We start from the raw sequence: 111,413 nt of genomic DNA, 5'->3' as shown, positions 1-111,413 counted from the left end.
GGCTGGGCTTTCATTTCTATGCATTGCCATTTCTGGCGGCAGCCACCGCCGTGGGATGGTGGCTGCTGTTCTGACCTGAAACTGATGCGGTTGACCCGCGCCACCACTCAACGCTGCCCGATGGTGATGTCGCCAAACAGCTTGCTCAGGCCGCGCGGCTGCGAGCGCCAGTACTGCTTCGGCGCCTCCACCTGCGAATTGAGCTTGGCCGCCGCGTGCCAAGGCCAGCGCGGGTCAAACAGCATGCCACGCGCCAGCGCCACCATGTCGGCCTGACCATCCTGCAGAATCGCCTCGGCCTGCTCGGCTTCGGTGATCAGGCCCACGGCCATGGTTGGCAGTCCGACTTCTTTGCGCATGCGGTCGGCCAGCGGCACCTGGTAGTTGGGCTCCAGCGGAATCTTCTGCAGTGGCGACACGCCGCCGCTCGTCAAATGCACAAAGGAGCAGCCGCGCGCCTTCAGCGCCTGACCGAAGGCCACGCTTTGCTCGATGTCCCAGCCGCCCTCGACCCAGTCGGTGCCCGAGATGCGCACGCCCAGCGGAAAACCTTCCGGTAGCGCGGCACGCACCGCATCAAACACTTCGAGCGGGAAGCGCAGTCGGTTCTCCAGCGAGCCGCCGTAGGCATCGGTGCGGGTGTTCGACAGCGGCGAGAGGAACTGGTGCAGCAGGTAGCCGTGGGCCGCATGCAGCTCGATCAGGTTGAGGCCCAGGCGGTGCGCGCGCACGGCGGAATCCACAAAGGCCTTCACCACGCGTTGGAGGCCCGCATCATCCAGCGCCAGCGGCGGCGCTTCATGCGGCAGGTGCGGCAGGGCCGACGGTGCAACCGGCGTCCAGCCGCCTTCGCTGGCCAGAATCAGTTGCCCGCCTTCCCACGGCGCATGGCTGGAGCCCTTGCGGCCCGCGTGCGCGAGCTGGATGCCAATCGGCATGGACGAATACTTGCGAATGGCCTTGAGCACCTTGCCCAGCGCCGCCTCATTGGCATCCGACCACAGGCCCAGATCGCCCGGGGAGATGCGGCCGATGTCTTCCACGGCGGTGGCTTCCAGAATCAGCAGGCCCGCGCCCGACAGCGCCATGTGGCCGAGGTGGATCATGTGCCAGTCGCTGGCGTCGCCGTTGTCGGCAGAGTATTGGCACATCGGCGCGATCACGATGCGGTTGGGCAGGGTGAGGGGACCGATGGCGTAGGGGGAAAACAGCAGGCTCATGGGGACTTTCTGGAGGCAATGACGGGGCGGTCAACGGTGTTGTCGCCGAAAACTCAAACCCTCCGATCTTGCCAACAATCGGGCGTTTTGTCCTGCGGCGCTTCGGGGCCGGGCCGCATGCCCCGGTTGCAATGTAAGGCACCCTGTTTCAGGTACTATGAATGCATACGGCTTGCACCACGCTGCGCAGGACCGCCGCACCCCCAACCATGGCCAACTCCCGACTGATGCTGGTGGACAGCAACCACTACACCGCTTCCGTTCTGGTGGAAGACCTGCGGCGGCGCGGGCTGGGCTACATCGAATGGGTGGCCAGCACACTGGATTTGCCGAAGGGGCTGGAGGCTGGCGAGCCGGATGTGGTGGTCTTCAATTACCACTCCGACCAGCCCGACAGCCTGATCGTCTGCAGCACCATCAAGCTGATGGTGCCCCAGGCGGCCACCGTGGTCATCGCCTCGCCGGGCCCGGCGCTCAAGGCGGTGCGCCACTGGGCCAAACAGACCCAAAGTGTGGATGTGATCATTGAAAAGCCCCTGTCTGACGAACGTTTTTTCATCACCGTGACCGAGCTGCTGCGCGTCAAGGCCGCTTCCCGCGAAGTCAACACCCGTGTGGCACAGCTGGCGAATCTGGTGCCCGACGAGGCCCTGTCCCTGATGGAGGGCGACGCCGGCGACGAGGCCGAACTGTTTGAAGCCGCAGTGCTGTTCACCGACATCCGGGGTTCGTCGCAACTGATCCGCGACATGCCGCCGCAGGCCTTCTTTGAAAACCTCAACGCCTTGCTCAGCGCGCAGGCGGCGCTGGTGCGCAGTCACCAGGGCTCCGTCATTAAGTACACCGGCGATGGCGTGATGGCGGTCTTCCGCGGCATGGGCCGGTCGTATCTGGCGCTGCGTTGCGGCCTCGCACTGGCCGAGCTGAACGGCAAGCACCCGTTTCCGTTCGGCATCGGCGTCGCCCAGGGGCTGGTGCTGGCCGGCTTCATTGGCGATTCCAGCCAGGCCGGGCAGAAGCGCCAGTACGACGTGGTCGGCGCCACCGTGCATCTGGCGGCGCGCCTGTGCGAGATGGCCAACGGCGGCGAGGTGATTGCCACCCAGGCGCTGAACAAGGCTGCGCGTGTGAGCTCCCCGGCACCGAGGCCCATCACCGGCGTCAGGGTGCGGGGGTTCGACACCGAAACCGATTGCATTGCCTTCACGCCTGAAGGCACACCACCCACCTCTGAGGAGACATGACCATGAAGGAACAGTTTGACGCCGCCCAGATCAGCAAGGTGATTGACCAGGCGCTGGTGTACCAGTGCGCCTGCCCGGCGCAGGTGTGCCGCGCCATCTTTGAGTTGCGGGAGTTGTACGAATACCAGATGAACTGCGCCAACGATTCTGTCAATGACGCGCTGGTGCACCAGACCATTGCCGCCGCCACTGAAAAGTCGCACGAGCTGATGGAAGAGTGCCTGAAGAAAATCCTGGAGATCGAAGGTTGGGACCAGAGCACCTTCGCGATGCCCGAGGCGCTCAAGAAAAAACCGGCGAAGGCCCTCTAGCCATCGCCGTGGCGTGAAGCTATCGCTGCGTCAGGACAGCGAGAAGATCTTCCCCGGGTTCATGATGTTCTTCGGGTCCAGTGCGCGCTTGATGGTGCGCATCATCTCGACCGCGCCATCGCCGGTTTCGGTGACGAGGAAATCCATCTTGTGCAGGCCCACACCGTGTTCGCCGGTGCAGGTGCCTTCCAGGGCCAGCGCGCGGCTCACCAGCTTGTGGTTGAGTGCTTCGGCCACTTCGCGTTCTTTCGGAATGTCGGGGTCGATGAGGTAGCCGAAGTGGAAGTTGCCGTCGCCCACATGGCCGACCAGGAAGTAGGGCAGGCCGCTGGCGTCGACCTCAGCTACGGATTCGAGCAGGCAGTCAGCCAGGCGCGAGATGGGCACGCAGGTATCGGTGGAAATGGCGCGGCAGCCAGGCTTGGACTGGATGGCCGCGAAGTAGGCGTTGTGCCGCGCGGTCCAGAGCCGGGTGCGCTCTTCGGGTGTGCTGGCCCATTCAAAGGCGTTGCCACCGTGGCCGCTGGCGAGTTCCTGCACCAGCTCGGCCTGCTCCTTCACGCTGCTCGGCGAGCCGTGGAACTCCATCAGCAGCATGGGCTCTTCGCGCAGCGAGAGTTTGGAATGCGCATTGACCATGCGCACCGTGTTGTGGTCGATCAGCTCGACACGCGCAATCGGCACGCCCAGCTGGATGATCTCGATGGTGGTGCGCACGGCAGCCTCAATGCTCGGGAAGGAGCAGATGGCCGCCGAAATGGCTTCAGGCAGCGGATAGAGCTTGACGGTGACTTCGGTGATCACCCCCAGCGTGCCTTCGCTGCCGACCATCAGGCGCGTCAGGTCGTAGCCAGCGGAGGACTTCTTGGCGCGTGTGCCGGTGCGGATCACGCTGCCGTCGGCCGTGACGACTTCCAGCGCCAGCACGTTCTCGCGCATGGTGCCGTAGCGCACGGCGTTGGTGCCGCTGGCGCGCGTGGCGCTCATGCCGCCCAAGGTGGCGTCGGCACCGGGGTCAATCGGGAAGAAGAGGCCGGTGCTCTTGACCTCTTCATTGAGCTGCTTGCGCGTGACGCCCGGCTGCACGGTGACCGTCAGGTCTTCGGCATTGATGGACAGCACCTTGTTCATGCGGCTCACATCGATGCTGATGCCGCCCTGCACGGCGAGCAGGTGGCCTTCCAGCGAGGTGCCCACGCCGAAGGGAATCACCGGCACGTTGTACTGGCCCGCCAGCTTCACGGCATCGGCCACATCGGCGGTGCTTTCGGCAAACACCACGGCCGAAGGCGGCGGCGAGGCGAAGGACGATTCATCGCGCCCGTGCTGCTCGCGCACCACCAGGGCGGTCGAGCAGCGGTCGCCAAAGCGTGCCTTGAGCGCATCGATCAAGGCGGCTGGCGTTTCGCGCTGGTGGATTTCGGGAATCAGGTGCTGTGGCAGCGGTGCGTTCATGGGTGTCTCCGGGTGAAACCGCAGTTTACGCCGGGCCGTCACGCACCGCCACGGGGCGCTCCCCGCCCCAAACCTCAGACGCCGGCCGCCTTGCTGAACTCGTCGCGGGAAAGAAAGCTGTCCCTGTTGCCGTCGATCTGTTCGAAGCGGCTGGCGATTTCGGGGAAGCGCTCGGTTTCCTCGCGGCTGAGCTTGCCGTCCTTGTTGGTGTCGGCGCGGACAAAGGCGGCCGTGACCTCCCTGGCCCCGGTCTTGTTGGCCGGAATGGCGTCGGCGGCCTTGCCCGGGGTTGTGGCCGCTGGTGCTGTCATCGAGGGCGGGCTCATCGGGCTGGCGGGCGAGGGCGCGGTGGTCTGTGCCTGCACGGCAAGCGCGCTGCAGGCGAGGGCGGCGCCCAGCAACCATGTCAGTGTCGGTGCGGGGACCGGTGTGCGTTGAAGGGTGGACCTAGAATCAGAGTGGAACAAGATCATGTGGCTGTCCTGGAGAGTTGAAAGGACCGCCATTTCAGCGCAGAACACCGGTGCCAGCCAGCACTCTTGCAGGGTGTTTCTCCGCTCACAGGATGGCCGACAAGGACACATTTTCTTGCCCCGGGTAACCCGCGCCCGCCAATCACTCTTCAACCGCGCTTCAACCACACTTCAACCAGGTTCCACCATGGCCAACCGACTCTCTGAAATCGCAACCCGAACCGGCGACAACGGCACCACCGGTCTGGGCGACAACACGCGTGTTTCCAAGCACAGCCTGCGCGTGCACGCGATGGGCGATGTGGACGAGCTCAACTCCGGCATCGGTGTGCTGCTCTGCGAAGAGCTGCCTTCCGATGTGCGCGAACTGCTGGTCGAGGTGCAGCACCAGCTCTTCAATCTGGGTGGTGAGCTGTCGATTCCGGGCTTCGAGCTGCTCAAGCCCGAGGCGGTGGCGCAGCTCGACGACGCGCTGGCCCGCTACAACGCCACCCTACCGCGCCTGGCTGAGTTCATCCTGCCGGCAGGCTCGCGTGCGGCGGCGCTGGCGCATGTCTCGCGCACGGTGGCGCGCCGTGCCGAGCGCGCGGTGGTCGCACTCGGCATGGCCGAGGCCCTGCACGATGCACCGCGCCAGTACCTGAACCGCCTGAGCGACCTGCTGTTTGTGCTGGCGCGCGTGCTCAACCGCATGAACGGCGGTGACGACGTGTACTGGAAGAGCGAGCGCATGGCCCGCGGCGCGGCCAGCGAGTAAGGACAACGGGCGCCACGAAGGGCGGTCAGGTAAGCCTTAGCGCAGCGCAGCCCACTCCGACGGCAGGATGCGCGCCACCACGGTCCAGCGGGTGGTACCGGGGCGAATCACCACGGCTTCCCCTTCGGCCAGGTGCGGTGCACCGGCCACGGCGCGAAACGGAATGCCATGGCCCACCATCCAGCGGTTGGCGCCAGCCGGAACCGGCGTGGCCAGCAGGGTTTTGAGGCCCGGGTAGTCGTCGCCTTCGCGCTCGCGCAGCTCGGTGCGCGGCGTGGCGCGCGACAGCATCTGGCGCGCGGTTTCCAGTGTGCGGCAGAAGGGGCTGGCAAACACCTCGGTGACCGGCAGGCCCAGCCGCTTGACGTGCTGCCCGATGGCCCGCGCATCGGCGCGGCCCTGTTCATTGAGCGGCCGCTGGTTGGCGCAGTCGGCGTAGCCCTTCATGTTGGCGTCATTGCGCGAAAAATCGGTGGCGGTGTGGCGGAAGTAAATCACGTAGCCCCCGCCCTGCAGGGCTGCGGCCAGCTGCTGCGGCGCCATCCGGGCCGAAGGCTCCGGCGCCGACGACTCGGTGGAGGGAATGGCCGCGGGCTGCGCGTGGGCGGCTGCGGCCATCAGGCCAAGCGACAGCCACAGCAGCAGGCTGCGGCGCAGGGGGCGGGGATGAAGGGGTGTGAGGCGGGGGCTGAGGAATGAGGGCATCCGGCTCAGAGAGGCCGGCAGTGGCGAAGTTCCGCGCGACGGCAGAAACCCCCCCGAATGAGAAGCTGGCGCGGGCAGGCGCCCCCGACCGGCACCCGGCGCAGCTCAGCCCAGCTCAGCCACGAGGCTGCAGCACCGCCATCGTGATGCGCGCCACGCAGGTCAGCTCATTCGCGTCGTTGTGCAGCTCGATGGCCCACACCTGTGTGCTGCGCCCGATGTGCACCGGGCGCGTGGTGCCGGTGACCCAGCCGCGCGTGACGCCCTTCAGGTGGTTGGCATTGATGTCCTGGCCCACGGTGCGGTGACCCACTGGCGCCGCATGAGATGCGCCACACGAACCCAGGGTTTCGGCCAGAGCCACGGACACACCACCATGCAACAGGCCATAGGGCTGGATGGTGCGGCGGTCCACCGGCACGCGGGCCCGGATGAAGTCATCCCCGACTTCGAGGAACTCGATGCCCAGATGGGTCACGGCGGTTTGAGCGGTGTAGGCGGTCAGCAGTTCGACCGAGATGGGTTGTGTCCAGATGCGCATGGGTCTCTTTGAAGTCAGGAGAACGGGCGGGTTGTAACGACGTGTGCCGTGAAAGACGGCGTCTTTACATGACGGCGGGGCATCAAGGTTAATATATGTGGCGGTTTCGGCGGGCTTGGCTTCTTACCGAAGCTGACAATTGCGGGTTCCGACGATGTGCAACCCTTCAACCTCCTGAGGCCTGACGTGTCCCAACCTTCCCCTGCACCTTCCAATGACGCCAAAAAGAGCGCCACGCCACTGGAGCGTGCGCTCGACAAGAACGAGGCCGTGAAAGAAACGGTGGAGCAGTCAGCGGCCGAACTGGTGATCGTCAATGCCGTGCTGAACCAGGAACTCCCTGACCACGTCCAGACCGGCGATGTGGCGCAGGCGCTGCAGAAAACCAGCGAACTCGAAACCCGCATCCAGGATTCGGCCGAAGAGCTGCATCAGGTCAATGAAGCGCTCGCCCAGGAAATCGACGAGCGCACGCAGCTGGAAGGCAAGCTGGCCAAGACCGAAGCGGCCCTGGCCAAGGCCACCGGCAAGCCGGCGCCCTGATTCGCTGACCCGGCCGCTGTGCGGCAGGGGTTGCTCTTTTAGCGCTTGCGCCCCAACAGCGCCCACAGTAGGATCGCCCCGAAGGTCGCGGTGCCGATGCCGCCCAGCGCGAACTGACCGAACTTCAGCGTGAAGTCGCCGGTACCCAGCACCAGCGTGATGGCCGCCACCAGCAGGTTGCGGTTGTCCGAGAAATCAACCTTGTTGTCGACCCAGATCTTCGCGCCGGCCACGGCAATCAGGCCAAACACCACAATGCTCACGCCGCCCATCACCGGCAGCGGAATGGCCTGGATCAGTGCGCCGAACTTGGGGCTGAAGCCGAGCAGCAGCGCAATCGCACCGGCCACCACAAACACGGCAGTCGAATAAATCTTGGTCGCTGCCATCACGCCGATGTTTTCCGCGTAAGTGGTCACGCCCGTGCCGCCGGCACCGCCTGAGACCATGGTGGCCACGCCGTCGCCAATGAAGGCGCGCCCCATGTAGGTGTCCAAGTTCTGGCCGGTCATGGCTGTGACGGCCTTGATGTGGCCCAGGTTCTCGGCCACCAGAATGATGGCCACCGGCGCAATCAGCAGCATCGCGTTGGCTTCGAACACCGGCGCGGTGAAGGCAGGCATGCCCACCCAGGCTGCGCTGGCAATGCCCGAGAGGTCCAGCGGCTTGCCCAGCCCCAGCCCGTTGGTGAGCACGGCATAGATCACGCTGGCCACGATCAGGCCGACCAGAATCAGCAGGCGCTGCACCATGCCGCGCGTCATCACCGCCACCAGCGCCACGCTGACAAAGGTGACCAGCTGCATCCACGCGTCGAAGTTGCCGGCCGCCATGTTCTTGACTGGAATGCCGGCGAGGTTCAGGCCAATCACCGCCACCACCGAGCCGGTCACCACCGGTGGCATGAAGCGTTCGATCCAGCCGGTGCCGATCGCCTGCACCACCACGCCGATCAACGTGTAGAGCAGGCCGCAGGCGACGATGCCGCCCAGCGCCACGCCGAGGTTGGCGTTGGGGCCCTTGCCGGCGTAGGCAGTAGCGGCAATCACCACGCCGATGAAGGCAAAGCTCGAACCCAGATAACTGGGCACCTTGCCGCCCGTGATGACAAAGAAAATCAGCGTGCCGACGCCGCTCATCAGGATCGCGACGTTGGGGTCAAACCCCATCAGGATGGGCGCCAGCACTGTGGCGCCAAACATCGCGATGACGTGCTGGATGCCCATCACCGCGGTCTGCGGCCATGGCAGCCGTTCGTCCGGCCCGATCACGCCGCCCTGCTGCAGCACGTCGCTGCTTTTTTCTTTCCAGTTGAACATGCCCATGTGTGAATCCTCCCTTGGATGACTGTCTGTTGAGCCAATGCATTGGCCTCGCCATGGTAGTGCCAGTCGGGCGGGACCGGGGCATGCGCTGTTCAGGTGCGGGTCACAAAGGCGGTCACCGCCTGCAGCACAGCAGCGTCTTTCAAAAGGTGGCGGTGCCCCAGACCTTCGGTGGCAATCAGCTGCGAACCGGCGATGTGCCGCTGGTAGGCCTGACCATCCTCAAACGGATTGACGCTGTCGCCCCGGTCATGCACCACCAGCGTGGGCACATTCACGCGCGGGCCCACACTGGGCGGCTCGAACTGCGGCATCAGCACCGCCTCGCGTGCTTCCACCCGGCGCTGCATCGCCAGCCGCGTGGCTTCGCTCAGGCCAAACACGCGTGCGAACAGACGGGTGTATTCCAGTGGCGAGGCGGGCGGGGCCAGCAGCACCAGCCGGCGCGCCAGTGCGCCGCGGCTCAGCGCATAGGCGGCCGCATTGGCGCCCAGCGAATGGGCAATCACCGTCTCGACCGGCGTGCCTTCCTGCGCCAGCCGTGCGCAGGCGTAGTCCATGGCGCGGGCGAATTGCGGCAGGTTGCTCACCGCGCCATCGTTGCGGCCGTGGGCCGGCATTTCGAGGATCACCGTTCGCACCCCCTGCTGCTGCAGCGCGGTGGCCAGCGCCACCATCTGCCCGGCGTGGCCGCCCCATCCGTGCACCAGCAGGGCGATGGGGCCACCGGTTGCCGAGGTGGAGGGATCGTCGTGCTGGTACAGCGTCAGGCTGGCGTCTTCAAACGCCCAGCGCGTGATTTGCCAGGGGGCGCCCCAGACCCGGCGCCGGGTCAGCCAGCGGGGCGGCAGCGGTGTGCCGAACAGGCGTGCCGCCGCGCGCACCGCCAGTGCCGGCCACCACTGTTGTGCGGCCCGCAATCCCCATCGTGAAAACTGCATCAGGGCGCCGCCCTGGCTGCTGTAGAAGGCCGAAGTGGCCTCCAGAGTGCTGCGTGTCATCGTGATCTCCTTGTGCTGTGTTGGTGCGGCATGTTTGACGTGCCTTTGCCGTTTCAGTACCAGACACAGTCGTCATTGCTGCGCGGCAATTCGCGCATCGAGGCCAGCGCGGCCGCCACAGCCCGCATGCCCACGACGACGATGAATGCAAGGCCGATGGCCAAAATTGAGATTTCCATGATTTCCCTTCTTCGCACGCTCGTGCGAAATTAACTTGCCATTTGACGAACTTCTTCCTTGTTCTTTTCTTGCTTCCGGGTTTCCGGTGAATCGCCAGGCTGCGGCCTGATCTGCTGGCTGGGCGGTTACCTCCGCCTTTGTTTCAGCCTTTGTGTGGTGCCCGATAGCTTTGCAGCAGCCGCGCCCAGGTGCGGCCGGCGCGCTCGGCGGCGCGGTTGTCACGCAGGAAGCGGGCATCGTGCAGCATGCCCATCGCAAGGCTGTAGATTTCTCCGACCAGTTGTTCGGCATCGGTCTCTGCGCGCAGGTGCCCGGCATCGATGGCCTGCTGCACCGTGCGCCGCAGCGCCGCGCGCCAGGCGACGATGGCCGCATACAGCGTGTCGCGCAACTCGCCTTCCTTGTCGTCCAGCTCGAAGGCACCCGCAGTGTAGATGCAGCCCTGCCGCGCTTCCACATCCCGTGTGCGCGCAATCCAGCGCTGCACGATGGTGTCCAGCCGCGGCAAGCCCTTGGGTTGCTGCATGGCCGGCACAAACACGTCAGCCAGAAAGCGCCGGCCAAACTCGTCGATCACGGCCTTCTGCAAAGCCTCGCGCGAACCAACCCGCGAAAACACGCCGCTCTTGGAGAGGCCCACGCGGTCGGCCACCGCCTGCAGCGAAATCGCCTCCAGTCCCTCGGCCGCAGCCAGGTCCATGGCCGCACCGACGATGGCGGTGCGCGTCATTTCGCTTTTCTGGGTTTTGGCTTCGTGGAGGGAGTCCATGGCGGCGACTTTAGCACATGCGTGCGAAAATGCAAAGGGAGCGAATTTTGACGGGCTCCGTACGGGGAAAGTCCGGCTTCCTGCCACCGGCAGGGCGGTTAAGCTGCCCTCATGCCTGCGCCTTACATTCCCCAGATTCGCCTTTACCAGCAGTGGCTGAACACCCATCGTGGCCTGTCGTTCGGCAGCTACGACCAGCTGTGGCAATGGTCGGTCACTGACCTCGACGCGTTCTGGCAAAGCATCTGGGACTACTTCGAGCTGCAGTCCCCCACGCCGCACCGCGCGGTGTTGACGAACCGCACCATGCCCGGCGCCCGCTGGTTCGACGGCGCGCAGTTCAACTACGCGCGGCAGGTCTTCCGACATGTCGATGCCGCCCATGCGGCCGGCTTCCCGGCGCTGATCAGCCACAACGAAAAAACACTCGCCAACGGTGGCGTGCGCGAACTGAGCTGGCCGGCGCTGCGGCAGCAGGTGGCCTCGCTGGCTCTGCATCTGCAGGCCCAGGGGCTGCAGCCGGGCGACCGGGTCGCGGCCTATCTGCCCAACATTCCGGAAGCCATGGTCGCGTTTCTGGCGGTGGTCAGTCTGGGCGGGGTCTGGAGCATCTGCGCGCCAGACATGGGCACCCAGGCGGTGCTGGACCGCTTCAAGCAGATCGAACCGAAGATACTGATCGGCTGCGACGGTGTCACCTACGGCGGCCGCGACTTTGACCGCCGCGAAGTGATCGCCGAGCTGCATGCCGCGCTGCCCAGCGTGCAGCATGTGCTGCTCTACCGCAACCTCGACGCGAACCAATCCACGGCGCCGTACGCTGACTTCAGCACCGCCACGGCGCGCGACGACGAGCAGACGCGCACGTTCGAACCGGTGTGGCTGCCTTTCGAGCACCCGTTGTGGATTGTGTATTCCAGCGGCACCACCGGCCTGCCCAAGCCGATTGTTCATGGCCACGGCGGCACCGTCGTCGTCGCGCTGGCGCTCAAAACCCTGCACAACGACATCGGCTGCAGCTACCAACCCAACAGCTGGGGCGAGCGCTACCACTGGTACAGCTCCACCGGCTGGGTGATGTGGAACGCGCAGATGAGCGGGCTGCTCAACGGCACCACCTGCTGCATCTTCGACGGCAACCCTGGTGGCACCAAAGACAAGCCCGACTGGGCCACGCTGTGGCGCTTTGCCGCCGAACTGGGCGTGACCTTCTTCGGCGCGGGCGCTGCGTTCTTTGCCAACTGCCTGAAGGCCGGCGTGGGCTTCACGGCCTTGCCAGGGCTGAAGACAGTGCGGGCGTTGGGCACAACCGGGTCGCCGCTGTCGGCTGAAGCGCAGAACTGGGGTACCGAGCAATTCCGCACCCTGCGAGCTACACAGAGCGGCGACACACGCGCAGTGAAGGGCCGTCCCGAGCAAGCGACGACCCCCTCGGCGGGCAGGGAGTTACACGAAGAGAACGACCGTGGGGGCGATATCTGGTGGTGCAATATTTCGGGTGGCACCGACTTTGCGGGCGCGTTCATCGGCGGCAACCGCGAGCTACCCCTGGTGCCCGGCGAAATGCAATGCCGCCTGCTCGGCTGCGCGGTCTACGCGTGGGACGACAACGGCGACCCCGTGACCGACCAGGTCGGCGAGCTGGTGTGCACCGAGCCTCTGCCGTCGATGCCGCTGTACTTTTGGGGCGATGAAGGCAACAAGCGCTACCTCTCCAGCTACTTCGATATGTACCCCGGTGTCTGGCGCCATGGCGACTGGCTGAAGATCGGCGCCAACGGCGGCTGCATCATCTACGGCCGCAGCGACGCCACCATCAACCGGCACGGCCTGCGCATGGGCACCAGCGAGCTTTACAGCGCTGTCGAGTCCCTGCCCGAGGTGCTGGATTCGATGGTCGTTGATCTGGAATACCTGGGGCGCGACAGCTACATGCCGCTCTTTGTGGTGCTGCGTGAAGGCCAGGTGCTCGACGACGCCATGCGTAGCCGCATCAATAACGCCATCAAGACCGCACTGAGCCCGCGCTTCGTGCCGAACGACATCTTTCAGGTCGCCGAAGTGCCGCGCACCCTCACTGGCAAAAAGCAGGAGCTGCCGATCAAGAAACTGCTGCTCGGCCAGCCCATCGACAAGGTGGTGAACCGCGACGCCATGGCCAACCCTGGGTGTCTGGACTGGTACGTGGCCTTTGCGCAGAAGCGGCAGGCCAGCGCGCCCGCTTGAATTGAAGCGTGTCAGTCGGCAGCCGCCAGACTCGCCACCGCCGCCTGCACGCCACCGCGTCCCACCGGAATGCCCTGCACCTGCATCGCTGCTTCAATACCGGCAAGGCAACCGAGAATCATTGCCGGGTTCATGTCGCCCAGATGGCCGATGCGGAAGGTGCGGCCCGCCAGAGGCCCGAGGCCACCCGCTATCGCCACCTGAAAGCGCTCGCGCGCCACGGTGCGCAGCGCCTCTGGGTCCACACCAGGACTGACCGCGATGGTGGTCACCGACACCGAGCGCGCTTCGTGCACTTCAACGAACAGGCGGAGCGCGCCGCCCTCGCTCCACGCGTCCACCGCCGCATGCACGGCGCGCGCGATGCGCCGGTGCCGAGCCCACAATTCGTCCACCCCCTCGGCGAAGATCAAGCCAAAGGCAGCCTGCAAACCCATCAACAGGCTTTGCGGTGGCGTGCCGCAGAACTTGCGGTAACTCAGCGGGCTTTGCCTGCGCACCCAGTCCCAGTAAAAACGCGGCGCGGTGTTGCGCTTGGCCACTTCCATCGCTTTCGCATCGGCCGCCACAAAACCCAGGCCGGGCGGCACCATCAGCCCCTTTTGCGAGGCGCCCAGCACCACGTTGGCGCCCAGTGCGTCCATCGCAAACGGCGCCGCGCCCAGCGACGCCACCACGTCCACCACCAGCAGCGCCGGATGGCCCGCGTGGTCGATGGCGCGGCGCATCGCTTGCATGTCGCTGGTCATGCCGCTGGCGGTGTCGGTGTGCACGGCCAGCACCGCGACGATGCGGTGGGCGGTGTCGGCACGCAGCGCGGCTTCCACCGCGTCGCTGTCGATCGGGTGGCCTTCGCGCCATGGTGTACGAACCACGGTCACACCCATGGCCTCGGCCTGAATCGCCCAGGATTCGGAAAAGTGCCCGGTGCCGGGCACCAGCACCTGCTGGCCGGGCGCGGCGATGTTGGCAATTACGGCCTCCCACACGCCGTGGCCGTTAGCCGCATACAGAAACACGTCAGCCGCTTCGGTGTGCAGCAGGCGCTTGAGGCCGCGCTCGCAGGCCGCGATGATCGCATCGACCCGTGGGTCGGCGAGGTCCATCGGCTGCCGGTGCATGGCGTCCAGCACCTCATCGGGGATCCGGGTCGGGCCGGGGGAGTGCAGGAAGCGGTGACCGGGAATGCGTGGGGCTGGGTTCATCCGCAAAAATTATGCGCCAAGCGGACGGGGTCTGCTCAACGGGCTTATGGTGTTCACGATGCGGAAGGCGCGCGATTGACCAGCACAATGCCCACCGCCACCGTGGCCAGCGCCACCAGCAGCGTCGGCGTGACGGCCTCGCCCAGCCACAGCGCGCCGAACAGCAACGCAAACAGCGGCGTGAAAAACACGAACACCGAAATCTTGGTGGCCGGGTAGCGGCCCAGCATCCACATCCACGCCAGATAGCTGGCAAACGCGCCCACCACCGTCTGCAGCAGCAGCGAGGTGACGGCAAAGCCACTGAACTGCCAGACCCACACCTCGCCTAGCGCCAGCGACAGTGCAGGAAAGCACACCGCGCTGACCGCCAGCTGATAGAACAGCAGCTTTTCTGCCGATACCTTGGTCAGTGTCGAGGCGCGGATTACGACGGTGGTCAGGCCCCACAGCGCGCCGGCCAGCAGGGCCAGCAGGTCGCCACGCGCGGTGGAGGACTGCTCGCTGGTGAAGCCCTCACGCAGCGCAAAGGCCACCGCGACAAACGCGCACAGCAGGCCCACCCATTGCAGGCCGCGCAGGCGTTCGGACTTCACCCACAGCGGCACCAGCAGCGCCACCCAGAACGGCGAGGTGTACAGAAACACCGTGAGCCGCGACGCGGTGGTGTATTGCAGCCCCAGATAGATGCAGGCGAACTCGCTGCCAAACAGAGCACCGGCCAGTAGCCCGGCACGCAGCGAGCCGTCACGCTGCCACAGCGTAATGCCGCGCCACAGGCACCACAGCCACAGCAGCACCGTCGCCCCGATCAGTCGCAGGGACGCCTGGAACATCGGCGGCAGCTCGGCAATCGTGGCCTTGATCAGCACCTGCTGCAGCCCCCAGAACAGGCAGCAGCCCAGCAGCACGGTGATGGCGAAGGCGTCGAGTTGGGATTTGCGTGCGGTCATGCCGGGGCGGGGAAAGTCTGCCTGGCGCCTGATGGGCGCCAAGGGGCAACCAGAATCAGAGCGGGTGCTCGGTATAAAACTTCCCGCCGTGAAACAGCAAGGGCGCGGCACCGGGGCGGTGACTGCAACGCTCCACCTCGCCGACGAAGATCACGTGGTCGCCTTCTTCGTAGCGGCTGCGGTTGAAGCATTCAAAGCTGGCGGCGGCACCTTCGAGCAGCGGCGAGCCGGCGATACCATCGGTGAAGGCCACGCCCTCCCATCGGTCCTGGCGTTTGCCGGCAAAGCGCTCGGCCAGTTCTTTCTGGTCGGCTGCGAGGATGTTGATGGCGTAGTGGGAACCGGTGCTGAGCGCCGGCATGGAACCGGCGGCCTTCGACAGGCTCCACAGCACCAGCGGTGGGTCGAGCGAGACCGAGTTGAAGGAGTTGGCCGTCAGGCCGACCAGCTCGCCAGTGGCGGTGCGGGCGGTAACGATGGTCACGCCGGTGGCGAACATCGCTAGCGAGGCGCGGAATTCGCGCTGTGAAAAGCTGGGCTGGCTGGCTTGGCGGGGAGAAGACATAGGCAACTAATTTAACTGATGCCCCCCGCCCTGCGCTGGCGCAGGTCTTGCCCGCCCGGGTACGGCACCCCGACAGGCTCTAAACTTCGGGCGATGAACCGGTCCTTGCCAAGCTTTCTGGCCGCGGCGGCATTCTGGGGTGTGGCCAGCGCGCACGCCGCAACGCCTTGCGCGGAGTTCTCCACCCGCTTGCCGAACGTGAGCCGTGCGCTGTGCGATGCGGCTCAGCTGCAGGACTCGGGTGTCCGCTCGGTCAACGGTCGCCCGCTGTGGGTGCGCGATGTGGACCCGGGCCGTGCCTCCATGCGAATTCTGGTCACCGGTGCGATTCATGGCGACGAGCTGTCCTCGGCCGCAGTGGCGCTGCACTGGATCCGACTTGCCAGCCAGCCACCGCAGGATGCGCCGCAGACCATCCACTGGCGCTTTGTGCCGGCCCTCAACCCTGATGGCCTGCTGGCCCAGCCGCCGCGTCGCGTCAACGCCCGGGGCGTGGACCTGAACCGCAACTTCCCCACCCCCAACTGGGACCGCGACGCCAAAATCTACTGGGAAAAGCGCACCCGCAAGGACCCGCGCCGCTGGCCCGGGCCGCAGCCGCTGTCGGAGCCGGAGTCGCGCTACCTGCACGAGCAGATGCAGAGCTTCAAGCCGCAGCTGATTGTCAGCATCCATGCGCCGTATGGCGTGCTGGACTTCGACGGCCCTTCGGTGCCGCCTTCACGCCTGGGGCGTCTCTATCTGGACCAGGTGGGCATCTTCCCGGGCTCGCTGGGCAACTACGGCGGTGTGCACAAGGGGGTGCCTGTGGTCACCATCGAGCTGCCTAACTCCATGCGCACGCCGCTCGACAGCGAGATGCGCCAGATGTGGATCGACCTGCTGCGCTGGGTGCATGAGCGGCTGGGCGAGCGCCCCGGCAGCGTTCTTCGCTGACAGCCTTGCAGGACAGCGTCAGGCCGTCACGACCCGGCGCGGCGGGCGAGCGGCGGCCTTGCCGGAAAAGCCATAAAACCCGAAGTCCATGGCCGGCACCTCGCCGCTGATCAGCTCGGCCATGGCCTTGCCAGAGCCTGCGCCATGCGTCCAGCCCAGCGTGCCGTGGCCGGCGTTGACCCACAGGCCGCGCACCTTGGTCTTGCCGATGTAGGGAATGTTGGTCGGCGTGGCCGGGCGCAGGCCGGTCCAGAAGCGCGGGTTGCCGCCGTCGGGCTCCAGCCGCGTGTCGCAGACGCCGGGCAGCACCTGCTCGATGCGCTCGGCCAGCATGCGGCAGCGTGCCTGCGCGACCGGTGTGTCCAGCGACAGGTCGTAGCCGCCGACTTCAATCGTGCCGGCCACACGCAGCTCGTTACCCAGGCGGCTCATCGCGCACTTCACCTCGTCATCGATGGTGCTCACGTATGGCGCCAGTTCCGGCTTGAGCAGGCGGAAGGTGGCGCTGTAGCCCTTGCCCGGATAGATCGGCAGGTCCACACCCACCGTGCGCAGCAGCGGCGCGGTGTAAGAACCGCAGGCGGTGACGACTTCGTCAGCCTTCAGTGTCAGCGCAGGTGCCCGGTCCCCGTCGGGCTGCCGTGGGCGCACCACCACGGCCTCGATGGCGCCGCCACTCGTTTGCAGCTGCGTGATGTCGTGGCCATACAGAAAACGCGCGCCGCGGTCGGCGCAGCGCTGCGCCAGTGCCTGCGTGAACACGCGGGCGTCGCCGCTTTCGTCACTGGCGGTGTAGGTGCCGCCAACGATGCGGTGCGAAAAGGACCGGAACGCCGGTTCAATCTCCAGCAGCTCGGCGGTGCTGATCACGCGCCGCGCCACGCCGTATTTCTGCATCAGCCCGGCCGCCTCGCCAGCGGTCTCGAACGACTGCTGGTCGGTGTAATAGTGCGCAATGCCACGCTCCAGCCGGTGGTACTCAATGCCGGTGGCGGTCACCACCTCTTTCAGCGCCGCATGGCTGTAGGCGCCGAGCGCCACCAACTGCTGCACATTGCGCTCGAAAGCCGCGTCGTTGCACTGTGCCAGGAACTTGAGGCCCCAGCGCCATTGCTGCCAGCCCTCGCCGAGCGGCCACTGCGGGCGGAACAGCAGCGGCGCGTCGTTGCGGAACATCCATTTCAGCGCCTTGAGCGGCGCGTCCTTGTTGGCCCACGGCTCGCAGTAGCTGACAGAGATTTGTGCGGCATTGCCGAAGCTGGTTTCCATGGCCGCGTCGCTCTGGCGATCGACCACGGTGACTTCATGGCCACGCTCCAGCAGGTGCCAGGCCGTGCTGACACCGATGATTCCTGCGCCCAGGACGACAACTTTCATGCGCTCACCTTCATGCCCGGAAGTGTGAAGGAAGTTGCTTTCAATTAACAGTGAAATTAAACTCTCAGCCAAAACATCAGCCAGACTTATAAAAGGATGCGGCATGAGTACATTTGATCCGGATGCCCTGGAGTGCCTTGCGGCCATCGTGGAGGAGGGCGGTTTCGAACGCGCGGCGCAGCGCCTTTCGATCACCCAGTCGGCGGTGTCGCAGCGGCTGCGCGCGCTGGAGGCGCAGATCGGCACCGTGCTGATCGTGCGCAGCCGTCCGCTCAAGCCGACCTCGGCCGGGCAGTTGCTGCTCAAGCACACCAAGCAGCTGCGTCTGCTGCGCGCCGACCTCGAGCGCGACCTCAAGGAGCTGGCGCCCAGCTCGACCGGCGGCGCGCGCGAGGAAGAGCGCATTGCAATCGCCATCAATGCCGACAGCATCGCCACCTGGGCGCTGCCCGCGCTGACCGAGCTGGCCTGCCAGGGCCTGCCGCTGGAAATCATCCACGACGACCAGGACTTCACCCAGGAGTGGCTGCGCGAAGGCCATGTGGTGGGCTGCGTCACCACGCTCAAGCAGGCGCTGCGTGGTTGCAAGGTGACGTCGCTGGGGGCGATGAACTATGTCGCGGTGGCCCAGCCGAACTATGCGCAGAAGCACTGCCCCAAGGGGCTGAGCCCGCACAACTTCCGCGACATGCCCTTTATCGCCTTCAACCGCAAGGACGACGGCCAGACCGAATTTGTCAGCAAGGCCTTTGGCCTGAAGCGGGTGACGCTGAACCAGATGTTTGTGCCCAGCTCCGAAGGTCAGGTGCGCGCGGTGCTGGCCGGCTGGGGTGTGGCGGTGGTGGTGGAGCAGCTGGCCCGTGGCCTGATCGAGCAGGGGCAGCTGGTCAATATCGCGCCGGCCTACACCTTGCCGATCCAGCTCTACTGGCACTGCTGGAACCTCGAATCGGAGGTGCTGGATGCGCTGACCGAGGCGCTCAAGCAGGCCTCAGCCCGCTCACTGGTGGCGTGATTCTGGCCGTGTGAAGGCCCCGCCCGACACCCGCTGGTGCCGACACTGACGAATGGCTGACGGGCGGCCGACAAGAGGTCCGTCCGGGGCAGGGTCTCAAGACAAACCCTCTATGTAAGGGGATGTAACGTCCCTAACCTTGGAGGTTCAGGAGACAACACCATGAACGAGACAAATTGCCCCGCAAGGCTTTCGCGGCGCCTTGCCGGCGCCATTCTTTTTGCCCTGGCCGCTGGCCAGGCCTTCGCACAGTCGGCACCGACACCGGCGCCGGCGCCGGCCAACACCGTGAAGATCGGCGTCATCGGCCCCTTCACCGGCGCCTCGGCGGACTTCGGCGTGCCCATGCTCAACGGCATCCAGCTGGCGGTGGACGAGATCAACGCCGTGGGTGGCTACCTCGGGCGCAAGATCGAGATCGTGCGCCGTGACGACAAGGCCGACCCCGATGTGGGCCTGAAGATGTCGCAGGAGCTGGTGGCTGAAAAAGTGCTTGCCACCGTGGGCTTTTGCAACACCGGTGTGGCGGCCAAGTCGCTGGACGTGTTCCAGACCAACAAGGTGCCGCTGATCATTCCGTGCTCCACCGGCTCGCCGCTGACGGCCAAGTTTCCAGCCCCCGAGAGCTACATCTTCCGCACCTCGGCCAAGGACGCGATCCAGGCGCCGTTCGTGGTGGATGACATCCTCAAGCGCGGCTGGAACAAGGTGGCGGTGTTTGCCGACACCTCGGGCTACGGCGAGGCCGGGCTCAAGGACGTCGAGAAGGCGATGGAAGCCAAGGGACAAAAGCCGGTGTACATCGCGCGCTTTCCGCTGGGCGTGAAGGACCTGACCGAGGAGCTGAAAGCCGCCAAGGCGGCCGGCGCCAATGTGGTCTTCAGCTACACCGTGGGCCCGGAGAACGCCGTGATCGCCCGCGGCCGCCAGTCGCTGGGCTGGAAGGTGCCGCAGGTCGGCGGATGGCCGCTGTCTTTCCCCTTCTTCATTGAAGGCGGCAAGGAAGCCGCCGACGGCGCGTTGATGGCGCAGACCTTCATCGCCGAGCCCAGCAACGAGCGCCGCGCGTCCTTCCTCACCGCCTATGCGCGCAAGTACCAGGTCAAGCGGATTCCCGTGCCGATGGCCGCCGCGCAGGGCTACGACGCCGTCTATCTGCTGGTCTACGCGCTGCTGGGCATCCGCGACGGCAACCTCACCGGCCCGTCCGTCAAGACCGCCCTGGAGAGCAAGAACCGCACGTACTACGGCGTGGTGGCCACCTATGACCAGCCCTTCAGTGCGAACGACAAGGACGCCATCACCCAGAACATGCTGGTGATGGGCATGGTGAAAAACGGCGGCGTGACCTTTGCCTATCCGGAAGACGCCAAGCGCAATCTTTTTGTGCAGCGCAAGCAGTAGCTGTAGCGCCAGAGGAAAAAACTGACGCGGGGCTGCACGCAGGCATGCCGCTGGCTCCCGCGTGCGGGGTGCTTTTAGTCTTCCTTGCCCGCCCGCCCGGACTGTTCTTGCCTGACAATTTGTTGCATGATGAACGCTGATCCCTGATCGCGTGAAAAGGAACAACTTGATGCAGGCTTGGTGGGGGCTTCGTTCGCGCCTGGCGCTGTTGGTGCTGGCTGCCTTGCTGCCGGTGTTCGGCCTGCTCGTCTATTCGACAGCGCAGAACCGCGCGGCCGAGCTGGAGCTGGCGCGCAACAACCTGCGCTCGGAGGTGCGGCTGGCCGCTGTCTACCAGCAGCGACTGGTGGACAAGGTCGGGCAGTTGCTGCGCGACATGGCCAGCGGGCCATCGATCCGCAACACCACCATCCGCCTGTGCGTTCCCTACCTGCAGAACCTGAGGGCGCAAGACCCCGCCTATGCCAACCTCGGCGTGGTGGGCCTGAACGGCCGCGTCACCTGCCAGGCGGTAGATCCTTCGGGCAGCGTTTATCTGGGGGACCGGTATTTCTTCAAGCAGATCGTCGCGGGCGCCAAGTTCGCGGTGGGTGAGTACGCCGTCGGCCGCAGCAGCGGCCGGCCCGGTGTGGGTTTTGGCATATCCGTCCAGGGCGATGACGGTCAGCTCAACGGCGTGGCATTTGCGATGCTCGACATCTCCGCGATTCGCCAGGCGGTCGAAAGCCAGCCCCTGCTGCCCGGTGCCCAGCTGCGCGTTCTGGACCGCAGCGCCCGGGTGCTGGCCTCGCGCCCGGCAGTGCCCTCGGCGGTGGGCCAACCAGACAGCGACGCCGTCGTGGTGCAGGCGGTGCGGGCCAAACGGCAGGGGCTCTGGCAAACGCCAGATGCCCAGGGCGTGGAGCAGGTGTACGCGGTGGAGCCGGTGGGCGGCGATGCGGGCAACCAGCTGTTTGTGGCGATCAGCGTGCCTCGCTCTGCCCTGACGGCAAGTGCGGATCAGGCGTTGCGCTTTGACCTGATCGTGCTGCTCGCCGTGACCGCCCTGGGCATGGCCTGCGCCTGGTGGGCTGGCGGCCGGCTGGTGGTCAAACCCGCGAGGGTGATTGCGCGGCAGGCCGATGCCCTGGCCGATGGCGAGCTGTCTGCCCGCATCCCGGCGAATTTTGCCGGGGCCGGCGAGCTGGGCGCCATCGCGCAGACCTTCAACCACATGGCCGAGTCGCTTCAGACCAAGCGCGCCGAGCTGGAGAATGTGTTGAGCCACGTCGGCGAAGAGCATTCGCGGCTGGAACTCATCATCAACAGCATGAGCGAAGGCCTGATCGCCGTCGATCTGGAGGGGCGTTTTCTGCTGTGCAACGAGGCGACCGAACGCTTCTATCCGGCGGTACCAGACGACGGACTGCTCAGCACCTGGCGTCAGACCCACCAGCTGCTGCGGCTAGACGGCAAGACGCCCTATCCGCACGAGGAGCTGCCCCTGAGCCGCGCGCTGCGCGGCGAGCAGGTAAGCAACTGGGACGTGATGCTGCGCGTCCCCGGCCAGCGCGACCGCATCCTGCGCATGAACGCGCAGCCGCTGCGCGACCCGCAGGGCCAGCTGGTCGGTGGCCTGGCGGTGTTTGGTGACATCACCGAGCGCAAGGCCACCGAAGATTTCGTGATGGCGCAGGAGCAGGTGCTGGAGCTGATCGCCACCGGTGTGGCGCTGCCGCATTCGCTCGAAGCCGTGGTGCGCCTGATCGAGTCGGCCGCGCCCCAGAGCCTGTGCACGGTGCTGCTGGTGGAGGGGGGGCGGTTGCGGCACTGCGCGTCGGTGCGCATGCCGGCGGCATTTGGCCATGTCATCAATGACATGCCGATTGGCCCTGAGGCGGGCGCCTGCGGCACGGCCGCCTTCCGAAAAAAAACCGTGATCGTCGAAAACATCCAGACCGACCCGCTGATGAAGGACTATCTGGCGGTGGCCGAAACCTACCAGCTGCGCGCCTGCTGGTCTGCACCGGTGCTGTCGCAGACAGGCGAGGTCATGGCCACCTTCGCGATCTACCACCCCGAGCCGTGCAAGCCGAGCGCCCGCGACATGGCGCTGCTGGAGACGGCGGTGCGCCTGGCCCGCATCGCGCTGGAGAAAGAGCACGCCGAGGCCGCGCTGCTGGGCAGTGAGAAGCGCTTCCGCGAGCTGGCGGAAAACATCGAAGACGTGTTCTACAACCGCGACATTCACGGCAGCCGCATGGCCTATGTGAGCCCGGCCTACGCCACCATATGGGGCCGAAGCTGCGAGAGCCTGTACGCCGAGCCGCGTTCATACATCGACAGCGTTCACCCGGATGACCGGCATCTGCTGGAAATGGCCGACGAGGTGAATTTGCGGGGCGAGGTGTCGGACGCCGAATACCGGGTGCTGCGTCCCGACGGCAGCGTGCGCTGGGTGCATGACCACACCTATCCGGTGCTCGGGTCGTCTGGTCGGATCGAGCGCGTCGTAGGCACCGCGCGTGACATCACCGAGCGCAAGCTGGCCGACCTGGCGCTGGCCCGCTCCAAGCGGGCGCTGCAGATGCTCAGCGAGTGCAACCGGGCCCTGACGCGCATGGAAGAAGAGCCCGCGCTGCTCGGCGAGATCTGCCGGCTGGCTGTGGAGGTCGGCGGCTACCGCATGGCCTGGGTCGGCTATGCGATGGATGACGAGGCCCGCAGCATCCAGCCCATGGCCCATGCCGGGCACGAAGACGGCTACCTTGCGGCCACGCCACTGAGCTGGGCGGAGTTGACGCCCGGCGGCCTCGGCCCCGCAGGGCAGTGCATCCGCACCGGGCAGCCCAAGCTGAGCGGCGACATCGCCAGCGCAGACAACAGTTTCTACAGTGGCGCGCAGGCCCTGCCGCGCGGCTACCGCAGTGCGATTTTTCTGCCCCTGCGCAACGCCCGGCGCAGCTTTGGCCTGCTGGGCCTGTATGCGGCCGAGCCCCAGCAGTTTGCCGATGAAGAGGTCGGGCTGCTGCAGGAGCTGGCCGACAACCTGGCCTTCGGTCTGGCGGCCCTGCAGTCGCGCCAGGAGCGTGCCCGCATCGAGGCTGCCGTGTTCAAGATGGCGGCCGGCGTGTCGGCCAGCGGCGGCGACGTGTTCTTCCAGGAGCTGGCGCAGAACATGACCGATGCGCTGGGTGCCGATGCCGGCTTTGTGGCCCGTCTGCTGCCGGGTGAACCACTGCGGGCCCGCACCGTGGCGGGCACGGTCGATGGCCAGCCGGTGGCCGGGTTCGACTATGTGGTGACCGATTCGCCGTGCGCCGGGCTGCTCACATCGGACAGCGTCATCATCACCAGCGACCTGGCTTGCGTCGCCCCGAACTCGCTGGCCGTCACCTCGCTCAATGCATCGGCGTACGCGGGCTACTGCCTGAAGGACGCCAAAGGCAAGCCGGTGGGCATGGTCTTCGTGCTGTTCCGCAAGCCTCTGGAGAAGACCAGCATCATGGAATACACCATGAAGGTGTTTGCCTCCCGCGCCGCTGCCGAGCTGGAGCGGCTGGAGGTCGACAACCAGCTGCGCGCGCAGGCTTCGCTGCTGGACCGCGCGCAGGACGCCATTATGGTGCGGCAGCTGGACCGCACCATCAGCTACTGGAACAAGGGCGCCGAGCGCCTGTACGGCTGGACCGCCGAAGAGGTGATCGGCAAGACCATGGTCACCGAGATGTACCGCGACCCGCGACTGCTGGAGGCCACCATGGCCAAGACCATTGCCAACAACGGCGACTGGTCTGGCGAGCTGGAGCAGCGGGCGCGCGACGGCAAGGCGGTGCTGGTGGAAGCCCGCTGGACCGTGGTGCGCAATGCCGAGGGGCAGGTCACCGGGGTGCTGGGCATCAACACCGACATCCGCGAACGGCACCGTGCGCGCGATGAAATCCTGCGCCTCAACGCCAGCCTGGAAGAGCGGGTGCAAAAGCGCACCGCACAGCTGGAGTTTGCCAACAAGCAGCTGGAGGCCTATTCGTATTCCGTCTCGCACGACCTGCGCACGCCGCTGAGCGCGATTGACGGCTTCAGCAACCTGCTGGAGCGCACCCTGGAGAAAACCGCCGATGACCCGGTCACCCAGCGCGGGCGCCACTACCTGGCGCGCATCCGCGCTGGTGTGTCACAGATGGGTGAGTTGATCGACGCCATGCTGGCACTGGCCCAAGTGTCGCGCTCCACCTTGCGCTGGGAAGAGGTGGACCTGAGCGCCATCGCCAGGGACTTGCTCGACGGCTACCAGGAGCGCCAGCCACGCCCCGGCGCGGTGTTGCAGGTCACGCCGGGGCTGGTGGCCAATGGCGACCCGCGCCTGCTCAAGCAGGTGCTGGAGAACCTGCTAGGCAACGCGTGGAAGTTCAGCGGCAAGAAAGACCACACTGAAATCACCTTCGGGCAGAACCTGTCGGTGGACGGTGAAAAGGTGTTCTTCGTGCGCGACAACGGTGCCGGTTTCGACATGACGTATTACGAGAAGCTGTTCGGGCCGTTCCAGCGCCTGCACGGCGTGTCGGAGTTTGCCGGCACTGGCATCGGGTTGGCCACCGTGCAGCGCATTGTGGCCCGTCACGGCGGGCGGGTCTGGGCCGAGGCGGCTGTGGATCAGGGCGCGACTTTTTACTTCACACTGGGCGTGGCCACGCTGTAGCGAGCTGTCATCCAGCCCAGTGGGCCCCAGCAGGGTCTACAGGCTGTGCCCCTGCAGCGTCTCGCGCAGGTTCTGCGCCTTGTCTGCATCGAAGGGCCCGCTGGCGCGCGCCAGCACCTCACCGTCGCGGTTGACCACCACCACATGGGCCTTTTCGGTACCACCCAGACCGGCGGCGCGCACAAAGTGGGCCCGGTCGGTGAACACCGGCACCAGCCGGGCGCGCTCGGCGTCGGCCACATAGTGCTGGCGCAGCCGCGCTTCAAAGGCTTGGCGGCCGGTTTCGCTGCCGGGGTCGGCAATCACCGGCATGCGCACCCAGGCGATGGACGGGTTGTGGCGCAGGCCGAGGCCCTCCACCCAGCTGTCGGCGGCAGGCCGCTGGCTGCGTTCGAAGGTGATCACGGCAAGGGTTCTGTCGGCGGGCAAACCGCCGGGCACGGCGACGGGCTGCTGCATCAGCGTTTGCGTCATGAAGGCAGGCATGCGCCCCATCACCAGAGTGTCGTGAGGGCTGTGGGCCGCCATGACCAGTGTGAGGGCAGCGGCCATCAACCAGGCGCCGACATAAGTCGCATTACTTTTCATGGTCTTCTCCCGTGACGGCGCATGCACCAGCGGTGCAATGGGTCGTCTGGGCAAGATACAGGCAAAGCCCGACCGGCTCCAGCGCAAGGTGGTGACGATCGGTGAACAAGTGATGCAAATTGTGAGCATCGCCGGGCGCTGCGGAGTATCGGTTCAACAGCTTTAACAGGTTCAGTCGGTTCAGATTGTGTGCACCAGAGTCACAAAAAAAAGGGTGCGTTTGCAGTTTGTACTGGTGCGGCATCTTTTGCCTAGAATACGACGATGGTCACCAAACACATTTCGGCAGCGCCTGCGGGCGAGCCGGCCAAGGTTTCATTCAAGGCGCAGATGCTGCAGGTGCGGGAGGACGCCATTGTTCAGGCGGCCAACCGCCTGCTGGCCGAAAAGGGCTTCGACCTGATGACGGTGGACCAGGTGGCCGCCGATGTCGGCATTGCCAAGGCCAGTCTTTACAAGCACTTTCCGAGCAAGGAAGACCTGGCCGCTGCCGCCATGGTGCGTGTGCTCGGCCAGGCGCGTGCATTTCTGGCGGGTTTGCCCGAGGCCGCGCCGCTGACGCAGCTCAAGGCGGTGGCCCGCTGGATGATGGAGATGCAGCTGGCCGGCGACATGCCTTCGCTGCCCAGCCAGAACTCCTCGCTGCGGGCTGCGCTGATGGGCAACAAGGCCTATCTGGACGGGCTGGTCCAGATCAGCGACACCATCGGCGGCTGGATCGAGCAGGCGCAGAAGTCGGGTGAGCTCAACCCCGCCTTGCCGCCCATGCTGGTGCTTTACACGCTGTATGCCCGCGCCTGCGACCCGGTGCTGGAGTTCATGCGCGCCGGCGGTCAGCACAGCGACACCGAGATCATCGACCTGGTGCTGGCCACCTGCTTCGACGGCCTCAGCTCGCGCTGAGTTGAGCGCTGGCGGCGCGACTGCTCCGTGTGTTGATTAACAAGGAAGGCCTGAAGCCCTCCTGCTCCCCTTTGCGCGCATAGCCCAGCGGGTTGGCGACCACGCGGCAGCCGCTTTTCACATAGTCCACCGGGCAATGCAGGTGCCCGTGCAGCCACACATCAGCCAACGGCAGCAGCTCGTCGAGTGCGTTGCAGAAGCCTGCCGTGCCCGCCACCAGACCGTAGCGTGGGTCTGCGCTGAGCAGGCTGGGCGCGAAGTGGGTGATCACCACAGTGGGCCCGTCAAACGGTTCGGCCAGCGCGTCCCGCAGCCAGGTCTGGCAAATCAAGGCCTGCTCCCGCACATCGGCGGCCAGCAGCGGCTGGCCGTCACGGAAAGCGTGGTTCTTGCTCAGATAGAAATTGGCGGCGCGAAAGGCTTTCTCGCGTGCAGCCATGCGGCCACCCACCGGGGCCAGGTCGAGCAGGGCGTCAAAGTCGGACCACAGCGTGGTGCCGACAAAGCGCACGCCTTGCAGCACATGGCTTTCGCGTTCCAGCCAGAGCAGCCCCAACCGCTCGCAGGTTTCGCGCAGGCGTTCGTGCGTGGTGTCGAAATCCAGCCCGTCGTATTCATGGTTGCCCGGCACAAACAGCACCGGTGTGGGCCAGCTCGCGCCACCCTGGCTGACGGGCAGGGGTGAAAAGCGCCGCAGACCGAAGTCGGGAATGTCCAGCGCCAGCAGCTGCGAGCCCGGCTGGTAGGAGCCTATGTCACCCGCCAGTACCAGCAGGTCCGCACCGGGCTGGGGCGCGGCCTGAAAGTGCGGGTTGGATTCGAGGTGGAGGTCGGACAGGAGCTGGATGTTCACGCCTTGATTGTGCGTGAAGCGGCTCTTGCGCGGGTCTATGTCGGCTCAGGCCAGCGGCGCCATGACCTTCACCGTGAAGGTGGTGCCCACGCCCGGCTTGCTCTGCACGTCCACTGTGCCGTGGTGCAGGTCGATGCATTCCTTGACGATGTGCAAGCCGATGCCGGTGCCGGAGATGTTGCCGACATTGGTGCCACGGTGAAAGCTGCCAAAGAGGCGTGGCAGGTCGGCCTCGGGAATGCCGATGCCGCGGTCGCTGATGCGCAGCAGGATGTGCTCGCCCACGCCGCTGGCGGCAAACTCCACCTGTGTGTCGGGGTCGGAGTATTTCAGCGCATTGCCCAGCAGGTTGACCACGATGTGGCGCAGCAGCGTCTGGTCGGCCATGCGCGGGGTGTCCAGCCCGTCGCAGGTCATCGAGATGCGGGCGGCCTGCGGGTTGCCGTGTTCCAGCTCGGCCATCACGCGCACCAGCCAGTCCGGCATCAACAGGGGCGCGGCTTCAAAGCTGAAAGTGCCCAGCTCCAGGCGGCTGGTCAGCAGCACCTGGTCGACCATGCCGTTCATGCGGGCCACGGCGGTCTTGATCTGGTCCAGCAGCTCGCGGCGCTCTTCGGCCGGAAAGCTCGCGCCGTAGGCATCGAGCAGCTCAACCGACGACAAAATGGCCGCCAGCGGCGTGCGGAACTCGTGCGAGGTGACCGCCACAAAGCGCGACTTCAGCTCCGACAGCTCGCGCTCGTGAGCCAGCGCCTTGCGCATGTCGTCTTCGGTTCGCCGCTTGTCTGTGACGTCGGTCAGGAAGTTCAGCGTGGCGGGCGTGCCTTCCCACTCGAACACCACCGCGCTGATCTCCAGCCAGCGGGTGTCGCAGTTGTCGTGCTGCACCCGGAACTGGTAGTGGTTCTCGACCACCTCGCCGCGTAGGCGCCGCAGGTGGTTCCCCATCACCCACTCCCGGTCGTCGGGGTGGATGAAGTCGATGAAGGGCCGCGAGCGGGCGGTTTCCTCGTCGAGCGATGTGAGCGCCAGCGCCCGCGGGTTGGCATACAGGATGCGGCCTGCAGCGGTGACCAGAATGCCCTCGCTGACGTTCTCGACCACCGCGCGGTACTTGGCCTCGGAGTCGGTCCGGCGGCCAATCTCCACCCGCAACTGCTTGGAGGTGTCGAGCTGCCAGGTGACATTGGTGGCCAGATGGATGATGCGCATCAGCTGGCCGGAGGCGCTGAAGATCGGCAGCGCGCGCTGGCTAAGTCGCGCCACTTCGCCCGTCGGGCGGTGGACCCGGTACTCCATCAGCTGTTTGCGTGGGCTGGTCTGCAGGCGGCGCACCTCGCTGCGGTCGGCTGGATCGACCTGCTCCAGCCAGGTCCACGGCCGTTCGCCGAGCGAGTCGGCCGAGACGCCCCAGAAGGCCTCGAACACCGGGTTGGTGTAGGTGATGCGACCGGAGTGCGGGTCCCACGACCAGAGCATCGCGTCGATGTTGGCCGCAATCTGCTTGAGCACGGCCTCGCCGGGCAGCGCCAGCGTTTGCGGGGGTGGCGTCATGGTGTCAGAAGGGGTCGCAGCCATCGCGAGAGCATAACTGCGGCGCAGGGGCCGGAATCATCCGGCCCGCCGGCAGCGGATGCGAGGATCGGGTCGCCTGATGTCTTTTATGCATAACTATCGGCCCAGCATGGCTTGAAAACCTAGGGAAAACCCTTAATCTTGAGTCATCGCCACTTTTCACCCCTTGCCGGGTGAGCTTTTCATGTTCCATTTGATTGCCCGTCTCGCCGCCTTCATCCCTTCGAATTTCAAGCGCCTGCCCGTGGCAGCGCCCCTGCAGGGCGTGGCCCAGCAGCTGATGGAGCGCGCCGAGGCCCGCGCCGGCCGCAACCCGCGCCAGGCCCGGGAACTGCGCCGCGCTGCCTACGCCTACCTCAGCGTCATTCGCTGACGCCATCGGCAGCCACCGCAGCCAGCGCAGGCTGCGCGGCAGCCATCTCCAGGGTCAGCGCCGTCAGGCTGCTGGTGCAGCGGTCGTCGGCGCTGGCCAGCTGATCGCCCAGCTGCGCCCACAGGCCAGCCGCCAGTGAGACTTCCATCTCCGCCGCGTGCCGCGCCAGCGAGCGCATGCCCAGCGTGCCCGCCGTGCCCTTGAGCTGGTGCGCCAGCCGGCCGGCGGCATCGGCGTCCTGCACCTGTGCGGCCGCCCGCAATTCATCAAGCAGCTTGCTGGTTTTGGGTCCGAAACTGCCGATCAGCTGGGCCATCAGCTTGCCGCTTGGGTCCAGCGATATCAGGCTGTGCACCTGCTTGAGGTCCAGCAGGTCATGGCCGCCAGTCGGTGCGGCGGCGGGCGCGGAGGGCTCCGGCGTGGGCTCGTCCAGAGGCGCAGCAGCCGCGCGGCCTGCCGTGCCGGCGATGCGTTGGCCGAAATACACCAGCTTCTCGCGCAGGGCTTCGGCCGTGACCGGCTTGACGATGTAGTCGTCCATGCCGGCTTCGAGCGCCGCGTCGATGTCTTCACGGATCGCGTGCGCGCTCATGCCGACGATCCGCGGAATGCCGCCAAAGGGGCGGTTCTTCACCAGAATGCGGGTGGCTTCCATGCCGTCGAGTTCGGGCATCTGGATGTCCATCAGCACCAGGTCGTAGGGCTGCCGGCGCACCGCATCCACGGCTTCCAGCCCGTTGGCGGCGACGTCAGCGCGGTAGCCAAAGCCCTTGAGCATCTGGATCGCCACCTTGCGGTTGATCTCGTTGTCTTCGGCCAGCAGGATGCGCTGCGGGTAACGCTGCGCCAGGGTGGCATCAAACTGCCGGCCCTTGAGCACCGGCGCAGCGGCAGCCGTGCCGCGTTCGGCCAGCGCCTCGATGAAACCCTGGGCCAGCACCGACACGCGGGCCGGCTTGATCACCACCGCGTCGAACAGGCCGGCGTCTTCGCTGGCCGGCATACCGGCGCCGGAAAGCAGCAGCATCGGCAGGCGTGCCCCTGCTGCGCCGGGCGCTTCACCCGACGTTTTGCCGGGCGGCATTGCGCGTACCGCCCGCGCCAGCGCCAGCCCGTCCATGCCAGGCATGGTGAGGTCGGTGACCAGCAGATCGCAGGGCGTTCCGGATGTGAGTTGCGCAAGCGCTTCGGCGCCCGAACCCACGGCAATGATCGCCATGTCCCAGCGGCGGGCCAGCTGGCACAGCCACTGCAGGCAGGCCGGGTTGTCGTCCACCACCATCACGCGTTTCTTGGCGAGCTGGTTCAGCGCCAGCGGGGGCGGGGCGTTCATGGCCATGGCCGGTGCGGTCGGCAGCGTGAAATAAAAGCGCGTGCCCTGGCCCTCTTCGCTTTCCACCCACATGCTGCCCTTCATCGCTTCCACCAGGCGCTGGGAGATGACCAGCCCCAGCCCGGTACCGCCGTATTTGCGCGAGGTGCTGGAGTCGGCCTGCGAAAACGCCTGGAACAGACGTGGCAGCTTGTCGGCCGGGATACCAATACCGGTGTCGCGCACGCAGAACTCCAGCTGCAGCGGTGGGCATTGGCCCGCTGTGTCGGCGGGCACCTGGCGCACACTCACCTGCACCGTGCCCCGGTCGGTGAACTTCACCGCGTTGGAAATCAGGTTGACCAGCACCTGGCGCAGGCGGGCGTAGTCGCCTTCAATCCACGGCGGAATGTCGGCGGCCACCTCGCACAGCACGTCGAGGTTTTTCTCCTGTGCCTTGAGCGCCAGCAGCTCCACGCTGCTCTCCACGGTGTCCTGCAGGTCAAAGGGCAGCTGCTCCAGCTCCATGTGGCCGGACTCGATCTTCGAGTAGTCGAGGATGTCGTTGATGACCACCAGCAGGCCTTCGCCGCTCTGCCGGATCACCTCGACAAACTCGCGCTGGCGTTCGTTGAGCGGGGTGTCCATCAGCAGCGTGGTCATGCCGATCACGCCGTTCATCGGGGTGCGAATCTCGTGGCTCATGGCCGCGAGGAAGGACGACTTGGCCTGCATGGCTTGCTCTGCCGCATCCTTGGCGGCCTGCAGCGAGCGCTCGTATTCCTTCTGCCGGGTGATTTCGCGGTTGGTGCCCACCAGCCGCATGGCGCGCCCCTGGCTGTTGCGCTGGGTCACCCGACCGTCGCTGTGGACCCAGATCAGTTGTCCGTCATGGCGCCTGACGCGGTGCTCCACCGAGTAATCGGCCGCGTTGCCCTTGAGCACGCTGGTCAGCGAGGCCAGCAGTGCCGCCTGATCCTGCTCGGGCACCTGCGCCGCGAGCCCTGCGAAGGTGGTCACCGTGGCCTGCGGGGGGCCGCCGAGCAGGGTCGACCAGGCTTCTGACAGGTAGACCTGACCGCGCTCCACGTCGAAGTCCCACAGCGCCAGCCCGGTGGCATCGAGTGCGCGGGTCAGGCGTTCCTCGCTGGTGCGCAGGGCTTGCTCGGACCGCTTCCGCTCGGAGATGTCGGTGTAGGTGGTGACAAAGCCGCCGCCAGGCATGGGCGCGCCCTGGATCTCCAGCGTCAGGCCGTTTGGGCGGGTGCGCTCGAAGCGGTGGACAGAGGGCTCACTGGCACGCGCCACGATGTCGCGCACCTTGGCGTCCAGGTCGCCGTCACCGTATTCGCCCTGCTCGGCATTGAACCGGATAAAGCGCTCAAACGCCGCACGGGGGCTGGCAAACAGCTCCCTCGGAAAGCCCAGCATGGTCTGAAAGTTCCGGTTGTGGGCCACCAGCTCCAGCTTGGCGTCAAACACGCTGACGGCGCAGGGCAGGCTTTCCAGCATCGCCGCCAGCAGGTCGTTGGAGCGGCGCAGCTCGTCTTCGAGCGCGCGTTTGGTGGTGACATCCTGCAGCGCACCGACCAGACGCACCGGCGCGCCGCCCACCGTCTTGATGACGTGGCCCACCGAGCGGACCCAGATGCGCCGCCCGGCGGCAGTGACCATGGGCAGCTCCAGGTCCCAGGGCTTGCCCGACTGGGCGCTTTCCCTCGCGGTGCGCTCGATGGTCGCGCAGGCTTCGGCATCGAAGTACTGCAGGTGTTCGTCCACCGTGGGCTGGTGGCCGGCTGGCAGATCGTAGATGCGGCAGGTCTGGTCGGTCCAGTGCAGGGTGCGGGCTTCGAGGTCCAGCTCCCAGCCGCCGACACCGGCAATGCGCTCGGCGCGGTCCAGAAAGGAATTGCTGGCGCGCAGCCGGTCTTCGGCCTCCCGGCGCTGCGTGACGTCGTACACGGCGCCGACATAGCCCGATTTTTTGCCTGAGAAGTCGGTGTGTGAGCGCGCCTTGGCCCGCACATACAGCACCTCGCCCGATTGCTGGCGGATGCGGAACTCCATGTCGAACTCTTCGCCGCTGGCCGCGCTCTGCTGCCAGCGCGCAAAGACTTCCGCGCGGTCGTCCGGGTGCAGCGCGTCGGCCCAGCCGTGACCCAGACTGTCTTCATAGCTCAGCCCGTACAGCTCCTGCCAGCGGGGGTTGGTGTAGGTGCAGCGGCCTTCCAGGTCGGTGTGAAAAATCCCGAACGGGCAGGCGTCTGACAGCGCCTGGAACTTCGGGTCAGAGCCGACGATGGCGACTTCGCGCGCGCGTTCGCGCATTTCCAGTGCCTGCACTGCGGACGTGGCCAGCTCCTTGAGCACGCTGCGCTGCGTGTCGGTCAGGTGGTGCGGGGTGGTGTCGAGCACGCACAGCGTGCCGACGCGCTCGCCGCTGGACATCACCAGCGGCGTGCCGGCATAAAAGCGGAAACCCGGCGCGTCGGTGACCAGCGGATTCGCGGCAAAGCGCGCATCGTCGGTGGCGTCGGGCACTTCAATCAGATCGTCGCCCAGCACGGTGTGTGCGCAAAAGGAAATGTTGCGCGGCACCTCCGCCACATCAACGCCGACGCGGGCCTTGAACCACTGCCGGTCCTGCTCGATCAGGGTGAGCAGACCGATGGGCGTGCCGCACACCGATGAGGCGGCGCGGGCCAGCGCATCGAAAATCGGTTCGGGCTCGGTATCGAGCACCATCAGGGCCTTCAGGCGCGCAAGGCGCCTCGATTCATCAGTCGGGAGCGGGGACGGGGCCGTGTTCATGAGGTGCTAGCGAAGCCGGGCAGGGTGGCCCATAGTCATCATAAGACGGCATACCAGTCTTGGGGCGGGTTGCCGCCTCGCAGGCGCTGAAAAACCGCAGGGCTGCCGCAGTGGCTTCTAGAGCTTGACGCCGGCGCCCTTGACGGCGGGCGACAGTGCGGCCACCTGGTCCTTGACAAAGCTGGTGAAGGCCGCCGGGCTGGCCGGGTTGGAGGTGATGCCCAGGTCCAGCATGCGCTTGCGCACGTCGGCGCTGGCCAGAATCTCGTTGCAGGCGGCATTGAGGCGCGTCACCACGTCGGCTGGCAGGTTGGCCGGGCCGCTGAGGCCGAAGAAGTTGTCGAGCACCAGCTTGCGGTAGCCGAACTCGACCACGCTGGGCACGTCGGGCACCAGTGGCGAGCGGCTGGCCGAGGTCACTGCCAGCGGCACCAACTGCCCGCTCTTGAAGTAGGGCACAAAGGCGGTCAGCACGTCGATGCCGACCGGAATCACGCCGGAGATCAGGTCGGTCGTCATCGGCGCGCCGCCCCGGTAGGGAATGTGGACCAGGTTCACGCCCATGGCCTTCTTCATCAGCTCGCCATAGATGTGGCCGATGGAAGCCGGCCCGCCCGAGCCGAAATCGAGCCGGCCGGTCTTGCGCGCCTGTGCTTCGAGGTCCGGCATGGTCTTGATCGGTGCGGCAGGGTTGGCCATCACCACACACGGCGCGCTGCCGATCAGTGCCACATGGGTGAAACCCGATACCGGGTCGTAGGGTTGCTTTTCCAGTGCGAAGGGGCCAATCGACACCGGCGTGGAGTTGCTGAGCATCAGCGTGTAGCCGTCGGCGGGGGCCTGGTGCACCACCAGCCCGCCGACGCTGCCACCCGCGCCGGGCCGGTTGTCCACCACCACCGACTGGCCCAGCTTGCGCGCCAGTTGCTCGGCCATCACGCGGGCCACGATGTCGCTGGCGCCACCGGCCGGAAAGGTCACGACGATGCGGATCGGCTTGTCTGGCCACGCAGCCCATGCGGGCAGTGCAACTGCCGCTGCGCCGGCGGCGATGCTTTTGAGGACGGCGCGGCGTGGCAGGAAGGTGGAGCGGTGGGGCATGGCGGAGTCCTCCAGTTGTGTGCAAAACTGTATGCAATAAGCGTGCCCCGACGGCCTGCCCATCCGATGCCCAGCCCTCTGCCCATGGGCGGCTGGCGACTTGCGGCTCAGGGGCTGTCTGGCGAAAACGCCCGGTCCGCCGCACGCACCACCGCGCCACGCAGCCAGGCGTGTGCGCCCAGCGGCTCCGAGCGGCGGTGCCACACCGCATCCACATGCACCGGCGACACATCAAAGGGCAGCGGCCTGAGCACCAGCTGGTTGCTGATGCCGGTGACCCGCACAAAGTGGCGCGGCAGCACCGTCAGCAGGTTGGAGTTGGCCACCACCCGGCCGGCGGTGAAGAACTGGTTGACCGTCAGCACCACGCGGCGCTTGCGGCCCAGCGAGGCGAGTGATTCGTCGATGAAGCCATAGGGCCGGCCCGAGAAGCTCACCAGCATGTGGCGCGCCGCGCAGAAGCGGTTCAGCGTCAGCGGGCCGCTGGCCAGGGGGTGGCCCTTGCGCATCACGCAGACATATTCGCCGTCGTACAGCCGCTGGTGCAGGAACGAAGTCGGCTCGCCGCTTTGCGCGCGGGCGGTGATATCGGCCAGCACCGACGGGAAGTAACCCACGGCCAGGTCGCAGCTTTCGTCGTCCAGCAGTTTGCGCGGGTCGCGGGTGGTAAGGGGCACCACGCGCAGCGAGACGTTGGGCGCTTCCTGCTCCAGCGTCTCCGTCAGGCCCGGAATCAGCTCGGCCGCCGTGGCGTCGGCCATCGCCAGCACAAAAGTCGAGTTGGCTTCGGCCGCGACAAACGCGTGCGGCACCAGCGAGCTTTCAAGCTGCTGCAGCGCTTCACGCACGGCCGGCCAGAGGGTCAGCGCACGCGGCGTGGGTGCCACGCCCTGACCGCTGCGTTGCACCAGCTCGTCGCCCAGCGTGTCGCGCAGGCGGCGCAGTGCATTGCTCACGGCCGGCTGGGTCAGCGACAGGTTGCGCGCCGCCCGCGTCAGGCTGCGCTCGGCCATGACCTCGTCAAACACGCGGAGCAGGTTGAGGTCCAGTGTGCGGAAATTGGGGGCGGACATGGCAAAAACGCGGGTGGGGCAGTCGTTGAGGCGGCGATTCGTGGAGAAGTCGTCAATTAATCACTATTGTGAATGACTGACATCATAAAGATAAAGTTGAACAACATCAGTACTAACCCTAATATTCACACATCCGCTGCAAACAACCTTGGCGGATGTCATTCAACAGGAGCCCACCATGACCAGTTTTGTCCATGTCGAACATTCGAACCAGCACCCCGGCGTTGTCCGCGTGGAGTCGGCGATTGACGCCGCAAAGCAGATCAGTCACGGCTTCTATGGTGTGCGCGGCGTTGCCACGCTGCTGCTGTCGGCATTTGCCGCCGCCATCATGGTGGTCGCCTATCAGGTGATGGACAGCGTGGCCGAAGGCCATTTGCTGGTGATGTGGATCGCGCTGTGGATGGTTGCTTTTGCCGCACTGGCCCTGTGCGCCGGTACCGCGCGTCAAGTGGCTCAGCGGCTCAAAAGCAGCCTTGACGCATGGTCGCGCAGCATTGCCGAAGCCCGCGCCGATCAGCGCCTGTGGGCTGCGGCCCGCAACGATGCGCGTGTGATGGCTGAACTGCAAGCGGCCGTGACCCGTGCTGATGTGACCGACCGCCCCGAACTGGCCGTGCTGCGCGAAGATGCGATGGCGAAGATTTATCGTCGCGGTTACTACATCTGAGCCTTCGCGTCTGCCATAACGAGAAAGCGAAAAAGCCACCTTCGGGTGGCTTTTTTATTGGCATCACCCAACCACTGTTCAGGCACTGGCCAGCGCACGGGCAGCGCGCGCGGGCGCGCACCGGTGCCACAGCGCACGCGCCACCGCCGCGTCGCTCAGGCCAATGCCCACCGACTTGAACACCAGAATGCCATCGCCCCGCTGCCGCCACGGGGTGCCCGCGCGGTACAGCGCTGGCAGGTCGGTGATGCGTTCCGCCTGCAGTGCCCCCGAGGCCATGCCCAGCACCACCTCGCCTGCCTCGAGCAGGCTCTGCGGCAGCCATTCCACCAGCACGCGGTCGGCGCGTTGCAGCGTGGCGTCGTCCAGCTCACGGCCGGTGGGCAGGCTGGTGCCCATTGCGATCACGGTGGCGCTGCCGGCAAGGTCTGCGCCATCGAACACCGGTGTTTTGGAGCGCGTTGTGGTCACCACCAGATCTGCGCCGTCCACCGCTTCCTTGGCGTGGGTCTGGCGCACCGGGCACTGCCATGCGGCCGTGGCTTGCGTGCACCAGGCCGACACATCGGCGGTGTCCACCACACGGATTTCGCGAAAGCCGATGTGCGACTGCAAGGCCTCGGCATGCGCGCGGCCCTGCTGGCCGGCGCCAAACAGCGCCAGCACGCCGCCCGGCGCCACGGTGCGTGCGGCGACCAGACAGGCCAGCGCCGGTGTGCGCAGCCGCGTGAGCTCGTCACCGTTGAGCGTGAACAGCACCTGGTTGGTGGCGGTGTCCCACGCCGTGGTGCTGAAACTGAACTGCCCGTTCACCGTGAGGTAGGACTTGATGGCCGCAAAGCGCGCCTGCGGCCAGACCGCGCCCATGGTGCTCAGCTTGACGCTGCCGCAGTCGATGCGCTGGCGTGCCAATACCTCGGCTTGGCCGATGGCGAGGTCGGCAAAGGCGGCATCCAGCGCCACCACCGCATTGGCCGTGGTGAGCAGGCCTTGCACATCGGTATCGTGCAGCATGACTGCGCTGCCTGCAGGCGGTGAGAGGAGTGAGAGGTTCATGCGGCGCAGTGTAGGGGCGGGACTGTGCATCCGGGCATGACAAGATCAGCACGGCCAATGACCTTTTGTTATCGTGCAGCCCAAAAAAAAGACCACCGGTTGGTGGTCTTTTTTGTCGAGCGAAGGGGTGGTCAGGCAGCGAGTCGGCGCTCGATGGCCGCCTTGGTCTCGCCCATCTCTTTCGGCAGGTGGTGCGCCAGCTGCTGGAACAGCTCGGCGTGCAGTTCCAGCTCTTTCAGCCAGGCGGCCTTGTCGATGCTGGTCACGGTGGCGAACTGCTCGGCGGTGAAGTCGAGGCCGGTCCAGTTCAGGTCTTCATAGGCTGGGCTCACGCCGGTGATGTGCTCGGTGCCTTTGCCAGTGCCTTCGATGCGGTCGATCATCCACTTCAGCACGCGCATGTTCTCGCCGTAGCCGGGCCAGACGAACTTGCCATCTTCGCCCTTGCGGAACCAGTTGGTGGTGTAGATTTTCGGCAGCTTGGCGCCGGATGCTTTCAGCTTCTGGCCCATGTCCAGCCAGTGCTGGAAGTAGTCGGCCATGTTGTAGCCGGCAAAAGGCAGCATAGCGAACGGGTCGCGGCGCACCACGCCGGCCTGGCCGGTGGCGGCGGCGGTGGTTTCCGAGCCCATGGTCGCGGCCATGTAGACGCCTTCGACCCAGTCGCGGGCTTCGGTCACCAGCGGCACGGTGGTGGAGCGGCGGCCGCCGAAGATGAAGGCGTCAATCGCCACACCTTTAGGGTCGTCCCAGGCGCTGTCGAGGGCCGGGTTGTTGATGGCGGCCACGGTGAAGCGGGCGTTCGGGTGGGCGGCCTTGGCGCCGGTTTCCTTGGCGATCTGCGGGGTCCAGTCCTTGCCTTGCCAGTCGATCAGGTGCAATGGCACGGGGCCGTCTTTTTCCATGCCTTCCCACCACACGTCGCCATCGTCGGTCAGCGCGACGTTGGTGAAGATCACGTTCTTGTCGAGACTGGCCATGCAGTTCGGGTTGGTGTGGAAGTTGGTGCCGGGGGCCACGCCGAAGTAGCCTGCCTCGGGGTTGATGGCGTACAGCTTGCCGTCGGCAGAGGGCTTGATCCAGGCGATGTCGTCGCCAATGGTGGTGACTTTCCAGCCTTCAAAACCGGCCGGTGGCACCAGCATCGAGAAGTTGGTCTTGCCGCAGGCGCTCGGGAAGGCCGCTGCCACGTGGTACTTCTTGCCCTGTGGGTTGGTCACGCCCAGGATCAGCATGTGCTCGGCGAGCCAGCCTTCGTCCCGTCCCATGTTGGAGGCGATGCGCAGCGCAAAGCACTTCTTGCCCAGCAGCGCATTGCCGCCGTAGCCGGAGCCATACGACCAGATCTCGCGCGTCTCGGGGTAGTGCACGATGTACTTGGTCTTGTTGCAGGGCCACTTCACGTCTTTCTGGCCGGCTTCGAGCGGTGCGCCGACGGTGTGCACGCAGGGCACGAAGTCGCCTTCCACGCCCAGCACGTCAAATACGGCCTTGCCCATGCGGGTCATGATCTTCATGTTGACGGCCACATAGGGGCTGTCAGACAGTTCGATGCCGATGTGCGCAATCGGCGAGCCCAGCGGGCCCATGCTGAACGGCACTACATACATGGTGCGGCCCTTCATGCAGCCGTCAAACAGCGGCTGCAGCGTGGCGCGCATTTCGGCCGGGTCCATCCAGTTGTTGGTGGGGCCGGCATCTTCCTTCTTGGCCGAGCAGATATAGGTGCGGTCTTCCACGCGGGCCACGTCGCTCGGGTCGCTGTGGGCGAGGAAGCTGTTGGGGCGCTTGGCCGGGTTCAGTTTTTTGAAGGTCCCAGCGTCAACGAGCTGCTGGCACAGGCGGTCATATTCGGCGTCGCTGCCGTCGCACCAGTAGACCTGCTCGGGCTTGCACAGCGCCACCATGTCGGCGACCCAGGCGATCAGCTTGGCGTTCTTCACGTAGCTGGGTGTGGCCTGGTTGAGACCCTGCATCACGGGATGGTTCATCGAAATACTCCAAAGTTGAAAAGCGTCATTTCGACAGAGATCTCGGTGGCTCGCATGAAGCCCCGAAGGGGCCAACGGCGTCGAGACATCTGTCGGAATAAAGCAGCTGCTAAATTCGGTGCAGACATGGCGTTTGCACCCACAACAGGTCCCGGTCGGCGAGCGGGGCCGCGAGCGGGATGCTGCTGCGGCGCGAGCACCTGAAAAAGCGGTTTTTGACGTGCTTTTCAGGCCCCACGGGTCGGCCAGAGAAGGCATTTTAAGAACAATGCCTAAAGTTGCATCAGTGTGACAGGTGAAAGATATGCATAACAAGCATGACTTTATGCATAGGCCATGTTCAGGTTCGGAGTGTCGTGACACAGGGGGTTTCAATGGATGCGAAAGAGGGTGTGCTGGCGCACCAAGGGCTGTGGCGAAGTCGCAGGGGCGGCATCCTGCTGCTCGCCATCTCGTTCGGTGTTGGCCTTGCGTTGACGGCAGGCGGGGTGCGGGCGCAGTCCCCAGCGGGCGACATTCCGCAGGGCAAACCCACGCTGGTCGCCGCGGCGGCCAATCTGCAGCCGGCGCTGGCTGAGCTGGTGCCGCTGTTTGAACGCCAGCAGGCCGGGCGCATTGCGCTCAGCCTGGGCGCCTCGTCCAACCTCGTGCGGCAAATCCAGCAGGGGCTGCCGGCGGAGCTGTTTCTGTCGGCCGACGAAGACTTTGCCATCCGCCTGCACGACGCCGGCCTGACAACCGACCGCGGCGTGGTCTATGCCACCGGGCGCATCGTGCTGGTGGTGCCCAAGGTCTCAAGCCTTGCGCTCGACGCCAGCCTGCAAGGTCTCAAGGCCGCCGCACCCGGCCTGGGCAAATTCGCCATCGCCAACCCGGAACTGGCCCCCTACGGCAGGGCGGCCCGGCAGGCCCTGGAGAAGCAGGGTATCTGGCCGGCGCTTCAGCCTAAGCTGGTGATCGGCGAAAACATCGCGCAGACCACACAGTACGTGAGCACAGGCTCTGCACAGGCGGGCATCACGGCTCTGTCCCTGGTGCTGGCGCCGGCGGTGGCCGGGCAGTTGCGCCATGTGGTGATCAGCGACGACCTGCACGCGCCGATTCGCCAGCGCATGGTGCTGATGAAAACCGCCAGCCCCGGCGCGCGGGCGTTCTACGACTTTCTGCAGTCGCCAGCGGCGCGTGCCGTGCTGCTGCGCCACGGCTATCAATGAGGCTCTGGGCTGCATCCGCGTAGCTGCGTTCATGCTGTCCCATCGGTCCTCACCCGGCACAATACAAACCCATGGATTGGCAAGCCGCCCGCGTCTCCCTGCTTCTGGCCGTCATCACGGCTGTGGTGCTGTTGCCGCTGGGCGTCTGGCTGGCCCGCTGGCTGGCCACCACCACGTGGCGATGGCGCCCTGTGGTGGAGGCGCTCATGCTGCTGCCGCTGCTGCTGCCGCCCACAGTGATTGGTTTTTACCTGCTGGCCGCATTCGGCCAGGGGTCAGCGCTGGGTGCCTGGCTGGCGGGCAGCCTGAACCTGAAGCTGGTGTTCAGCTTTGAAGGCCTGCTGCTGGCCAGTGTGCTGGTGAATCTGCCTTTCATGGTGCAGCCGCTGCAGCGTTCCTTTGCTGCCATTCCGCACAGCCTGCGCGAGGCCGCGTGGGTTTGCGGCTTGAGCCACTGGCGTGCCTTCTGGACCATCGAGCTGCCGCTGGCCTGGCCCGGCCTGCTGGCCGGCGTGGCGCTCACCATGGCGCACACGCTGGGTGAGTTTGGCGTGGTGCTGATGGTCGGCGGCAGCATTCCCGGCGAGACGCGCACGCTCTCGATTGCCATCTACGACCGGGTGCAGGCCTTTGACATGTCCGCCGCCCACGTGATGGCGCTGGTGCTGGTGCTGTGTTCGCTGCTGGCACTGGCGCTGGTGTTTGCGTCCAACCGCGCGCGGCCTTTGCAGGAACGCTGAGCGTCGCACCCGCACGCCCGCACTCGCACGTTCACACCCGCCCATGCTTGACGTCCAGCTTCTCAACCACAGCCCGGTGCGTTTGGACGCCAGCTTCACCTGCGCGCCGGGCGAATTGCTGGCGCTGGTCGGCCCCTCGGGCAGCGGCAAGACCAGCGTGCTGCGGGCGATTGCCGGGCTGCTGGACAGCCCCGGTTTGACGGGGCATGTGCTTGCCGGCGACGGCGAGCGCGGCGTCTGGATGGATAGCGCGCGCGGCATTCGTCTGTCCCCGCAGCAGCGCCGCGTCGGGTTGGTGTTCCAGCACTACGCGTTGTTCCCGCACCTCAGTGCGTTGCAGAACGTGGCGCTGGCCACGCACCCGGTCAAGGCGCCAGCGTATTTTGAGGACCTGTTCCAGCGCATGGGGCTCGCAGGACTGGAGCAGCGCAAGCCGTCGCAGCTCTCTGGTGGGCAGCAGCAGCGCGTCGCGCTGGCCCGGGCGCTGGCGCGCGAGCCGCAGGTGCTGTTGCTCGATGAGCCGTTCTCGGCGGTTGATGCGCCGACCCGCCAGGCCCTGTACCGCGAGCTGGCCCTGCTGCGCCAGAGTCTGGCCATCCCGATGGTGCTGGTCACCCACGACCTGCACGAGGCACGGCGACTGGCCGACCGGGTGGTGATTCTCGATGCCGGCGAGTCCCTGCAGATCGGCACGCCGGCCAAAGTGTTCGCCAGCCCCCGTAATGCCCGGGTAGCCGAGCTGGTGGGTATCCAGAACCTGTTCAGCGGCCGGTTTTTTCGAGATAGCGACGAGGGCCCCACGGCCTGGGGGCGCCTCGCCTGGTCCAATGCCGTGTCGCTGCGGGTAGTGGACAAAGGCCGCCTGAGCGATGGTGCCGAGGTGTCATGGGTGCTGGCCGCCGAATTGCTGGACGTGGGTGCCGCGACCGCCGGGCCGCAAGGCGACAACACGCTGGCATGCACGCTGACCGAGGTGCTGCCACTCGGTGAGATCAGCGTTTGCACGCTGGTGCCCGATGTAATAGAGGACCAGCGCCTCACGCTCAACCTGTCGACGGCGCTGCTGCGTCAACTGGGTGCCGTACGGGGCAGCCGGCTGACGCTGCAGGTGCCGCCAGAGGCGGTGCACATCATGCCGGTGCTGGGTCATCGGCGCAGCTGAACGCTGCCATGCCCGACGAAGTCGCCCGACGCAGACTTACTGCTTGGAGAAAGCCGCCACACCGCCTGCGGTATTGGCTTGCCCCGACCCCAGAAGTTGGGTGTTGCGAACGGTGATGGCGCCCACATAGCCTTCCAGGGACCCGCCGACGAATCTGCCGTTGATGGAGCCGGTGGTGGTCGTGCTGGTGGCGCAGCCTGCTGTGCAGGAAGTACCCGCAAGACTGCTCGGGCCGCCGCCCATGGCCCAGGTGGTGTTGGCGGGGATGGAGTAGGTCGTCGAAGCGGTCTGCGCCGCGTTGGTGCCGAAGCTCAGGGTCATGGCCGATGCGGTCTTGATCTGCTGGTTGGTAAAGTCCATCAGCAGGTTGCTGCCCGTGAGTGTTCCGACGCGACCGAAGTTGTCGGTCGGCGCGGTACCGCCGACGTAGTTGTACTGCGCGGTGCCCGAGCCGGGCAGCGAGATGAGCGGCGTGTCGCCCCAAGCGTGGTGCTGGCCCGACAGATTGGTTGAACCTGTGGATGGCGCGTCATACAGCCAGTAGACTCCCGCCGCCGCGTTGGAGCCCACCGACCGGCCCACCGACTGCAGCGCGCTGGCCAGCCCGGCCGCGTTGTAGAACGTAATGCCCTGGACTTCCTTCACCTCGGCCTGCAGCTCCGACAGCGTGTAGTTTCTGGCGTTCGCTTCGATGCTGGTGCCTGTGGCGTTCTGCACTTCCACCACCGTGATGCCCCTGCCGCTTTGCGCCACCACCGCCGGTTGCGAGGTGGCCGCGAACTCGGTTACCGGGGTGATCAGCTCCGTGCTCGGCGCGGCCTGCTCGGTTGGTTGGGGCGAGGTCGAGGTGCCCGTGCCCGAGCTGCTGGAGGTGCCTTCGGCGCTGGCCGTGGTGTCGCCTGAGCCGCTGGCGGGGGCGGCGGCGCGTGCGCGGGGTGGCACGCTGCGGTCATTCAGTGTGGCGGGCGGTGCCAGCAGGCGGATCGGCGGCGCGTCGGCGGACGGCACATGGAAATAGTCCTGCTGTCCGAACTCTCGCTCGCCCACGTCGTTGCGCACGCTGATGCGCCCGTCGGTGACGCCGCCGAAGGTGCCGTTGAGCTCCCGCGAGCCGTCGGCGCGCACGCAGTCGTTGTTGCAGGAGACCACCGTGAAGTGGGTGCCGCGGATGCCGATGGTCGCCGTGGCCGTGCGCACCCCGTAGTTTTTCGGGCTGGCCTTGCCGATCAGGCCGGTGATGGTGCGCATGCCGCCCTTGAGCAGACCCATCAGCGAGCGGTCACTCTCGGCGTTGCCGGCGAACCGGTAGTCCTCGATGCGGAACTGGCTGTTGGCGCGCAGCGCAACGATGGACTCGTCGCTGAAGCGCACCTGCAGCGCGCTGCGGTCACCGACGGCCAGCACATCGCCACTCTCTACGGTGGTGCCGGGCTGCAGCGCCACCTGTCGGCCTGCGCGCTCCAGTGTGGCGGCCCCGGCCACCACGAGCACCTTGCCGGCCGGCTGGGTTTGCGCCGTGGCCATTGCTGCCGAAAGCAGGGCAGCCGCGCTGACGGCGAGGCGGATGACGGATGGCGAGCGTGTCATGGTGAGCTCCTCGAATGGGTGCCTGGGTTCCGTGGGGTGGACCTACTTGAAGTCATAGCGCAGCTTCGCGACCAGTACGTCGCGGGTGTAGCTGTAAAAGCCGATGGTGGAGCGCTGGTGGACATGCTGGTATTCCGCCTTGATCAGCCAGTTGCGGCTGATCGCATAGCCGATGGAGAGGTCGAGCGCCAGGTAGTCGTCGCGCCGGGTGCTCAGGCCTGCGGCGAACTCGCGGCCGTAGCGGCTGTGCTGGTAACTCAGGCCCACGCCAGTCGTCCAGCGCGGCAGGGGCTCCAGCGTCACTGAGCCGCGCACCCCCCACAGGTCGCGGGACAGGTCGGGCCGGTTCTTCTGGTTGGTTTCGCGTCCGACATTGACCGCACCCGCCCAGACCGGGTTCCAGCGGTGCGCCATGGTGTGCGTCCAGTTGGCCGTGAGGTTGGTCAGTTCGCTGTTGCGGATGTCCGCGCCCGAGGACACTCGCTGCGTTCTCTGCCGGTTGAGGTAGGTGTCGATGTTCTTGTAGCCCAGCTCCGACCACTGCAGCGACAGCCCGTAGCGATTGAACTGGTCCTTCTGGTGTTGCCACTCGCCAACCAGCGTGGTGAGGTCCAGATAGGCCTGGTTGCCGACCGACACATGGGTGAAGTCCAGCCCCAGCCGATACAGGTTGCGGCCCTCAATCACCGAGACACCACCTTGCAGGCCGTAGAGGGTCTGGTCGAACACGCTGTTGTCGCCCGCAGCATGGAAGCGGCCAGACGCCATGCCGCCGCCGTACAGTGCGACCCCGGGCGCCACGGGCAGCACGCCCTGCAGGCCCGCCGTGGCGGTGCTGAAGAAATCGGACTGCTTCTCGGACGACTGGCCTGGCGCGATCACGAACCCGGCGGGCAAGCCGTCCACCTGGCCGCTGCGCACGCCGCTGTTGATGTTGGTGTCGTAGCCGGCGCCCAGTTCGAGAAAAGCCGATGCCGTGGGCCGGTATCGCGATTCCCGCGCCCGGATGGCGTCGAGAAACTGGTTGATGTTGTTCAGCTCGTTGCCGGTGGCGTCGGTCGCCAGGCTGGAGAATTCCTCACGGGCACGCTGGTCTTCGCCGACGATGAAGTAGCCGCGTGCGAGCTGAAAGCGCGCTGAACGGTTCTCCGGGAACTGCAGCAGGTAACGCTCCAGCGCCAGCACGCCTTCGCCGGGCACGCCTGCATTCAGGGCGGCAATGCCGAAGTAGAAGTCAAAAAGTGGCTCGCCCAGCGCATCGGGTGCCGCCTTGCCGGCGTCGTAAGCTTCCTTGTCTTTGCCCTGTTCCAGCAGGGCCTTGACATCGTCCGCCGGTGCGGCCACCGCCAGCTGGCTGCCGAGCAGGGCCAGCAGCCCGGTCACGCTGACTCCCAGCGCCCGTCTCAGGGGATGCCGCAGGCGGGCTGTGGGGAGGTTCATGGGGGCGAGATCCGGTCAGTGACGTAACCAAAGGTTATCACCGGGATCGGCTCAGCGGGGGAATTTCAGACGCTGCGCCGCCGGACGGGGCGCATGCGTTGCAGAACGGCTGCATTCCGGGGGAACCCCGGAGACGTGGTGCTGGCAGGGCGCCAGCGCGGGCTCAGGCCAGGAAAACGGCGATAAAGGCCAGCAGGAACATCAATACACCGCCGACGATCGGCAGCACAATCGGCATCATCGGCACGATCGCATCCACGGGCTCTTCCGTGGCGGGAGCAGCGGAACTGTGGTTGGCGTGGGCGCTGTGATCGGCTGGGCTGGACATGGTGATTCCTGATGAACTTGAAAGACTTTGCCTATTTTACCTTTTTGACATGCCGGGCAGCCCGCCACGGGCGGTGAGCCCGGTTAAGCTGGTGCGACCTGCCTGAAGAGTCCATCCTATGAATCCTGTTGTTGCCTTGAGACGCCCCTTCCGTTCGTCCCGCCCGGTGGTGGTCGCCATGGCCCTTGCCGGCAGTCTGCTGGTTATCGGGTGTGCCTCCACTGGCCCGAACAGCGCCAATGCCCGGCCGGTGCTGTACCCGAACGCCACCTTCAACCGCCTTGGCGAGGCGCAGGCCCAGGCTGAAGTCAACGCCTGCATGTCGCGTGCTGTGGCTGCTGGCCTCTCGCCGACCCAGAGCAACAACGAAGTCGGCCGCAGGGCTGGTGAGGGCGCGGCCACCGCTGGGGTGGCATCGGCGATTGGCGCCCTGATCACCGGGCGCGGCGGAGAAGGCGTGTTGCGGGCGGGCGCTGCCGGTGCGGCGGTGGGCGGCTCGGCTGGCGCGGTGTCCGGGGCTTTCCACAACGACCGGCCGAACCCGGTCTATCGCAACTTCGTGCAGCGCTGCGTCGCCGAAAAAGGACTGGAGCTGATCGGCTGGAACTGAGGCCAGACCGGGGCTGCAGTTGAAACCGCTTCAGTGCTGCTCGCTGGCCTCGTAACCGGCGTCGTTCAGCACCGCCAGCACCTCCTCGATGTGCTCGCGGCCACGGGTCTGGATCACCAGCTCGATCTCGACGTTCTGAACCGACAGTAGCGTGAACGCGCGCTGGTGATGCACCTCGTCAATGTTGGCGCCCGCGTCGGCCACCATGGCCGTGATGCGCGCCAGTGACCCCGGCACGTCGCGCACGCTGACCTTGATGCGTGCCAGCCGGCCGGCACGCACCATGCCGCGCTCGATGATGGAGGCCAGCAGCAGTGGCTCGATGTTGCCGCCGCACAGCACCAGCCCCACCTTTTTGCCCGCAAAGCGCGCCGGAAACTTCAGCAGCGCGGCCAGGCCCGCGGCGCCAGCGCCTTCCACCAGTGTTTTCTCGATCTCCAGCAGCATGACCATGGCCTGCTCGATGTCGCCCTCGTCCACCAGCAGCAGGTCGTCTACCCGCTCGGCAATGATGGCGCGCGGAATCACCCCCGGCGTGCCGACCGCAATGCCGTCGGCAATGGTGGAATGGCCTTGCGGGTGCGCCGTACCCTTGATGGCGTTGACCATGCCCGGAAAGCGTGAGGTCTGCACGCCCACCACCTCGATGCCGGGCTTGAGCGCTTTTGCCGCCGTCGCAATACCGGCAATCAGCCCGCCGCCGCCGACCGCAATCACCAGCGTGTCGAGGTCTGGCACGGCCTGCAGCATCTCCACGCCCACGGTGCCCTGGCCCGCCACGATGGCCTCGTCGTCGTAAGGGTGCACAAACACCAGGCCCTCGCGTTCGGCCAGCATCAGCGCGTGGCTACGGGCCTCGTCCAGCGTGTCGCCATGCAGCACCACCTCTGCCCCAAAGCCGCGGGTGCGCTCGATCTTCACGCCGGGTGTGAAGCGCGGCATCACGATCACCGCGCGCAAGCCCAGCCGCTGTGCGTGGTAGGCCACGCCCTGCGCATGGTTGCCGGCGCTCATCGCGATCACGCCGCGCTTGCGCTCCTCAGCCGAGAGCTGCGCCAGCTTGTTGCAGGCGCCGCGCTCTTTGAAAGACGCGGTGTACTGCAGGTTCTCGAACTTCAGGTAGATCTGCGCGCCTGTCAGCTGCGACAGGGTTTTCGATTCCACGCAGGGCGTGTCGAGCAAATGGCCCTGCAGGCGCTGGGCGGCTTGTTGTACGTCGGTGAGGCTGATCATCTGGTTTCTCCACTGCGGTCTGGCGAGGTCATCGTGGCAAAGGCATTCCCGGGCCTCGCCTGCCGACCCTTTTATTCTGAGGGGCATTTGACGCCACTTTGTGGCGCAATTCAAACGATGCGGCTCCAGTAGCGTCTTCCATGATGCTTCAAGCTGCGTTATGGTGGAGCCAGACTGATGCGGGAACCTGAAGGCAACTCCATGGTCTGATCCGTGTGGCCAAGGCCATGTGGTGTGTTCTTTGGCGTTCCGCGTTTTCACCGTTCGCACAGAGGGAGGTTTGTCGATGAGCAAGCGTTCCGTGGTTGAGCATTCGCAGCAGTGGCTGTTGTCCCCCGGGCTGAAAGAAGCCCCGGTGCTGGACCTGATGTGCTCCCACTTTGTGTTGACGCTGGCCGCGCGGCAGGGCGCCAAGTTCAATGTGCGGCGCGACCTCAACAGCCTGCTCTCGCTCGCAGGCCGGCATCTGGTCTGGCCCCTGCCCGCCATCGCACGCCTGCGTGAATTTCTGGGGCGCCGCTGCAAGGACAACGAGTTCTGGCGCGGCCACGAAGTACTGAGTGACGCCGAGTTCATGACCCGCCATGGTGCCTGGCGCGGCCCGTACGAAGAGGGCACGCTGTTCTTCTACCTCGACGAATACGCGAAAGACCAGCCGAAGGATTTGCTCTCGGTGTTGGCCGCCACGGGCGACTGGCTGACCCATGCGCTGAAGAAACAATCCACCCTGGTCGAGAAGAACATCGACGCGCTGGCCAACCTGCTGCAGCTCAACCGTGCCGAGCGCGCGCTGCTGCTGTATGGAACCCTTGCGCGCTACCAGCGCGACTTGCGCTCGCTGCTGGTGGAGTTCAAGGTCAATAACGCGCCGGAGGCCTATGCGGCGATTGCCGACGTCGCTGGCGTGAAGGCGCCCGAGGTGGCCGAGGCCCTGCGCGCCGGTTCGCGGCTGGAGCGCATTGGCATGGTCGAAAACCTGATCTCCGAGCACAACATCACCGACCTGGCCGACCTGATGAAGGTCAGCGAGAAGCTGCCGCCGGTGCTGATGCGCGAATACCGCGACCAGAACGAGCTGATGGCCGTGTTCACCCGGCCCGCAGCGCGCAGCCTGCTGGGACTTTCGGACTTCGCCTTCGCGCAGGACGACACACAGGTGCTGGTCACGCTGCTGAAGAACGCCGTGGCCACCCACGAGCAGGGCGTCAATGTGCTGCTGTACGGCCCGCCCGGCACCGGCAAGACCGAACTGGCCAAGGTGGTGGCGCAGGCCGCAGGGCTGGATCTCTTCGAGGTCGAGTACGCCGACCGCGACGGCAACTCGCTGAGCGGCCGCGACCGCTACCGCTCGCTGCAGATCGCCCAGGTTTTCCTCAAGGGCAGCACCCATGCGGCCCTGCTGTTCGACGAAGTGGAAGACGTGTTTCCGCCGATCTCCAGCGAAGCCGCACAGCTGATGGCACGCTCCGAGCAGCTGGCGGTACCGGCCAGCGGCTCGGTGAGCGGCAAAGCCTGGGTGAACCAGATTCTGGAATCCAATGCGGTGCCGACCTTGTGGGTGACCAACCGCATCGAGCAGATCGACCCGGCCTTTCGCCGCCGCTTTGCCTACCACCTGGAGCTGCGCTCGCCGCCCCCCGGCGCGCGCGAGGGCCTGGTGCGCAAGACGCTGGAGGGCGTGGATGTGAGCGACGCGTTCGTCGCGCGGCTCACTTCGCGCAAGGGGCTAACGCCCGCGCAGATCCGCACTGCGGTGCGCTTTGCCAGCCTGGCCAGCGAAGCGCCCACGCTGACAGGCCCGGTGCCGCAGGCGCGCCAGATGGAGGCGCTGATCGAGCGGCAGTTGCGCAATGCCGACGTGGCACTCGGCAACCGCACCGAAAGCCCGGGCCGACCGAGTGTGACTACTTACGACCTGGCCATGCTCAACGTGGAGTCGCGCTTTGCGGTGCCGCGCATCGTCGAGGCGTTGAAGAGCCGGGGCCACGGCAGCCTGTGTTTTTACGGACCACCCGGCACCGGCAAGACGGCGCTGGCAGAGCACATTGCCCAGGCACTCGACCAGCCGCTGATGATCCGTCAGGCCAGCGACCTGATGAGCAAGTACGTGGGCGAGACCGAGCAGAACATGGCCGCGATGTTCCGCGATGCCGAGGCCGAAAAAGCAGTGCTGCTGCTCGACGAGGCCGACAGCTTTTTGCAGGACCGGCGCGGCGCCCAGCGCACCTACGAGGTGACCGAGGTCAACGAGATGCTGCAGGGCATGGAGCGTTTTGCTGGCATCTTCGTCTGCACCACCAACCTGCTCGATAGCTTGGATCAAGCGGCGCTGCGGCGCTTCACCTTCAAGATCCGCTTCATGCCGCTCACGGCGCAGCAACGCGAAACCATGTTTGTCACCGAAGCGCTGGCTGGCGACCGTGCGCTGCTCAGCCAGGACCTGTGCGATCGCCTGGGCAAACTGGTGCACCTGTGCCCGGGGGACTTTGCGGCGGTCAAGCGGCAGGTGGAAATTCTGGCCAGCGAGTTGTCAGCCGACGAGTTCCTGTCGCAGCTGGAGGCCGAGCACCGCATCAAGCCCGATGTGCGCGAAGGCCGCGATGGCCGCGCGATGGGCTTTTTGCAATAAGCGGATTCAGACGCAGGCCAGGTTGGCCGCGTTCTTTTTCTGCACTTCCTCGCTCACGCGAAGTTGCGCCTGGCGCACGATCTGCCCGCCCTCCATCCACAGCAGCTGACCCGGCTGCATGGGCTGCCAGTTCTCGTTCAGTGTGAGCGGTTGGGTCGCGACCACGCAGAGCCGGTCTTCAGGGGCATTGGTCTGCGCAAAATCGATGCTGAGGTCGGCATCGACCAGCTTGGCATTGGAAAACGGCCATTCGCGCACCAGGTAATACAGCCGGGTGGAGCAATGCGCGAACAGCGCCTGCCCGTTGGAGAGCAGGTAATTGAACACGCCGAACTCACCGGTGCTCTCGCTCATGCTGCAAAGCGTGTCGAACACGGTGTTCAGCGAACAGGGCTCGCGCGGACTGATCTGCTTGAGCCGCTCCAGCAGCGCGCAGAAGGCACGCTCGCTGTCGGTGGTGCCGACCGGTTGGTAGTGGCCTTCGAGGGCCGGCTGGTAGTCGATCAGGTCGCCGTTATGGGCAAACAGCCACTGCCGGCCCCACAGCTCGCGGGTGAAGGGGTGGCAATTCTCCAGCCGTAGCGCATCGCCCTGCGTGGCCTTGCGGATGTGCGACACCACATTGCGGGACTTGATGGCGTAGCTCTTGAGCAGCTCGGCCACCGGCGAAGTGGCTGCCGGGTGGTTGTCGAGGAAGATGCGGCAGGCCTTGTCTTCAAAAAAGCCGATGCCAAAGCCGTCGCCGTGGTGGTCGGTGAGGCCGCCCCGGGCCGCAAAGCCGGTGAATGAAAACCGCAGGTCGGCAGGTGCTGCCGCGTTCATCCCGAGGAGCTGACACATGCGGCTTCAGTGCCCGAGAATTTTTGACAGGAAGTCCTGCGCCCTGTCGGTCTGCGGGTTGTTGAAGAAGGCCTCGGGTGCGTTCTGCTCCACGATCTGCCCCTGGTCCATGAAGATCACGCGGTCAGCCACGGCCTTGGCAAAGCCCATCTCATGGGTCACGCACAGCATGGTCATGCCCTGGTTGGCCAGCTCGACCATCACGTCCAGCACTTCCTTGATCATTTCCGGATCTAGCGCCGAGGTGGGCTCGTCGAACAGCATGATCTTGGGTGTGAGGCACAGCGCGCGCGCAATCGCCACGCGCTGCTGCTGGCCGCCGGAGAGTTGCAGCGGGTACTTCTGCGCCTGCTCGGCGATGCGCACGCGTTCGAGCTGGTGCATGGCCCGCTCCACCGCGTCTTTCTTCGACAGCCCGCCGACCCAGGTGGGCGAGAGCGTCAGGTTTTCCAGCACCGTGAGGTGCGGGAACAGGTTGAACTGCTGGAACACCATGCCGACCTGGCGGCGCACCGCGTCGACGGCCTTGACGTCATCGCCCAGCACCGAGCCGGCCACGGTGAGCTTGCCTTCCTGGTACTCCTCCAGCGCGTTGATGCAGCGGATCAGCGTGGACTTGCCCGAGCCCGAAGGCCCGCAGATCACCAGCCGCTCCCCTTGCTTCACGGTCAGGTCCACGTCGCGCAGTACGTGGAAATTGTTGCCGTACCACTTGTTGACTTTGTCGAATTGAATGATGGCTTCAGACATTTGGAATGGTTCTCCGTTCAGCGGGCCTTGCCCACGGCGAGCCGCCGCTCCACCCACAGGCTGTAGCGCGACATCGCAAAGCAGCAGGTGAAGTAGATGGCAGCAATGAAAAGATAGGCTTCGATCTTGAAGGGCCGCCAGTTCGGGTCAGAGCCCAGCGCCAGCGAGAGCGCACCCGTGAGCTCATACAGCGACACGATGGTGACCAGCGAGGTGTCCTTGAACAGGGAGATGAAGTTGTTCATGATGCTGGGCACCACGGTGCCGAGCGCCTGCGGCAGCACGATCTTGATCTGCGTCTGCCAGTAGCCCAGCCCCAGGCTGGCGGCGGCTTCGGTCTGGCCTTTGGGCAGGGCCTGCAGGCCGCCACGGATGATCTCCGCCATGTAGGCCGCCGCAAACAGCGTGATGCCCACGATCACGCGGATCAGCACGTCTGGCGATTTGCCGATGGGCATGAACAGCGGGAACATGAAGCTGGCCATGAACAGCACTGAGATCAGCGGCACGCCGCGGATCAGCTCCACATACACCACACACAGTGTCTTGATGGCCGGCATGTTGGCGCGCCGGCCCAGCGCCACCGCCACCGCAATCGGGAAGGCCAGCGTCATGGAAATGACGGTGAGCATCACCGTCAGCGGCAGGCCGCCCCACTGGTCGGTGGGCACCTTCACCAGGCCAAAGTAGCCGCCGCCCATCAGGGTGAAGAACGCCGCCAGCACCACCACCCACAACGCGGCGAGCCAAGGCTTCCAGAACCAGCGGCTGCAGCTGGCCACCACCAGCCCGAGCAGCAGCACGGTGGCCAGTTCCGGGCGCCATTGTTCGGTCTGCGGGTAACGCCCGAGCAGGATGATGCGGGACTTCTCGGTCACCACGCCCCAGCAGGCGCCGATGCCGCGCGCGGCCTGGCAGGCGTCTGCATTGGCGGCGGTCACAGCGTTCACTACTGCCCACTCAAAGGCCGCGCTGCCGGCCCAGATCAGGACGGCCAGCACCAGCAGCGAGAGCAGCGAGTTGCCGACACTGGAAAACAGGTTGTTGCGCAGCCAGGGCAGCGGCCCTTCCATGCGCACGGGCGCCGGGCGCGGCGTGATCGGTACAAAGTTCTGGCTCATGCTCAGCGCTCCTTGATGGCCGCACGGCTGTTGAACCAGTTCATCAGCGCCGAGGTGATGAGCGAGGTCGTGAGGTAGATCAGCATGATGATGGCAATGCACTCCACCGCGCGGCCGGTCTGGTTCAGCGAGGTGTTGGCAATCGACACCAGGTCGGGGTAACCCACCGCCACCGCGAGCGAGGAGTTCTTGGTCAGGTTGAGGTACTGGTTGGTCAGCGGCGGAATGATCACGCGCAGCGCCTGCGGCAGCACCACCAGCCGCATCGAGTGGCTGCGCGACAGCCCCAGCGAGGCACTGGCCTCATGCTGGCCGAGCGACACTGAAGCAATGCCAGCCCGCACCACCTCAGCCACAAAGGCCGAGGTGTACAGCACCAGGCCCAGCAGCACGGCCAGGTATTCCGGCGACAGCGCACCGCCGCCTTCGACCTGCGTTTCGGTCAGCTTGGGCAGGTTCCACTCGTTGGGCGCGCCACCGGCCAGCCAGCCGAGCACGGCGCCGGCAACCAGCAGCGCCAGCGACACCCACAGCACGGGCTTGGTGTGGCCGGTGCGGTCGAAATGCGCGCGGGCGGCCTTGGCATAAAAGAAGCTGGCCACGCCGCCGGCAAACACGCCGACCACCGCCAGTGTCTGGCCCAGCTGCCAGACCGGTGATGGATACGACAGGCCGTTCTTGCTCACGTACACCAGGCCGCCCAGCTGCAGGGCGTCCTCGATGGCGGGCAGGTACTCGGTGAAGAGCAGGTACCACATCAGCAGCTGCAGCAGCACTGGAATGTTGCGGAACAGCTCGACATAGGCATAACAGAACCCGCGGATCAGCGCATTGCGCGAAAAGCGCCCGACGCCCAGCAGTGTGCCGAGAATGGAGGTCAGCACAATCCCGATCACGGCCACGCGCAGCGTGTTCACCAGCCCGACCATGAAGGCGTGCCAGTAGGGGTTGTTGGAGTCGTAGGTCAGCCAGCCTTCGCCGATGTCAAAGCCGGCAGGCTGCAGCAGGAAGTCGAAGCCGCTCTGAATGCCGCGCGTCTTCATGTTGGCCAGCGTGTTGGACACCAGCAGCCACACCAGGAAGGCGATCAGGCCGACCACCAGGACCTGGTAGACCACCGCGCGGGCTTGCTTGCTGCGCCACGAAAAGCTCTTGCGACGCGACGCGGGGGCCGTGCGCGCCGGAATCAGCGAATGTTCGGACATGGTAGTTACCAAATAAGAGCGAAGAGCGCAAAAAGAGCGGGCCACCCGCCCGGAATGTCGCGCGAGTGGCCCGTTGCGTTCAGCGCATCGGAAAGGTCAGGTCAGCGCACCGGGAATGCGTACATCTGGCCGCCCTTGGTCCACAGGTTGTTGGCGCCACGTGGCAGGGCCAGCGGTGTCTTGGGGCCCACATTGCGCTCGAAGATCTCGCCGTAGTTGCCGACGGCCTTGATGGCGCGCACCAGCCATTCCTTGTCCAGACCCAGCAGCTTGCCGGTGTCTTCGCCGCTGCCGGTCAGGCGCATGACCACCGGGTCCTTGCTGTCCTTGACCATGGCATCGACGTTGGCCTGCGTCACGCCGTACTCTTCGGCCTCGATCAGGCCGTAGACCACCCACTTGACGATGGCGAACCACTCGTCGTCACCGCGGCGCACCATGGGGCCCAGTGGCTCCTTGGAGATCAGGTCAGGCAGGATGACGTGGTCAGCCGGGTTCTTGGCTTCCTTGTTGCGCACCGAGGCCAGACCCGAGGCGTCTGTCGTGTAAGCCTGGCAGCGGCCCGAGAAATAGGCGGCGTTCACGGCTTCCTGCTTTTCAAACACCACCGGCTTCATGCCCAGGTTGTTGGCCTTGGAGAAGTCGGTCAGGTTTTTCTCGGTGGTGGTTCCGGACTGCACGCAGACCGTGGCGTTCTTCAGTTGCTTGGCGCTGCGCACCTTGCTTTTGGTGGGCACCATGAAGCCCTGGCCGTCGTAGTAGGTCACGGCGGTCTGGTTCAGGCCCAGCGAGGCGTCACGCGTGAGGGTGAAGGTGGTGTTGCGGGCCAGCACGTCCACTTCGCCGGACTGCAGGGCGGTGAAGCGCTGCTGGGCGTTCAGGGGCACCCACTTGACCTTGCTGGCATCGCCCAGCGTGGCGGCGGCGATGGCCTTGCAGGTGTCCACATCCAGACCCGACCAGTTGCCGTTGCTGTCGGCAGCCGAGAAACCGGCCAGGCCGACGTTCACGCCGCAGATCACCTGACCGCGCGCCTTGATGGCATCCAGAGTCTTGCCGGCATGCGCCGGTGCCATGACAGCCATCGTCAAGCCTGCAACGGCAAGAGCGGCCAGACCACGTTTTTGAGCAAGTTTGATCACGGAATTCTCCAGTCAGTGAATGGTTGGGTATCGAGAGCGGATCAGCACGAAACATGCCAATGGACGGATGCTAGTCCAAGCAACCCGCGCCCCATCTCAGGGCAAGCCCCTAGTCTGACGCCGATGTCATGGCCACTTCTGCATAAGCTCATGCCCCAAGGCGGGGCGCACTGGCCGCAATCTCTTGCAGGCGTGTCAGCTGGCGGCGGCGCAGACCCGCAGCACCTCGGCGCCATAGGCCTGCAGCTTCTTGGCGCCCATGCCGCTGATGCCGTCCAGATCGGTCATGCTCTGCGGCGAGCGCTCGGCAATCGCGCGCAGCGTGGCATCGTGAAAGATCACGAAGGCCGGCAGGTTGTGCTCGCGCGCCACTTCCGCGCGCCAGGCTTTCAGACGGCTCAAGCGCTCCAGCGCGCCAGCGTTCAGCGCCGCTTCGGCCAGCCCTTTCACCGAGGTCTTGGTCACCCGCTTGCGGCGTTCGGTGGGGCCCAGCGTCTGCTCGCGCAGCACCAGGCGGACTTCGCCCTTGAGCACCTGCCGCGCATCGGGCAGAAGCTGCAGGGTGCTGAAGGCTTCGGTATCGACCCGCACCATGTTGCGCGCAATCAGCTGGCGCAGCACGCCGCGCCACTGCGCTTCGGCCACGTCGGCACCGATGCCGAAGGTGCTCAGCGTGTCATGGCCGTACTGGGCCATCTTGTCGGTATGCTTGCCGCGCAGGATATCCATGATGTGCCCGGCCCCGAAGCTGATGCCGCTGGCCTGCTGCACGCGGTAGATGCAGCTGAGCATCTTGCGGGCGGCGTCGGTAGCATCCCACACGGCGGGCGGCTGCAAACAGTTATCGCAGTTCCCGCAGTTGGAGCTGTCTTCGCCGAAGTAATGCAGCAGGCTCACGCGGCGGCAGCGGGTGTCTTCCGCCAGGCTCAGCAGCGCATCGAGTTTGCCGCGCATCACCTGCTTGAACTCCTCGCTGGCCGCCTCGCTGGTGTCGATCATGCGGCGCTGGTTCACCACGTCCTGCAAGCCGTACATCATCCAGGCGTCGGCGCTTTGGCCGTCGCGGCCGGCGCGACCAGTCTCCTGGTAGTAGCCTTCGATGTTCTTGGGCATGTCCACATGGGCGACAAAGCGCACATCGGGCTTGTCGATGCCCATGCCGAAGGCAATCGTGGCGACCATGACCAGGCTGTCCTCGCGCAGAAAGCGGTTCTGCCGCTGCTGGCGCACGCTGGCGTCCAGTCCGGCGTGGTAGGCCAGCGCGGGGATGCCGGCGTCCTGCAGGGTGCCCGCAATCTCCTCGACGCGCTTGCGCGACTGGCAGTACACGATGCCCGCTTCGCCATCGTGCTCGGTCTGGATAAAGCGTAGCAATTGCGCGGCGGGGTTGGTCTTCTCGACGATGGTGTAGCGGATGTTGGGCCGGTCAAAGCTGCTGACGAACTGGCGGGCGCCCTCCAGTCGCAGCCGCTCGACCATGTCTTGCCGGGTCAGCGCGTCGGCAGTGGCGGTGAGTGCCATGCGCGGCACATCGGGAAAGGTCTCGTGCAGCAGGCTGAGCGAGCGGTACTCGGGCCGGAAGTCGTGGCCCCACTGGCTCACGCAGTGCGCCTCGTCAATCGCGAACAGACTCAACAGGCCGCGCTCATGCAGCGAGGTGAGCAGCCCCTTCATGCGCGGCGTGTTGATGCGCTCGGGCGCCGCATACAGCAGCGTCAGCTCGTTGCGCAGCAACTGCTTTTCGAGCAGGCTGCCTTCGTCAAAGGTCTGGGTGGAATTGAGGAAAGCGGCCGCCACACCGGCCTCGTGCAGTGCACCCACCTGGTCGTGCATCAGCGCGATCAGTGGCGAGATCACGATGGTCACGCCGTGGCCGGCGTTCTGCCGCACGATGGCCGGTATCTGGTAACACAGCGACTTGCCGCCGCCCGTGGGCATCAGCACCAGTGCATCACCTCCATTCACCACATGGTCCACGATGGCCTGCTGCGGCCCGCGAAAGCTGTCGTAACCGAACACGTCGCGCAGGACGTCGGCCGGCGTCGGTGACCCGGTGATGGCGGCGGGCAGGTTCAAAGGCGGTTCAGGGACAGCGCGGAAGGAGGGCTTGAACGAGCCGGCTCACATCTGTTCCCAGGGCAGGCCCTCGAAGCGCCAGCCCGACAGCGTGGAGCGCTGGAAGCGGTCGTCCAGCTCGCCCTCGAAACCATTCACCACATGCTGCACGTCGGTGAAGCCGGCGGCTTCCAGCGCCTTGCCGGCGTCCAGCGTGCGCTTGCCCGAACGGCAGATCAGCAGCACCGGCTGGTCCTTGCCGGTGGCCTCGCGTGCCACGGCATCGGCAAACTTCGCCGGGTCGGGCTGCAGGTCGGGGTATTCGTACCAGGGCACGTTGACCACGCCGGGTGGCCGGCCCACGTACAGCGACTCGATTTCCATGCGCACGTCCACAAACAGTGCGTCGGGGCGACTTTGCAGCCAGGTCCAGGCTTCTTGGGGGGTGAGGTTTTTCATGGGCGTTGGCGGAATATGCTTATTGTCCATGCAAGCAGGGTGGCCCCGTAAAATGCAGGCATGAAGCCCATCGCCTACACCCGCGGAGCCGCGCTCCCCGCCCTTCTGGAACAACGCATTGCCATTCTTGATGGCGCGATGGGCACCATGATCCAGCGCTTCAAGCTCAATGAAGCCCAGTACCGTGGGGAGCGTTTCAAGGACTTCCACAAGGACGTCAAGGGCAACAACGAACTGCTCAGCCTGACGCGCCCCGACGTCATCCGCGACATCCACGAAGGCTATCTGGCCGCCGGTGCCGACCTGATTGAAACCAACACCTTTGGCGCTACCACGGTGGCCCAGGCCGACTACGACATGGCCGATCTGGCGGTCGAGATGAACTACGAATCAGCCCGCATCGCCCGCGCCGCCTGCGACAAGTTTTCCACGCCCGACAAGCCGCGCTTTGTGGTCGGCGCCCTCGGCCCCACGCCCAAGACCGCCAGCATCAGCCCCGACGTGAACGACCCCGGCGCGCGCAACACCAGCTTTGAGGAGCTGCGCAAGGCCTATTACGAGCAGACCGAGGCGTTGGTCAAGGGCGGCAGCGACGTGCTGCTGGTCGAGACGATTTTTGACACCCTCAATGCCAAAGCCGCGCTGTTTGCCATTGACGAGTATTTTGATAACTCGGGCGAGTGCCTGCCGCTCATCATCAGCGGCACGGTGACCGACGCCTCCGGCCGCATTCTCAGCGGGCAGACGGTCACCGCCTTCTGGCACAGCGTGCGCCATGCGCGGCCGCTGGCGGTGGGTCTCAATTGCGCGCTGGGCGCGACGCTGATGCGTCCCTACATCCAGGAGCTGGCCAAGGTGGCTGAGGACACCTTCATCAGCTGCTATCCGAACGCCGGCCTGCCCAACCCGATGAGCGAGACCGGCTTTGACGAGACGCCCGATGTCACCTCCCGTCTGCTGCGCGAGTTCGCCGACGAGGGGCTGGTCAACATCGTCGGCGGCTGCTGCGGCACCACGCCCGACCACATCCAGGCGATTGCCAGCGCGGTGTCGCCCTTGTCGGCGCGCGGTGTGAGCAGCGGATTTTTCTACCGCGAGGCGGCGTGATTCTCCGGGTGCGGCCGGGGCTTGCCCTTGCCGCGCTGCTGTTTGGTCTGTTGTCTGGTCTGCTCACTGCCTGCAGCCAGAGCCCGCCGTCGTGGGACAGCCTGCTCGCGGGCAAGATCACAGGCCAGTACCCCACCTATTCAGTGACTGTGGCGGCGCCAGGCCAGCTCCACGTGGAGCGCCCGGGCATGCCGGACAAGGTGATTGCCGTCGACCCGATTGCCCAGCATTGCCTGCGCGGCGCCCGAGACTGCAGCTACGCCGTCGAGCAGATGTTGCTCGAACTGCGCGATCCCTGACCGGACCCTGCCGCAGACAGACTAAAATACCGGCTTCCCAAGGAGCGTTGCAGCGAGACAGTCGTCTCGTCAGGCTTGGGCGATCAAGAGCGTGCCTGTCCGGCGCGCCGCTTTTTGCAACCACGCTCACCTTGCCCTGAAGGTGATGCGCATGTCTGATAGTCAAAACCCTGTTTCTGTTCCGCCGATGAAGCTCTCGGGGCTTGAGCCCGTGCTCGTCGGCAGCGCCAGCCTGTTCGTCAACATTGGCGAGCGCACCAACGTCACCGGCTCCAAGGCTTTCGCCCGCATGATCCTGAACGGCGAGTACGAACAGGCCCTCGCGGTGGCGCGCCAGCAGGTCGAGAACGGCGCGCAGATCATCGACATCAACATGGACGAGGCCATGCTGGACAGCCAGGCGGCCATGGTGCGCTTTCTGAACCTGATCGCCAGCGAGCCGGACATCGCCCGCGTGCCCATCATGATCGACAGCTCCAAATGGAGCGTCATTGAGGCCGGCCTGCGCTGCATCCAGGGTAAGGGCATCGTCAATTCGATTTCCATGAAGGAAGGCGTCGACACCTTCAAGCAGCAGGCCAAGCTGCTCAAGCGCTACGGTGCCGCCGCCGTGGTGATGGCGTTCGACGAGCAGGGCCAGGCCGACACCTACCAGCGCAAGGTCGAAATCTGCGAGCGCGCCTACCGCGTGCTGGTTGACGAGGTGGGCTTCCCGCCCGAAGACATCATCTTCGACCCCAACATCTTCGCGATTGCCACCGGCATCGAAGAGCACAACAACTACGCAGTTGACTTCATCGAGGCCACGCGCTGGATCAAGCAAAACCTGCCCGGCGCCAAGGTGTCGGGCGGTGTGTCGAATGTGTCCTTCAGCTTCCGCGGCAACGACCCGGTGCGCGAAGCCATCCACACCGTGTTCCTCTACCACGCGATCCAGGCGGGCATGGACATGGGCATCGTCAACGCCGGTATGGTGGGCGTGTATGACGACCTCGAACCCCTGCTCCGCGAGCGGGTGGAAGACGTGGTGCTCAACCGCCGGGCTGATGCTGGCGAGCGCCTGATCGAAGTGGCCGAAACCGCCAAGAGCGGCGCCAAGGACGACAGCAAGAAAAACGAATGGCGCGCCCTGCCAGTGCGCCAGCGCCTGTCACACGCGCTGGTGCATGGCATGAACGAGCACATCGTGGCCGACACCGAAGAGGTGTATCAGGAAATCCTGGCCGAAGGCGGCCGGCCGCTGCATGTCATTGAAGGCCCGCTGATGGACGGCATGAACGTCGTCGGCGACCTGTTCGGGCAGGGCAAGATGTTTTTGCCGCAGGTGGTCAAAAGCGCCCGCGTGATGAAGCAGGCCGTGGCCCATCTGCTGCCCTACATCGAGGCGGAAAAACTGCTGCTCGAAGCCGGCGGCGGCGACGTCAAGCCCAAGGGCAAGATCATCATCGCCACCGTAAAGGGCGATGTGCACGACATCGGCAAGAACATCGTCACCGTGGTCCTGCAGTGCAACAACTTCGAGGTGGTGAACATGGGCGTGATGGTGCCCTGCCACGAGATTCTGGCGCGCGCGAAAGTCGAAGGCGCCGACATCGTGGGCCTGTCGGGCCTGATCACGCCCAGCCTGGAGGAAATGCAGTACGTGGCCGCCGAGATGCAGAAGGACGACCACTTCCGCATCCGCAAGATTCCGCTGCTGATTGGCGGCGCTACCACCAGCCGCGTGCACACGGCGGTGAAGATTTCGCCGCACTATGAAGGCCCAGTGGTGTATGTGCCCGACGCGTCCCGCAGCGTCAGCGTGGCGCAAAGCCTGCTGTCGGAGCAGGCCACCAAATACATCGATGAGCTCAATGCCGACTACGAAAAAGTCCGCGTCCAGCACGCCAACAAGAAGCAGACTCCGATGTGGCCGCTGGCCAAAGCACGCGCCAACGCCACCCGCATCGACTGGGCCCACTACAACCCGCCGGTGCCCAAGTTCACAGGCCGGCGTGTGTTCAAGAACTTTGACCTGGCCGAGCTCGCGCAATACATCGACTGGGGTCCTTTCTTCCAGACCTGGGATCTGGCGGGCCCGTTCCCGGCGATCCTGAAAGACGAGGTGGTGGGCACCGAGGCAGTGCGTGTGTATGCCGATGCGCAGCGCATGCTCAAGCGCCTGATTGAAGGCCGCTGGCTCACTGCCAACGGCGTGATGGGCCTGTACCCGGCCAACAGCGTGGGCGACGACATCGAGATTTACACCGACGAAACCCGCACCGAAGTGGCCATGACCTGGCACGGCCTGCGCCAGCAGGCCGAAAAGACGGCGGTGCCCGGCGCCGACGGCAAGAACCACATGCGCCCCAGCCGATGTCTGGCTGACTTCGTGGCGCCGAAAGTGCTGCCGGCCGAAGCCAAGGCGGTGCGCGCCGGCCACGCCGGGCAGGAAGGCCACAACACCTTCATGCTGCCCGACTACATCGGGCTGTTTGCCGTCACCGCCGGCATCGGCGCTGAGAAGAAGGAGAAGTACTTCCTCGACGACAACGACGACTACTCCTCCATCATGCTCAAGGCGCTGGCTGACCGGCTGGCCGAAGCCTTTGCCGAGGCGCTGCACCACCGCGTGCGCACCGACCTCTGGGGCTACGCACCGGGCGAGTCGCTGGGCATGGAAGACATGATTGCCGAAAAATACCAGGGCATCCGCCCCGCGCCCGGCTACCCGGCCTGCCCCGACCACAGCGTGAAGAAAGACATGTTTGCGCTGCTCAAGGCCGACGAGATCGGCATGGCCCTGACGGAAAGCCTGGCCATGACGCCGGCCGCCAGCGTCAGCGGCTTTTACCTGAGCCACCCCGAGAGCGCCTATTTCAACGTTGGCAAAATCGGAGACGACCAACTGCAGGACCTGGCCCGGCGGCGCGGCGCGAAGGCGGAAGACCTGCAACGCCTGCTGGCACCGAATCTCTAGCATCCGCGAGGTCTTTTCGCTGGAATTGTTTACCGACGTGCCAGCTTGAACGTTACACAGACTGCACGTACGCTATGCCCTGCGCCGCGCTGTCCCGCGTGGTGCACTGATTCAGGAAGGACACCCCCATGAACACCGCTATCGACTCACTTCAACCCGGCCAGCAGCCTGCCGGCGCCAGCAACAAGGCGCTGTGGGCGGCCGTCATCATTCTCGGTCTGGCCGTGCTCGGCATGGGCGCGATGATGATCTCCAACCAGCGCGCCATGATGGCGGCAAACACGGCGGCGGGCACCGCGCCCGGCGTGGCTGCTTCCACTGCAACCACCACGGCCCCACCTGCCCAAGCCACTGCTTCGGCCAAGTCCACGACGGCCGACGATCTGGTGGAAAAGCCGGTCGCCGCACCCGCCAAGCCCGCCCCTGCACCGGCCAAAAAAGTCGTCAAACCCGAACCCAAGCCAGCCCCTGCGCCCAGCACCGCTGGCGTGTCGCCCGCACCGGCGCCAGCGCCCGCCGTGGCCGTGTGTGCGGTGTGTGGCGCGGTTGAATCCGTCACACCCATCGAGCGCTCCAGCAAACCCGATGGCCCGGGCATTGGCGCAGTGGCCGGTGGCGTACTGGGCGCGGTGCTCGGCAACCAGATCGGCCACGGCGGCGGGCGCACTGCTGCGACCATTCTGGGCGCGGTGGGCGGCGGTTTTGCCGGCAACGCCATCGAGGGCAAGGTGCGCCGGGAAACGGTGTACCAGGTCGGCGTGCGCATGGAAGACGGTTCCACCCGCATGGTCGAAGTTGCCAACGCGCCCAGCGTGGGCAGCCGTGTCACCGTAGAGGGCGGCACGCTGCGCACCCGCGAGGGCGCGGTGTACGCACCCAAGCCTGCACCGGTGGCACAGCCAGCGCCATCACCCATCCCCACAGACCGCTGAAAGCCCGGCCCGCAGCCCTGCCGGGCACTGGCCCCCGTTGACGCACACGCCACAAAGACTGACTTCCGGAAGGCATCCCACAGCACATGTTCCGCTTGGCACTCATCCTGTTCGGTGGTGATGCGCTGGTCCGCCGCTGGCGGGTGTTTTATGCCGTCGGGCTGCTTACTTTTCTGTGCGGCGTCGCCGTCATCGCTGATCTGTTTGACGGCGCGGCCGATCTGGCTGGCTGGATGTTCGGTCTCGCCCTGTTGGCGCAGGGGCTGGTGGACCTGGTGATTGGCAGCACCCACAGTGGCTCGCGCCGCCGCTTCGAAATGCTGCGCGGCGCCGCGATGCTGGTGTTTGCCTGCCTGCTGCTCGACTTCCCGTGGGACAACTCAATTGCCGCCGGCGTGCTGTTCGCAGGCGCCTTTGCCTTCAACGGCGTGGTGCGCATTGCCTGCAGTTTGCTGGTGCGCTTTCCGGGCTGGCGCGGCTCGCAGGCGATTGGCTGGGGCTATCTGGTCATGGCGTTGCTGCTGATCACCAGGTGGCCGCTGCCCGACAGCATGAACGTGCCGTTTTGCACCGGTCTGGCACTGATGGCGGGCGGCCTGGTGCTGGCCCGCGGCGCCTGGCGCCTGAAGCGCCTGCCCCCCGGCTCACGTCTGGCAGCGATCTCGCTCTACCGGCGCCGGCACGCCGCGGCCATACCGTCGCCAGTTGTGCCCGCTGATGCCGCTGTGCCCGCCGATGGTGAGCCGATGGTGGTGCATGTGTGGACGGCCGTCCACCAGGCAGAAGACCGTATTCGCCTGCCGCTGATTGACCGCTACATCGCCGCGCTGTCGCGCAAGGGCAGCGTGACCACCGGCCATGTGGCGCTGGAGTGTGGCGATCTCTACATCAGCCACCACCCGCGGGTGCGGCTCACCATCACCCAGCACAACCTGTTCGACAAGGTGCGCGCCACCGAGGGCAACGACCACCCCGGCATGTGGCTACCTACCTATGCCGGTGAAGCGGCCAACACCCAGCCGTCGACCTTCCGCATCCGCTTCCGGGTGTTCAACCACGCCTACCTGCTGGCCTTCTGGAATGCCTACCGGCAAGACGACACCTACAACCTCACCAGCCGCAACTGCTCGGTGGTGGTGACCGAAGCTGTCGATGCGGCGCTGGAAGGCGTGTTCGCAGACAAGCCTTTTTGGCGCACTTTGCTGCGCCTCGCCCTGCACCCCGATATCTGGCTGGCCAGCAGCACCCGCGTGCGGGCGGAGTCCATCGCCTGGACGCCTGGTCTCGCCCTCGACTACGTCAGCGCCCTCCGGCGCATCACGCATCCGCGGCAGCAACTGGGCGTGCAGATGTGGCGCTGGCTGAAGTTCCGCAAGCGACACCTGGACTGAATTCGGGACGCCATTCCGTCAGTCACTTCGCCTGTCCCGATGAAGACTGCATGGCATCGATGGTCTCCAGCGCGTTGAGCATGTAAAGAAACGCACTTTGCTCGTCGGTGAGTGTCTGGCCGGGTTTTATCTCGTCAAGCCAGCGATGGAGGTCTGTTGCGCGGTCAGCCAATGTCGTTGCCAGTGCTTGCCGGTCGGCGGCGGATGACTCGGCGATGCACGTCGATCTGGCCGAGTCATCGCTGATGCCCCATTGGCGTGCCAGTGGAATGAGGTCTTTGAACTGCGGCGGAACTTTGGCCTCGTCCAGCGCGACGGGTCGGTGCGAAGCGCATGCCGACGCGGGAACGCCTGTGGTAGTGGCGCGGGTGGGTGTGCGATCACCGCACCCGACGATCGCGAGTGCGATGAGCATGAGGCCGAGTTGTTTGGTCATGTGGAGGGCCTTGCGAGCGGGTACAACAGCCTTTGAGGTTGCAGCGGCGCGGTCACGCTGGGTCATCCCTCTGCGCCCGATAAGTCGTTTGGACAAAACCAAAATCGTAGGCTTTGGACGAGACGAGGCGCAGCTTCATGTCGCCCGGCAGCTCACCGAAAAGCCGCCGTCCCGCACCTAGCAACACAGGAATCGTCGTCACCGTGAGTTCGTCAATCAGCCCTTCTGACAAGAAGCTCTGGATGACCTGGCCACCGTCAACATAGGCATGTTTGCAGCCGCCGGTGCCGAGGCGATGGAGCAGCGCGTGCGGCGCCTCGGTGCTGGCCTCCAGTTGAATGCCCGATCCTTGCAGAAACTGAACAGGTCTGGAGGTGAGAACCACCACGCGTTTGCCCTCATACGGCCACGGTTCAAAGGTGGCCACCTGGTCGTAGGTGTTCCGCCCCATGATCAATACGTCTACCGTGCTCATGAACTGGGCATAGCCGCAGTCTTCACTGGCGGGTACGGTACCATTGCCTTCCATGAGCCAGTCAATCGCACCGTCTTCGCGGGCGATGAAGCCGTCAAGGCTGGTGGCGATGTAAACAGATGCAGCGATGGTCATGCAGGAAATTCCATTCGGTGTTTGTGCTTGTGTTTCTATTTGGAGTCGGACTCAGGCCGCCACCGAGTGCGCCTGAAGGTTGACATGCAGGCTCTCGCGCATGGCCCTGAAGATGGCGGCCAGGTTGTCCATGCCGGGATTTCCGTGGGGGGACAGCATTCTGTGCAGGCTCTTGCTGGGTTTGGCGACCACGGTGGCGAGCTGCTCAAAGCCAATGGTGGCATTGACCAGATCGCGCAAGATGAGTCGGGCGGTTTCCGGCTCGCCGTTGAGGAACAGCGTGGCGGCCTCGTCGAGCAGCGCCTGCGCAAACAAGGGGTCGCGTTGTGCGCGCTGGGTGACGGTTTCCTTGAAGTCTCTGGTCAGTGCCATGGTTTCTACCTTTTGTGCTTTTTGGCTGATTCGGAGGCCACTGCTTTCTTGCGGCGCTTGTATTCAGTCAGCAGTTCTTTCGCCCGGTCGATGTCGCGCTGCTGTCCCCGCTTGATGCCACCACCAAGAAGAACAATGAGCGTGTCGCCGTCCCTGGCCAGATAGATCCGGTAGCCCGGACCCCAGTCAATGACATATTCACCCATGCCATCAAACCACTTGATGCTGGAGGTGTTGCCCATCTCCATTCGAAGCTTGGCCACGGTGACTTTGGCCGCAGCTTCTGGCGAGAGGCTGTCAAACCAGTCCTTGTAGGGGTTGGAGGCATCCTCGCGGAGGTACTCTTTAACCTGCACATCGAGTCCTAATGGTAACACATGCGTTACCTTTGATGGTTGGCTCTGGTGTCGGTGACTGAACAGCTACGAATGGGTTGAAGAAATGCCGTCCGCGCATCACCCACCCCCCTTCAAAGCCCGCCGGTACTGCACCGCCTCCGCCACATGGCTGACCTGCACCTGCGCGGCGCCGGCCAGATCGGCCACGGTGCGGGCGACTTTCAGGCAGCGGTGAATGCTGCGGCCAGACCAGCCGAGGCGGGCGGCGGCGGTGTGTAGGAATTTCGCGGCCGCGTCGTCGAGCTGGCACTGCGCGTCGATGGCGCGGCCGGCCAGTGCCTGGTTGGCGCTGCCCTGGCGGGCCATGGCGCGGTCCCGGGCGGCCACCACGCGTTGCTGGATGCTGGTGGTGGCCTCACCCGGCGGCGTGTTCACCAGCTCGTCGGCGGCCAGCGCGCCTACTTCCACATGCAGGTCGATGCGGTCAATCAGCGGCCCACTCAGCTTGCCTTGGTAGCGGCTGATCTGCTCCGGAGAACAGCGGCAACTGCGTTGCTGGGAGCCGAGGTAGCCGCAGGGACAGGGGTTCATCGCGGCAATCAACTGGAAGCGCGCCGGGAATTCGGCTCTTTGTGCTGCCCGGGCGATGGTGATGGTGCCGGACTCCAGCGGCTCGCGCAGTGCCTCCAGTGCGGCGCGTGGAAATTCAGGCATCTCATCCAGAAACAAAACTCCGCCGTGGGCCAGCGATATTTCCCCCGGTCTTGGTGGCGAGCCGCCGCCCACCAACGCGACGGCACTCGCTGTGTGATGCGGCGCGCAGGTGGGCCGCACGCCCCAGTGTTCCAGCGCGAAGCGGCCACCGAGCGATGCGACCGCTGCGCTTTCCAGCGCCTCCTGCGTGGTCATCGGTGGCAGCAGTCCGGCAAAGCGCTGCGCCAGCATCGACTTGCCCGAGCCGGGCGGGCCCATCATCAGCACGCTGTGGCCGCCAGCCGCAGCGATCTCCAGTGCGCGGCGTGCGGCGGCCTGGCCCTTGACGTCGGCCATGTCGGCGCAGTGGGTGACAGGTGCGGGCGGCGTCGGCGCCACGCGCGCCCAGCCCGACAGCGCTTCGGGCGCAGCGTTGCCGGGCAGGAACTGCCGCACCACGTCCAGCAGATGGTGGGCGCGGTAGATTTCGGCTTCCGGCACCAGCGCCGCCTGCTGCGCGCTGCCTTCGGGCAACACCAGCCTGGGCGCGGGCTGGGTCGATTCGCGTGCCTGCTGGATGGTGGCGAGGCTCATCGCCAGCGCGCCCTTGATGGGCCGCAGGTCGCCGCCTAGCGACAGCTCCCCGGCAAACTCGTAGCCTGCCAGCCGCGCGGCATCAACCTGTCCGCTGGCCGCCAGAATGCCCAGCGCAATCGCCAGGTCGAAGCGGCCTGAATCCTTGGGCAAATCGGCCGGGGCCAGGTTGACGGTAATTCGTTTATTGGCCGGAAACTCCAGCCCGGTGTTCTGGATGGCCGAGCGCACCCGCTCGCGCGCTTCCTTGACTTCGGTTTCGGCCAGACCCACCAGCGTAAAGCTGGGCAGGCCGTTGGCCAGATGGACTTCCACCCGCACCGGGTGCGCCTGCAGCCCCAGCAGGGCGCGGCTGTGCACTAAAGACAAACTCATGTCGGCTCCCTCTGCCGGACGCAAGGGCGGTTGGCTGCCCGCCTGCGTCCTGTTTTTGTGCTGGAAGTATCGCGCACGGCCCGCCGCAAACAGGGGTTTTCTGGCCCCAAGGTGAAGAGTACCCAAGCCGTGCACTTCACAGCCCATGCACCCGATTCATGCGGCCAATGCAGCCAGCAACCCTTTGCGCACCAATAAAGAGCATGATTTCCGCCCGCTCCCGGTGCATTTCGTTGAAATCGCCGGCGAATCGACTCTGGTGGCGCCCTAAAGGTGCGTCAGGCGGTGCCCGCCGTGCATCCGGTGGCTCGGCTGGGAGGCTTTTGGCACGTTACGTGCTAAGTCCCTTCCGCGTATGTGAGTCATGTTCGGAGCTTGTGCTGAGGGCTATCAACTAGATAGGCAGTAGATAGCGATTCACGGAAGCCCTGTCATCCGGCAGAGGCGGTGCCCGAGGCGCCGCTTTCCCATTCATCCTTGGAGGAAATCTGAAAATGAAACTAGTAACGGCCATCATCAAACCGTTCAAGCTGGACGAGGTGCGGGAAGCGCTGTCCGGTATTGGCGTTCAGGGCATCACCGTGACCGAAGTCAAGGGCTTCGGCCGCCAGAAGGGTCACACCGAGCTGTACCGCGGTGCAGAGTACGTGGTGGACTTTCTCCCCAAGGTCAAGATTGAAGCTGCCGTGTCTGACGACCTCGTCGACCGCGTGATCGAGGCTGTCGAGGGCGCAGCCCGCACCGGCAAGATCGGCGACGGCAAGGTTTTTGTCTACAACCTTGAACAAGTGGTGCGTATCCGGACCGGCGAAACCGGCAAGGAAGCGCTGTAAGGCTCACCTTCAAAAGAGAACATTGACATGAAAAAACTACTTGCCTCCCTCGTACTGGGAATGAGCTTGCTGACCATGGGTGCGGGCGCCATCGCCCAGGCTCCGGCAGCAGCCCCCGCCGCCTCCGCTCCTGCTGATGCAGCACCTGCCGCCGCAGCAGCCGCTGCCCCTGCAGCTGCCGCTCCGGCGGCCGCACCTGCGCCTGCCGCTGCTGAAGCCGCCCCGGCCGCAGCACCTGCACCCACGCCCAACAAGGGCGACACCGCCTGGATGATGGTCTCCACCATCCTGGTGATCCTGATGGTCGTGCCCGGCCTGGCCTTGTTCTACGGCGGCCTGGTCCGCAGCAAGAACATGCTGTCCGTGCTGATGCAGGTCATGGTGACGTTCTCGATGATCGTCGTGCTCTGGTTCATCTACGGCTACAGCCTGGCCTTCACCGAGGGCAACGCTTTCTTCGGCAGCTTTGACCGGCTGTTCATGAAGGGTGTCTGGGACAACGCCGCCGGAACCTTTGCCAACGCAGCCACCTTCAGCAAGGGCGTCGTGATTCCCGAGATCGTGTTTGCCGCCTTCCAGGCCACCTTCGCCGGTATCACCTGCGCACTGATCGTCGGCGCCTTCGCCGAGCGCATCAAGTTCTCCGCCGTGCTGTTGTTCATGGTGATCTGGTTCACCTTCAGCTACGCACCGGTTGCCCACATGGTCTGGTTCTGGATGGGTCCTGACGCTTACGCCACCAAGGAAGTGGCCGACGCGATGACTGCCAAAGCAGGTTACATCTGGCAGATGGGCGCCCTCGACTTCGCTGGCGGTACCGTCGTGCACATCAACGCCGCTGTGGCTGGCTTGGTCGGTGCCTACATGATTGGCAAGCGCATCGGCTACGGCAAAGAAGCCATGGCACCTCACAGCCTGACGCTGACCATGGTCGGCGCCTCCATGCTGTGGGTGGGCTGGTTCGGTTTCAACGCCGGTTCCGCACTCGAAGCCAATGGTTTTGCAGCTCTGGCCTTCATCAACACCCTGGGTGCCACCGCTGCTGCCGTGCTCGCATGGTGCGTGGGTGAAGCCCTGATGCGTGGCAAGGCTTCCATGCTCGGCGCCGCATCCGGTGCTGTGGCTGGCCTCGTGGCCATCACGCCTGCCGCCGGTAACGTCGGCATTGGCGGCGGTCTGGTCATTGGCTTTGTGGCTGGTTTCGCCTGCCTCTGGGGTGTGAACGGCCTGAAGAAAATGCTCGGTGCAGACGACTCGCTCGACGTGTTCGGCGTGCATGGCGTGGGCGGTATCGTCGGCGCGCTGCTGACCGGCGTGTTCAACTCGCCAAGCCTGGGTGGCCCAAGCGCAGTGGCCGACTGGACCACGGTGGCCATGGTTGCACCTGAGGCTTACTCCATCGCCAGCCAGGTCTGGATCCAGGCCAAGGCCGTGCTACTCACCATCGTGTGGTCGGGCGTGGTCTCCTTCATCGCCTACAAGATTGTTGACCTCACCATCGGTCTGCGCGTGACTGAAGAGGAAGAGCGCGAAGGTCTGGACATCGCCGCACACGGCGAGACCGCCTACAACCGCTAAGCGAATGCATGGGTCAGCCGGGTCCCGCACCCGGCGCCCGCCAAGGATCTCCTTTGGATGTTCCGCCCGCCCGAGCCTCGGCTCCGGCGGGCTTTTTTTCGCCTGTGCGTTGCGGCGGGGCGGCAGGGCGCCGGTGGCACCATGCTTGCTAAATGAGTTACTAACAAGAATCAAGGAGTTGGCGATGCGCCCGGATCTTTCCCTGTCCCGTCTGCGGGCGCAATACCTCGGTGGCGAGCTCACGCCACTGCAAATGGTCGAGTCGCTTCACGCCCACCTGCTGGCCGAAGACGCCGCGCTTGACCGCCATGTGTGGATTCGTCGTCTCTCGCTCGACGAGCTGCGCGCCTACGCCAAGGCATTGCAAGGGCGCGACCCGCGCGATCTGCCGCTCTACGGCATTCCGTTTGCGATCAAGGACAATATCGACCTCGCAGGCGTTCCCACCACCGCCGCCTGCCCCGACTTTGCGTACACCCCCGAGCGCAGTGCCACGGTGGTGCAAAAGCTAATTGACGCTGGCGCCATTCCGGTCGGCAAGACCAACCTCGACCAGTTCGCCACTGGTCTGGTGGGTGTGCGCTCGCCCTACGGTGCCTGCAAGAACGCCATCAACCCCGAGTTCGTGTCGGGCGGTTCGTCGTCAGGCTCGGCAGTGGCGGTGGCGCTGGGCATGGCCAGCTTTTCACTCGGCACCGACACCGCAGGCTCGGGCCGCGTGCCGGCGGGCCTGAACAACATCGTCGGCCTCAAGCCCAGCCTGGGCCGCCTGTCTGCTGCAGGCGTGGTGCCGGCCTGCCGCACGCTCGACACCATTTCCGTCTTTGCCCTCACTGCGGCCGACGCCGCCACGGTGCTGGCTACTGCGCAGGGCGTTGATGCGCTGGACCCTTACTCGCGCGCCATGCCACCGGCAGGCTTCAACTTTGGCGCTGGCGCTTTCCGCTTTGGTGTGCCGCGCCTGCAAGACCTGGAATTTCATGGCAACGCCGAAGGGCCCGCGCTGTTTGCGCAAGCAGTCGCCCGGCTGCAGGCGCTGGGCGGCACGCCAGTGGAGATTGACCTCACGCCCTTCCGCGATGTCGCCCGGCTGCTGTACGAAGGCCCGTGGGTGGCTGAGCGCTACGCCGCCATTCGCCCCTTCATCGAGCAGCACCCCGAAGCGCTGCACCCGGTCACGCGCGCCATCACCGAAAAAGGCATCACCTTCTCGGCCCCCGACACCTTTGCCGCGCTGTACCGCCTCAAGGCCCTGCAGGCGCAGACCCTGCCGGTGTGGAGCAGCATCGACTGCCTGCTCGTGCCCACCGCAGGCGCGGCCTACACCATTGCCGAGGTCGAGGCAGACCCGATCCAGCTCAACTCCAACCTCGGCCACTACACCAACTTCGTGAACCTGCTCGACCTCTCGGGCATCGCCGTGCCCACCGGCTTCATGGCCGAGGGCCAGGCGGCCGGCATGCCTTGGGGCGTGACGCTGCTGGCGCGGGGCGGGCAAGACTTTTCATTGCTCACACTCGCCGCGCGGCTGCATGCCGCCAGCGCGCCTGTTGTGGCCACAGTGGGTGCGCTGCCACATGCGCCGCACCTCACGGCTGGCCTGCCCGACGCGGCGGCCTTCCCATCCGGCCAGGTGCGCGTGGCCGTGTGCGGCGCGCACCTGAGCGGACTGCCGCTCAATCATCAGCTCACCACACGCGGCGCACGCCTGCAGGCCACCGTGAACAGCGCGCCCGTGTACAAGCTCTATGCCTTGCCCGGTGGCCCGCCGCTGCGGCCCGGCATGGTGCGCGTGGCCGAAGACGGCGCCGCGATTGCCATGGAAGTGTGGGAACTGCCTGCCACCGAATTTGGCTCTTTTGTCGCCGGCATTCCCGCGCCGCTGGGCATTGGCACCGTACAGCTGGAAGACGGCAGCACGGTGCAGGGCTTTGTGTGCGAGTCGCTGGCCGCCGCGCAGGCCGAAGACATCACCCACCACGGCGGCTGGCGCGCATTTCTGCAGTCACGGTAGTGAGCCTTGGGGTGGCCCGACCCGTACACTTTGCGGGTTAGCGGCCCGCCAACCGGCGAGTCCTCACCTGGAGCACCCGCATGGAATGGCAAACCCTGAGCCCGCAGACCTTTGAGCTGGGCGAATCCCCGTTCTGGCACCCCGACGAGCAGACGCTGTACTGGGTCGACATTCCCGCCAGGGCCATCCACCGCGCCAATGTGTACATGGGCACCGTCGACACCTGGCCCATGCCGCTGGAGCCCGGCTGTATCGCCCCCGCACGTACCGGCGGCGTGAACAATGGCTATGTGATTGCTCTGCGCGACGGCATCTACCGCGCCACCGAATGGGGCGGCGAGCTGCGCCAGATCGCCCGCGCCACACACGACAACACGACCACCCGCTTCAACGACGGCAAGGCCGACCCGGTGGGCCGCTTCTGGGCTGGCACCATGTATGAGCCGCGCGATGCGAACAAGGCGCAACTCTTCTCTCTTGATCGCCGGGTCGCTGCAGATGGCAAGCCGCCGGTGCTGGAATTGAAAGCCGACAACGCCATCATCGCCAACGGCCTCGCCTGGTCGCCCGACGCCAAAACAGTCTATTGGGCCGACACCACCAACCACATCATCCGCGCCTGGGACTGGAACGCCGAGACCAACGCCATGAGCAACATGCGCGTCTTTGCCCAGTGGCCCGGCAAACCCGAGGGCTGGGCCTTCGGCATGCCCGGCTACGGTGGCCGGCCAGACGGTGCCGCGGTCGATGTGGATGGCAACTACTGGGTTGCCATGTTTGAAGGCGCGCGCATTTTGAAGTTGTCGCCTGCCGGTGAGGTGCTGGCAGAGGTGCCGCTTCCTGCCCAGTGCCCGACCATGCCTTGCTTCGGCGGTGAAGACGGACGCACGCTGTATGTGACGACCGCGCGCTACAACCGCAGTGCGGCAGAGCTAGAGGCTTATCCGCAGTCGGGGTGTATTTTCTTTGCGCGGGTGGAGAGGTCCGGGCTGGCGGTTAACTTCTTTGAAGCATGAGGTCGAGCCCGTATCTGCCTCGAGACTCTGAAGTTGCTGAGCACTGACGGCTAATCTCTGAAATGTGGGTCAGGTATCTTTTCTGGCAACCCACTGAGTGTGTTCTCTAGAGAATGCATTTTCAGCGTCGCCGACGAAATCCGACCAGGAATCTTCGTTTCCATATCTTCCTGTATTTTGGGCGATTAGGCTGATTTCATGTGCGGCTAGCGTATATGACGTTGCGAGATCTTGGAACCGCTTGGCCTGTATCCAGCTGAGTATCACTGTTGCAGCCGTTACTAAAACATCAGTGGGCCAGTATGGCTCAGTAGGATGGATTACTCTCGCGATCGAAAACGCAATCGCCATAGTGATCGTCAGGATGAGAACGGCGAAATAGAAGGTCACCCGTTTTCGGTTGAACAGCGCTTTTGATGCATACCACTCCTGCTGATCGGTAATTCTGTTCTTTAAATAGAATTCCTTGCGCTTATCAAACCCCAAGCCTCTTATTCGATCCATCTCTTTAGTTATCTGCGGTTTGCTGAGGTGATTTGTTAGCTTTCCGGCGCTTTCTTTGTTCTGCTGCAAAATTTGATCTAGCTTCCTCACCATTTTGAGTTTGGCATCTTGATCATCACCATTAAATGGCTCGGCTCTAACCACGTATCGCCAAGTAATGGTCTTAATTGATTCTGCGATAGCTCGGCCCGTGTACCAGTCTCTCTCAGGGCGGACAAAGAAGAGGTAACACGCGCAAGCGAGGGCTCCGAGCAGCATCATCGTCTGCGTTGCCCAAGCCCACGGATAACTCGGGCTTCCAGCAGAGATGAGCGCAGCTCCCAACAGCAAGGCCATATGGGCTACGAAGGCACGAAAAAATGCCTTTTGAGAGTCTGCCGACAGGTCTGATGCTGATTGATACGCTGCAGGGAAGTCGTCAGATTTCATTTATTGTTCTTGTAGTAGAGCTGCCAAATTCCATCCACCACGGAGTTTTTATTCCATCCAACATGCATATCTGAGTTGTCTACAACGATACCGGAGGTTCTCTCTTGCGCCCTGGGATTTACGGCCAAAATCGGTTTGGCATATCCTTTCGCACCGTCAATTTCTTTTTGAATCCAATCGCTATAGTTTGCATACATTCCGGTTGGGATAACTATCACATGGGATCGAGCAATCTGATTAAAAATTGCTGTTCGCAAAGCCTCCGTATTTCTAGCACTATGTATAGGGTGGGTCTTGGGAACTGAAAAATCTCTAAAGTCAAGCGAAGCTGAACCGAAACTCCAATTCCCGTTGAAAACCCATTCTGCAAGTGTGTCGTAATGGCTTGAGTACGCCCAAGCGTGACTGATAAACACATGAATTTGACGAGTACTCATATTTCTCTGTCCTAGCGATCATCCATTGCCCCCTCTAGCTGGCACGGGGCCAAAAACACAAAAGTACATCCTACGGGATTTTGTTACACAGCACCGCCTCAAGTTGTGGGGCGGCGAATGACTATGCGTAATAAGGCGCCAGGTCTGCAGGGGTGCGCGATATCTTTGACGTTCTAGCAGCCTGAAAAAATCTCAACCCCCAACCGCCAAAATAATCAACCCGGTGGCTAAAGGGCGCGCGTACCATCCCAACCATGGTTTCAGAACAGCAAACAGACACCCCTGTGGCCGACAGCATCACACTTCCCACCCTCGTTGACCGCGTCCGCCAGGCCGCAGCCAGCGGCACCGCGCTGCGCATCCGGGGCGGGGGCAGCAAAGACTTTTACGGCCAATCGCTTCAGGGCGAAGTGCTGGATGTCTCCGGCCTTCGCGGCGTCATCAGTTACGAGCCAAGCGAGCTGGTCGTTACCGTGCGCGCCGGCACGCCGCTGGCAGAGCTGGAGGCGCTGCTGGCCAGCCAGGGCCAGTGCCTGCCGTTTGAGCCACCGCATTTTGGCCCCGGCGCTACGGTGGGCGGCATGGTCGCCAGTGGCCTGAGCGGCCCGGCGCGGGCCAGCGTGGGCGCGGTACGCGACTTTGTGCTGGGCGTGGTGCTGCTCAATGGTCGGGGCGAGCTGTTGACCTTTGGTGGCCAGGTCATGAAAAACGTGGCGGGCTATGACGTCTCGCGCCTCGTGGCGGGCAGCCTAGGCACGCTGGGCGTGATTGTGGAGGTCAGCCTCAAGGTGCTGCCGGTCGCCACGGCCGAGGCCACGCTGCGCTTTGAATGCAGCCAGACCCAGGCGCTCGACCACCTCAACGCCTGGGGCGGCCAGCCCCTGCCGCTCAATGCCAGTTGCTGGGTCGAAGACGAAGGCGTCGGCACGCTCTACCTGCGGCTGCGCGGTGCCCAGGCGGCTGTGGCGGCGGCGTGTGAGCGCCTGGGCGGCGAGCGCCAGGACAACGCCAAGGTGGCCGCCGACTGGCTGGCCTGCCGCGACCAGCGCCTGCCGTGGTTTCTGCAGCGCACACCGGAACAGGACTTGTGGCGGCTGTCGGTGCCGCAAACCGCGCCGGTGCTGGACTTGCCAGACACTCCGCTGGTCGAATGGCACGGCGGCCAGCGCTGGGTGAGGGCGGCTGCTGAGCATGCGACCAAGCTGCGCGCTGCGGCGGCTGCTGCCGGTGGGCATGCCACGCTGTTCAGGCCGGCAGAGGCGGGTGGCGCCACCACCGTGCCGCGCTTTGATTCGCTCACCGCACCGCTGGAGCGCATTCACATCGAGCTGAAAAAGCAGTTTGACCCGGCCGGTGTGTTCAACCGTGGCCGCATGTCTGCCCGTTGGTAAACCACCCAAGCCACCTGAGTCATGCGACGCCTGCGTCACCTCACCGGCCAGCACCGCACAGCCGCCACCAACCGGCTGCTCGGCGGGCTGCTGGCCTTTAACGCAGGCGCCATCAACGCGGGCGGCTTTTTGCTGGTCAGCATGTACACCTCGCACATGACGGGTTTTGCGTCCATGCTGGCCGACAACCTGGTGCTGGGCAACATGACGCTGGTGCTCGGTGCGGTGGGCGCGCTGCTGGCCTTCACGGGCGGCGCCGCCACCACCGCCGTGCTGGTGAACTGGGCGCGACAGCACCACCTGCGCAGCGAGTTCGCCTTGCCGCTCTTGCTTGAAGCGCTGCTGATGCTGGTGTTCGGCCTGCTCGGCGCCACGCTGGGCCGACAAACCCCGTTTGCCGTGCCGCTCACGGTGCTGGTGCTGGCCTTCACCATGGGTTTGCAGAATGCTGTGGTGAGCAAGATTTCGTCTTCGCAGATTCGCACCACCCACATGACGGGCGTCATCACCGACCTGGGCATTGAGCTGGGCAAGCTGCTGTATTGGAACCGCGCGGGCAGTCCGGCCGAGTCGCGGGTGCGTGCCAACCGCTTCAAGCTGCGCCTGTTCTCAACGCTACTGGGCATGTTTGTGCTCGGTGGCGTGGTGGGCGCGGCGGGCTTCAAGTACATCGGCTTTGTCTGGGTAGTGCCCCTGGCCTTGCTGCTGCTGGCGCTGTGCCTGCCGCCGCTGTATCTGGACTTTCAACGGCTTGGCCTGCGCAAGCCCAAGCCGCTCCCTGACCGTATTCCCAAAGTGTTGTGACCTGGTGAACTGAATCTCATGCAAACCAATCTCGCCCCCGAATTCAAGAACACCACCGACGGCCAGGAGGCCGAGGCGATTCTGCGCAAGTGCGTGCACTGCGGCTTCTGCACCGCGACCTGCCCCACTTACCAGCTGCTGGGCGACGAGCTCGACGGCCCGCGTGGCCGCATCTACCTGATCAAGCAGGTGCTGGAAGGCGAAACGCCCACCCGCAAGACGCAGATGCATCTGGACCGGTGCCTCACCTGCCGCAACTGCGAAAGCACTTGCCCCAGTGGCGTGCAGTACGGCCACCTGGTGGACATTGGCCGCAAGCTGGTCGATGAACGCGTGCCGCGCCCCGCAGGCGAAAGCGCCTTGCGCTGGGCATTGAAAGAGGGTTTGCCTTCTGCATTGTTCGGCCCGGCAATGAAAGCCGGCCAGGCGGTGCGTGGCCTGCTGCCCGCTGCGCTGAAGAACAAGGTGCCGGCCAAGCAGCCATCAGGCACCTGGCCCACGCGCAGCCATGCCCGCAAGATGCTGATGCTGGAAGGCTGCGTGCAGCCCGCGATGATGCCCAACATCAACAGCGCCACCGCCCGCGTGCTTGACGCGGCCGGTGTGCAGGTGGTGCTGGCGCCCAAGGCCGGTTGCTGCGGCGCGGTGAAGTTTCACCTGAACGACCAGGACGGCGGCAGGGCCGAGATGCGTCGCAACATCGACGCGTGGTGGCCGTATGTCGAGCCAACATCGGGCGCCGGTGTGGAGGCGATTGTGATGAACGCCTCGGGCTGCGGCGTCACCGTCAAGGAGTACGGCCACATCCTGAAAGACGACCCGACCTACGCAGCCAAGGCGGCACGCATCAGCGCCCTCACGCGCGACCTGAGCGAGCTGCTGCCCGCCATGGTCAGCGGCCTGCAGGAAATGCAGCCCGACATGGCCCAGCGCGTGGCCGCCAGCGCACCCAAGCTGGCGTTTCACCCGCCGTGCACGCTGCAACACGGCCAGCAGTTGCGCGGCGGTGTGGAAAAGTCGCTCGGCGCGCTTGGCTTTGACATCCGCATCAGCACCAACGAGTCGCACCTGTGCTGCGGCTCGGCTGGTACCTATTCAGTGCTCAACCCTGAGATTGCCTACCAGCTGCGCGACCGCAAGCTGGGTCATTTGCAGGACATGGCGCCAGAGGTGATTGTGTCGGCCAACATCGGCTGCATCACGCATCTGCAGAGCGGGACCGCGACGCCTGTTCGGCACTGGGTTGAGGTGCTGGATGATGCGCTGGCTGCGCGGTGAGGCTGTAGTCATTCCTCCCCGTTCGCCCTGAGCTTGTCGAAGGGGGCTTCGACAAGCTCAGCCCGAACGGTTCTGCGCTAAGCCGCCAGCGCCGCCTCAATGTCTTTCACCAGACTCTCGGGCTTGTCGGTTGGCGCGTAGCGCTTGATGACCTGCCCGTCTTTGCCGACCAGAAACTTGGTGAAGTTCCATTTGACGGCCTTGCTGCCCAGCAGGCCCGGGGCTTCGGCGGTGAGCCACTGGAACAGCGGGTGGGCGCCGGGGCCGTTGACCTCGATCTTGGACATCATCGGAAAGCTCACGCCGTAGTTCACCTGGCAAAAGCCGGCAATCTCACCGTCGTTGCCAGGTTCCTGCCCGCCGAACTGGTTGCACGGAAAGCCCAGCACCGCCACGCCCTTGTTGCCGTAGGTTTGGTGCAGTTTTTCCAGGCCGGCAAACTGCGGTGTGAAGCCGCATTCGCTGGCGGTGTTCACGATCAGCAGCACCTGGCCTTTGAAGGCCGACAGCGACACGGTCTTGCCATCGATCTGGCGTGCTTCGAAGTCGTACACAGTGCTCATGGGTGTCTCCGGATGATGAAGTTCAAATCATCGTACCGCAGCGATGTGCCGGTCTGTGCGGCAGGGTTATCGCCCGCGTGCCGAGGCCACCGCGGCCAGTACCGCCGCCAGCACGATCAGGCTGCCGCCGGCCAGCACACGCGGGCTGAGTTCGGCCGCGCCCATCAGCGCCGACGAGACACTGGCAAACAGGATTTCAGTCAGCATCAGGATGGCCGTGGTGCCCACCGCCAGTCGCGCAGCGCCGAATTGCAACGCGCTGTTGCTGGCCATGAAGGCCAGGCTCAGACCCAGCAGCACCGGCACACCGGCCAGCGCCATCGACGGCGCGGGGATGGCCTGCTGCGTCATGCCCACCCCGGCGACCAGTGCGGCCATCAGGCCGCTGCCGCCGAACATGGCCAGCATGCGCGAGGCACTGGGTGTGTGCCCGAACTTGTAGAGCAAGGCGTTGGTGACGGCAAAGCCCAGCCCGCCCATCAGCGCCAGCCAGTCGGCGGCGCCCTGCGGAATCGGCCAGGGGGAGTCGGGTGCCTTCAGCACCACCAGCACGCCCGCCATGGCCAGTACCAGTCGCAGCAGCGAGCCGGCGGTGGGCCGCTGCCCCAGCATGACCCACGCCACGATGACCGACCACGCCGGCATCAGATAAAACAGCAGCACCACGCGCACCACGTCGCCCACTGTCACCGCCCAGTTGAAGCCGACGTTGGTGAAACCTGCGGCAGCGCCCAGCAGCCACAGCTGCGGGTGCGCGATGAAGCCGTCTATGGCGCGAAAGCGCAGCGCCAGCACCACCGTGACGATCATCAGGTACATCAGTGCGGTGGCCCACAGAGGGTGCAGCCCGTGGGCCTGCAATTCGCGCAGCGGCCACCACGACACCCCCCAGACGAGGGCGTTGAAAACAATCGCCATGGCGGCGGGCAGGGTCTGGTGTGACCCTGCGAGGGACTCTGCGGTCTGCATCAATGAATCAGGGGATAGGTGAGCGGGGCGGGCTTAATGAGACTTGTCGCTGCGGGCGATGCTCATCAGGTGATCGACCTGTTCTTTGTATTTGACGAGGTTGCTCTTGTGCCAGCGCTGGATCACGTACATGAAGCCCGCCACCACAATGCCAAAGGCGGTGATGGCGCCAAAGGCTGACAGGCCCATGCCGGTGGAGAGGCTGTAGAACGCGCCGAGGCTCAGAATGCAGGCCTGCTCGTTGAAGTTCTGCACGGCAATCGAGCGGCCGGCACCCATCAGGTTGTGGCCACGGTGTTGCAGCAGCGCGTTCATCGGCACCACGAGGAAGCCACCCAGCCCGCCCAACAGAATCAGGAAGGGCGCTGCCACCCAGACGTTGTCGATGAAGTTCATCAAGATCACCAGCAAGCCCATGCCGATGCCCAGCGGCATCACGCTGGTGGCCTGGTCGAGCCGCATCTTCATCGAGGCCAGCACCGCGCCCACCGCGGTGCCGATGGCGACCACACCGACGAGTGACGACGCCTGCGTGGTGCTGTAGCCGAGTGCAGCGGCGCTCCACGCCAGCACGATGTAGCGCAGGTTGCCCGAGACGCCCCAGAACAGTGTGGTGGTGGCCAGCGAGATCTGGCCCAGCTTGTCGCGCCAGAGGGCGGCGTTGCAGCTCCAGAAGTCAGGCAGCAGCTCCAGCTTGTTGCGCGGCATGGGGCGCATCTCGACGCCGGTTTCAGGAATGCGGGTGTTGAACCACGCGGCCAGCGCATAGACCAGGATCAGGATGGCAATGGCGGCTTCGGGGGCGCTGTCGACGCCGGTGTCGATGAAGGGCAGGTCAAACGACAGCAGCATCGACGACATCGCAAAGCCGACCAGCTGGCCACCAAGCAGCACGCCCAGAATGATGGAAGCGATGGTCAGGCCTTCGATCCAGCCATTGGCCTTGACCAGTTGCGAGGCCGGCAGCAGCTCAGTGAGGATGCCGTACTTGGCGGGCGAGTAGGCGGCAGCGCCCAGGCCAACGATGGCGTAGGCCAGCAGCGGGTGCGAGCCGAACAGCATCATCAGGCAGCCGACCACCTTGATCGCGTTGCTGACGAACATCACCTGCCCCTTGGGCCTGGCGTCGGCAAAAGCGCCAACATAGGGCGCCAGTACCACGTAGAAAAGCGCAAACATCGGCACCAGCGCGGCCGGTTGCCATTTGGGAGCGCCACTCGTTTTGAGCAGTTCCACGGCGGCTACGAACAATGCGTTATCAGCCAGCGAGCTGAAGAACTGCGCCGCCATGATGGTGTAGAAACCGCGCTTCATTAAACTTGTGGGCTCACGGCATCTGCGCATCAGCCGATCTGATGCTGCGAGATAAAGGTGAATGTCTCCAGTGGATGACGGTTTATAGCATGGGGGCTACTGCCAGAATATAGAAAGACCTTGAACCGCCGTGCCAGTCGTACAGCGGCTCCAGCACTGGTTTGCAACGGTGTTGGCCACTTCGGCTGCTTTGACACGACTGCATTTATCCCGCACACATTCATGCCACGTCCCATTCTTGCCACCGTCCACACCACTGCACTGACCCACAACCTGGCCCGTGCCCGTGCCGCTGCGCCTGATGCGCGCGTGTGGGCCGTGGTGAAGGCCAATGCTTACGGGCACGGCATTGAGCGCGCCTTTGAAGGGCTGCGCAGCGCCGATGGTTTTGCGCTGCTGGACCTCGACGAAGCGCGGCGCCTGCGCGCACTCGACTGGCGTGGCCCCATCCTGCTGCTGGAGGGCTGCTTTGACGCGCGCGACCTGGAGCTGTGCTCTCGGCTGGGCTTGTGGCACACCGTGCATTGCAGCGAGCAGATCGACATGCTGGCCGCCCACAAGACGCAGGTCGGCCACCGCGTGTTTCTCAAGATGAACTCCGGCATGAATCGCCTGGGTTTTGCGCCGGGGCGTTACCGCGCTGCGTGGACGCGGCTCAATGCCTTGCCGCAGGTGGAAGAAATTTCACTGATGACGCACTTCAGCGACGCCGACGGCCCCAAGGGCATTGCCGCGCAGCTGCAGACCTTTGAGTCCGTCACGGCAGACCTGCCCGGCGAGCGCACGCTGAGCAACAGCGCCGCCACCCTGCGCCACGCCGATGCGGTGGCCAGCCGCTCTGACTGGATTCGCCCCGGCATTCTTGTGTACGGTAGCGCACCCGACTTTCCTGAGCGCAGCGCCGCAGACTGGGGCTTGCAGCCGACGATGACGCTGGCCTCCCGCATCATCGCCACGCAGAGCCTGGTGGCGGGCGACACGGTGGGCTATGGCTCCAGCTTCGTGGCCGATGGTCCGCTCGAGATCGGTGTGGTCGCCTGCGGCTATGCCGACGGCTATCCGCGCCACTGCACCACCGGCACGCCGGTGCTGGTCAATGGCGTGCGCACCCGCCTGGTGGGCCGCGTCAGCATGGACATGATCACGGTAGACCTCACACTGCTCCGGCAGGCGGGTGTGGACGCGGGCATGGGTAGCGAGGTCACGCTGTGGGGTGCTGCCGCCAATGGCGCGCTGATGCCGATTGATGAAGTGGCCCGTGCTGCGGGCACGGTGAGTTATGAATTAATGTGCGCAGTGGCGCCGCGTGTGCCATTTGCGGAGAGCTGAGACAGCGCGGTTGGATCAGCGCTTGCGCAAGCCCAGCGTCATCACCGCACCCACCACCAGCAGCGCGCCGGCCACCTGAACCGGCGCAATGCTCTGGCCCAGAATCAGCCAGGCCAGCACCAGCGCGAACACCGGCTCCACATTCATGATGGCCGAGTTGCCCACCACGCCCAGCTTGGGCAGCACGGTGAACATGATGGTGAATGCAGTTCCGTACAGGAAGGTCAGCGCCGCCAGCCCCCACCAGCCTGCATTGACCTGCGGCAAGTTGAAGCCACCCTGACTGACCACCATGACGAGCGCCACCGCGGCCGCCATGCACATGGTGGTGGCGGTGCGCACGCGGCCGTCCACATCGGCGGCTTCGTGTTGCGTCAGCACCAGCGCCAGCCCGAAGGTACCCGCCGCCGCCAGCGCAAAACCCACGCCGGCGCCAATGCGCGCCCACTGGCCGGTGGCGCCCAGGCCCGATGCAGCGCCCAGCACATCCAGCGCCAGACCCAGCCCGACCAGAATCACCGGCATGGCCAGCAGCAGCGCGCGCTCGGGCCGCTGGCGGTAAATCAGCCAGGCCCAGGCGGCCGTCCAGAGCGGGTAGGTGTTGAAGGCCAGCAGGGCCAGCGCCACCGGCAGGCGCGCCACTGCTGAGTAGAGGCACAGACTCTGCACGCCGACCAGCAGGCCGATGACGGGCAGCACGCGCTTGTGCCGCGCCGTGAAGCGCACCTGCGTGCGTGCCAGCGTGAGCAGCAGCACGATCACCCCGGCCGTCACTGCACTGCGGAACACCACTGCGGTGGCCACATCGACGCCGCTGTTGAAGGCAATGCGCGCCGCCACATGGTTGGCGCCCATCATCAGCGCGATGAGCAGCAGGGTTGCGAAGGCGGTGCCACTGATGGCTTTGCTGGGGCCGGTCATGTGGCTGTCTGCGCGTAAAGGTGATGGACCCGGCCATGCAGCCGTGCCAGACCGAGCAGCGCATCGGTAAAGGGCGTGGCCACCTGCGTCAGCGTGCCGAGTTCCTTGACCACGGTGACCAGCGCGTCCAGTTCAACCGGTTTGCCGGCTTCAACGTCCTGCAGCATCGAGGTCTTGAAGGCGCCCAGCTTGCGGGTGATGGCGTGGCGGTCCTCCGGTTGCTGGTCGATGGCGATGCCGATGCGCGCCCCGATCTCGCGGGCCTCCAGCATCACGCTGGAGATGAAGCCGCGCACCAGCTCGTCGCCCATGATGAGGTCGGTGGTCGCGCCGGTGATGGCGCTGACCGGGTTCACCGTCATGTTGCCCCAGAGCTTGAACCAGATGTCGCGCTGAATACAGTCGGACACCGGCGCTTCAAAGCCGGCTTTTTCAAGCAGCGCCGCCAGCGCGAGTACGCGTTCGCTGCGCGCGCCCGAGGGCTCGCCAACGATCAGCTTGTTCCCGAAGTTGTGCTTCACACAACCCGGCGCTTCCAGTGAACAACTGGCATGCACCACGCAGCCGATGATGCGCTCTGGCGCAATCGCCGCCGCCAGCGTGCCGCCCGGGTCGACGCTGCTGAGTTGCGTACCCGCCAGCGGCCCGCCAAAGCCCTGCAAGAACCACCAGGGCACGCCGTTCATCGCCGTCAGCACCGTGGTGTGCGGCCCCAGCAGTGGCCTGATCTGCCGCACCACCTCGGGCAATGACGGCGCCTTGACGGCCAGCACCACTAGGTCCTGCACGCCCAGATCGGCCGGGTCAGCGCTTGAGGCCACCGCCTGCGAGCCGAGCTGCCCGCCCTGCTTGAGCCGCAGGCCATGCATCTGCAGCGCCTCCAGCGTGGCGCCGCGTGCGACCACGCTCACGCTGCAGCCGGCATGAGCCAGACCGCTGCCGATCCAGCCACCGATGGCGCCGGCGCCGTAAATACAGACTTTCATTGCTGGCTAGCCTTCTGGGGTGAAGCCGACCGCCTTGACGAGCGGGCCCCAGAGTTCGGTGTCGGCCTTCAGCATCGCCGCCAGCTGGGTGGGCGAGGTCGGCATCGCTTCCAGGTACAGGCCGGCCAGTCCATCAATCACATCCTGCGAGGCCAACGCGCTGCGGATGGCGGTGTTGAGTCGCTGCACCACGTCCTGCGGCGTTCTGGCAGGAACAAAAAAGCCGAACCACTCGGTGAACGCCATGTCCCTGAAGCCCTGTTCCTGCAGCGTCGGCGTGCCCGGCGTGAACTTGCCGCGCTTCGGACCGCTGGTGGCGAGCAGGCGGCATTTGCCTGCCGCCACATGCTGGGCGAAATCACCACTCGGGCCTGATACGGCCGCGATCTGGCCGCCAATCATGTCGAGCACCGCCGGTTGCGTGCCTCGGAAGGCGACATGGCGCAGATCAACACCAGCGGCGCGGCCCAGCAGCGAGCCAATGAAGTGCGGCGACGAGCCCGCCGCAGGTGAGCCGAAGTTGGCCAGCGTCGGGTTGGCTTTGCACCAGGCCAGGAAGTCGGGCACGTTCTTCACGCTGGCCGGCACCATGGGGCCGACGGCGAAACCGTAGTCAAACACGGCAGCGGCCGACACCGGCTGCAGGTCAGCGACCGGGTCGTAGGGCAGCTTCTTGTAGGTGTGCGGGTAGATGCCCAGCATCGACATGGGCGTGAGCAGCACGGTGGCGCCGTCGGGCGCAGCGTTCTTGACGAACTGCACCGCGATCTGGCCGCCGGCGCCGGTCCTGTTTTCGACCACGGCGGTTTTGGCATAGCCCGGCTGCAGCTTGTCGGCCACGCGGCGCGACACGGTGTCGGCGGTGCCGCCGGGCGCGAAACCGGCGATGACTTTGGTACCGTCAAGGGCCTGCGCCCAGGCGCGTTGCCCCAGGCTGGCGAGCAGCGCAGCCGCGCTGGTGGACTGGATGATGTGGCGTCGGGAAAGTGTCACTGCAAAGTCCTTTCGTGGGGTGCCCGGCTGAATGCTGCGGGCTCATTCAACATGGGCAGGTTCAATAGGTCTTTCCGGCGGGTGCCGGAGCGATGCCGGCCTTGAATGTGGCGGCCAGCGTGCGGGTGGCGCGCACCAGCAGATTGGTGTCGAGGCCAACCGCCACAAACGTCGCCCCGAGCGAGAGGTAATGCCGCGCCAGCGCTTCGTCGGTGGTCAGGATGCCGGCGGCCTTGCCTGCTTTCACGATGCGCACGATGGCATCGTCAATCGCCGCTGCCACCTCCGGATGGCCGGGGTTGCCCACATGGCCCATCGAGGCCGACAGGTCGGCCGGGCCGATGAACACGCCGTCCACGCCCTCAGTGGCGGCAATAGCGTCAAGGTTCTGCAGCGCGCTGCGGCTTTCGGCCTGCACCAGCAGGCAGACCTGCCCGTTGGCCTGCTTGGCATAGTCGGCGTAGGTGCCCCAGCGCGAAGCTCGCGCGCCGGCCATGCCGCGTATGCCCTGCGGCGGGTAGCGCATGGCCTGCACCAGTGCGGCGGCCTGTACAGCGGTATCGACCATGGGCACCAGCACCGTCTGCGCGCCGAGGTCGAGCACCTGCTTGATGAGCGCCGTGCCCGCCTCGCCATAGCCGAGCGGCACCCGCACGACGGCATGCGACGGGTAGGGCGCAATCGCCTGCAGCTGGCCGAGGATGCTGCGCAAGTCGTTGGGTGCGTGTTCGCCGTCGATCAGCAGCCAGTCAAAGCCGGCGCCCGCGCACAGCTCGGTGCTGTAGGCGTCGGCCAGGCCAAGCCACAGGCCGATTTGTGGCTGGCGTGCGTCCAGTGCCTGCTTGAAAAGGTTGGGGGGAAGTTGCATCGGCTTGTAGTCGGCCTGGAATTGGCTTGAAGTGGCGAAAAACATTCATCGTACAACCTTGCGGCTTGGCGTGTGGCTGCACCGCAGGGCTTCAATACACTAGCCAGATGGCCAAAGATAAAACGATTTACACCTGCAGCGAATGCGGCGGTACCAGCCCCAAGTGGCTGGGCAAGTGCCCGCACTGCAACGCCTGGAACACGCTGATCGAGTCAGCCGCCGAGAGCAGCTCGCCGGTGAAGAACCGCTTTGCCTCGCTGGCCAAGGCGTCGGAGGTGATGCCGCTGTCAGACATTGAAGCCACCGACATGGCGCGCACACCCACTGGCCACGAGGAGCTGGACCGGGTGCTGGGCGGTGGCATTGTCGAAGGCGGTGTGGTGCTGATCGGCGGCGACCCGGGCATCGGTAAATCGACCCTGCTGCTGCAGGCGCTGGACTCGTTGCAGCGCACTGGTCTCAGCACCCTCTACGTGACGGGCGAGGAAAGCGGGGCGCAGGTCGCATTGCGTGCGCGTCGCCTGGGGCTGGACGGCTCACAGGTCAAGGTGCTGGCGGAGATTCAGCTTGAAAAAATCCTTGCGACGCTGGAGGCCTCCAAGCCGGCGATTGCCGTGATCGACTCCATCCAGACGGTGTATTCCGACCAGCTCACTTCGGCACCCGGCTCGGTGGCACAGGTGCGCGAATGCGCGGCGCACCTCACGCGCGCAGCCAAGTCGAGCGGCGTGTGCATCGTGCTGGTGGGCCATGTCACGAAAGAGGGCGCTCTGGCCGGGCCGCGCGTGCTCGAACACATGGTGGACACCGTGCTGTACTTTGAAGGCGACACGCATTCGAGCTTCCGGCTGGTGCGCGCCATTAAGAACCGTTTTGGCGCAGTCAATGAAATCGGCGTGTTCGCGATGACCGAGAAGGGTCTTAAGGGCGTGACCAACCCGAGCGCGATTTTCCTGAGCCAGCACAGCGAGCCGGTGCCCGGCAGTTGCGTGATGGTCACGCTGGAAGGCACGCGGCCCATGCTGGTCGAGATTCAGGCGCTGGTTGACAACGGGGGCCCGAGCCCGCGGCGCCTCAGCGTGGGCCTGGACCGCGACCGTCTGGCCATGCTGCTGGCGGTGCTGCACCGGCACGCCGGCGTCGCCTGCATGGACCAGGATGTGTTCGTCAACGCCGTGGGCGGCGTGCGCATCAGCGAGCCGGCGGCCGACCTGGCCGTGATGCTGGCCATCACCTCGTCGCTGCGTGGGCGGCCGTTACCCAAGGGTTTTATTGCCTTTGGCGAGGTGGGCCTGGCCGGCGAGGTGCGACCCGCCCCGCGCGGGCAGGAGCGCCTGAAGGAGGCCGCCAAGCTTGGCTTCAGCGTGGCGGTGGTGCCCAAGGCCAACGCACCCAAGAAGGCGATTGAAGGCCTGACCATTCATGCAGTCGAGCGGGTGGAGCAGGCGATGGAAGTGGTGCGCAGCCTGGCTTGAGGCCACCACCTTTGAAACGATGCGCTAACTCAGGCGCTGGCGCTCAAATTCAAGTTGCAGACGGTCGCTCAGATGGTTTCAAGGCCGGCCTTGAGCGTTTCTTGGCGGTCTTAAGCCAGAGTTAATGTGTGCTTCCTACCATGGGCGTCATGGAGGTCGTCATGCATTTGTATCGTTGCGCGGTAGTTCCCCTGACGCTCGTGATGGGTCTGGCTGGGGCCTGGGCTGGCACGCCCGCAGAACAACTGACTGCTTTGTCAGCCCAAGCCGGGCGCAGTCCCAACCCCGTCGCGGGCCAGCAGTTCTTCAATGCCAAACATGGTCGGGAATGGAGCTGTGCGTCCTGCCACGGCGCCCTTCCGACGGCTGAAGCCAAACACGCCAGCACTGGCAAGGCCATAGCGCCGCTGGCGCCGGTCTTTAACCCTGAGCGTTTCACAGATGCAGCGAAAAGCGAAAAGTGGTTTCGCCGTAACTGCAATGACGTGTTGGCTCGCGAATGTACGGCCGCAGAAAAGGCGGATGTGCTGGCGTGGCTGATCAGCCTGAAGCGCTGACTGTCCGTGACGCAATGACCGAAAAGAATTGACTATGCAAACAAAGTTTTTGACTCTTGTACGCCATGCACTCAAGGCACCCATGTGGTTGACGCTTGCGGCATCGGCCTTCATGGCAGCAGGGGGTGTCTGGGCCGAGGCGCGAACCCCTGCCGGGCCGATATTGCCCAAGTACCAGGCTGAATGTGCGGCCTGCCACACCGCCTACCCCGCAGGGATGCTGCCTGCAACGTCGTGGAAACGGATCATGGGTTCGCTGGACAAACATTACGGTACCGATGCCTCGCTGGACGCGGCCAGCGTGAAGGAAATCAGCCAGTGGCTGCAGACCCATGCCGGAACCTACAAACGAGTGCGCGATGAACCACCGCAGGACCGTATCACCACCTCCGCCTGGTTTGTACGAAAGCACGACGAGTTGAACTCGGCTACCTGGAAGCACGCCGCAGTGAAAAGCGCAGCCAATTGCATGGCCTGCCATACGCGCGCAGACAAAGGCAGCTTCAGCGAACGCGAAATTGTGTTGCCCAAAGGTGTAGGCACCAACGAGCGCGACAAATGACTTCAACGGGAAGCTACCCCGCGGATTCGCAGATCTCTTTTATCGAATGGACTTCAACATGACTTCCGTAACCGGCATTCCTCCTGTTTCTCCGATTTCCCCTGTTTCCCCGGCACCGCAAACAACCAGGCAGGTACACCGCCGGGTTGTTGATGCACCGACCCGTGTCTTCCACTGGCTGTTCGCTCCGAGTTTTGCGGGCGCCTACCTCACAGCGGATGGCGAACGTTTTCGCCTTCTGCATGTGACGCTGGGCTACACCATGGCCGGCTTGCTGGTGTTTCGGGTGGGGTACGGCCTTTTCGGGCCGCGTCAGGCGCGCTTGATGCTTTTGTGGCGCAAGCTGGCCGGGCTTTTGCCCTGGGTACGTTCAATGAAAATCACAGCGGTCGCTGGTGCACCTTCAGCCGTGAATTGGCGCCAGGGGCAGAACGTGTTCATGGCCGTGGCTATCGCCGCATTGCTGTTGCTGGTCATGCCGCTGACTTTGTCGGGCTACGCCACTTACAACGAATGGGGTGATTTGATGGGCGGCGACTGGATTGAGGAGGTCCATGAGTTGTTTGGCAACACTGTCCTGGCTGTCGCGCTGGCACATGTCGGGGCCATTGCGGCCCTGAGCCTGTTGCGCGGCAAGAATCTGGCTGCACAGATGGTGACTGGCCGTGCCGAGGGGTCCGGTCCTGATCTGGCCAAACGAAATCACGCTTGGCTCGCCGCCGTGTTGCTTTCCTCGGTATTGGCGTATTGGGCTTGGGAGTGGCAACATTCTCCCGCCGGGCTGATTCCGGCGCAGTCGCTGGGTGCTGTCCTTGACGTGCGGGCTGAGCGGGGTAAAGACGACAATGACGATTGAACTGAGTCAACCCGCGACTCGCCTGCGACCCATCAACACTGTCCCCTTGTTTAGGTAACGCTGGAGACCCCGAATGCGTGTGCTGCTTGCTGAAGACGATGCCATGCTCGGTGACGGGCTGCGTACCGGACTTCGTCAGCTGGGTTTTCAGATCGACTGGGTGCGTGACGGCTCGGCGGCGCAACGCGAGTTGCAGGGTGGTGATTACGCCGCAGCAGTGCTTGACCTGGGTCTGCCGGGCAAAGATGGGCTGGATGTACTCCACGCGGTGCGCAGCGCAGGCCTGATCACTCCGGTACTTGTATTGACGGCGCGTGATGCCGTGCCTGACCGAATACGCGGGCTGGACCTCGGAGCCGATGACTACGTTCTCAAGCCTGTGGATTTGCATGAACTCGCGGCCCGGCTGCGCTCGCTGGTTCGTCGGTCCCATGGCGCTGCTCAGGAAATACTGCAAGTCGGGCATCTGTCGCTGGAACCTGCTGCACGTCGCGTATTCTGGCGGGGGGCCGAGGCCACCCTGTCCACACGAGAGTTTGATTTGTTGTTCGCGCTCATGCGCAGTGGCGGGCGAGTGATGTCGCGCGACCAGCTTGAGCAGCAGATGTACAGCTGGGGTCACGAAGTGGAGAGCAATGCGATTGAGGTCCACATTCATCACCTTCGGCGCAAGCTGCAGGCGGATGTCATTCAGACGGTGCGCGGCGTGGGTTACCGCGTCAATCCGCATCCCGGAGGCTGAGCGTGGCAACCGGGCGCTCGCTGCAGCTGCATCTTCTGGTGCTGCTGTCAGCTTCAATCAGTTTGGTATGGCTTGTTGTGGCGGTATGGACCTGGGTTGATGCCAGCCATGAGGTTGACGAGCTCATGGATGGCCACCTTGCCCAGGCGGCTGCAATTCTGGTGGTGCAACCGCTGGAGTTAACGGACGATGCTGTTGCAGACGCACCCGTGCTGCACCGGTACGGCGCACGCGTGGCGTTTCAGGTGTTCCACGAAGGTGCTCTTGTCATGCGGTCGTCCAATGTGGGCGAGGAACCGCTCAGCAAAGAACGCGATGGCTTTGATACCGTGCGCTATGGGGGTGAGAGTTGGCGTGTCTTTGCCACGCGTGGCGCGGAAAGCGATGTGCAGGTGTATGTGGGCGAACAAGTTGATTCGCGCAACGATATTGTCCTGGCCATGCTGCGGGGTATGCTGCTGCCGATGGCGTTGGCTTTCCCGCTGTTGGTCTATGTGTTGTGGTGGGCCGTCCACCGCGCCTTGATCCCGTTGCGAGTCCTCGGAGACACATTGGGCCAGCGAAAACCGGATGCGCTGAACCCGGTGGTTTTACCCGAGACGCCCCGGGAAATGCAGCCTCTCGTGGCCGAGCTCAACGAGTTGTTGTTGAGGATAGAGCGCATGTTGGCCTCCGAGCGACGCTTCACTGCCGATGCGGCACATGAACTGCGCACGCCCATCGCAGCGATTCGCGCGCAGGCGCAAGTGGCGCTCGGCGCAGTGGGCAACAAGCCTGAACGAGACCTGGCGTTAAACACCACGGTGGCGGGATGCGATCGGGCCGCGCACATCGTGGACCAGCTGCTGGCCTTGTCCCGTTTGGAGGCGGGCCAAACCGAAGCTGTAACGCAAAACGTGGATCTGTCTGCGGTGGCCCAGCAAGTGACTGCTGATCTTGCCCCGACAGCGCTGGCGCGAAAGCAGGACCTGTCGCTGGAAGCTGATAAGGACTGCATGGTTGCTGCGCATGCCGTGTGGTTGACCATGCTGATCAGAAACCTGGTCGATAACGCCCTGCGCTACAGCCCCGACAGTGCGCGTGTGCTTGTGCGGGTGGGTCGGTCTGCCAGCGGGCGCGTTGTGCTGGATGTCCATGACAGCGGTCCAGGTATGGTGGGCGCGGACATTGAGCGCCTTGGCGAACGGTTTTTCCGGGTGCTGGGCCACGTGCAGACTGGAAGCGGCCTGGGTTGGTCGATTGTTCGCAGAATTGCAGAAGCGACCGGAGCACAGGTGGCTGTGCGGCCCTCTGTACTTCTTGGCGGGCTTCATGTCCAGATTGAGTGGCCTGACCTGCGAAAATAGCGGCATGAATTTCCAGAAAATCATGATTCCCGTGCTGAGCGTGGTGGCCGTTGTGCTGGGCTACCGCTTTTACGGCTGGGCCGGTGTGGCCGCCGTCGTCACTGCGCTGGTGATGTGGGTGCTGCTGCATTTCACCCGGCTGATGACCATCCTCAAGCGCGCGGCGGCCCAGCCAATCGGCCATGTGGCCAGCGCCGTCATGCTCAATGCCAAGCTCAAACCCGGCATGACGCTGATGCACGTGATCGCGATGACGCGCTCGCTCGGGGCGTTGCAGTCCCCCAAAGGTGAGCAGCCGGAGCTGTTTCGCTGGACGGACAACGGGGAATCGCATGTCACCTGCACCTTTGTCGATGGCAAGCTGACACACCATGTGCTCGTCAGGCCCTCTGTGGGCGGGACTGCAGGCGGTGCAGCTGGCGGGGCTGCCGAATTGTCGGGTTCCGGCGCAGCGCCGCAGGCTGCCCCACCGGCGCCTTAAAATCAGGTTTTTGTGCGCCGGAGCGCTCCCTTTGAAGGGGTGCCGGCGCATGTTCACTTTCCCCCACGACCACTCATCACAGGATTCCCACCATGTCCCCAGTAGCACCCTCCATGGCAGACCGCGACGGCAAAATCTGGATGGACGGCCAGATGGTGGACTGGCGCGACGCCAAGATCCACGTGCTGACCCACACGCTGCACTATGGCTGCGGCGCATTTGAAGGTGTTCGCGCTTACAAGCAGGACGGTGGCGGTACGGCGATCTTCCGCCTGGAAGAGCACACTGAGCGCCTGTTCAACAGCGCCAAGATCCTGCGCATGAAGATTCCTTTCACCAAGGAAGAAGTCATGGAAGCGCAAAAAGCCGTGGTGCGCGAAAACAAGCTCGAAAGCGGCTACCTGCGTCCGTTGACCTGGATTGGTTCGCAAAAACTCGGCGTGTCGCCCAAAGGCAACCAGATCCACCTGATGGTGGCGGCCTGGGCCTGGGGCGCCTACCTCGGCGAGGAAGGCATGAAGCGCGGCATCCGCGTGAAGACCTCCAGCTACACCCGCCACCATGTCAACATCACCATGACGCAGGCCAAGGCAGTGAGCAACTACACCAACTCTATCCTCGCCAACATGGAAGCGCTGGACGACGGCTACGACGAAGCGCTGTTGCTCGACAGCAGCGGCTTTGTCAGTGAAGGCGCGGGCGAGAACATCTTCGTCATCAAGAACGGCGTGATCTACACCCCCGACCTGTCGGCCGGCGCACTGAACGGCATCACACGCAACACCGTGTTCCACATCGCCAAGGACCTGGGTCTGGAGATCGTGCAAAAGCGAATCACCCGCGACGAGGTGTACATCTGTGACGAAGCCTTCTTCACCGGCACCGCCGCCGAAGTGACACCCATCCGCGAACTCGACCGCATCGAAATTGGCGCTGGCTCGCGCGGCCCGATCACCGAGAAAATCCAGACCGCGTTCTTTGACATCGTCAATGGCCGCAATGCGAAGTACTCCGCCTGGTTGGCAAAGGTCTGATCATGGGTACATCTTCCACCGTTGAACTGCTGGCCTCTGACCTGAACGGGCAGGGCGGCGTGTACTGCCCCAGCCCCAAGGCCGACATGAAGGTCTGGAACAGCCACCCCAAGGTGTACCTCGATGTGGCGCGCACCGGCCAGGCCAAGTGTCCGTATTGCGGCACTGTGTATGCGCTGAAGGCTGGCGAGCATTTCGGTGCGAGCCATTAAGCCGGCGTTCAAATTCCGTTCGGGCTGAGCCTGTCGAAGCCTTGTTCCCGGGATGATTGTTTCAAGACACCCTTCGACAAGCGCAGGGCGAACGGATTTCATGCAAAACACCATCCGGGTTGAGTCACTGGTCATCGCACCTCAGTGGATAGGCGATGCGGTGATGACCGAGCCGCTCATGCGCCGGCTGGCCGCACGCGGTGAACGCCTCACCGTCGGAGCCTTGCCATGGGTCGCACCGGTGTACCGCGCCATGCCGCAGGTGGCCGAGGTCATTGAGTTCCCCTTTCAGCACGGCGGCCTGCAGTTCAAGGCGCGCCGCAGTCTCGCCAAACGTATCGAAGGGCAGTTTGGCCGGGCCTATGTGTTGCCGAACTCGCTCAAAAGCGCGCTGCTGCCGTTTCTGGCCAGCATTCCCGAGCGGATCGGCTACTTGGGCGAAGCGCGTGTCGGCCTGCTCACGCACCGGCTGAAAAACCCGAAGAACAAGCCGCCCATGGTGGCGTTTTATTCGGCGCTTAGCGGTGAGGCCGGCGTGGCAGCCGACCGGCCGCAGCTTCGCCTCGATGCGGCCGAGGTGGATGCGGTGCTGCTGGAGCTGGGCTTGCAGCGCGGCAGCTATGTGGTGATGGCGCCGGGTGCGGAGTTCGGTCCGGCCAAGCGCTGGCCTGCTGCCCTCTTTTCGGAAGTGGCGTCGCGCATTGTGGGTGCTGGCCGGTCCGTCGTGCTGCTGGGCTCTGGCAAGGAGGCGGCGCTGTGCGAAGAAATCGCCGCGCCGGTCAATGCCGGGTATGCCGGGCGATGCCTCAACTTCGCTGGCAAGACCTCGCTGCTGCAGGCACTGAGCCTCATCAACGCCAGCCACCGCACGCTCACCAATGACTCGGGGCTGATGCATGTGGCCGCCGCCTTTGGTGTGCCGCAGGTGGCCGTGTTTGGTTCGTCGAGCCCGCTGCACACGCCGCCGCTGAGCGAGAAGGCGCAGGTGATCTGGCTCAAGAACGACGCGGCCTACCAGCCGCCGCTGGACTGCGCGCCGTGCTTTGAGCGCGAGTGCCCGTTGGGCCATACCCGCTGCCTGAACGACATCAGCGCAGAGCGCGTGCTGCAGGCGCTGGCCTGAACGCGTTCAGGCTTCAGGCCGGAAAGGCCGTTAGCGGCGTCTCGCCCGGTTTGCCCTGTGTCGGTGTGCGGGCCACATTCATCACCCAGCACACCATCACGAAGTAGCCCACCAGGCTCACCAGCTCCACCACGCCGGCTTCGCCAAAGGTGTTCACCGCCGCCGCGTAGGTGGCATCGCTGCAGCCGTGCTGGCGCAGGACCTCGAACGCCACATCCACCGCCACAGCCTCATCGTCGGCCAGTGCGCGCGGGTGCCGGCCTGCTGCGATGTCGGCGATGGCCGAGGCCTGGACGCCCGCCTGCTTCGCCAGCGGCGCGTGCATCAGCCATTCAAACTGGTTGGACACATGCCGTGCCACCACGCAGATCACCAGTTCGCGGATGCGCGCGTCCAGCGCGCCTTCAAAGCGCAGGCAGGCGCCCACATCACCGATGCGGCCCATCAGTGCGGGTGTACGGAGCAGCGGGATGAAGGGGCCGAACACCGCCTTGCGCGGGCCGGCGATCAGGGCGTCGGCGGCAGCCTGCTGGGCCGGCGTCATGGCCGCGCGGTCCATCATCGGCAGCCGGTCGGCGGCAGAGGCAGAAAATCCCTGCGCGACGGGCCGGGCTGGTGGTGTTTCGGTGGGGCTCATGGGGACTCCTCGGACGGGTGATGGCTGGCCGGTGCGTGGGCCACTGGCATGGGTCACTGACACCGACCTGTGATGCCGTGAGGGTAGCAAATCTGCTGTTGCAACTTCCTTTGCAACTACCGGCGTTGTCAGTCAGACCAGGCGCGGTTGGGCCAGCCCGTAGCTGGTCGACTCAGCTGTTCGCGGGCCCGGCCATCGGCAGCTCCACCACGAAGGACGCGCCACCGCCCGGGCGCGCTTCGCAGCGCACCGTGCCGCCGTGCCGCACGCTGATGGATTTGACCAGCGCCAGCCCCAGGCCAACGCCGCCTTCGCGCTCGCTGGCACCCGGCAGCCGGTAGAAAGGCTCGAAAATGCGTTCCCGCTGATCGGCCGGCACCCCCGGCCCCCGGTCATGCACCTTGATGACGGCGGTGGGCTGGCCTGCCAGCCGTGCTTCTGTCAGCTCGAGGCTGACTTCGCCATGGCTGTAGCGACGCGCATTTTCCAGCAGGTTGCGGATCAGGCGGCGCAGCAGGCGCGGCGAGCCCTGCACCACCAGGCTGTGCGCGTCGGTGTCGATGCCCAGATCGGCACTCAGCTCGGCGTTCACACGGGAGCACTCCTCGGCCGCCAGACCGGTCAGGTCCAGTGCCTCAAAGGGCTCGACATCGGCCTGCCTCGCGTCGAGCCGGCTGGCCAGCAGGATTTCGTCGATCAGCTGGTCCAGCTCGTTGATGCTGCGGGAGATTTCCTCGCGCTGCAGTGAGCCTGCGCCGGTGCCCATCAACTCCAGACCCATTCTGATTCGTGCAAGAGGCGAACGCAGTTCGTGGGATGCATTGGCCAGCAGCGATTTGTGCGAGTCCATCAGGGTCTCAATGCGCTCGGCCGCGTGATTGAAGCGCTTGGCGAGGAAGGCCACCTCGTCGCTGCCTTCGGCGTTGACCCGTGCCGACAGGTCGCCCGCACCCCAGCGCTCGACGCCGCGTTGCAGCGCTTCGAGGCGCACCGTGAGCCGGCGCATCACCGGATATGCACCCAGTGCCACTGCCAGCCCGACCAGCGCCAGCATCCAGCCAAAGCCGAACGGCGGGCGGTTCCACGGGTTGGACGGTGGGCGCTTGGGCCGGGGCAGAACCAGGTTCAGCTCCTGCCCGTCAGTCGTGATCACGTCAAATTCCAGGCCATCGCCCAGCTTGCGGTCTGGTCGCGTCTGGGCGGTGCCGATGACCTCACCGGCCTTGTTGTGGATCAGCACCTCGCGGATGGGTAGCTGTGGGGCTTCCCGCGTCAGTCGCCACGCGGCACCGACGAGAAAGGTCAGCACGATCACGGTAGCCACCACGGCCAGCCAGATGCGCACATAGAGGTGCGAGGTAAAACGGAGCCACATGGGGTGAACGCTTCGCTCGGTGGGGTTCAGGTCGACAGGCGTCAGTCCTGCTGCTTGGCAAAGACGTAGCCGACGCCGCGCACCGTGAGGATGCGCTTGGGGTCTTTCGCATCGGTCTCAATGGCGCTGCGGATGCGGCCCATGTGCACGTCGATGGAGCGGTCAAAGGCCTCGAGTTCGCGCCCGCGCACCGCTTCCATGATCTGGTCGCGGCTGAGCACGCGGCCAGCGCGTTCGGCCAGTGCCACCAGCAGGTCGAATTGGTAAGAGGTCAGCTCGCAGGGCGCGCCTGCTACCGACACGCTGCGCGCGTCGCGGTCGATCTCCAGCGAACCGAAGCGCATCACCTTGTGGCCGCCGGCTGCGGCGCTGGCGGTCTCGCCGCCGCGACGCAACACCGCACGAATACGCGCCAGCAGCTCGCGTGGCTCGAAGGGCTTGGGCAGGTAGTCGTCGGCACCGATCTCCAGGCCGACGATGCGGTCCATCGGATCGCCCTTGGCGGTCAACATCAGCACGGCCGTGTGCGCGGCATTGCCGGCGCCCGACTGGCCCTTGATGCGGCGACACACCTCAAGGCCATCCATGTCGGGCAGCATCAAGTCGAGGATGACCAGGTCCGGCGGGCTGGCTTCGAGTGCGGCCAGACCGCTGGCGCCATCAGCAGCGTGGGTGAAGCCGTAGCCGGACTGGCGCAGGTACTCGCCCACCATGGTGGCGAGGCGGGTGTCGTCTTCAATCATCAAAAGCTGTTGTGTCATGGTCTGATCCGCTGTGAAAGAGGTCGTCCTCCGTGGGGTCTGCTGGTTGACTGTGTGGGCTTGTTGCATCGCCTCATGGTGCGCTGCAAGGACCAAGTGCGCTTGAAGCCGCCGTAAAGTTCACGTAAACCGGCGTTGCAATCCATCAGCGGTGCAACAAGCCCTGATGCCGCCAGTCGGCCCTCAGTCTGCCCGGCGTGGTCCGAGCCGCGACGCGAAAGCCACCAGTATTAGCACAGGCAGGCCCAGCAGGGCGGTGGCCGTGAAGAAGTTGGTGTAACCAAACGCATCCACATACTTGCCGGAATAACCCGCCAGAAACTTGGGCGCCAGCAGCATCATGGAGCTGAACAGCGCGTACTGCGTGGCCGAGTAATTGATGTTGGTCAGGCTCGACAGGTAGGCAATGAAGGCCGCCGAGGCGATGCCGCTGGAGAGGTTGTCGGCCGAGATCACGAAGATCAGCGCATTCACGTCATGCCCGCGCGAGCCCAGCCACGCGAACAGCAGGTTGCTGCCGGCGCTCAGTGCTGCGCCCATCATCAGCACGCGCATCACGCCAAAGCGCATGGCCAGCGCGCCGCCCACAAAGGCACCCGCCAGCGTCATGATGACGCCGTAAATCTTGGTGACCGCGGCCACCTCGTCCTTGGTGTAACCCATGTCCACGTAAAACGGATTGGCCATGATGCCCATCACCACATCGCTGATGCGGTAGACCGCGATCAGCGCGAGGATCAGCATTGCCTGCTTGCCATAGCGACGCAGGAAGTCGGCGAAGGGGTCAATCAGCGCGCCCCTGAACCATTCGGCGGCGTTGCGCGACGGTGTGAAGGCGCGCGCAGCGGGCTCGGACGACAGCAGCACCGTCACCATGCCCAGCAGCATGGAGGCTGCCATCACCAGATACGCCACCTGCCAGGCGCCGTGCTGGTAATTGCCGGCATCGGCCACCTCGGCACGGGCGGCGATCCAGAGCACGCCGGCACCGGCCCAGATCATCGCGATGCGGTAGCCGGTCTGGTAGGCCGCTGCCAGCGCGGCCTGTCGCTCGGTGCCGGCCGATTCAATGCGGAAGGCGTCAAGCGCGATGTCCTGCGTGGCCGAGCCGAAGGCCACCGCCAGTGCACACCACACCACCGGCTGCAGTGCCACCTTGGGGTCAGTGAGCGCCATGCCCACCAGCGCAGCGACGATCATCGTCTGCGACAGCAGCAGCCAGCTGCGCCGGCGACCCAGCAGCCGCGTGAGCAGCGGGATCGGCAGGCGGTCCACCAGCGGAGCCCAGACCCATTTGAAGCCGTAGGCCAGACCGACCCAGCTCAGGTAGCCGATGGTAGTGCGGTCAATGCCGGCCTCGCGCAGCCAGAAGCTGAGCGTGCCAAACACCAGCAACAGCGGCAGACCGGCCGAAAACCCCAGCAGCAGCATGCGCACCGTGGCGATCTCGGTGTAGACCCGCCACACATCGCGCCAGCGCGTCGAGGCAGCCGGTGCCGGGTCAGCGAGCGGTGTGGAGATGGCGGATTTGTCTGACATGGCGGGAACGATTTGTGACTATTATTGACGCATGTGCCTTCTGTGTGATCTCAAAAGTCCGACAACACGCCCGACCGCATCCCTCTGGCAGGGGCGCCGCGGCTTTCTGCTCGCGGCGGCTGGCGTGGCCACCTCCGCAGCGGCGGGCAGCGCGCTGGCCCAGGTCGAGGTGGGCCCGGCCTCTGGTCTGCGCAAGCTGGTGCCGGCCGATGAGCTGGAGAGTGCGTCCACGCAGGAATACAGCAAGATGTTGGCGCAAGCCCGCGCCCAGGGCGCACTGGCGCCGACGGGGCACCCGCAGCTGCAGCGGCTGCGTGGCATTGCCAACCGGCTGGTGCCGCAAACCGCGCAGTGGAATGACCGCGCCCGCCAGTGGAAGTGGGAAGTCAACCTGATTGGCAGCAAGGAGCTCAATGCCTTTTGCATGCCGGGCGGCAAGATCGCGTTCTATACCGGCATTCTGGAGCAGCTCCGGCTGACCGACGACGAGGCGGCGATGATCATGGGCCACGAAATGGCACATGCGCTGCGCGAACACGCGCGTGCCCGCATCGCCAAAAGCCAGGGCACCAGCACACTGCTGTCGCTCGGCTCGCAGCTGCTGGGTCTGGGCCAGCTCGGCGATGTGGCTGCCAGCATCGGCACCCAGCTGCTCACGCTGCGCTTCAGCCGCGACGACGAAAAAGACGCCGATCTGGTCGGCCTCGAACTGGCCGCCCGGGCCGGTTACAACCCGCAGGCGTCGGTGAGTCTGTGGGAAAAGATGGCGCAGGCTGGCGGCGGCGCCGGTGGCCCCAGCTTTCTGTCGACCCACCCGTCTGGCCCCGAGCGCATTCAGCAGCTGCAGGCCAATGTGCCCAAGGTGCAGGGCTTGTATTTGCGCGCACGCGGTCAGGGTTAGCACGGGCACGTCATCCTGCTCCAGACCTCATGGCCACGACCAATCCCGCATTGCTGGCGTTTCTGGAGCAACAGAAGGCCGAATATCGCGCTGCGCTGCCGGCCCGGCTGGCAACCCTGACCTCGCTGTGGGCCGAGGTGCAGGGCGGAACCGCCACACCGGCGACCCTGGCCGATCTGGAGCGGCAAGCCCACGGGCTGGCCGGTTCGGCGGCGACTTTCGGCCTTGCGCCCCTGGGCCTGGCCGCACGCGCAGTCGAGCTGGGCATGGAGCCCTGGGTGACCAAAGGCCCGCCGCTGGACGCCGCCACGCTGGAAGCGGTGGGCCGTGCCATGACCACCTTGCTGGCCAGTGCCCGCGAGGCAGGCGTGTGACAGAACCCCATGAATACGGCGGGGCGCTGACATGAATCAAGCAAAGCCGCCGTATGCGTACACCCCACATCGCCAGACACTCTGTCATGGCGCAAGATAGGGGGCCGGTGCTGCTGTGTCAGTTTCGGCCACCGTTATCCAATTGAAGGCATCATGCTCGCACCCGTGAACCCCCCCGACGAACACGCCCGCCTGGACGACCTGCTGGCCTCGCGGCTGCTGGACAGTCCGCCCGAAGAGCGATTTGACCGGTTGACCCGCCTGGCGCGCAACCTCTTCGGCGTGCAGACCGCGCTGGTGTCACTGGTGGACAAGGACCGTCAGTGGTTCAAGTCGAGGCAGGGGCTGGACGCCAGTGAGACCCCGCGCGACATCTCTTTTTGCGGGCACGCCATCCTGCAGGACCAACCCTTCGTGATTGAAGACGCCAGCAAGGACGCGCGCTTTGCCGACAACCCGCTGGTGACGGGCGGACCCCACATCCGTTTTTACGCAGGCATCCCGCTGCGTGGCCCTGCTGGCTACAAGATTGGCACGCTGTGCTTGCTGGACCCGGTGCCCCGTGCGCTTGGCGAGGAAGACCGGCGCTCGCTCACCGATCTGGGCGTGCTGGTCAGCGCTGAAATTGCCAACGAGGAACTCAACATCGCCGTTCACAAGGCCCGCGAGAGCACGCAGCGCCTGCGCCAGATCACCGATGCGGTGCCGGCGCTGATCGCCTACCTCGACAAGGACGAGTGCTTCCGCTTCCACAACCGCGCCTACCGCGAGGTGTTCGGCCTGTCTGACCAGCAGATTGACGGCCAGCCTTTGGCTACAGTGCTGGGCGATGCAGGCTATGCGGTCGCACGGGAGCGCGTGGCCCAGGTGCTGGGCGGCCAGGCCGTGCACTACGAGCGCCAGTGGATCACCCCGGAAGGCCAGCGCCGGCAGTACGCGATGGACTACTTCCCGCGCTTCGGCGAGGGGGCGAACAGCAAGGAAGTGATTGGTTTCTTTTCACTGGGCACCGACATCACCGAGCTCAAGCGGATTGACCGCATGAAGACCGAGTTTGTCTCCACCGTGAGCCACGAACTGCGCACGCCGCTGACCTCCATTCGTGGCTCGCTGGGCCTGATCGCGGGCGGTGTGGCCGGCACCATTCCGGAGCCGGTGCGCAATCTGGTGGGCATTGCCAAGAGTAACTGCGAGCGGCTGATCCGGCTCATCAATGACCTGCTCGACAGCGAGAAGATCGAGTCCGGCAAGATGCGCCTCGATTTGCAACCGGCCGATGTGCGGCCCCTGATCCAGCAGGCGCTGGCGGCCAACGAGGGTTTTGCAGCCCAGCACCAGGTCAAGCTGGTCCTGCAGGCGCCGGATGAGCCGGTGTGCGTGCGCGTCGATGCCGACCGGCTCACGCAGGTGGTGACCAATCTGGTCTCGAACGCTGCCAAGTTTTCACCTGCCCAGGGTGCGGTGGAGGTGCGTGTGAAGCGGCAGGATGGCCGCGTCCGCGTCGAGGTGGCCGACCACGGCCCCGGCATCCCCGAGGAATTCCGCAGCCGCATTTTCCAGAAGTTCTCGCAGGCCGATGCGTCGGATGCGCGGCAGAAAAGCGGAACGGGCCTTGGCCTGAACATCTCCCGCGCGCTGGTCGAGAAGATGGGCGGCACCATCGGCTTTCACAGCGAAGCCGATGTCGGATCGACCTTCTTTTTCGAGCTGCCCGAGTGGACCGAGCCGGCTGTCCCTGAAGCAACGCCCGACAGGCGGATGCCGGCCAGCCCGCGCATCCTGATCTGCGACGCCGATGCCGACGTGGCCAAGCTGATCAGCATGATGCTGGAAAAAGCCGGCTTCGTATCGGACGCCGTTCACGACGAGGCTTCGGCGCTGGAGCGGCTGGCCGCTGGCCAATACGACGCGGTCACAGTGGACATGAAGCTCGCCGGTCCGGGCGGCACGCCATTGCTGCACGCGCTGCGCACCAACGAGAAGACACGCGATCTGCCGGTGATCGTCATCTCGGCCCAGGCGTCGTCTGGCGAGCTGCAACTGAGCCACAAGCCACTGGCGGTGTCGGACTGGCTGGAAAAGCCGATCAATGAGAACCATCTGGTGCAAAGCGTGCGCCGGGCGATTGCCGGCATGCCCGGTGGCAAGCCGGTCATCCTGCATGTGGAAGACGACCTCGATGTGCAGCAGATCACCGCGTTCATCGCGCAGGACCTCGCCGAGTTCGAATTTGTGGGAACCCTCGCGCAGGCCCGTGCCCGGCTGCGGGATCGCCGGTTTGACCTGGTGCTGCTCGATCTGGCGCTGGGTGAGGAGTCCGGCTGGGCGCTGTTTGAAGACATCGACCGCCTGAACCCCCGGCCACCGGTGATCGTGTTCTCTGCCAGCGACGCCGAGCGCCCCGAAGGCACCCAGCCGCAGGCCATGCTGGTGAAGGCCACCACCTCCAACGAGGAGCTGCTCACTACAATCCAGAATGCCTTGCGGATTCCGGTGAAGCCGGCGCCCGCAGCGTCTTCCGCGCCTTCCCCGTCTTCCCCCCAGCCCTGACCGACTGCTTGCTGTTAACCAACTGACCGACCATGCCCAAACCGCTGACCCGCATCCTCTACGCCGAAGACGAGCCCGACATCCGCATGGTGGCGCAGATGGCGCTCGAAGCCGTGGGCGGCTTCACGGTGATTGCCTGCGCCTCTGGCCAGGAGGCGGTGGCGGCGGCGCCCGGTGCCAACGCCGACCTGCTGCTGTTCGATGTGATGATGCCAGGCATGGACGGCCCCGGCGCGTTGCAGGCCTTGCGCGCCATGCCTGAAACCGCCCACACGCCGGTGATCTTCATGACGGCCAAAGTGCAGGCCGCAGAAGTGGCGCATTACAAGAGCCTGGGTGCTGTCGAGGTGATCCCCAAGCCGTTTGACCCGATGGAGCTGTCGGCGCAGATTCAGCGCATCTGGGCTTCGTTGGACTGAATCACCAACCCGACCGGCCGGCCCAGATTGACCTGTGTGAGGCGCGGAGCCGTCACGCCACGATAGGGAAGGTGACGGCCACAAAGCAGGCAAAGGTCAGTGCATTGGCCAGCGCAGCCACCGCCGGATGCCCGGTACTCGCGAACGTCCAGCGGCTGAACAGGCCATACACCACAAACAGCAGCAGGATGGCGGGCACGATGATCGCCAGAAAAAACAGCTTGGCCGGGTTCAGCGCAATTGCCAGCACCAGCGACAGCAGAAAGCACACCTTCGTCACCAGATAGGCGCCGCGTGCGGCTCCGGCATCGCGCGTGAGCCATTCATCGGCGATGAAGTAGGGGAGGGTGCCCAGGCACATGGCCAGGATCAGCGGCAACCTCGCTGGCTCTGGTTGTACGTTGAACACATAGCTGTCGACCGGCAGGCCCACCGCAAACAGCGCGTAGGCAGTCGCCATGGCAACGGCCAGAGCGGCTGCGCGGCGGCTTCCCACAGCCACACCGGCAAATGCACCCGGCATAGTACGGCGCACGAGCGCCATGCCCAGAAGGGTCAGCAAGCCATACAAGGCAAAGTGCATCACCAGATAGTCGCCAAGCAGCAGTGGCAGCAGGTTGCCAGGCATCCTCCACAGCACCAGCGGCGTGATCACGGCGGGCAGCACCGCCAGTGGCAGGTAGCTGCGCCGGATCGGCCCCCACCAGCGCATGCGCGCGCGTGGTGCCGCGTCAGAGTCAGAGCGGGCCACGCGGGGCAACAGCCGGGACAGCGGCCATGCCAGCCCCACCACACCGGCCAGCAGCCAGCCGAGCCAGGGCCCGCGCGAATCGGTGAAGGCTTGGGCGGCAGGCGGGCGACCCCACGCTGCGCTCAGCCAGTCCAGCGTCTGCTTCAGCGTGGCGCGGCTGTAGAGCACGGCGATGTGTTCCACGCCCGGCGCCAGCGTCGCCTTGCGCGCGGTGCCGTCTTCAAAGCGGCCGTAGGTGGTGTCGAGCTTCGCATCGGCCCCAGCCACCCGGGCGACGACGCGCAGGGCCTCGTCGGCCATCATGGCGGGCTCCATCGCACCGGCCACCACCAGTAGATTGCGGGGGCTGTTGCCGGGGGTACTGGCGCTGATGCTGGGCGCAAACAGCGACACGCCGACCGTGGCCACCACGTCCGGGTGCGCCTGCGCATGCCGCACCACGATGTCTGAGGCCATCGAGTGGCCAACCACCGCATAGCGCCCATCGCCGCCCTTCGCCTGCGACAGTTGGGCGGCGAATGCGCCCATTTGTGTCATGGCGGCCAGCAGGCTTTGCAGGCTCTGGTCGGTGTCGGTGATTCCGCCTGGCATGGGCGCCGGGTTGCGGCCATGGCCCGGAAAGTCAAAGGTGATGGCGGTAAAGCCGTTGCGGGCCAGCGTCAGCGCAAACGGTTGCATCAACTGCTGCGAGCCGGCAAAGCCGTGGGCAATCAACACCACCGGTGCGCTGATGGCACTGGCCACACCGGCGGCTGGCGCGGGGCGGAACACCGTCACGGGTGTGGTGCCAAGGCGCTGGCGGTCAATCGACACGCCATCAAAGGCGGCTTCCAGTTGCCACACGCCCACCAGGATGGCGACGACTGACACCAGACCGACCAGGCCCGCCAATGCGCTGGGCCAGCGGTTGTTGGTGCGCGTAAGCGTCATGCGCTGCGTTGCCCTGCAAGGGCAGTGGGGGCAGTCAAAGCGGGGGCCTGGCGCATGCCACCGATTCTGCCGCAGGCGGTCTGGGTTATCCTCTGCCCTCCCGCACCGCGTGGAGGCCGCCATCTCCGGCCACACGCCGCGACCCTTCCCGAAAGACCTGCCCATGAGCGCCACCCACCATGAACGGATTGACGAGCCGATTGCAGGCCACAATCTTCCGCTGCTCTACAACATGGTGTACTGCAGCCGCGCAGCGCCCGGCGTGAATGCGGAGGCGGTGGACCGCATCATTGCGTCCTCGCGGCGCCACAACCCGGCGCGTGGCATCACCGGCCAGCTCGCCTTTGGCAGCGGCATCTTCTTCCAGTGGCTCGAAGGCCCCCGCGCCAGCGTGCTGCAGCTGATGGAGACGCTGCAGACCGACCCGCGCCACGAAAGCATCGTGCTGCTATCCAGCGATGAGGAAAGACGTGAACGCATGTTCCCCGGCTGGGACATGGAGCTGGTCACCGAGATGGATATTCGTGAGGTTCTGATGGATGCCATTGCGAGCGCAGAAGACCCGAAGAATATCGACGCACTGAACCTGCTGGTTGCGCAGCTGGACTCCGGCGAACTCAGCAATCTCGGCAGAGACTGAGCTCCGGCCAATTCACCGCGTCAGAGCGTGAAGTCGTAGCCGATGGTCATCGGCGCGTGGTCCGAAAAGCGCTGGTCCTTGTAGATGTGCTCCGTGCGTGCCAGCGCTGCGAAGGCGGGCGTGGCGAGGTGGTAGTCGAGCCGCCAGCCGACGTTCTTCGCGTAGGCCTGGCCACGGTTGCTCCACCAGGTGTAGGCGGCGTCGGTGGTGGTCGGCTGGAGCTTTCGGTACACGTCCACCATGCCCCCGCCGCGCAGAGCAGGCCCCTGACGTTCGGTCAATTCTTCGGCGGCGGCATTGGTCAACTCGGCGTCGCGCAACAGCTCGGTCATCCACGCGCGTTCCTCCGGCAGGAAGCCGCTGTTTTTCTTGTTGCCCTTGAAGTTCTTCAGGTCGATTTCCTGATGGGCGATGTTCACATCACCGCATAACACGAAGTCGCGGCTTTGCTTGAGTTCGAGCAGCCGCGGATAGAACTCCGCCAGAAAGCGGAACTTGGCGGCCTGGCGCTCTTCGCCTGAAGACCCGCTCGGGAAGTAGCAGCTGATGATCGACAGTTTGGGGCTTTGCGTGCGCCCCGGCCGGTCAAAGCGCAGTTCGATGTAGCGGCCTTCGGCGTCGAACTCGCCAGAGCCGTAGCCGATGATCACATCGCTGGGTTCGTGGCGGGTGTAGATGCCGACGCCGGAGTAGCCTTTTTTCTCGGCGAAGTGAAAGTGCCCCTTCAGGCCCGCCAGCTCCTCGAACTTGCCGCGCACATCGTCGGCTTGGGCCTTCAATTCCTGCACGCAAATACAATCCGGTTGGTACTGGGCCAGCCAGTCCTCCAGCCCCTTGCTGGTGGCGGAGCGGATGCCGTTGAGGTTGAGGCTGGTCAGTTTGAACATCGGTTTTTCTAGAAAAGGCGTTCCATGGGCATGGCGGAGCAGAACAACAACAAGAGCAACAACAAGAGCGGCGCATCGTCCCCGGACAGCGCGCTGGCGCAGGAGTTTGTGCAGTTTGCCGTGGAGTCCGGCGTGCTGCGTTTCGGGCAGTTCAAGACCAAGGCGGGGCGCATGAGCCCCTACTTTTTCAACGCTGGCCTGTTTGATGACGGCGCCAAGCTCGGCCGGCTCGCGCAATTTTATGCGCGCCATCTGCTGGCCGAAGAAAAGCGCACGGGCCTCTCCTTTGACATGATTTTCGGGCCCGCCTACAAGGGCATTCCGCTGGCCGCAGCGGTCGCCATTGAGCTGTCGCGCCTGGGCCGCAACTTCCCGTTTGCCTACAACCGCAAGGAAGCCAAGGACCACGGCGAGGGCGGCACGCTGGTGGGTGCGCCGGTCAAGGGGCGCGTGCTCATCATTGACGACGTGATGTCAGCCGGCACCGCCGCGCGCGAGTCGATTGCCATCATCCAGGCTGCCGGCGCCACGCCGCACGCCGTGGCGATTGCGCTGGACCGGCAGGAAAAAGCCACCGAAAACGGTCAGGATGTCGACTACAGCGCTGTGCAGTACGTGACACGCCAGCTTGGCCTTCAGGTTTGTGCCATTGCGCGTTTGACCGACTTGCTGCAATATCTTGTTACACAAAGTGATGCGAAAAACGCACAGGCAGCCGGAACACCGGATGCACTGGCGCTTCAAAAGCATTACGAGTCTGTTTTGGCTTACCGGGAACGCTACGGCGTCGATTAAGGAACTGGATGCGCTGTCGAAAGCGGTGGATGGTGGCAGTGGCCCTGACGGTGCTTGTCGGGGCTGGCCCCAGCCGTGACGCCGTGGCGCAGGGCATCTACACCTGCGTGGATGCCAAAGGGCGCAAGATCACCGCCGACCGCCCCATCGCGGAGTGCATGGACCGCACCCAGAAAGAACTGAACCGCACCGGAACCATCAGGCGCGAGCTGCCCCCCGTGCTCACGGCAGAAGAGCGGGCGGCGCAGGAGGCGAAGGACAAGCAGGCCGCCGAAGCCCGGGCCCGCGAAGCGGAGGAAAAACGCCGTGAGCGCGCGCTGCTGCAGCGCTACCCGGACCGCGCATCGCACGACCGGGAGCGCGCCGCCGCCCTGGCGCACATCGACGAAGTGATCAAGACCGCCAGCAGCCGGACCCCGCAGCTGGCCAGCCAGCGCAAGGCCCTTGACGGCGAGCTGGAGTTTTACGCCAGTGACCCGAGCAAGGTGCCCGCCAGCTTGAAGCGCCGAATTGAGGAACACGAGAGCGGCGTGGCCGCGCAGAAAAAATTCATTCAGGACCAGGAGCAGGAAAAAAAGCGCATCAACGCGCGCTTTGATGAGGAACTGGTCAAGCTCAAGCAGCTCTGGGCGATGACGGGCAAGAGCTGAGCCCGCACCCCAGGCCCCAACCTTTCGCACCGACCCCGATGAACCCCTCAGACCCGATGCAGGCCCTTTACGACTCGCCACCGGTGGCGCAGCTGCGCGCCGATCTGGCGCTGGCACTGCGGGCCGCCGCCCACCATGGTCTGGCCGAAGGTGTGTGCAACCACTTCAGTGTGGAGCTGCCCGACGGCTCCAATCGCTTCCTGCTCAACCCGCGCGGCCTGCTCTGGCGTGAGGTGCAGGCCGACGACATCGTGCTGATCGATGTGGAAGGCCGCAAGCTGGCTGGCCGGCATGCGGTGGAGCCCACGGCCATGTTCATTCACGCGGCGATCCACCGCATCGTCGGCAAGGCCTGTGTGATGCACACCCACATGCCCTACGCCACGGCGCTCACACTCACTTCCGACCGCGCGCTGGACACCACGCTGTCGCAAAACGCGATGCGCTTTCATGGCCGTACGGCGGTCGATGCGAACTACAACGGGCTGGCGCTCGGCCCACCGGAAGGCGAGCGGATTGCCCGGGCCATGGGCAGTGCGGAGGTGGTGTTTCTGGGCAACCACGGCGTGGTGGTATGCGGTGATCGCATCGACTACGCCTATGACGACCTGTATTACCTGGAGCGCGCCTGCACGCTTCAGGTGCTGGCGCAATCGACCGGCCGGCCCTTGCAGCCCGTAGCGGCTGACATCGCTGAGCGCGTGGCCGCCGAAACGCTGGGCGAGCGCCTGCAATCCGAGCTGTTCTTCGAGGCGCTGCGCCGTACCCTTTGACGGGCCGCTGACCCGCACAGGTCAGCCGAGTTTCTTCTTCAACAGTTCGTTGACCTGCGCCGGGTTGGCCTTGCCCTTGGTCGCCTTCATGGCCTGACCGACCAGCGCATTCATCGCCTTGGCATTGCCGGCTTTGACTTCCTCGACGTTTTTGGCGTTGGCGGCCAGCACCTCGTCGATGATTTTTTCCAGCTCGCTGGTGTCGCTCATCTGCTTGAGGCCTTTGGCTTCGATGATGGCGTCGGCGTCGCTACCTTCGCCGGTCCACAGGGCGTCAAACACCTGCTTGGCGGCGTTGTTGGAGATGATGCCCGCATTGATGCTTCTAACGAGCTGGGCTAGCTGATCAGGCTTCACGACGGACTGCTCGATGGATTTCTCCTCTGAGTTCAGTCTGCGTGATAGCTCTCCCATGATCCAGTTCGCAGCTAGCTTTGGTGGGACGGGATTGCCACTTCCATAAACGACGCTCTGGAAATAGATCATCGTCGCCTTGCTCTGGGTAAGCGAAGACGCGTCGTATTCCGTCAAGCCCAGCTCCGTAACATAGCGCTCTGCGATTTTCCTTGGCAAGTCGCCCATACCCAGCTTTACCTGCTCCACCCATTCGCGCGAAATCACCAGCGGCGGCAAGTCCGGGTCGGGGAAGTAGCGGTAGTCGGCGGCATCTTCCTTGGTCCGCATCGACCGCGTCTCGCCGGTGTCAGGGTCAAACAGCACGGTCGCCTGCTGGATGGTCTTCCCATCCTCGATCTGTTCGATCTGCCAGCGCACTTCATAGTCAATCGCCTGCTGCATGAACTTGAAGCTGTTCAGGTTCTTGATCTCGCGGCGGGTGCCCAGCGGCTCGCCAGGCTTGCGCACCGACACGTTGGCGTCGCAGCGGAAGCTGCCTTCCTGCATGTTGCCATCGCAGATGCCGATCCAGGTGACGATCTTGTGCAGTTCCCGGGCATAGGCCACCGCTTCGGCAGACGAGCGCATGTCAGGCTCGGTCACGATCTCCAGCAGCGGCGTGCCGGCACGGTTCAGGTCAATGCCGCTCTGGCCGATGAAGTCTTCATGCAACGATTTGCCCGCGTCTTCTTCGAGGTGGGCGCGCACCAGACGCACCGACTTTTTTTCGCCATTGAGGAAGAACTCCACCACACCGCCTTGCACCACCGGAATTTCAAACTGGCTGATCTGGTAGCCCTTGGGCAGGTCAGGGTAGAAGTAGTTCTTGCGGGCGAACACGCTCTGCTCGGCGATGTGCGCGTTGACGGCCAGACCAAACTCGATGGCGCGCTGTACGGCGCCCTTGTTCATCACCGGCAGCGCGCCGGGCAGGGCGAAGTCCACCGCCGAGGCGTTGGTGTTGGGCTCGGCACCAAACGAAGTTGAGGCGCGACTGAAAATTTTCGATTGCGTGGTGAGCTGCGTGTGGGTCTCGAAGCCGATGACGACTTCGTAGCCCTGAACGAGCGGAGAAGATGTCGTGGTGTGGGTGGTCGTGCTCATGCTCAGACTCCGGGCGCGCGGGTGTGCCAGTCGGTCGCCAACTGGAACTGATGGGCGGCGCCCAGCAGTTGCGCTTCCTTGAAATAGTTGCCGATCAGCTGCAGGCCCACCGGCATGCTGCCACCCCCTGGTGATGAAGCAAAGCCGGCCGGCACGCTCATGCCGGGCAGGCCCGCGAGGCTGGACGACAGGGTGTAGATGTCGGCCAGGTAGTTGGCCACCGGGTCGGACTTGTTTTCACCCAGCTTCCATGCCACCGTGGGCGACACCGGGCCGGCGATCAGGTCGCACTGCGTGAAGGCGGTCTGGAAATCCTGCGCGATCAGGCGGCGGATTTTCTGCGCCTTTAGGTAGTAGGCGTCGTAATAGCCGTGCGAGAGCACGTAGGTGCCAATCATGATGCGGCGCGTGACCTCGTCGCCAAAGCCTTCGCTGCGCGACTTCTTGTACATGTCGGTCAGGTCGGTGTAGTGCGCCGCGCGATGGCCATAGCGCACGCCGTCAAAGCGGCTCAGGTTGCTGCTGGCCTCGGCGGGGGCGATCACGTAGTAGACGGGAATCGATAGCTCGGTCAGCGGCAGATCGACCTCAACCAGCCGTGCGCCCAGTTTTTCATACTCGGCCAGCGCCGCGCGCACGGCGGCCAGCACGTCAGCGGCGCAGCCCGCGCCAAAGAACTGTTTCGGCAGACCGATGCGCAGGCCGTCGAGCGGTTTGCCGGAGCTGGCCGTTTGCGCCAGCAGGGGCGTGGCGTAGTCGGTGGCGGGCAGGTCCAGCGAGGTGGAGTCGCGGTCCGGGTCGGGCCCGGCCATGGCGGAGAGCAGCAGCGCGCAGTCGAGCGCGCTGCGCGCCATCGGGCCGGCCTGGTCGAGGCTGGAGGCAAACGCCACCATGCCGTAGCGCGAGCAGCGGCCATAGGTCGGCTTGATGCCGGTGATGCCGGTGAGCGACGCGGGCTGGCGGATGGAGCCGCCGGTGTCCGTGCCTGTGGCGGCAGGCACCAGGCGCCCCGCCACCGCTGCGGCCGAGCCGCCCGAGGAGCCGCCCGGCACGCGTGAGGTGTCCCACGGGTTCTTCACTGGCTGGTAGGCGCTGTTGTCGTTGCCCGAGCCCATGGCGAATTCGTCGCAGTTGAGCTTGCCCAGCGTGACCATGCCGGCGCCCTCCACACCGAGGTTTTTCACCACGGTGGCATCGAAGGGGCTGCGGTAGTGCTGCAGCATTTTCGAGCCGGCAGTCGTCGGGAAGTCGCGCGTGACAAACACGTCCTTGTGCGCCAGCGGCACGCCCAGCAGGGGTGTGCGTTCGCCAGCGGCCAGACGGGCATCGGCGGCGCGCGCCTGTGCCAGCGACACTTCGGCGTCAGTCGCGAGAAAGGCGCCGAACTGTTCGCCCTGCACGCGGGCCAGGAAATGCTGCGTCACTTCAACGCTGGAGACCTTGCGGCTGGCCAGTTGTGCGGCCAGTTCGGCCACGCCCAGGTCATGCAGGTCAGCGGTGGTGGTG

General features: G+C 65.1%; 105 protein-coding genes and 1 riboswitch (1 of these 106 running past the window's edge). Of the genes, 51 read left to right on the top strand and 54 right to left on the bottom strand.

Annotated elements, in window-relative coordinates; all coding sequences use genetic code 11:
* Window positions 1-74: the final stretch of an SLC13 family permease gene (locus AAG793_RS13360; protein ID WP_341908901.1), read on the top strand. 1,051 nt of this gene lie to the left of the window's left edge; the window shows 74 of its 1,125 coding nt (coding positions 1,052-1,125); the start codon falls outside the window, past its left edge; it ends in the stop codon at window positions 72-74.
* Between the two features lie 33 nt (window positions 75-107).
* On the opposite strand, the gene AAG793_RS13355 is transcribed toward AAG793_RS13360, so the two are convergent.
* Window positions 108-1,220 (bottom strand): NADH:flavin oxidoreductase/NADH oxidase, encoded by a 1,113-nt coding sequence (locus AAG793_RS13355; protein ID WP_341908899.1) that lies wholly within the window; start codon window positions 1,218-1,220, stop codon window positions 108-110.
* A 209-nt stretch (window positions 1,221-1,429) separates the two neighbouring features.
* Here AAG793_RS13355 and AAG793_RS13350 point away from each other — a divergent pair, with 209 nt between their 5' ends.
* Window positions 1,430-2,464, top strand: coding sequence for an adenylate/guanylate cyclase domain-containing protein (locus AAG793_RS13350; protein WP_341908897.1), 1,035 nt, complete (start codon window positions 1,430-1,432; stop codon window positions 2,462-2,464).
* Window positions 2,465-2,466: 2 nt separating this feature from the next.
* Window positions 2,467-2,775, top strand: a complete 309-nt coding sequence (locus AAG793_RS13345; protein ID WP_341908895.1) for a hypothetical protein — start codon at window positions 2,467-2,469, stop codon at window positions 2,773-2,775.
* A 30-nt stretch (window positions 2,776-2,805) separates the two neighbouring features.
* Here the strand turns inward: AAG793_RS13345 and AAG793_RS13340 are convergent, their stop codons facing one another.
* Both AAG793_RS13340 and AAG793_RS13335 read right to left on the bottom strand, forming a co-directional pair.
* On the bottom strand, window positions 2,806-4,230 hold the full coding sequence (locus AAG793_RS13340) for an FAD-linked oxidase C-terminal domain-containing protein (protein ID WP_341908894.1): 1,425 nt from the start codon (window positions 4,228-4,230) through the stop codon (window positions 2,806-2,808).
* Window positions 4,231-4,304: 74 nt separating this feature from the next.
* Window positions 4,305-4,703, bottom strand: coding sequence for an EF-hand domain-containing protein (locus AAG793_RS13335; RefSeq protein ID WP_341908891.1), 399 nt, complete (start codon window positions 4,701-4,703; stop codon window positions 4,305-4,307).
* Window positions 4,704-4,890: 187 nt separating this feature from the next.
* On the opposite strand from AAG793_RS13335, the gene AAG793_RS13330 reads away from it, so the two are divergent.
* Complete coding sequence (locus tag AAG793_RS13330) at window positions 4,891-5,460, top strand: cob(I)yrinic acid a,c-diamide adenosyltransferase (RefSeq protein ID WP_341908888.1); 570 nt, start codon at window positions 4,891-4,893, stop codon at window positions 5,458-5,460.
* A gap of 36 nt (window positions 5,461-5,496) precedes the next feature.
* On the opposite strand, the gene AAG793_RS13325 is transcribed toward AAG793_RS13330, so the two are convergent.
* Together AAG793_RS13325 and AAG793_RS13320 are read right to left on the bottom strand one after the other, a co-directional pair.
* Window positions 5,497-6,165 carry a histidine phosphatase family protein gene (locus tag AAG793_RS13325; RefSeq protein WP_341908885.1) on the bottom strand — a complete coding sequence of 223 codons (669 nt, stop codon included), beginning with the start codon at window positions 6,163-6,165 and terminating at the stop codon, window positions 5,497-5,499.
* Window positions 6,166-6,280: 115 nt separating this feature from the next.
* Complete coding sequence (locus AAG793_RS13320) at window positions 6,281-6,706, bottom strand: hotdog fold thioesterase (RefSeq protein WP_341908882.1); 426 nt, start codon at window positions 6,704-6,706, stop codon at window positions 6,281-6,283.
* A gap of 186 nt (window positions 6,707-6,892) precedes the next feature.
* Between AAG793_RS13320 and AAG793_RS13315 the strand changes: the two genes are divergently transcribed.
* Entirely contained in the window at window positions 6,893-7,249 is a 357-nt protein-coding gene (locus tag AAG793_RS13315) for a hypothetical protein (protein WP_341908880.1), read from the top strand.
* Window positions 7,250-7,287: 38 nt separating this feature from the next.
* On the opposite strand, the gene AAG793_RS13310 is transcribed toward AAG793_RS13315, so the two are convergent.
* The 4 genes from AAG793_RS13310 to AAG793_RS13295 all read right to left on the bottom strand — a co-directional run bounded on the left by AAG793_RS13310 (window position 7,288) and on the right by AAG793_RS13295 (window position 10,524).
* Window positions 7,288-8,574, bottom strand: a complete 1,287-nt coding sequence (locus tag AAG793_RS13310; protein ID WP_341908878.1) for a solute carrier family 23 protein — start codon at window positions 8,572-8,574, stop codon at window positions 7,288-7,290.
* Between the two features lie 92 nt (window positions 8,575-8,666).
* The gene (locus AAG793_RS13305) at window positions 8,667-9,575 is read right to left on the bottom strand and encodes an alpha/beta fold hydrolase (RefSeq protein WP_341908876.1); all 909 of its coding nucleotides are present in this window, start codon (window positions 9,573-9,575) and stop codon (window positions 8,667-8,669) included.
* 53 nt (window positions 9,576-9,628) lie between these two features.
* Entirely contained in the window at window positions 9,629-9,754 is a 126-nt protein-coding gene (locus AAG793_RS13300) for a hypothetical protein (RefSeq protein ID WP_341908875.1), read from the bottom strand.
* A 143-nt stretch (window positions 9,755-9,897) separates the two neighbouring features.
* The gene (locus AAG793_RS13295; protein WP_341908873.1) at window positions 9,898-10,524 is read right to left on the bottom strand and encodes a helix-turn-helix domain-containing protein; all 627 of its coding nucleotides are present in this window, start codon (window positions 10,522-10,524) and stop codon (window positions 9,898-9,900) included.
* 111 nt (window positions 10,525-10,635) lie between these two features.
* On the opposite strand from AAG793_RS13295, the gene AAG793_RS13290 reads away from it, so the two are divergent.
* Window positions 10,636-12,750, top strand: a complete 2,115-nt coding sequence (locus tag AAG793_RS13290; RefSeq protein WP_341908871.1) for an acetoacetate--CoA ligase — start codon at window positions 10,636-10,638, stop codon at window positions 12,748-12,750.
* An 11-nt stretch (window positions 12,751-12,761) separates the two neighbouring features.
* On the opposite strand, the gene AAG793_RS13285 is transcribed toward AAG793_RS13290, so the two are convergent.
* From AAG793_RS13285 to AAG793_RS13275, 3 genes are read right to left on the bottom strand one after another with little or no spacing between them, the layout of a single operon-like run.
* Window positions 12,762-13,955 (bottom strand): aminotransferase class V-fold PLP-dependent enzyme, encoded by a 1,194-nt coding sequence (locus tag AAG793_RS13285; RefSeq protein WP_341908869.1) that lies wholly within the window; start codon window positions 13,953-13,955, stop codon window positions 12,762-12,764.
* A gap of 53 nt (window positions 13,956-14,008) precedes the next feature.
* The gene (locus tag AAG793_RS13280) at window positions 14,009-14,908 is read right to left on the bottom strand and encodes a DMT family transporter (protein WP_341908865.1); all 900 of its coding nucleotides are present in this window, start codon (window positions 14,906-14,908) and stop codon (window positions 14,009-14,011) included.
* Between the two features lie 55 nt (window positions 14,909-14,963).
* Window positions 14,964-15,473: a flavin reductase family protein gene (locus AAG793_RS13275; protein ID WP_341908863.1), complete on the bottom strand. Its 510-nt coding sequence runs from the start codon at window positions 15,471-15,473 to the stop codon at window positions 14,964-14,966.
* 93 nt (window positions 15,474-15,566) lie between these two features.
* On the opposite strand from AAG793_RS13275, the gene AAG793_RS13270 reads away from it, so the two are divergent.
* Complete coding sequence (locus AAG793_RS13270) at window positions 15,567-16,409, top strand: M14 family zinc carboxypeptidase (protein ID WP_341908861.1); 843 nt, start codon at window positions 15,567-15,569, stop codon at window positions 16,407-16,409.
* Between the two features lie 18 nt (window positions 16,410-16,427).
* Here the strand turns inward: AAG793_RS13270 and AAG793_RS13265 are convergent, their stop codons facing one another.
* Window positions 16,428-17,786, bottom strand: coding sequence for a D-amino acid dehydrogenase (locus AAG793_RS13265; RefSeq protein WP_341908859.1), 1,359 nt, complete (start codon window positions 17,784-17,786; stop codon window positions 16,428-16,430).
* Between the two features lie 103 nt (window positions 17,787-17,889).
* Between AAG793_RS13265 and AAG793_RS13260 the strand changes: the two genes are divergently transcribed.
* From AAG793_RS13260 to AAG793_RS13250, 3 genes are all read left to right on the top strand, one after another.
* Window positions 17,890-18,801, top strand: coding sequence for a LysR family transcriptional regulator ArgP (locus AAG793_RS13260; RefSeq protein WP_341908857.1), 912 nt, complete (start codon window positions 17,890-17,892; stop codon window positions 18,799-18,801).
* Window positions 18,802-18,963: 162 nt separating this feature from the next.
* Window positions 18,964-20,205, top strand: coding sequence for an ABC transporter substrate-binding protein (locus AAG793_RS13255; RefSeq protein WP_341908855.1), 1,242 nt, complete (start codon window positions 18,964-18,966; stop codon window positions 20,203-20,205).
* Between the two features lie 169 nt (window positions 20,206-20,374).
* Window positions 20,375-24,883, top strand: coding sequence for a PAS domain S-box protein (locus tag AAG793_RS13250; protein ID WP_341908853.1), 4,509 nt, complete (start codon window positions 20,375-20,377; stop codon window positions 24,881-24,883).
* A 36-nt stretch (window positions 24,884-24,919) separates the two neighbouring features.
* On the opposite strand, the gene AAG793_RS13245 is transcribed toward AAG793_RS13250, so the two are convergent.
* Window positions 24,920-25,471: a hypothetical protein gene (locus AAG793_RS13245; RefSeq protein WP_341908850.1), complete on the bottom strand. Its 552-nt coding sequence runs from the start codon at window positions 25,469-25,471 to the stop codon at window positions 24,920-24,922.
* Here AAG793_RS13245 and AAG793_RS13240 point away from each other — a divergent pair.
* Both AAG793_RS13240 and AAG793_RS13235 read left to right on the top strand, forming a co-directional pair.
* Entirely contained in the window at window positions 25,470-25,637 is a 168-nt protein-coding gene (locus tag AAG793_RS13240; RefSeq protein ID WP_341908848.1) for a hypothetical protein, read from the top strand. The two genes, AAG793_RS13245 and AAG793_RS13240, sit on opposite strands and share 2 nt — an antisense overlap.
* Before the next feature lie 98 nt (window positions 25,638-25,735).
* Window positions 25,736-26,374, top strand: a complete 639-nt coding sequence (locus tag AAG793_RS13235; RefSeq protein WP_341908845.1) for a TetR/AcrR family transcriptional regulator — start codon at window positions 25,736-25,738, stop codon at window positions 26,372-26,374.
* On the opposite strand, the gene AAG793_RS13230 is transcribed toward AAG793_RS13235, so the two are convergent.
* Window positions 26,361-27,227, bottom strand: a complete 867-nt coding sequence (locus AAG793_RS13230; RefSeq protein WP_341908843.1) for a metallophosphoesterase — start codon at window positions 27,225-27,227, stop codon at window positions 26,361-26,363. The two genes, AAG793_RS13235 and AAG793_RS13230, sit on opposite strands and share 14 nt — an antisense overlap.
* Window positions 27,228-27,272: 45 nt before the next feature.
* Entirely contained in the window at window positions 27,273-28,781 is a 1,509-nt protein-coding gene (locus AAG793_RS13225) for an ATP-binding protein (RefSeq protein WP_341908841.1), read from the bottom strand.
* Between the two features lie 205 nt (window positions 28,782-28,986).
* Between AAG793_RS13225 and AAG793_RS13220 the strand changes: the two genes are divergently transcribed.
* A complete protein-coding gene (locus tag AAG793_RS13220) occupies window positions 28,987-29,175 on the top strand; it encodes a hypothetical protein (protein ID WP_341908839.1) in 189 nt (62 codons plus the stop codon).
* Here the strand turns inward: AAG793_RS13220 and AAG793_RS13215 are convergent.
* The 3 genes from AAG793_RS13215 to AAG793_RS13205 all read right to left on the bottom strand — a co-directional run bounded on the left by AAG793_RS13215 (window position 29,165) and on the right by AAG793_RS13205 (window position 35,472).
* Window positions 29,165-33,298, bottom strand: coding sequence for a PAS domain-containing protein (locus tag AAG793_RS13215; RefSeq protein WP_341908837.1), 4,134 nt, complete (start codon window positions 33,296-33,298; stop codon window positions 29,165-29,167). The genes AAG793_RS13220 and AAG793_RS13215 overlap by 11 nt on opposite strands.
* A gap of 117 nt (window positions 33,299-33,415) precedes the next feature.
* Window positions 33,416-34,399 carry a tripartite tricarboxylate transporter substrate binding protein gene (locus AAG793_RS13210; RefSeq protein WP_341908835.1) on the bottom strand — a complete coding sequence of 328 codons (984 nt, stop codon included), beginning with the start codon at window positions 34,397-34,399 and terminating at the stop codon, window positions 33,416-33,418.
* Between the two features lie 107 nt (window positions 34,400-34,506).
* A complete protein-coding gene (locus tag AAG793_RS13205) occupies window positions 34,507-35,472 on the bottom strand; it encodes a LysR family transcriptional regulator (RefSeq protein WP_341908832.1) in 966 nt (321 codons plus the stop codon).
* 178 nt (window positions 35,473-35,650) lie between these two features.
* On the opposite strand from AAG793_RS13205, the gene AAG793_RS13200 reads away from it, so the two are divergent.
* Window positions 35,651-36,142 carry a hypothetical protein gene (locus AAG793_RS13200; RefSeq protein ID WP_341908831.1) on the top strand — a complete coding sequence of 164 codons (492 nt, stop codon included), beginning with the start codon at window positions 35,651-35,653 and terminating at the stop codon, window positions 36,140-36,142.
* Between the two features lie 78 nt (window positions 36,143-36,220).
* On the opposite strand, the gene AAG793_RS13195 is transcribed toward AAG793_RS13200, so the two are convergent.
* Both AAG793_RS13195 and AAG793_RS13190 read right to left on the bottom strand, forming a co-directional pair.
* A complete protein-coding gene (locus tag AAG793_RS13195) occupies window positions 36,221-37,198 on the bottom strand; it encodes an ornithine cyclodeaminase family protein (protein WP_341908829.1) in 978 nt (325 codons plus the stop codon).
* Window positions 37,199-37,329: 131 nt separating this feature from the next.
* A complete protein-coding gene (locus AAG793_RS13190) occupies window positions 37,330-39,189 on the bottom strand; it encodes a phosphoenolpyruvate carboxykinase (GTP) (RefSeq protein WP_341908827.1) in 1,860 nt (619 codons plus the stop codon).
* Between the two features lie 374 nt (window positions 39,190-39,563).
* On the opposite strand from AAG793_RS13190, the gene modA reads away from it, so the two are divergent.
* The 3 genes from modA (at window position 39,564) to AAG793_RS13175 (ending at window position 42,305) form a co-directional block, all read left to right on the top strand.
* A complete protein-coding gene (gene modA, locus AAG793_RS13185) occupies window positions 39,564-40,403 on the top strand; it encodes a molybdate ABC transporter substrate-binding protein (RefSeq protein WP_341908825.1) in 840 nt (279 codons plus the stop codon).
* Between the two features lie 71 nt (window positions 40,404-40,474).
* On the top strand, window positions 40,475-41,143 hold the full coding sequence (modB, locus tag AAG793_RS13180) for a molybdate ABC transporter permease subunit (protein ID WP_341908823.1): 669 nt from the start codon (window positions 40,475-40,477) through the stop codon (window positions 41,141-41,143).
* 43 nt (window positions 41,144-41,186) lie between these two features.
* Window positions 41,187-42,305, top strand: a complete 1,119-nt coding sequence (locus AAG793_RS13175; RefSeq protein WP_341908821.1) for an ABC transporter ATP-binding protein — start codon at window positions 41,187-41,189, stop codon at window positions 42,303-42,305.
* A gap of 36 nt (window positions 42,306-42,341) precedes the next feature.
* On the opposite strand, the gene AAG793_RS13170 is transcribed toward AAG793_RS13175, so the two are convergent.
* From AAG793_RS13170 to AAG793_RS13160, 3 genes are all read right to left on the bottom strand, one after another.
* Window positions 42,342-43,892, bottom strand: a complete 1,551-nt coding sequence (locus AAG793_RS13170) for a FecR family protein (protein ID WP_341908819.1) — start codon at window positions 43,890-43,892, stop codon at window positions 42,342-42,344.
* A gap of 42 nt (window positions 43,893-43,934) precedes the next feature.
* Window positions 43,935-45,332 (bottom strand): hypothetical protein, encoded by a 1,398-nt coding sequence (locus tag AAG793_RS13165; RefSeq protein ID WP_341908817.1) that lies wholly within the window; start codon window positions 45,330-45,332, stop codon window positions 43,935-43,937.
* Window positions 45,333-45,495: 163 nt separating this feature from the next.
* On the bottom strand, window positions 45,496-45,660 hold the full coding sequence (locus AAG793_RS13160; RefSeq protein WP_341908815.1) for a hypothetical protein: 165 nt from the start codon (window positions 45,658-45,660) through the stop codon (window positions 45,496-45,498).
* Between the two features lie 118 nt (window positions 45,661-45,778).
* On the opposite strand from AAG793_RS13160, the gene AAG793_RS13155 reads away from it, so the two are divergent.
* A complete protein-coding gene (locus AAG793_RS13155) occupies window positions 45,779-46,270 on the top strand; it encodes a glycine zipper family protein (protein WP_341908813.1) in 492 nt (163 codons plus the stop codon).
* Between the two features lie 30 nt (window positions 46,271-46,300).
* Here AAG793_RS13155 and AAG793_RS13150 read toward each other — a convergent pair whose 3' ends face one another.
* On the bottom strand, window positions 46,301-47,503 hold the full coding sequence (locus AAG793_RS13150; RefSeq protein WP_341908811.1) for a threonine ammonia-lyase: 1,203 nt from the start codon (window positions 47,501-47,503) through the stop codon (window positions 46,301-46,303).
* Between the two features lie 286 nt (window positions 47,504-47,789).
* Between AAG793_RS13150 and AAG793_RS13145 the strand changes: the two genes are divergently transcribed.
* Window positions 47,790-50,132, top strand: coding sequence for an AAA family ATPase (locus AAG793_RS13145; RefSeq protein ID WP_341908809.1), 2,343 nt, complete (start codon window positions 47,790-47,792; stop codon window positions 50,130-50,132).
* A 6-nt stretch (window positions 50,133-50,138) separates the two neighbouring features.
* Here AAG793_RS13145 and AAG793_RS13140 read toward each other — a convergent pair whose 3' ends face one another.
* The 7 genes from AAG793_RS13140 to AAG793_RS13110 all read right to left on the bottom strand — a co-directional run bounded on the left by AAG793_RS13140 (window position 50,139) and on the right by AAG793_RS13110 (window position 57,704).
* Entirely contained in the window at window positions 50,139-50,972 is an 834-nt protein-coding gene (locus AAG793_RS13140; protein ID WP_341908807.1) for a class II glutamine amidotransferase, read from the bottom strand.
* Window positions 50,973-50,978: 6 nt separating this feature from the next.
* Window positions 50,979-51,722, bottom strand: a complete 744-nt coding sequence (locus tag AAG793_RS13135; RefSeq protein ID WP_341908805.1) for an amino acid ABC transporter ATP-binding protein — start codon at window positions 51,720-51,722, stop codon at window positions 50,979-50,981.
* Window positions 51,723-51,739: 17 nt separating this feature from the next.
* Window positions 51,740-52,843 carry an amino acid ABC transporter permease gene (locus AAG793_RS13130; RefSeq protein WP_341908802.1) on the bottom strand — a complete coding sequence of 368 codons (1,104 nt, stop codon included), beginning with the start codon at window positions 52,841-52,843 and terminating at the stop codon, window positions 51,740-51,742.
* A 2-nt stretch (window positions 52,844-52,845) separates the two neighbouring features.
* Entirely contained in the window at window positions 52,846-54,048 is a 1,203-nt protein-coding gene (locus AAG793_RS13125; RefSeq protein ID WP_341908800.1) for an ABC transporter permease subunit, read from the bottom strand.
* Window positions 54,049-54,149: 101 nt separating this feature from the next.
* On the bottom strand, window positions 54,150-55,133 hold the full coding sequence (locus AAG793_RS13120; protein ID WP_341909128.1) for an amino acid ABC transporter substrate-binding protein: 984 nt from the start codon (window positions 55,131-55,133) through the stop codon (window positions 54,150-54,152).
* A 252-nt stretch (window positions 55,134-55,385) separates the two neighbouring features.
* Entirely contained in the window at window positions 55,386-57,266 is a 1,881-nt protein-coding gene (gene recQ, locus AAG793_RS13115) for a DNA helicase RecQ (RefSeq protein ID WP_341908798.1), read from the bottom strand.
* 45 nt (window positions 57,267-57,311) lie between these two features.
* Entirely contained in the window at window positions 57,312-57,704 is a 393-nt protein-coding gene (locus tag AAG793_RS13110; protein WP_341908796.1) for a rhodanese-like domain-containing protein, read from the bottom strand.
* Window positions 57,705-57,764: 60 nt separating this feature from the next.
* On the opposite strand from AAG793_RS13110, the gene AAG793_RS13105 reads away from it, so the two are divergent.
* From AAG793_RS13105 to AAG793_RS13085, 5 genes are all read left to right on the top strand, one after another.
* Window positions 57,765-58,811 (top strand): homocysteine S-methyltransferase family protein, encoded by a 1,047-nt coding sequence (locus tag AAG793_RS13105; RefSeq protein WP_341908794.1) that lies wholly within the window; start codon window positions 57,765-57,767, stop codon window positions 58,809-58,811.
* Entirely contained in the window at window positions 58,808-59,110 is a 303-nt protein-coding gene (locus AAG793_RS13100) for a hypothetical protein (RefSeq protein ID WP_341908792.1), read from the top strand. Before AAG793_RS13105 ends, AAG793_RS13100 begins: the two co-directional genes overlap by 4 nt.
* Before the next feature lie 33 nt (window positions 59,111-59,143).
* Window positions 59,144-59,245: riboswitch (S-adenosyl-L-homocysteine riboswitch) on the top strand.
* Between the two features lie 7 nt (window positions 59,246-59,252).
* Window positions 59,253-62,069: a methionine synthase gene (gene metH / locus AAG793_RS13095; protein ID WP_341908790.1), complete on the top strand. Its 2,817-nt coding sequence runs from the start codon at window positions 59,253-59,255 to the stop codon at window positions 62,067-62,069.
* Between the two features lie 128 nt (window positions 62,070-62,197).
* Window positions 62,198-63,001, top strand: a complete 804-nt coding sequence (locus AAG793_RS13090) for a glycine zipper 2TM domain-containing protein (protein WP_341908787.1) — start codon at window positions 62,198-62,200, stop codon at window positions 62,999-63,001.
* 86 nt (window positions 63,002-63,087) lie between these two features.
* Complete coding sequence (locus tag AAG793_RS13085) at window positions 63,088-64,392, top strand: hypothetical protein (RefSeq protein WP_341908785.1); 1,305 nt, start codon at window positions 63,088-63,090, stop codon at window positions 64,390-64,392.
* A gap of 22 nt (window positions 64,393-64,414) precedes the next feature.
* Here the strand turns inward: AAG793_RS13085 and AAG793_RS13080 are convergent, their stop codons facing one another.
* The 5 genes from AAG793_RS13080 to AAG793_RS13060 all read right to left on the bottom strand — a co-directional run bounded on the left by AAG793_RS13080 (window position 64,415) and on the right by AAG793_RS13060 (window position 67,810).
* Window positions 64,415-64,828, bottom strand: a complete 414-nt coding sequence (locus AAG793_RS13080; protein ID WP_341908782.1) for a hypothetical protein — start codon at window positions 64,826-64,828, stop codon at window positions 64,415-64,417.
* 52 nt (window positions 64,829-64,880) lie between these two features.
* Window positions 64,881-65,438, bottom strand: coding sequence for a dihydrofolate reductase family protein (locus AAG793_RS13075; RefSeq protein WP_341908779.1), 558 nt, complete (start codon window positions 65,436-65,438; stop codon window positions 64,881-64,883).
* A gap of 51 nt (window positions 65,439-65,489) precedes the next feature.
* Window positions 65,490-65,810, bottom strand: a complete 321-nt coding sequence (locus tag AAG793_RS13070) for a transcriptional regulator (RefSeq protein ID WP_341908777.1) — start codon at window positions 65,808-65,810, stop codon at window positions 65,490-65,492.
* Between the two features lie 5 nt (window positions 65,811-65,815).
* The gene (locus AAG793_RS13065; protein WP_341908775.1) at window positions 65,816-66,187 is read right to left on the bottom strand and encodes a type II toxin-antitoxin system RelE/ParE family toxin; all 372 of its coding nucleotides are present in this window, start codon (window positions 66,185-66,187) and stop codon (window positions 65,816-65,818) included.
* A gap of 78 nt (window positions 66,188-66,265) precedes the next feature.
* Window positions 66,266-67,810, bottom strand: coding sequence for a YifB family Mg chelatase-like AAA ATPase (locus AAG793_RS13060; protein ID WP_341908773.1), 1,545 nt, complete (start codon window positions 67,808-67,810; stop codon window positions 66,266-66,268).
* Between the two features lie 145 nt (window positions 67,811-67,955).
* Here AAG793_RS13060 and AAG793_RS13055 point away from each other — a divergent pair, with 145 nt between their 5' ends.
* From AAG793_RS13055 to AAG793_RS13035, 5 genes are all read left to right on the top strand, one after another.
* On the top strand, window positions 67,956-68,081 hold the full coding sequence (locus AAG793_RS13055; RefSeq protein WP_341908770.1) for a hypothetical protein: 126 nt from the start codon (window positions 67,956-67,958) through the stop codon (window positions 68,079-68,081).
* Between the two features lie 223 nt (window positions 68,082-68,304).
* Entirely contained in the window at window positions 68,305-68,643 is a 339-nt protein-coding gene (gene glnK / locus AAG793_RS13050; protein WP_007873831.1) for a P-II family nitrogen regulator, read from the top strand.
* Window positions 68,644-68,670: 27 nt separating this feature from the next.
* On the top strand, window positions 68,671-70,221 hold the full coding sequence (gene amt, locus AAG793_RS13045) for an ammonium transporter (protein WP_341908768.1): 1,551 nt from the start codon (window positions 68,671-68,673) through the stop codon (window positions 70,219-70,221).
* Window positions 70,222-70,405: 184 nt separating this feature from the next.
* On the top strand, window positions 70,406-72,235 hold the full coding sequence (atzF, locus tag AAG793_RS13040) for an allophanate hydrolase (protein WP_341908767.1): 1,830 nt from the start codon (window positions 70,406-70,408) through the stop codon (window positions 72,233-72,235).
* Window positions 72,236-72,315: 80 nt separating this feature from the next.
* A complete protein-coding gene (locus AAG793_RS13035; protein ID WP_341908765.1) occupies window positions 72,316-73,251 on the top strand; it encodes an SMP-30/gluconolactonase/LRE family protein in 936 nt (311 codons plus the stop codon).
* A 69-nt stretch (window positions 73,252-73,320) separates the two neighbouring features.
* On the opposite strand, the gene AAG793_RS13030 is transcribed toward AAG793_RS13035, so the two are convergent.
* The gene (locus AAG793_RS13030) at window positions 73,321-74,184 is read right to left on the bottom strand and encodes a DUF4231 domain-containing protein (RefSeq protein ID WP_341908763.1); all 864 of its coding nucleotides are present in this window, start codon (window positions 74,182-74,184) and stop codon (window positions 73,321-73,323) included.
* Complete coding sequence (locus AAG793_RS13025; protein ID WP_341908761.1) at window positions 74,181-74,621, bottom strand: TIR domain-containing protein; 441 nt, start codon at window positions 74,619-74,621, stop codon at window positions 74,181-74,183. Before AAG793_RS13025 ends, AAG793_RS13030 begins: the two co-directional genes overlap by 4 nt.
* A gap of 254 nt (window positions 74,622-74,875) precedes the next feature.
* Between AAG793_RS13025 and glcE the strand changes: the two genes are divergently transcribed.
* Genes glcE through glcF form a run of 3 tightly spaced genes read left to right on the top strand, consistent with a single transcriptional unit; the run spans window position 74,876 to window position 78,094 of the window.
* Window positions 74,876-76,012 (top strand): glycolate oxidase subunit GlcE, encoded by a 1,137-nt coding sequence (gene glcE / locus AAG793_RS13020; RefSeq protein ID WP_341908759.1) that lies wholly within the window; start codon window positions 74,876-74,878, stop codon window positions 76,010-76,012.
* A 21-nt stretch (window positions 76,013-76,033) separates the two neighbouring features.
* Window positions 76,034-76,816: a YoaK family protein gene (locus AAG793_RS13015; RefSeq protein WP_341908757.1), complete on the top strand. Its 783-nt coding sequence runs from the start codon at window positions 76,034-76,036 to the stop codon at window positions 76,814-76,816.
* 18 nt (window positions 76,817-76,834) lie between these two features.
* Entirely contained in the window at window positions 76,835-78,094 is a 1,260-nt protein-coding gene (gene glcF / locus AAG793_RS13010) for a glycolate oxidase subunit GlcF (protein WP_341908755.1), read from the top strand.
* A 77-nt stretch (window positions 78,095-78,171) separates the two neighbouring features.
* On the opposite strand, the gene AAG793_RS13005 is transcribed toward glcF, so the two are convergent.
* The 3 genes from AAG793_RS13005 to lplT all read right to left on the bottom strand — a co-directional run bounded on the left by AAG793_RS13005 (window position 78,172) and on the right by lplT (window position 80,940).
* A complete protein-coding gene (locus tag AAG793_RS13005) occupies window positions 78,172-78,657 on the bottom strand; it encodes a glutathione peroxidase (RefSeq protein WP_341908753.1) in 486 nt (161 codons plus the stop codon).
* Between the two features lie 66 nt (window positions 78,658-78,723).
* Window positions 78,724-79,626: a DMT family transporter gene (locus AAG793_RS13000; RefSeq protein ID WP_341908751.1), complete on the bottom strand. Its 903-nt coding sequence runs from the start codon at window positions 79,624-79,626 to the stop codon at window positions 78,724-78,726.
* A 33-nt stretch (window positions 79,627-79,659) separates the two neighbouring features.
* The gene (lplT, locus tag AAG793_RS12995) at window positions 79,660-80,940 is read right to left on the bottom strand and encodes a lysophospholipid transporter LplT (protein ID WP_341908748.1); all 1,281 of its coding nucleotides are present in this window, start codon (window positions 80,938-80,940) and stop codon (window positions 79,660-79,662) included.
* Window positions 80,941-81,162: 222 nt separating this feature from the next.
* Between lplT and alr the strand changes: the two genes are divergently transcribed.
* Entirely contained in the window at window positions 81,163-82,269 is a 1,107-nt protein-coding gene (gene alr, locus AAG793_RS12990; RefSeq protein WP_341908746.1) for an alanine racemase, read from the top strand.
* A gap of 15 nt (window positions 82,270-82,284) precedes the next feature.
* Here alr and AAG793_RS12985 read toward each other — a convergent pair whose 3' ends face one another.
* The 4 genes from AAG793_RS12985 to hpaI form a co-directional block, all read right to left on the bottom strand.
* Entirely contained in the window at window positions 82,285-83,190 is a 906-nt protein-coding gene (locus AAG793_RS12985; protein ID WP_341908744.1) for a DMT family transporter, read from the bottom strand.
* The gene (locus AAG793_RS12980; protein WP_341908742.1) at window positions 83,187-84,176 is read right to left on the bottom strand and encodes a 2-dehydropantoate 2-reductase; all 990 of its coding nucleotides are present in this window, start codon (window positions 84,174-84,176) and stop codon (window positions 83,187-83,189) included. Before AAG793_RS12980 ends, AAG793_RS12985 begins: the two co-directional genes overlap by 4 nt.
* 6 nt (window positions 84,177-84,182) lie before the next feature.
* The gene (locus AAG793_RS12975; protein ID WP_341908740.1) at window positions 84,183-85,169 is read right to left on the bottom strand and encodes a Bug family tripartite tricarboxylate transporter substrate binding protein; all 987 of its coding nucleotides are present in this window, start codon (window positions 85,167-85,169) and stop codon (window positions 84,183-84,185) included.
* 61 nt (window positions 85,170-85,230) lie between these two features.
* A complete protein-coding gene (hpaI, locus tag AAG793_RS12970) occupies window positions 85,231-86,037 on the bottom strand; it encodes a 4-hydroxy-2-oxoheptanedioate aldolase (RefSeq protein WP_341908738.1) in 807 nt (268 codons plus the stop codon).
* Between the two features lie 107 nt (window positions 86,038-86,144).
* On the opposite strand from hpaI, the gene radA reads away from it, so the two are divergent.
* From radA to waaF, 10 genes are all read left to right on the top strand, one after another.
* On the top strand, window positions 86,145-87,512 hold the full coding sequence (radA, locus tag AAG793_RS12965) for a DNA repair protein RadA (RefSeq protein WP_341908736.1): 1,368 nt from the start codon (window positions 86,145-86,147) through the stop codon (window positions 87,510-87,512).
* A 149-nt stretch (window positions 87,513-87,661) separates the two neighbouring features.
* A complete protein-coding gene (locus tag AAG793_RS12960; RefSeq protein WP_341909126.1) occupies window positions 87,662-88,069 on the top strand; it encodes a DUF1924 domain-containing protein in 408 nt (135 codons plus the stop codon).
* Between the two features lie 82 nt (window positions 88,070-88,151).
* Window positions 88,152-88,631, top strand: a complete 480-nt coding sequence (locus tag AAG793_RS12955; protein ID WP_341908735.1) for a diheme cytochrome c — start codon at window positions 88,152-88,154, stop codon at window positions 88,629-88,631.
* A gap of 58 nt (window positions 88,632-88,689) precedes the next feature.
* Entirely contained in the window at window positions 88,690-89,487 is a 798-nt protein-coding gene (locus tag AAG793_RS12950; RefSeq protein ID WP_341908733.1) for a cytochrome b/b6 domain-containing protein, read from the top strand.
* Window positions 89,488-89,560: 73 nt separating this feature from the next.
* Window positions 89,561-90,229 carry a response regulator transcription factor gene (locus AAG793_RS12945; RefSeq protein ID WP_341908731.1) on the top strand — a complete coding sequence of 223 codons (669 nt, stop codon included), beginning with the start codon at window positions 89,561-89,563 and terminating at the stop codon, window positions 90,227-90,229.
* A gap of 2 nt (window positions 90,230-90,231) precedes the next feature.
* The gene (locus AAG793_RS12940; RefSeq protein WP_341908729.1) at window positions 90,232-91,575 is read left to right on the top strand and encodes an ATP-binding protein; all 1,344 of its coding nucleotides are present in this window, start codon (window positions 90,232-90,234) and stop codon (window positions 91,573-91,575) included.
* A gap of 4 nt (window positions 91,576-91,579) precedes the next feature.
* Window positions 91,580-92,056 carry a glycerate kinase gene (locus tag AAG793_RS12935; protein ID WP_341908727.1) on the top strand — a complete coding sequence of 159 codons (477 nt, stop codon included), beginning with the start codon at window positions 91,580-91,582 and terminating at the stop codon, window positions 92,054-92,056.
* Between the two features lie 92 nt (window positions 92,057-92,148).
* Window positions 92,149-93,090 carry a branched-chain amino acid transaminase gene (locus tag AAG793_RS12930; RefSeq protein WP_341908725.1) on the top strand — a complete coding sequence of 314 codons (942 nt, stop codon included), beginning with the start codon at window positions 92,149-92,151 and terminating at the stop codon, window positions 93,088-93,090.
* Between the two features lie 2 nt (window positions 93,091-93,092).
* A complete protein-coding gene (locus AAG793_RS12925) occupies window positions 93,093-93,302 on the top strand; it encodes a zinc-finger domain-containing protein (protein WP_341908723.1) in 210 nt (69 codons plus the stop codon).
* A gap of 100 nt (window positions 93,303-93,402) precedes the next feature.
* Window positions 93,403-94,425: a lipopolysaccharide heptosyltransferase II gene (waaF, locus tag AAG793_RS12920; protein WP_341908721.1), complete on the top strand. Its 1,023-nt coding sequence runs from the start codon at window positions 93,403-93,405 to the stop codon at window positions 94,423-94,425.
* A 13-nt stretch (window positions 94,426-94,438) separates the two neighbouring features.
* Here waaF and AAG793_RS12915 read toward each other — a convergent pair whose 3' ends face one another.
* The 4 genes from AAG793_RS12915 to AAG793_RS12900 form a co-directional block, all read right to left on the bottom strand.
* A complete protein-coding gene (locus AAG793_RS12915) occupies window positions 94,439-95,062 on the bottom strand; it encodes a carboxymuconolactone decarboxylase family protein (RefSeq protein WP_341908719.1) in 624 nt (207 codons plus the stop codon).
* Between the two features lie 172 nt (window positions 95,063-95,234).
* Entirely contained in the window at window positions 95,235-96,437 is a 1,203-nt protein-coding gene (locus AAG793_RS12910; RefSeq protein ID WP_341908717.1) for an ATP-binding protein, read from the bottom strand.
* A gap of 41 nt (window positions 96,438-96,478) precedes the next feature.
* On the bottom strand, window positions 96,479-97,198 hold the full coding sequence (locus AAG793_RS12905) for a response regulator transcription factor (RefSeq protein ID WP_341908714.1): 720 nt from the start codon (window positions 97,196-97,198) through the stop codon (window positions 96,479-96,481).
* A 183-nt stretch (window positions 97,199-97,381) separates the two neighbouring features.
* On the bottom strand, window positions 97,382-98,737 hold the full coding sequence (locus AAG793_RS12900) for an AmpG family muropeptide MFS transporter (protein ID WP_341908713.1): 1,356 nt from the start codon (window positions 98,735-98,737) through the stop codon (window positions 97,382-97,384).
* A 31-nt stretch (window positions 98,738-98,768) separates the two neighbouring features.
* Between AAG793_RS12900 and AAG793_RS12895 the strand changes: the two genes are divergently transcribed.
* The 4 genes from AAG793_RS12895 to AAG793_RS12880 all read left to right on the top strand — a co-directional run bounded on the left by AAG793_RS12895 (window position 98,769) and on the right by AAG793_RS12880 (window position 102,981).
* Entirely contained in the window at window positions 98,769-99,638 is an 870-nt protein-coding gene (locus AAG793_RS12895; RefSeq protein WP_341908711.1) for a M48 family metallopeptidase, read from the top strand.
* Window positions 99,639-99,667: 29 nt separating this feature from the next.
* A complete protein-coding gene (locus AAG793_RS12890; protein ID WP_341908709.1) occupies window positions 99,668-100,012 on the top strand; it encodes an Hpt domain-containing protein in 345 nt (114 codons plus the stop codon).
* Window positions 100,013-100,165: 153 nt separating this feature from the next.
* A complete protein-coding gene (locus AAG793_RS12885; protein WP_341908705.1) occupies window positions 100,166-102,562 on the top strand; it encodes an ATP-binding protein in 2,397 nt (798 codons plus the stop codon).
* A gap of 32 nt (window positions 102,563-102,594) precedes the next feature.
* Window positions 102,595-102,981, top strand: a complete 387-nt coding sequence (locus AAG793_RS12880; protein ID WP_341908703.1) for a response regulator — start codon at window positions 102,595-102,597, stop codon at window positions 102,979-102,981.
* 52 nt (window positions 102,982-103,033) lie between these two features.
* Here AAG793_RS12880 and AAG793_RS12875 read toward each other — a convergent pair whose 3' ends face one another.
* Window positions 103,034-104,662: an alpha/beta fold hydrolase gene (locus tag AAG793_RS12875; protein WP_341908700.1), complete on the bottom strand. Its 1,629-nt coding sequence runs from the start codon at window positions 104,660-104,662 to the stop codon at window positions 103,034-103,036.
* A gap of 163 nt (window positions 104,663-104,825) precedes the next feature.
* Here AAG793_RS12875 and AAG793_RS12870 point away from each other — a divergent pair, with 163 nt between their 5' ends.
* The gene (locus AAG793_RS12870; RefSeq protein ID WP_341908698.1) at window positions 104,826-105,302 is read left to right on the top strand and encodes a BLUF domain-containing protein; all 477 of its coding nucleotides are present in this window, start codon (window positions 104,826-104,828) and stop codon (window positions 105,300-105,302) included.
* Between the two features lie 20 nt (window positions 105,303-105,322).
* Here AAG793_RS12870 and AAG793_RS12865 read toward each other — a convergent pair whose 3' ends face one another.
* Window positions 105,323-106,189: an exodeoxyribonuclease III gene (locus tag AAG793_RS12865; RefSeq protein WP_341908695.1), complete on the bottom strand. Its 867-nt coding sequence runs from the start codon at window positions 106,187-106,189 to the stop codon at window positions 105,323-105,325.
* Between the two features lie 30 nt (window positions 106,190-106,219).
* On the opposite strand from AAG793_RS12865, the gene pyrE reads away from it, so the two are divergent.
* The 3 genes from pyrE to AAG793_RS12850 are packed head-to-tail and all read left to right on the top strand — an operon-like array spanning window position 106,220 to window position 108,407.
* Window positions 106,220-106,984 (top strand): orotate phosphoribosyltransferase, encoded by a 765-nt coding sequence (gene pyrE / locus AAG793_RS12860; protein WP_341909124.1) that lies wholly within the window; start codon window positions 106,220-106,222, stop codon window positions 106,982-106,984.
* A gap of 8 nt (window positions 106,985-106,992) precedes the next feature.
* On the top strand, window positions 106,993-107,634 hold the full coding sequence (locus tag AAG793_RS12855) for a DUF4124 domain-containing protein (protein ID WP_341908693.1): 642 nt from the start codon (window positions 106,993-106,995) through the stop codon (window positions 107,632-107,634).
* Between the two features lie 38 nt (window positions 107,635-107,672).
* Window positions 107,673-108,407, top strand: a complete 735-nt coding sequence (locus AAG793_RS12850) for an aldolase (protein WP_341908691.1) — start codon at window positions 107,673-107,675, stop codon at window positions 108,405-108,407.
* Window positions 108,408-108,428: 21 nt separating this feature from the next.
* Here the strand turns inward: AAG793_RS12850 and gatB are convergent, their stop codons facing one another.
* The gene (gene gatB, locus AAG793_RS12845) at window positions 108,429-109,907 is read right to left on the bottom strand and encodes an Asp-tRNA(Asn)/Glu-tRNA(Gln) amidotransferase subunit GatB (RefSeq protein WP_341908689.1); all 1,479 of its coding nucleotides are present in this window, start codon (window positions 109,905-109,907) and stop codon (window positions 108,429-108,431) included.
* 2 nt (window positions 109,908-109,909) lie between these two features.
* A complete protein-coding gene (gatA, locus tag AAG793_RS12840; protein WP_341909122.1) occupies window positions 109,910-111,397 on the bottom strand; it encodes an Asp-tRNA(Asn)/Glu-tRNA(Gln) amidotransferase subunit GatA in 1,488 nt (495 codons plus the stop codon).
* Window positions 111,398-111,413 lie beyond the last annotated feature (16 nt).

This window comes from Polaromonas sp. YR568 (assembly GCF_943372955.1).
In the GTDB taxonomy this organism is placed as follows: Bacteria; Pseudomonadota; Gammaproteobacteria; order Burkholderiales; family Burkholderiaceae_C; genus Polaromonas.
Note: the sequence above shows the minus strand (reverse complement) of the source record. Positions and strands in the feature narration are given on the sequence as shown.

What these genes read in the sequence shown, in the direction of transcription:
- AAG793_RS13270 (WP_341908861.1), top strand. Translation starts at nt 15,567, where the DNA reads ATGAACCGGTCCTTGCCAAGCTTTCTGGCCGCGGCGGCATTCTGGGGT.
- AAG793_RS13265 (WP_341908859.1), bottom strand. Translation starts at nt 17,786, where the DNA reads ATGAAAGTTGTCGTCCTGGGCGCAGGAATCATCGGTGTCAGCACGGCC.
- AAG793_RS12930 (WP_341908725.1), top strand. Translation starts at nt 92,149, where the DNA reads ATGTCCCCAGTAGCACCCTCCATGGCAGACCGCGACGGCAAAATCTGG.
- AAG793_RS12865 (WP_341908695.1), bottom strand. Translation starts at nt 106,189, where the DNA reads ATGTTCAAACTGACCAGCCTCAACCTCAACGGCATCCGCTCCGCCACC.
- AAG793_RS13200 (WP_341908831.1), top strand. Translation starts at nt 35,651, where the DNA reads ATGACCAGTTTTGTCCATGTCGAACATTCGAACCAGCACCCCGGCGTT.
- AAG793_RS12950 (WP_341908733.1), top strand. Translation starts at nt 88,690, where the DNA reads ATGACTTCCGTAACCGGCATTCCTCCTGTTTCTCCGATTTCCCCTGTT.
- AAG793_RS13175 (WP_341908821.1), top strand. Translation starts at nt 41,187, where the DNA reads ATGCTTGACGTCCAGCTTCTCAACCACAGCCCGGTGCGTTTGGACGCC.
- AAG793_RS13070 (WP_341908777.1), bottom strand. Translation starts at nt 65,810, where the DNA reads ATGGCACTGACCAGAGACTTCAAGGAAACCGTCACCCAGCGCGCACAA.
- AAG793_RS13135 (WP_341908805.1), bottom strand. Translation starts at nt 51,722, where the DNA reads ATGTCTGAAGCCATCATTCAATTCGACAAAGTCAACAAGTGGTACGGC.
- AAG793_RS12935 (WP_341908727.1), top strand. Translation starts at nt 91,580, where the DNA reads ATGAATTTCCAGAAAATCATGATTCCCGTGCTGAGCGTGGTGGCCGTT.
- AAG793_RS13225 (WP_341908841.1), bottom strand. Translation starts at nt 28,781, where the DNA reads ATGACGCCACCCCCGCAAACGCTGGCGCTGCCCGGCGAGGCCGTGCTC.
- AAG793_RS12875 (WP_341908700.1), bottom strand. Translation starts at nt 104,662, where the DNA reads ATGACGCTTACGCGCACCAACAACCGCTGGCCCAGCGCATTGGCGGGC.
- AAG793_RS12985 (WP_341908744.1), bottom strand. Translation starts at nt 83,190, where the DNA reads ATGACCGGCCCCAGCAAAGCCATCAGTGGCACCGCCTTCGCAACCCTG.
- AAG793_RS13085 (WP_341908785.1), top strand. Translation starts at nt 63,088, where the DNA reads ATGTTCCGCTTGGCACTCATCCTGTTCGGTGGTGATGCGCTGGTCCGC.
- AAG793_RS13260 (WP_341908857.1), top strand. Translation starts at nt 17,890, where the DNA reads ATGAGTACATTTGATCCGGATGCCCTGGAGTGCCTTGCGGCCATCGTG.
- AAG793_RS13005 (WP_341908753.1), bottom strand. Translation starts at nt 78,657, where the DNA reads ATGAGCACTGTGTACGACTTCGAAGCACGCCAGATCGATGGCAAGACC.
- hpaI (WP_341908738.1), bottom strand. Translation starts at nt 86,037, where the DNA reads ATGCAACTTCCCCCCAACCTTTTCAAGCAGGCACTGGACGCACGCCAG.
- AAG793_RS13330 (WP_341908888.1), top strand. Translation starts at nt 4,891, where the DNA reads ATGGCCAACCGACTCTCTGAAATCGCAACCCGAACCGGCGACAACGGC.
- AAG793_RS12870 (WP_341908698.1), top strand. Translation starts at nt 104,826, where the DNA reads ATGAGCGCCACCCACCATGAACGGATTGACGAGCCGATTGCAGGCCAC.
- AAG793_RS13190 (WP_341908827.1), bottom strand. Translation starts at nt 39,189, where the DNA reads ATGAACCATCCCGTGATGCAGGGTCTCAACCAGGCCACACCCAGCTAC.
- AAG793_RS13335 (WP_341908891.1), bottom strand. Translation starts at nt 4,703, where the DNA reads ATGATCTTGTTCCACTCTGATTCTAGGTCCACCCTTCAACGCACACCG.
- AAG793_RS13300 (WP_341908875.1), bottom strand. Translation starts at nt 9,754, where the DNA reads ATGGAAATCTCAATTTTGGCCATCGGCCTTGCATTCATCGTCGTCGTG.
- AAG793_RS13105 (WP_341908794.1), top strand. Translation starts at nt 57,765, where the DNA reads ATGAAGCCCATCGCCTACACCCGCGGAGCCGCGCTCCCCGCCCTTCTG.
- AAG793_RS13320 (WP_341908882.1), bottom strand. Translation starts at nt 6,706, where the DNA reads ATGCGCATCTGGACACAACCCATCTCGGTCGAACTGCTGACCGCCTAC.
- AAG793_RS13130 (WP_341908802.1), bottom strand. Translation starts at nt 52,843, where the DNA reads ATGAGCCAGAACTTTGTACCGATCACGCCGCGCCCGGCGCCCGTGCGC.
- AAG793_RS13210 (WP_341908835.1), bottom strand. Translation starts at nt 34,399, where the DNA reads ATGCCCCACCGCTCCACCTTCCTGCCACGCCGCGCCGTCCTCAAAAGC.
- AAG793_RS13110 (WP_341908796.1), bottom strand. Translation starts at nt 57,704, where the DNA reads ATGAAAAACCTCACCCCCCAAGAAGCCTGGACCTGGCTGCAAAGTCGC.
- AAG793_RS13205 (WP_341908832.1), bottom strand. Translation starts at nt 35,472, where the DNA reads ATGTCCGCCCCCAATTTCCGCACACTGGACCTCAACCTGCTCCGCGTG.
- AAG793_RS12980 (WP_341908742.1), bottom strand. Translation starts at nt 84,176, where the DNA reads ATGAAAGTCTGTATTTACGGCGCCGGCGCCATCGGTGGCTGGATCGGC.
- AAG793_RS13215 (WP_341908837.1), bottom strand. Translation starts at nt 33,298, where the DNA reads ATGAACACGGCCCCGTCCCCGCTCCCGACTGATGAATCGAGGCGCCTT.
- pyrE (WP_341909124.1), top strand. Translation starts at nt 106,220, where the DNA reads ATGGCGGAGCAGAACAACAACAAGAGCAACAACAAGAGCGGCGCATCG.
- AAG793_RS13145 (WP_341908809.1), top strand. Translation starts at nt 47,790, where the DNA reads ATGAGCAAGCGTTCCGTGGTTGAGCATTCGCAGCAGTGGCTGTTGTCC.
- modA (WP_341908825.1), top strand. Translation starts at nt 39,564, where the DNA reads ATGGATGCGAAAGAGGGTGTGCTGGCGCACCAAGGGCTGTGGCGAAGT.
- AAG793_RS12855 (WP_341908693.1), top strand. Translation starts at nt 106,993, where the DNA reads ATGCGCTGTCGAAAGCGGTGGATGGTGGCAGTGGCCCTGACGGTGCTT.
- AAG793_RS13305 (WP_341908876.1), bottom strand. Translation starts at nt 9,575, where the DNA reads ATGACACGCAGCACTCTGGAGGCCACTTCGGCCTTCTACAGCAGCCAG.
- AAG793_RS13170 (WP_341908819.1), bottom strand. Translation starts at nt 43,892, where the DNA reads ATGACACGCTCGCCATCCGTCATCCGCCTCGCCGTCAGCGCGGCTGCC.
- gatB (WP_341908689.1), bottom strand. Translation starts at nt 109,907, where the DNA reads ATGAGCACGACCACCCACACCACGACATCTTCTCCGCTCGTTCAGGGC.
- AAG793_RS12885 (WP_341908705.1), top strand. Translation starts at nt 100,166, where the DNA reads ATGCTCGCACCCGTGAACCCCCCCGACGAACACGCCCGCCTGGACGAC.
- AAG793_RS13060 (WP_341908773.1), bottom strand. Translation starts at nt 67,810, where the DNA reads ATGAGTTTGTCTTTAGTGCACAGCCGCGCCCTGCTGGGGCTGCAGGCG.
- AAG793_RS13240 (WP_341908848.1), top strand. Translation starts at nt 25,470, where the DNA reads ATGGTCTTCTCCCGTGACGGCGCATGCACCAGCGGTGCAATGGGTCGT.
- AAG793_RS13055 (WP_341908770.1), top strand. Translation starts at nt 67,956, where the DNA reads ATGCACCCGATTCATGCGGCCAATGCAGCCAGCAACCCTTTGCGCACC.
- AAG793_RS12915 (WP_341908719.1), bottom strand. Translation starts at nt 95,062, where the DNA reads ATGAGCCCCACCGAAACACCACCAGCCCGGCCCGTCGCGCAGGGATTT.
- AAG793_RS13295 (WP_341908873.1), bottom strand. Translation starts at nt 10,524, where the DNA reads ATGGACTCCCTCCACGAAGCCAAAACCCAGAAAAGCGAAATGACGCGC.
- AAG793_RS13140 (WP_341908807.1), bottom strand. Translation starts at nt 50,972, where the DNA reads ATGTGTCAGCTCCTCGGGATGAACGCGGCAGCACCTGCCGACCTGCGG.
- AAG793_RS13075 (WP_341908779.1), bottom strand. Translation starts at nt 65,438, where the DNA reads ATGACCATCGCTGCATCTGTTTACATCGCCACCAGCCTTGACGGCTTC.
- AAG793_RS13000 (WP_341908751.1), bottom strand. Translation starts at nt 79,626, where the DNA reads ATGCAGACCGCAGAGTCCCTCGCAGGGTCACACCAGACCCTGCCCGCC.
- AAG793_RS13165 (WP_341908817.1), bottom strand. Translation starts at nt 45,332, where the DNA reads ATGAACCTCCCCACAGCCCGCCTGCGGCATCCCCTGAGACGGGCGCTG.
- AAG793_RS13035 (WP_341908765.1), top strand. Translation starts at nt 72,316, where the DNA reads ATGGAATGGCAAACCCTGAGCCCGCAGACCTTTGAGCTGGGCGAATCC.
- AAG793_RS13195 (WP_341908829.1), bottom strand. Translation starts at nt 37,198, where the DNA reads ATGAACCTCTCACTCCTCTCACCGCCTGCAGGCAGCGCAGTCATGCTG.
- AAG793_RS12945 (WP_341908731.1), top strand. Translation starts at nt 89,561, where the DNA reads ATGCGTGTGCTGCTTGCTGAAGACGATGCCATGCTCGGTGACGGGCTG.
- AAG793_RS13280 (WP_341908865.1), bottom strand. Translation starts at nt 14,908, where the DNA reads ATGACCGCACGCAAATCCCAACTCGACGCCTTCGCCATCACCGTGCTG.
- AAG793_RS13285 (WP_341908869.1), bottom strand. Translation starts at nt 13,955, where the DNA reads ATGAACCCAGCCCCACGCATTCCCGGTCACCGCTTCCTGCACTCCCCC.
- AAG793_RS13220 (WP_341908839.1), top strand. Translation starts at nt 28,987, where the DNA reads ATGTTCCATTTGATTGCCCGTCTCGCCGCCTTCATCCCTTCGAATTTC.
- amt (WP_341908768.1), top strand. Translation starts at nt 68,671, where the DNA reads ATGAAAAAACTACTTGCCTCCCTCGTACTGGGAATGAGCTTGCTGACC.
- AAG793_RS13120 (WP_341909128.1), bottom strand. Translation starts at nt 55,133, where the DNA reads ATGGCTGTCATGGCACCGGCGCATGCCGGCAAGACTCTGGATGCCATC.
- AAG793_RS13125 (WP_341908800.1), bottom strand. Translation starts at nt 54,048, where the DNA reads ATGTCCGAACATTCGCTGATTCCGGCGCGCACGGCCCCCGCGTCGCGT.
- AAG793_RS13275 (WP_341908863.1), bottom strand. Translation starts at nt 15,473, where the DNA reads ATGTCTTCTCCCCGCCAAGCCAGCCAGCCCAGCTTTTCACAGCGCGAA.
- AAG793_RS13255 (WP_341908855.1), top strand. Translation starts at nt 18,964, where the DNA reads ATGAACGAGACAAATTGCCCCGCAAGGCTTTCGCGGCGCCTTGCCGGC.
- AAG793_RS13290 (WP_341908871.1), top strand. Translation starts at nt 10,636, where the DNA reads ATGCCTGCGCCTTACATTCCCCAGATTCGCCTTTACCAGCAGTGGCTG.
- AAG793_RS13310 (WP_341908878.1), bottom strand. Translation starts at nt 8,574, where the DNA reads ATGGGCATGTTCAACTGGAAAGAAAAAAGCAGCGACGTGCTGCAGCAG.
- AAG793_RS12925 (WP_341908723.1), top strand. Translation starts at nt 93,093, where the DNA reads ATGGGTACATCTTCCACCGTTGAACTGCTGGCCTCTGACCTGAACGGG.
- glcF (WP_341908755.1), top strand. Translation starts at nt 76,835, where the DNA reads ATGCAAACCAATCTCGCCCCCGAATTCAAGAACACCACCGACGGCCAG.
- alr (WP_341908746.1), top strand. Translation starts at nt 81,163, where the DNA reads ATGCCACGTCCCATTCTTGCCACCGTCCACACCACTGCACTGACCCAC.
- glcE (WP_341908759.1), top strand. Translation starts at nt 74,876, where the DNA reads ATGGTTTCAGAACAGCAAACAGACACCCCTGTGGCCGACAGCATCACA.
- AAG793_RS12895 (WP_341908711.1), top strand. Translation starts at nt 98,769, where the DNA reads ATGTGCCTTCTGTGTGATCTCAAAAGTCCGACAACACGCCCGACCGCA.
- AAG793_RS12910 (WP_341908717.1), bottom strand. Translation starts at nt 96,437, where the DNA reads ATGTGGCTCCGTTTTACCTCGCACCTCTATGTGCGCATCTGGCTGGCC.
- AAG793_RS12960 (WP_341909126.1), top strand. Translation starts at nt 87,662, where the DNA reads ATGGAGGTCGTCATGCATTTGTATCGTTGCGCGGTAGTTCCCCTGACG.
- AAG793_RS12890 (WP_341908709.1), top strand. Translation starts at nt 99,668, where the DNA reads ATGGCCACGACCAATCCCGCATTGCTGGCGTTTCTGGAGCAACAGAAG.
- modB (WP_341908823.1), top strand. Translation starts at nt 40,475, where the DNA reads ATGGATTGGCAAGCCGCCCGCGTCTCCCTGCTTCTGGCCGTCATCACG.
- AAG793_RS13090 (WP_341908787.1), top strand. Translation starts at nt 62,198, where the DNA reads ATGAACACCGCTATCGACTCACTTCAACCCGGCCAGCAGCCTGCCGGC.
- radA (WP_341908736.1), top strand. Translation starts at nt 86,145, where the DNA reads ATGGCCAAAGATAAAACGATTTACACCTGCAGCGAATGCGGCGGTACC.
- waaF (WP_341908721.1), top strand. Translation starts at nt 93,403, where the DNA reads ATGCAAAACACCATCCGGGTTGAGTCACTGGTCATCGCACCTCAGTGG.
- AAG793_RS12955 (WP_341908735.1), top strand. Translation starts at nt 88,152, where the DNA reads ATGTGGTTGACGCTTGCGGCATCGGCCTTCATGGCAGCAGGGGGTGTC.
- AAG793_RS13250 (WP_341908853.1), top strand. Translation starts at nt 20,375, where the DNA reads ATGCAGGCTTGGTGGGGGCTTCGTTCGCGCCTGGCGCTGTTGGTGCTG.
- AAG793_RS13350 (WP_341908897.1), top strand. Translation starts at nt 1,430, where the DNA reads ATGGCCAACTCCCGACTGATGCTGGTGGACAGCAACCACTACACCGCT.
- AAG793_RS12850 (WP_341908691.1), top strand. Translation starts at nt 107,673, where the DNA reads ATGAACCCCTCAGACCCGATGCAGGCCCTTTACGACTCGCCACCGGTG.
- AAG793_RS13345 (WP_341908895.1), top strand. Translation starts at nt 2,467, where the DNA reads ATGAAGGAACAGTTTGACGCCGCCCAGATCAGCAAGGTGATTGACCAG.
- AAG793_RS12900 (WP_341908713.1), bottom strand. Translation starts at nt 98,737, where the DNA reads ATGTCAGACAAATCCGCCATCTCCACACCGCTCGCTGACCCGGCACCG.
- AAG793_RS13245 (WP_341908850.1), bottom strand. Translation starts at nt 25,471, where the DNA reads ATGAAAAGTAATGCGACTTATGTCGGCGCCTGGTTGATGGCCGCTGCC.
- AAG793_RS13235 (WP_341908845.1), top strand. Translation starts at nt 25,736, where the DNA reads ATGGTCACCAAACACATTTCGGCAGCGCCTGCGGGCGAGCCGGCCAAG.
- AAG793_RS13160 (WP_341908815.1), bottom strand. Translation starts at nt 45,660, where the DNA reads ATGTCCAGCCCAGCCGATCACAGCGCCCACGCCAACCACAGTTCCGCT.
- AAG793_RS13030 (WP_341908763.1), bottom strand. Translation starts at nt 74,184, where the DNA reads ATGAAATCTGACGACTTCCCTGCAGCGTATCAATCAGCATCAGACCTG.
- AAG793_RS13015 (WP_341908757.1), top strand. Translation starts at nt 76,034, where the DNA reads ATGCGACGCCTGCGTCACCTCACCGGCCAGCACCGCACAGCCGCCACC.
- AAG793_RS13080 (WP_341908782.1), bottom strand. Translation starts at nt 64,828, where the DNA reads ATGACCAAACAACTCGGCCTCATGCTCATCGCACTCGCGATCGTCGGG.
- glnK (WP_007873831.1), top strand. Translation starts at nt 68,305, where the DNA reads ATGAAACTAGTAACGGCCATCATCAAACCGTTCAAGCTGGACGAGGTG.
- AAG793_RS13155 (WP_341908813.1), top strand. Translation starts at nt 45,779, where the DNA reads ATGAATCCTGTTGTTGCCTTGAGACGCCCCTTCCGTTCGTCCCGCCCG.
- AAG793_RS13325 (WP_341908885.1), bottom strand. Translation starts at nt 6,165, where the DNA reads ATGCCCTCATTCCTCAGCCCCCGCCTCACACCCCTTCATCCCCGCCCC.
- AAG793_RS12905 (WP_341908714.1), bottom strand. Translation starts at nt 97,198, where the DNA reads ATGACACAACAGCTTTTGATGATTGAAGACGACACCCGCCTCGCCACC.
- AAG793_RS13340 (WP_341908894.1), bottom strand. Translation starts at nt 4,230, where the DNA reads ATGAACGCACCGCTGCCACAGCACCTGATTCCCGAAATCCACCAGCGC.
- AAG793_RS13150 (WP_341908811.1), bottom strand. Translation starts at nt 47,503, where the DNA reads ATGATCAGCCTCACCGACGTACAACAAGCCGCCCAGCGCCTGCAGGGC.
- lplT (WP_341908748.1), bottom strand. Translation starts at nt 80,940, where the DNA reads ATGAAGCGCGGTTTCTACACCATCATGGCGGCGCAGTTCTTCAGCTCG.
- atzF (WP_341908767.1), top strand. Translation starts at nt 70,406, where the DNA reads ATGCGCCCGGATCTTTCCCTGTCCCGTCTGCGGGCGCAATACCTCGGT.
- AAG793_RS13025 (WP_341908761.1), bottom strand. Translation starts at nt 74,621, where the DNA reads ATGAGTACTCGTCAAATTCATGTGTTTATCAGTCACGCTTGGGCGTAC.
- AAG793_RS13355 (WP_341908899.1), bottom strand. Translation starts at nt 1,220, where the DNA reads ATGAGCCTGCTGTTTTCCCCCTACGCCATCGGTCCCCTCACCCTGCCC.
- AAG793_RS12880 (WP_341908703.1), top strand. Translation starts at nt 102,595, where the DNA reads ATGCCCAAACCGCTGACCCGCATCCTCTACGCCGAAGACGAGCCCGAC.